The sequence below is a fragment of the Secundilactobacillus angelensis genome, from assembly GCF_012641075.1.
GTDB lineage: Bacteria > Bacillota > Bacilli > Lactobacillales > Lactobacillaceae > Secundilactobacillus > Secundilactobacillus angelensis.
Window position 1 is genome coordinate 57,672 of sequence record NZ_JAAXLJ010000001.1, and the last position, 115,343, is coordinate 173,014.

Consider the following 115,343-nt stretch of genomic DNA (forward strand, 5'->3'; position numbering starts at 1 on the left):
ATTATGACTGCCTGAGATTAGAATGTTTCACGTGAAACAATTAGCCTGCTGAAGGTAAACTAACAGGGTTGATTTGACTTATCTTTATAGCGTAGAGTGTATATAGTAAATTTGATTGAGGAGAACTCTAAGTGAAATCGATTATTAAAAATGGCATACAAATTATGATTGGCGCTTTGATTTACGCTGTCGCAATCAACTATTTTTTGATCCCCAATCGAATTGGTGAGGGCGGTGTTACCGGTTTAACGGCATTAGGGTATTATACTTTCAGCATTCCGCCAGCATTAACGAACGTTGTGCTAAACGGCATTTTAATCTTGATTGGGTTCAAATTTCTAAAACGTGAAACGGGGTTCTATACGCTTTGGGCAATACTTTGGATTAGTCTTTTTCTGAGGATACCCGTATTTTTCCCATATCACACCGACCAGACTGTGATTGCTGCAATTTCTGGGGGCGTTTTAATGGGTATTGCCATGGGACTGATTTTTCGTGCCAAGGGGACCATTGCTGGTAGCACGATCCTTGCTAAGATTATTAACCGTTATTATGGTATCCGGAACGGATCAGCGATGCTGTTTTTCGATTTAACTGTGGCGATACCATCCGGATTAATAATTGGCTTCCAAAATATGCTGTTAACGGTACTAGAATTATACATTTCGGCAGTTGTACTCAATAAATATTTGGAAGCCTTTGGGGCAAAACGGTCAGTCTTAGTTTTCTCAACGCAAAATCAAGCAATTGGTGAAGCGTTGACCAGTAACTTAGGGCAGGGTGTCACGATGTTAAAGGCCACTGGCTTTTATCACCAACAAGATACGGATGTTTTGTTTTATGTTTGCAGCAATCAAGATTGGACAGTCGTTATGCCAATTATTATGTCAATTGATCCTAAAGCACTGGTTGTGACGGATCAAATTCGGAGTGTTCGTGGCATGCAGTTATCCAATTTGTAAATACTCGTCTGAGAAATTGAAAAGGCGTGAGAACAGTAATTTCGCTGTTCTCACGCCCTTTTGATGACTCAATTTAGCTAATTCGGTCCTTATGCAACTGATTCCAACGTAAACGGAACAGTTTTACAACTTCGGTCACAACTAGCACAATGAAGCCCATGATAATCGGGATTCCCCAACCATAATGGAAATTAATTGCAGTTGTGTGGAAGACCCCTTGCATGAATGGCAGATAGATAATCGCCATTTGCAAGAGTATGAGTAGGCCGATAATGTAAAAGGCCATCTTGTTTTGGAAGAAATACTTTGAAATAACCGGATGATTATTTCGTAGATTAAACAGGTAGAAGATTTTTCCAAAAATCACGATGTTCAGTGTCATGGTGCTACCCATTAACGCACTTATGCCATGACCAACCAGCTGGTCGTAAGCAAAAATGCCTAAACCGGAGATCAACACTGAAACGTAGATGACTTCTAAGACATCCATTTTGGATAAGATACCAGTCTTAACATCTCGAGGTCCGCGTAACATGATGCCCGACTCAACCGGTTCAAAGATAAACGCAAATTGAATTGTTAGCGCGGAAACCATGTTGATCCACAGTAACTGAGTGGGAAATAGCGGCAGCGATTGATCAAGAACGATACTTAAGACCACGATGAGGCCTTCAGCAAAACTCGTAGGTAAAAGGAACCGAATCGTTTTTCGAATATTATCGAATACGTGACGGCCTTCTTTAACGGCTGCCAAAATGGTGGTGAAGTCGTCATCGGCAAGAACCATGTCGGCAGCACCTTTGGCGACGTCGGTACCTTTGATACCCATTGCCACACCAATATCAGCTTGCTTCAAGGCTGGTGCGTCATTAACACCATCACCGGTCATTGAAACCACGTGACCAAGTGATTGTTGAGCTCTAACAATCCGCAGCTTATCGGCAGGAGTCGTTCTAGCAAACACGGTATAGTTATCGATAACCGCCGCCAACTTCTCATCTGAAAGCTGATTTAATTCAGGCCCAGTAATCGCTTTAGGGGAGTCAGCTAAGTTTAGCTGCTGAGCAATTGCTGTTGCTGTGTCTGGGTCATCACCCGTAATCATTTTGACCTGAATGCCGGCATAACGTAATTTTTTAACTGCCTCGGCGACTTCCGGTCGTGGTGGGTCAATGATGCCGACTAGCCCGACTAGAGTTAAGTTTTTACCAATTATTTCCGGATCAATTTCATTAATTTCCCGGGAAATAACTTGATAACCTAACGCTACCACTCGCTTACCCTGGCGTGTGAGTTGGCTCATCTGTTCTGCCATCACACCGGCATTAACTTCGCCACCTTGTTGTTCAATTAACTTAGCAAGCGTCTGTGGTGCACCTTTGACCATTAATATGCGTTGGCCGTTATAGTCGACTAACCGAGCGGAATATCTAAAGGCTGAGTCGAATGGCAGTGAATCAATTTCGTTAACGGTAGGTTCCGAGTGATTTAGCTTGTGGAATAGTGCTGTTAAGGCACCATCGGTTGGTTCTCCAGTCAAGACCCATTGACCGTCTTCTTCATTAAAGACGGCATCAGAGGTCTGTCCGGCAATCTGTACCAACCAGTTTAAATGTTCGTTTTGTTCCCAGTTAACAGCTTCGCCCGTACTGTCTTGAATCTGGCCTTCGGAATCATAGCCGACCCCTGAGACGGTATATTGGTGCTCGGGTGTCAAAATATCGGTGACGGTCATCTCGTTTTTGGTCAACGTACCGGTTTTATCCGTGTTGACGATATCAACTGCGCCAAGTGTTTCAACGGCTGGAAGCGTCTTGACGATGGCGTTTTGTTTAGTGAGTTGCCGGGTTCCCATGGCCAAAACAACTGAGGTACTGGCGGGTAACCCTTCTGGCATGGATCCAACGACCATCGTGATGACCGCAATCAAAAGGGTTGGGAGACTGTAAACGTGAATGGCTGCCCCTAAAATGAACAGGAGAATAGCCGCCACCACAATGGCAGCCGAGAGACCTACACCCAATCGATTTAAGTTCTGCATCAATGGGGTGGGCTGAGCTTTAACATCAGCCACATCTTGCTGAATCTTACCGATTTCAGTGTCAACACCCGTTGCAATCACGATCCCTAAACCAGAACCGCTAGTTACTGCAGTTGACGCAAACGCTTGGTTTTGGCGTTCTGCTAAGGGAACAGTATCTGTGTCAATGGGTTCCTCAATTTTTTCAACTGAATCAGTTTCACCAGTTAACACAGACTCCTGAATTTTTAAGTTATCAGCTTCAACCAGTCGTAAATCAGCGGGTACGGAATCGCCAGCTTCAAGTCTGACGATATCTCCAGGGACCAGTTCGCGGGATGGCAAGGTGAATTTTTGCCCATCGCGGATTACGAAACTCTCGGAAACTAAGAGGTCCTTGATTTTTGCTAGCGCATTGTCAGCAGAAATCTCTTGAAAATAGCCTATCAATGCATTAGCAATAATCACTAGCCCAATAACGATTGAATCTGAGTAGCGATGCAGCACGAATGTGATAATGGCTGCTGCTAATAAGATGTAGATGATACTGTTGTTAAATTGCTTTAAGAATCGCAACAAATTTGAAACTTTCTTGGCTTCCAACTCGTTGGGACCATGTTCTGCGAAACGTTTTTTTGCTTCAGCTGTGCTGAGTCCGTCTTCGCAGTTGGTCTGCCATTGGTGTTCTAGTTCAGAAGTCGATTGGCGCCAAACTTGTTGCTGACTGGGGCCAGCGTCTTTGTTATCGTCGGTGGCCGCAGGTGTTACCTGTTGCTTATCTGAGTGTGTTGCCATTAATGAATCATCCTTTCGTGTTTAACGTGTGATTAGCGGTCTGGAAATACCAAATTGATTAACAAGTCCCTCAATTTAATCCCTTCTTTCTATATTGTTATGTATTAGATTAAATATTAATAATGAGAAATACAAGGAAAATCGTCTGAAATTTAAACATTTTCGCAATTTGGTGGTAAAAAACAACTAAATAATTTTTTTCGTTAAGACTGAACGACTTAAGGTCGCACATGAAAGCGGAAACATCATCAAAAATTTGTTAAGGAGTACCTAAACTTTAATTTACAAATTCAAAATAAAATGTACAATGTAGATGCTTAACAAATTTAAGAAGGGTGGTATTTATCTTGAAAGATCAAAAAACACCACGTAAGCACCATTTGATCGAATACGCCAATGGGAAATCATTGGAAGAGATCAATGGATCAATCGATGTTCCAAAAGGGAAAGGCTTTTGGAAAACGTTATTTATGTACTCAGGGCCTGGCGCACTAGTCGCGGTTGGTTATATGGATCCAGGTAACTGGTCAACATCAATCACCGGTGGTCAAAACTTCCAGTACTTGCTGATGTCTGTTATCTTGATGTCAAGTTTGATTGCGATGTTACTACAATACATGGCGGCTAAACTTGGCATCGTGACGCAGATGGATTTAGCACAAGCCATTCGGGCTCGTACGAGTAAGTCATTAGGGATCGTTCTTTGGCTCCTAACTGAATTTGCGATTATGGCGACTGATATTGCGGAAGTTATCGGTGCTGCCATCGCGCTTTATCTATTATTCCATATTCCACTTGTATACGCGGTTTTCATTACCGTTTTTGATGTTTTGATATTGCTATTATTAACCAAAATTGGGTTTCGTAAGATCGAAGCAATTGTTGTTTGCTTGATTCTGGTTATTTTACTGGTTTTCGCATATGAAGTTGCTTTGTCAAACCCTAACTGGGCCGGTGTTTTTGGTGGCTTAATTCCTACTAAAGATACCTTCTCAAGTTCAATTAAGACTGGTGGCAGTACACCTTTGACTGGCGCCTTAGGTATCATTGGTGCTACTGTTATGCCGCATAACTTGTACTTGCACTCTGCCATTTCACAAACTCGTAAAATTGATCACACTGATGAAGATGATGTGGCGCGGACCGTTCGTTTTACCACTTGGGATTCAAACATTCAACTATCGTTGGCATTCGTTGTTAACTCTTTGTTGCTAGTGATGGGTGTTGCCGTCTTTAAGACTGGTGCTGTTAAGGATCCTTCATTCTTCGGTTTGTTCCAAGCTTTATCTAATTCATCAATGCTTAGCAATCCAATTCTAATCAGTGTTGCTAAGTCTGGTGCATTGTCAGTACTGTTTGCCGTTGCACTGCTTGCTTCAGGTCAAAATTCTACGATTACCGGGACTTTAACTGGTCAAGTCATCATGGAAGGTTTCATTCACATGAAGATGCCTCTTTGGGCTCGTCGGTTAGTTACCCGTTTGATTTCAGTGATTCCTGTTCTGATCTGTGTTGGGATGACCAGCGGTGAAACGCCTATTCAGCAACACGAGGCGCTTAACACGCTGATGAACAACTCTCAAGTCTTCTTGGCGTTCGCCTTACCATTCTCAATGCTGCCATTGTTAATGATGACAGACAGCAAGCTTGAGATGGGTGACCGGTTCAAGAACACCTTGGTTATCAAGATTCTAGGCTGGTTCTCAGTTATCGCTTTAACCGTTCTGAACATGAAAGGCCTACCCAATAACATCGAAGCCTTCTTACCTGCAAATGCCTCTGCTGCAGATTTTGCAATGGCTGACGATATTGCTTACTTCCTGATTGCATGTGTTGTTGCCTTGCTTGTTTGGATGATCATCGATTTGCATAGAGGTAACAAGTTGCTCAAGGCTAAGCTTGGTGTAGCAGAGTAGATGGAGGCTTGTAATGACAAAAAAGACTGAATTTAAGCATATTTTAGTAGGTGTGGATGACTCTGAGGACGCACTGTTAGCCTTCCAGTATGCAATTGACATGGCTAAACGACGTCATGCTGAATTGACCATTGTCTCAATTCTTGAAAGTCATGAACTGAGTGTTTATGAGGCACTTGATAAAGACTACATCCATGGTGAGCGCAGCGAACTTGACGAACATATTAAAACGTACGTTAAGCAAGCGATGGATGCTGGTGTCGAAAAGGTTAACGCACTGGTTTCAGAGGGGAAACCGGGTGAAGTGATGGTCAAAGATGTTATTCCTCACGCAAAACCAGACGTTCTTGTAATCGGATCAATTGCAAAAAAAGGATTCAAACGTCGGTTCGGTTCACAAGCCGCCTATATGGCAAAATACGCCCCCATTTCAGTTTTGGTGATTCGCTAAAACTGTGAATTAGGCGGAGCACGTGTGTGAAATAATATGGTAGTTTCCAGAGTTTAAGACAAATAAGCCCATTCCGATTTTTATCGGGGTGGGCTTATTTGCCTTAAATGATCGGAATATCAGTTATATCAGAGGTTGGGGCTAGATCAAAGTGTTGGATAAAATTGTTATCAATATCGTCTTAAGTCACCATGGCCTCCCTCTACCATGGCCTCCTTCTACCATGGATATTTTCGGCGAATAATCACGAAATGTTGTCTAAGTCTTCATAATATCCAAGTAGACTAATTGTATAATGAAGAAAAGCATCATAATGGAGGTGATATCATGCAAAAACTTTCGAATTATCGACGATTATGGGCGGTATTAGGGGTTGGTGTAGTTTCTTTAGTAACGACATTTGTCTTTAATCAACCATTTTGGGCACAAACATTAGTGACCGTTTTAGGATCTTTGATTGCGTTGCTCATGTTCATTGACATGGTTAAAACATTGCGTTCTGGGAAGTTCGGAGTTGATTTACTGGCCATTACTGCTGTGATTGCCACCTTAGCTATTGGTGAGTATTGGGCTGCACTGATTGTGTTGCTGATGCTGACTGGTGGTGACGCCTTGGAAGACTACGCTGCTCACAAAGCAAATGCAGATCTACAATCCCTCCTAGATAAATCACCGCAAAATGCTCATTTAATGGTCAACGGCAACATCAAAGCTATCGCCGTTGACCAGGTTGATGTTGGCGATTGGTTGCTAGTTAAGCCGGGAGAAGTGATCCCTGTGGATGGCACCATTGTTTTAGGTAGTACGACTTTAGACGAATCATCACTGACCGGTGAATCCCGTCCAGTTGATAAAGTCGTTAGTGATACCGTGATGTCAGGATCGGTCAACGGTGATGCTTCTATTCAAATCGTAGCCGACCAAAGGGCCGCTGACAGTCAGTTTCAAAATATTGTTCGGTTAGTGAAACAAGCTGAGGCACAACCCGCACATTTTGTCCGAATGGCGGATCGGTATGCTGTCCCGTTTACCATTTTAGCGTACGTGATTGCTGGTGCGGCTTGGATTATTTCCGGAGATCCAGTTCGGTTTGCTGAAGTACTGGTTGTGGCATCACCGTGTCCACTCATACTCGCTGCGCCTATTGCTTTGGTGGCTGGCATGAGTCGGGCGAGTCAAAGTGGGATTATCGTTAAAACGGGGACAACACTTGAGCAACTTGCCAAAGTAAAAACGATGGCATTTGATAAAACGGGTACAATTACCCAAGGACATTTACAAGTTAATGAGATTATGACCCAGCCAAACATTGATAAGACTCGCCTATTAACACTCGCTGCCGCGACAGAGCAGCAGTCTAATCATATTTTGGCGCGTTCGTTGATGCAGGCGGCACCAGATCAATTGCCTTCGGTTAGTAATGTGAAAGAAACCACTGGTGGCGGAGTTCAGGCCCAAATTGACGGTCAACTTATTCGGGTCGGCAAAGCCGATTTTGCAATGCCTGATGGGTCGATTGACAAGGTCAATGATACTGCAGTGTATGTTTCGGCCGATCATCACTATTTGGGTTGTGTGACCTTTACGGATGAGCTACGGCCCGAAGCGGCAACAACCATGACTGAACTGCACAAGCTGGGAATCAAGAATTTAATGATGATTTCAGGAGATAGAACTGCTATTGCCCAAAAAATCGCTAAAGCGGTTGGAATTGATCGGGTTCACGCGGAATGTTTACCCGGCGAAAAAATTGCAGTGCTTAAACAAGTGCCTGATGATCAAAAGCCATTTGCCATGGTCGGTGATGGGGTCAATGATGCGCCTTCGCTGGTGACTGCCGACGTAGGTATTGCCATGGGTGCTAGCGGTGCAACGACGGCTAGTGAGTCGGCAGATGCAGTCATTTTGAAGGATGATCTGCAGCGGACGGTGGTTGCAGTCCAAATTTCTAGGGCAACAATGCACGTGGCTCGACAGTCGGTAATGGTAGGTATCATTATCTGCACCATGCTGATGCTGATTGCCAGTTTCGGCGTGATTCCAGCAATCTTTGGCGCACTGCTACAAGAAGTCGTGGATACAGTCACTATCCTTTGGGCATTAAGGGCTCGCAGTATTACAATAGCCAAGTTAAACTAATCAGTGTAATGCTAGCGCTTGCAATCAGAAGGAATTCATTGTACGATAACTGCTGAAAACTGAATAGATTTCTTCGGGGCAGGGTGTAATTCCCGACCGATGGTGACAGTTAGATTGAACAAGCAATCGTAACATGGCTGAAGTCCGTGACCCACGTTATTCGTGGTTGACCCAGTGAGAGTCTGGGACCGACAGTTAAAGTCTGGATGGGAGAAGAAAAGAACTATTTCGTACCATTGGTGTACACTTTTTTGTGTACCATAACCGTATGAAATCTTGTTTAGCTTATCAATTAATTGGGCCCCGCATTTTAAATTGCGAGGCCCTTTTTGTGAGGTGAATAAGGTTTGATTGAACCAAAGTATTTTCAATTAGCAGTTGCGGCTGCAAAACGGGGTAAGGATACCTGGACGAACCCGCAAGTCGGTGCCGTGATTGTGAAAGATCATCAGGTGTTAGCCGTTGGTTATCATCATCAGTATGGGCATCATCATGCCGAAATCGACGCGCTGGAACAGCTGGATGATATTAACCAGGCTAAGGGTGCAACAATGTACGTCACGTTAGAACCTTGTAGTCATTATGGTAAAACACCGCCCTGTGCGAAGCGATTGACGGAAGTGGGTATCTCCCAGGTGATGATTGGCCAGCTTGATCCTAATCCGATAGTAAGTGGTAAGGGTGTCGCCATTTTAAAGGATCACGGCATCAACGTAGAGGTACTGGGGGAGAGTCAGGGACTAAATGAAGCTTACAACTTCTATTATCAACATGGCAGACCACTAGTAACCCTAAAATATGCGATGTCGTTGGATGGCAAAATCAATGGTGGCAAAAAGGAACGCACCATGCTGACACAGACTGCGGCCCAACGAGATGCACAACAGTTACGAAGCCGTCAACAGGTCATCTTAGTGGGGGAGCATACTCTCTCGATTGATAATCCGCGACTGACAGTGAGGACCTCAACCATGGTGTTTCCACCAATTCGAGCAGCGTTGGTACGCAGTGTAGATGAGGTGAATCCAGAGAGCCATCTATTGGATTGGTCTGCGCCAACGTGGATATTTAGCGAAACGGCAGCTACTAAACAATTACCCGAAAATGTGCGCGTTTTTGTAAGCCCACATTGGACACCATCAGCGATTGTTCACCAGTTAGCTGATGAAGGGATTCAGTCGCTATTAGTTGAGGGCGGCAGTCATCTTCAGGCGGCCTTTATTGCTGCCGATTTGGTGGACAAAGCGGTCATGTACATTGCACCAATGATGTTAGGTGGCACTGGATTACCAGCAGCCATGGGTCTGCCAGCGACCAGTCAAATACAATTTGAAAAACCAGTGATTACGACGCTAGGTCCGGATATTCGAGTGTCGACAAGGAGGGCGTAAGGATGTTTACAGGTATTATCAAGGGGATTGGTCACGTTGTGGCAATCCAGCGCCAAGCAGAAACTGCTAAATTAACAATTTCGTCGCCGTTGTTTACCGAAATTAATCCCCAACTTGGCGATAGTTTTGCCATTAATGGGATTTGTCTAACAGCAACCGGCGTGGCAGATAAGCAACTCTCCGTTGAGGTCATGCCAGAGACCACACGGCTAACAAATCTGGGACAATTGAAAACCGGTGAGCTGGTTAATTTAGAGCCAGCTCTTGGTGCAACAGCTCGTCTGGATGGTCATTTTGTCTTAGGCCACGTGGATACTACGGCTGAATTAGTGCAGCGAGTTGAGGATCAAAATGCCACTGTTCTAACCTTTAAAATTGCTCCAGAATATGACGACTATATTGTCAAAAAGGGCTCGATTGCGATTGACGGTGTCAGTTTAACGGTTACGCAAGCAGGACCGGGACAGTTTTCTGTTAGTCTTATTCCTTACACCCAAAACCAGACAACGTTGGGTAGTCGGCAAGTTGGCGATTTAGTGAATATTGAAACGGACGTATTGGGTAAGTACATTGTGGGCGCACAGCGAAAGGAAGCAGTCCAATGACAAATCAAGCATTAACTCCAAAAATTGAAGCAGCTATTAATATTCTTAAACAGGGGAAATTGATCATTGTGGCAGATTCACTGGACCGTGAAGCTGAAGGCGACATGGTAGGACTGGCAGAATACGTTTCACCTGAAAATGTGAATACGATGGTCACTAAAGCTCGTGGTCTCCTCTGTGTACCGATGAGTGCGGAGATAGCTGAGCGATTGGGGCTCAGACCCATGGTGACTGATGCAACGGATGCTTACGGAACGGCCTTCACAATCAGTACTGACCTCAGGACAACGACCACTGGGATTTCAGCGTTCGATCGCGCAGCCACGATTGCAGCATTGGCTAAACCTAACAGTCAGTTCGATGATTTTTATCATCCGGGGCACACCTTCCCTTTAATTGCCAAGGATAACGGCGTGTTAGAACGGGATGGTCATACGGAAGCCGCGGTGGATTTGGCTAAATTAGCAGGAGCACAGCCGGTTGCTTACATTTGTGAGATTCTTAAAAAAGATGGCACCATGGCACGGCGAAAAGATTTAAAGGCCTATGCAGAGGGAACTCAGACGCCACTGATCACGATTGAGGAACTTCAGCAATATCGTCAACTAAAAGCGATTGAAGTGATTGCTGACGTAAAATTACCAACCAAGTATGGTGAGTTTCAAATGAAAGCTTTTAAAACCAGCCCTGATAGCGAACCAACCTTACTCATCACGAAAGGGCACATCGCTGGTTCCGCCCCCTTATTGCTCCGACTACATTCCGAATGTCTGACGGGTGACGTATTCGGCTCTAAACGCTGTGACTGCGGTGCCCAACTAGCTGAATCTCTAAAAAGAATCGAACTAGCTGGCCGTGGCGCGGTTTTATACTTACGCCAAGAAGGTCGAGGAATCGGCTTAGCCAACAAGTTAAAAGCTTATGAGTTGCAGGAGCAGGGATTCGATACGGTAGAAGCCAACTTGCATTTGGGCTTGCCCGCTGATGAACGAAACTATGGTTTAGCAGCTGCAATTCTCCGTCAGGAAGGTGTGACAACCGTTAATCTAATGACCAATAACCCTGATAAAATTAGCCAACTGGAACAATATGGTATTCGGGTCAATCATCGAGTTCCGCTTGAAACTGGTCTGACACGTGAAAACGAGGGCTATTTGAAAACCAAGAAGGAAAAGTTTCACCACTTATTAAAGGAGGTAAATTAAGTGCAAGTCCTATCACATTCAAGAAATGGTAATGGTGTTCGAGTCGGTATCGTAGTGGCACAATTCAATGAAATCGTCACTGATAGACTACAGCAGGGAGCGGTATCACAATTAGAAAAGTATGGTGTGAACAGTGCAGATATGACGATTGCTGCCGTTCCAGGGGCGTTGGAATTACCGCGAGTTACGAAATTGTTAGCTAATAGCGGTAAAGTCGACGGCATAATTGCCTTGGGAGCAGTTATTCGCGGTGAAACTTCCCATTACGATTATGTTTGCTCTGAGACCGCTAGCGGTTTAGCTAACGTGTCTTTGAATGGGCCGGTTCCGGTGATGTTTGGTGTCTTAACCACCGATACCCTGGATCAGGCGATTAGTCGAGCTGGTGGTAAGGGCGGCAATAAGGGAGCCGATTGTGCAGATGGTTTGATTGAGATGATCAATTTGGAGAAACAGATTTAAGCTGCTTAATACAAAAATACGTATTCTGTCGCTTTCTCGGGATGCGTATTTTTTGTGTTAACTTCTGGAACCTACCAAGATGTATCACACATTTTAAATGTTTCACATGAAACATTTTTGTTCAAAGTTATGATTGGTCCTTTTGCAAATCGTTAAAAATAGCCTGCATATTGGTCTCAATCTGATTTAGTTCCGCGGAGTAACCCTTTAGTTGATCACCATATTTTTCAACTTTTTGCTGATCAACATTGGTTTTGTATCGTAACTTGTGCTCCAGGCTTGCCCACATGTCCATTCCAACCGTACGCAGCTGAATTTCAACGGGTGTTGAAACCGGTCCGCTACGGCGAAAGACGGGTACTGAAACTACTAAGTGCAGACTTCGGTAACCACTGGGCTTGGGGTGTGAAATGTAATCTTTTCTTTTTAACAATGTCACATCAGTTTGTTTAGTGAGTGCTTCTTCCACAGTATTGATGTCTTCAATGTAATTGGTAATCACACGGATGCCAGCAATATCAAAGATATTGTTTTTAATGGCGTCGAAGCTGAAATCATAACCCTTTTTTCTTAATTTGCGCATTAGGCTTTGAGGCGCCTTCATGCGGGTTTCCATATGATGGATGGGATTATGGTTGGTTAGTATCTCAAATTCACTGTCGAGGTTTTCTAGTTTAGCACCAAACTCCTTCGCACCAGCCTGACACTGTTGATAATAAACAAAAAATCGCCGTAAATCAGTCGTGTCATAATCTCCTAGAATTCGACTCATTTCATCAGAAATCTGGTTGATGTTAGGAACGTTATTCCGTTGCAAAATCATAGTGTTTCTCCTTTGGTGATAATGCTATTATTTTAGCACTTAACAGCGATGCAAAGAAACGGTACCAATTCTTAAAGTACACATGGTAACATTGAGTCACTTTCTTCATGTTGAGCGTCCCTTTAAGCCTCTTAGTCTCAAGGTGACCAGTAAAACTGTTCAAGTAGCGGTATTAAACAGATTAGGTTGTTTTGAAAATGACCTCTTAAGCTTGACTTTATGGGAATTAGGCGTAATATATTGGGCAATCAATGCAGCTTGAAGGGAGCCTGGGCATATGAAACGAACTTGGATGATTACTGGAATGAGCGCTAATTTTGGTCAACGATTGATTCAAAACTTGATTAAGAAGGGTAAGCTGGCAACGGCTAATGCCCAGAATGAATTGAAGATTAAATCACGTGATCAAGGTCAAGTTGATTTAATGATTAATTTGCGTGGCTAATTGATTCATAACTAAATGAATAATGACGAGAGACGGCATTGTGACGATGTCGTCTTTTTTAACGCCAAAATACTCTGTCGATAGCGATGAAAATTTCATCTACTTTCTCAACTGGAACATCCCAAACAGCCCCTTTTTGTCCAGTACTATAATCTAGCTTAAACCCGCTCGCTAACTATTTAGAAGAAACGGAGTTCGAGGTTTTCTTTCGGTTTGCAATGTTAGAAGGCACATAGCTGTCTTGCTTCTTATTAATTAGGATATCTGCGTAGTGAGCTACCTTGATATTGATCGTATCGAGGTGGGCATTAAGTTCAGCAATTTCATCTAGAGTTCGCTGCTGCTGAGCAAGCATAATCTCGTAACGTTCTGGTACCGTGGATTCGCCTTGAATGACGAGGTCAAAATAGTGCTTGATTTCATGAAGCGGCATGCCGGTTGAGCGTAAACATGTGATGAGATGCATCCATTCCAAGTCAGCGTCGTCGAAAACCCGGTGATTATTTTTATCCCGTTTAACGAACGGCAATAAGCCGTGATCGTGGTAGTAACGAACGGTGTAAGTTGTTAATCCCATCTTTTGGGCCACTTCTTGAACAGAATAAGTCATTTGTGAGTTCCTTTCTTAAGCTAAATAAGTCTCTGGTGTTGTTGACCGGTGTGTTAAAAATATCTCCATCATAGATGTTCGACCAAGTATAAGGCAAGGGAAATTTAAAATAATTTTTGGTGCTTATCGCCCGCCATACTGCAGGTATCTTTACAACGCACGTAGATGTTAGGGGTTGCATTACAGTAACTATAAGGTGATATACTAGATTAATCTAATGCTAGATTTACGAAATGGTTCTCTTTGAGACTAGTAAAAAGTTAATTAGAATCGAAATTTTCATCGGTGATTGACGCAATTATTCGTTCCCCATCATGTTGGATGTGAGCCAACTATATTGGACAGATTCAGTGTATATATCCGTTAGTGGTTAGGAACAAGAATCGTTGACAAAATCGCGTATGACTTGTAATCTAACCAATTAGTTAGTAAATGTTGTCAATTAAGTTAACAGGTTTAACTAATTATTCAGCATTAAATTTGTAAGAGAGAAGGCATTTTCGTGTTAGAGAAAACCGTGTATCGACAATTATTGAGCCGTGCATTTGATATCACTATTTCAGTAACCTACTGGGATGGTAAAGAGGAAACTTATGGTGACGGTGAACCGGTTGTTAAAATCCGGTTTAATGAGGAACTTCCTTTGAAGAGCTTCACTGACGAGCCGACTTTGACACTAGCCGAAGATTACATGAAGGGTGCTATTGAAATTGATGGCAGCATTGAAGAACTAGTTGCTTCGGCATTCCGCACGGATCACAGTTTTTTAACTAATAATCCATTTATCAAGCATTTTCCAAAGCGTTCACATTCCGAAAAGAGCAGTCAAAAGGACGTTCAGAGTCACTATGATATTGGTAATGACTTCTATGAAATGTGGCTGGATAAGACCATGACATACTCATGTGCCTACTTCGTACATGACGACGATACCTTGGAAGAAGCCCAATTGAACAAGATGCACCATATTTTAAACAAGCTGAAGCCAGAACCTGGTAAGCGCTTGTTAGATATTGGTAGTGGTTGGGGTACGCTATTATTCATGGCGGCTGAAGAATATGGTCTGTACGCTACTGGCATTACACTTAGTCAGGAACAATATGACTATACCCAGCAACAGATCAAAGACCGTCACCTGGAAGGTAAGGTCGACGTATTACTAGAAGACTATCGTGAAGTGGACGATCAATTTGATTACGTCACTTCCGTTGGGATGTTCGAACACGTTGGTAAGGAAAACCTTGGCCTTTACTTCCAGAAAGTTGCCGACTTTATGAAGCCCAATGGCCGTGCATTGATCCACGGTATTACTGGTCAACACGTTGGTGCTGGTGTAGATCCATTTATTACGAAGTACGTTTTCCCTGGTGGCTACATTCCTAACGTTGCCGAAAACTTAAAGCACATTATGGATGCGAAACTGCAATTTTCCGACCTCGAACCATTGCGACGTCATTATCAAAAGACGCTTGAGATGTGGCATGAAAACTACATGAAGGTTCAAGATAAGGCTGCCGAAAAGTACGGTAAGGAATTTGCTCGGATGTGGGATATGTATCTCCAAGCTTGCGCCGGTTCATTTGAAGGTGGCAACATTGATGTGATGCAGTACCTATTGGTTAAAGCACCAAGTGGTACTGGTCTGCCAATGACCCGTCAGTATATTTATGATGCTGATGAGAAAAAGACCGGTGTGAAGCAACTCGGTTAAGTTTCAAAGTATAGAGGCTGTGACACAACCCGGTAGATGCCAGAATATAACGTCATTCCGATGGTCTTATCGGGATGGCGTTATTGGCGTTATAGGGCCGGAATTTGAGTTGCCGAACACGATTCGGCTAGGTTAAAGCAATCAGTTCAACCGCAATATTTTACAAATTCACCTTGTTGTCGCTATGATAGACTCAGAAGCTATCACTGGAGGCGGTAATTTGACAGCAGTTCAAGTTCTAGAAACGTTTATTCAAGGAAAAGTGAACGATGAGAAATGTGAAGATACCATTGTGGTCACGCCAGAGTTTATCGGCGTCATTGACGGTGTTACGAGTAAATCCCAGTTTATGTATCAGGGACAAACGACTGGAAAATTAGCTTCGACAATGATTGCGGGTGTTTTAGAACGGTTGCCAAAAGAGGCAACTTTATCGTCGCTGATTGAACGAGTGAACCAACAGTTCGCTGATTTTTATAATCGCGTTAAGTTCACTGCTGACCGTGCTAGCCAAGGATTGCAGGCCGTGGCGGTCATCTATTCGCGGTTTCGTAACGAATTGTGGCAGGTTGGTGACGCTCAAATCAATCTGGATGGGCGGTTGCTCACCAATCCTAAAGCCAGTGACTTAGTTTTATCGAATATGCGCAGTTTGATTTTACGGCTGTCTCCTAACAGTAACGATGAGTTAGATCCCGGTCGTCAAGCCATTCTACCCTGGATTTTACAGGCCACGCAGTTTGCGAATTCGACTGATCGTGAGTGGGGGTATGCCATTTTTAATGGGCAACCAATACCGGAATCCTTGCTGAAAATTTATCACTTATCGGCGGAATCTCATCAAATTGTGCTTGCCAGTGACGGCTATCCGAAGTTGGCGGAAAATTTAGCGGACTCCGAAGCCGCCCTCGCCAATGTCTTGGAAAATGATCCCAGCTGCAGCCATGAATACCGTTCAACTAAGGGATTGAAGAAGGGGAACCGTTCGTTTGACGATCGTAGTCTGGTTCACTTTAAGGTTTCCTCCGCTAATGATGAATAATTAAATATAACGCAAAGGCGCCTAGATTTATCCAATAATCAATCATTGGACAAACCTAGGCGCCTTTCATATTAAGTTGACTTAAAAATTATTTTTTCGTATTACTTGCATTGCGCTTCGCATCACGGATGATTTTCATCGCCCGCTTACGAGTCTTTAGACTGGGACTCTTAAGTCGACGGTAAGCGCTAGCCATATCGGTTTTTTCCATCATAGATCTCCTTGTTTTCTACCAAGAAGCTTTACGGACACCAGGAATTTGACCTAGATGCGCGTACTTCCGGAAATTCAGACGGGACATATTAAACTTACGCATATAACCCCGTGGACGACCGTCTAAGCCGTCACGATTACGTAGCCGGTTAGGGTTAGAATCCTTCGGCAAGCGCGCCAAAGCTTCATAGTCACCCTGAGCCTTCAGTTCCTGGCGAATGGTTGCGTACTTAGCAATCAATTCGCGTTGCTTGTTATACTTTGCAATCTTAGATTTTTTTGCCATATTTTCCTCCAATGACTTAGTGATGTAGGTGTACCAAACTCATTAAGTAATTGCTAGGTCAACGGTGTTAGTAACCCTTTATTTCGTCACAACAATGTTATTAACTTACCAATAATTAGTAGAAAATGCCACTAATTTGTCTTAACGTAACTAAACTGTAATAATTACTCTTTACATGAACGATTTCATGAAACCAAGTATGTTAAAATTAACTTTAGTTATTTGAGGTGCTGCAAGGGCACCTGGAGAGAGGAGTTTTAAAGTGGGTCATACTAAACCAAGCGGCTTATTTTTGCTGTGGATGGGTGCGGCGATTTCGATTGCTGAAATTGTTACGGGAACGCTTATTGCGCCACTGGGCTGGAAGAGTGGACTACTAGCGATTTTAATTGGTCATGTCATTGGCTGTTTTGTTTTCTTGCTGCCAGCCGGCTATTTGTCAGCACAACAGAATCGAACAGCTATTCAAACGACTCAAACGGTATTTGGTCAGCCAGGTGTTTGGTTGTTTTCAGGGTTAAATGCATTGCAATTGCTGGGATGGACAGCTGTGATGATCGTTAATGCTCAATTGGCGATGAACGGGTTGTCGAAGGTACTGTTTAACTACCAATCAGTGATAGTGATGTCACTAATTGTTGCGGTTTTGATTATTCTTTGGCTATTAATGGATCACGATTGGCTTTTTAAAGTCAATAACGTCATTGTTGTGCTCTTAGCCCTGGGGATGGTATTGATGTTGTGGACAATCATTAAAGAGGGTCGGTTGCAAAGTAGTGCTAACTTGGCACCACTCAGTTTTGGCAGCGCAGTTGAACTAAACGTGACGATGGCACTGTCCTGGTTACCACTGATTGGTGATTATACTCGGCATACTGAACGCCCATTTCAAACGTCGATGGCCAGCGTGAGTGGGTATTTTATTGCTAGTGTTGCCATGTTCTCACTGGGCATGTTCACTGTTATTTTGACGGGGCAGTCAGACTTTACAACGGTTTTATCTCATTCCAGTTTGGGAATGATCGCTCTCTTGGTCATCGTGTTCTCAACCGTAACCACAACCTTTATGGATGCCTATTCAGCTGCGACGAATATTGCTAATTTGGTTAAGACTAAAGCAGTGAATTTCATTGCGATTGGCGTAACGGTTTTAGGGTTACTGATCGCGCTGTTTGTTTCAATGTCTTACTACCAAAATTTTCTGTACGCGATTGGTGCGGTGTTCACACCGTTATTCGCGATTCTGTTTGTCAGCGTCTTCTTAATGCATCAACGCCTGTCACTACCGCTTAACTTTATTTGGTGGTTCGTTGGCGTGATTGGCTATTCCTGGCTACAGAAGCTGGACTTTTTCTTAGGCACCACGTTCTTTTTGTTATTAGTTCTGGGTCTGGGCGTTTACCTGACCGGATTAGTGACGAAAAAGTATCCGTTAATCACAGATTAGAAAAACCAGTTCAATTACCAGTCGGATGACTGATAGTTGAACTGGTTTTACGTTATTGTTTTAAATGATATGGTAATCGCTATCCGTTAAAACGAAGCTGTCCTTGATGCCAGAAGTGATAGCGACTTTGAAATCGCGCGTAACGAAAATGGCGTCTAAACCAGGCTGCTTTTCAATTAATGGCATTCCCTTATCAATATCTTGATAGAAAGCTTCAGTGGTCCAGATATCACCATCGATAGATAGGTCACTCACAATGGTGACACTCTCCAAATCGTTTTGAATGGGGTAGCCCGTTTTAGAGTCAAACATGTGATGGTAATTGTGCCCGTTAATGACAAGATAACGTTCATAGATGCCAGAGGTTACAACCGATTTAGCAGGTGTGGTGAGAACCCCTAAGGCGACATGACGCTGCTGCAAAGGGTTTTGTATCCCAATACGCCACAGGCCATTAGGACGGGTACTATCACCGACTAACAAAATGTTACCACCAAGGTCGACAATGCCGCTTTGAACGCCGCGGGAAACCCACAGATCCTTGATAGCATCAGCAATATAACCCTTGGCGATGGCGCCAAGGTCGATCTCCATGCCAGCTTTGGTCAAAAATACCGAGTGGCTATCATCGTCTAATTTGATATCCGTTGGGTCAATGAGTTGGAGCCGTTTCTTAATGTCTTCATCCGCGGGCAAATTAGCGCCATCAAAGCCAATTTTCCATAATTTTACCAGGGGGCCAATGGCGGTGTTAAAGCCTAACTGCCATTGACTGACTTCAACTGCTCGTTTGATCAGTTGGTAAGTAATATCTGACACTTGGATGGCTTTGTGCCCTGCCGCGTGGTTAATCGACATCACTTCAGAGACTGGACGATTAACCGTTAGAATATCTTCGTAGTGCTTGATTAATTCGTTACCCGCGTCTAAGTCAGCCGTTGTTGCTGGTTCATTCACCGAGAGCGTAATTGCTGTGCCTAAGCCATAATATTGTTTTTGAATCATCTAGGGTCACGCCTTCCATAAAATGCTTGTGATTTTAAGATAACACAAAATCAGTAGGCGGCCTAACTTGGTTGATTTTGGGAACCAAAAAGGCCCCATTTCGAAATTATCGAAATGGGACTCTTTGTGCTGAATGACTAGCAGTTCAATTCTGACATTGATTGACTGAGTGATCATTAGGCTAGGACGATTTTATTTGCCAAATTATCATCAATCGGCATCAACGTTGTCAGCCTCGTGGCTAATCATAAATCGTCTAAATGATGAGAATGAAATTTGCGCTTCTATCGTTCGGTTAGATGCCTTGATTATGCCATACAGAATTGCCGTTGCTTGATGAGCAAAACTTGTCAGTAGACGTGTAGCCATAACCATTATGTAGTAGTTTCTTCCATACGCAAGCCCTCCATATCTAGTTTTGACAGAGACATATGTATGCAATTTTAAGCTGGTAACTGTCACCTCCCAAAGTCAAAGGGAGCCCCCTAATTGCTCCCTTTGATAAGTTGCAGTTACTATAACATTAAAATCAAATGAGTTCAATATTAAAAACAGATTAAATTGATAAATTGCAACTTTTCCTATCTTTCTCTGAGCTTGCCATTTAATTCTGAGCGGCGTAACTTAAATGATGTATGAAGAGAAAAGAGAAGAGAGGGTCAAAAATTGAAAGTTGAAAAACTGGACAACTTGACTGAAGCAGATAGAAAGTCGTTGATGGCCATTTGGCTCGCAGGTAATTTAGATGCTCACCCGTTTATTGCGGCCAGTTATTGGCACGGGCAGGCCGCCAAAGTTGCTGATCAGTTAGCCCAGGCAAGCATTTATGTGGTTAAACAGGATCATCAAATCGTTGGCTTTGCTGGGATGCAGACGCATTATTTGGCAGGAATGTTTGTTAAACCAGGGTTTCGCGATAATGGGATTGGCAGCCTACTGTTGTTTGCATTGAAATCAGACTACAAGCAGGTTCGGCTGAACGTTTATGAAAAGAATCCTAAGGCGATCCGCTTCTACCAGCGACATGATTTTGTGGAAAACAAGCGTGGCGTGGATCCGGATACGGATGAAGTTGAATTAACAATGAAATGGCAAGAATAGTTTAGGCGTTATTACTGATAGGTTGAATGGCTTCTTACCCCTAGTCTTACATCGCCTAAAAGGATTATAATAGATAGGTAATTAAGCAATTCGGCTCGATTTTTATTCGATATTATAACAGGGGGCAATATGTAATGGGGATCATTTTAGTGTTTATCTTTACTCTCATGACTATTATGGGGGGATTTTCATGGTGGTATGCTGCTCACTATAACGGGTTAGTCGGTACTACGCGAATCCTAACGATCATCAGTGTATTGGGGCTGTTATTTAGTTTCGGGTACGTGTATAAAAATGGCTGGATAAAGCCAAGACCGACCCAAACGTCACAAAGACGTAATGTTCGTTCCAATCAATATTTTGAGCAGAAAAGCTCAGAATCAGCTTCGCTTGTGCAGCTTCATAAGAATGAACAAAACGTGCTGCAGCAACTACAGAAATCGTATCAGAATAGCGTTGGTGATGTGACTTTTAATCAGGATAACAAGACGTTTACAATCACGCCAACCAACACCAAGTACGTCAAAGCGATTAACACAATGTGGAAGTATCCCAAGACCAATGCAAAATCAATCAAATCAATGTCAGATAACTATTTGAAGATGTCTAAATCAATCGATAAGTCATTGAATGGTAGTTATACGTTCCAGGTGAAGAAATCAAAGACTGGACCAGTGATTTTGTCAGTGAAAAATGGCAAAGTAACGCTTCTGCATGAGAGTCAGCAAAATTAGTAGATAATAAAAGCAGCCTTGATCCGATAACTAACGGACCGAGGCTGCTTTTGATATTGGACTATTCCGCGGCAGTTGGTTTTGAAACGCCAGCTGTTTTTTGCTGGTCGTAAACAATTCGAGTATGTTTAGTGACCCGTGTCAGAATTAAGTAGTGATCGTCATTCACGGTCGAACTGTAGCCCCCATAATAGTGGCCATCAATATGAGTTGGCTGGATGCGTTTATTGAAGGTGTAATTAGATAGTGAAAGCTCGCTGGCCATAATAACGTTGGCATCACCGTACTGAACGGTTTTTACGGGGTAGAGTTTCAGGCCAAACTGTTCACCGCGAGCTTGTTGGTTGGCCGTTAATGGATAGGCACTAGGTGCTGCATAGTTGCTGGGATTATCGTGAATGGCCTCGTTGATTTTTAAGTACTGCTGTAACGCTTTGACTTGTGTCGGGTCACTTTTAGAGGCTTGTAGCCGTTTTAAGTCGGTCTTAATACCATCAATACTATCTTTCACCTTAGTTTGCTGGGCGCTAACACCAGTCTGAAATGCTTTGCGATCCTGATTCTTCGCCCATTTGAGTAGTGTTGGTGTGGGCATTTTGGATACCTGACGTAGGGTTACCTTATTCTTACCAGTTGGTAGCATGTAAGTGGTGGCTTTGCCGTTTTTAAGGATGAAAATACCATTTACAGCACTATTTCTCGTGACTTGAGTTTGATCCTGAGAAAAATGATACCAAACCCGTGCCTGATGACCTTGCCCTGATTTAACTAAGGCCAGCTTATTGACGGGTTGGGTTTGCTTTTGTTGATTGCCACAAGCGGTCAATAGGGCGCCTGCGAGTAGAATTAAAATGCTGAATAAAAAATGTTTAAAGCGAAACAATGGACTGCCTCCTATGTCTGACAGAAAAGACCTAATCTAAGTAGAATTCCATTCTACTATAAAACGGGAAATAATCATATGAACCTGATTAAATAATGAAAGGAAACAGTCTGATTTAGTTACGAAATCGCTTTCAAATAATCTGTGTGAAAGTGTAAACGATACAAAAAAATATTCATTTAAATTGTGCAAAATCAAATTAAGCCTTATATAAGCTAGCAATGCCCAGTATATCAACCTCATAAGAAAATATAATGGCTTGGTAAGCGTTTGACTATAACGGAAAACAGGAAGTATTGTACAGTTGTTAGTGAATAACATCACTAAACGATACTTGTTGGTAGTATACATTATTCACAAATCAATGGAGGTCAAAACAATGGCAGATTACAGAATTGAATCAGATACGATTGGTGAAGTTAAGATCCCTTCTAACGCACTCTGGGGTGCTCAAACTGAAAGAAGTCGTAACAACTTCCCAACTGGTGAAAAAATGCCGCTTGAGATTATCAAAGCGTTATTACAGATCAAGAAAGCTGCAGCTACCGCTAATAAAGAATTAAAGAACATTGATGGTGCCAAAGCAGACTTGATTGTCGAAGCAATCGATACGCTGCTTGCACTTGACGATGAAGACTTGCGTAAAGATTTCCCACTGGTTGTGTACCAAACTGGTTCAGGTACTCAAACCAACATGAACGTCAACGAAGTCGTTGCTCACCAAGCAGCTAAAATCAATGCTGACATTGAAATCTTACCTAATGATGATGTTAACAAGGGTCAAAGTTCTAATGATATCTTCCCAACGGCCATGAACATTACCGCTGCTAAGGCTGTTAGCCATTTGGAAGAATCAACTCAACACTTAATTGATGAATTAAAAGTTAAACAAGAAAAATACTGGAAGACCGTTAAGATTGGCCGGACCCACTTACAAGATGCAACACCATTAACCTTTGGCCAAGAAGTTTCTGGCTGGGTCAGTGCTTTGGAACATGATTTGGATTACCTGCAAACGTTAGGTAAGACACTGAGTGAATTAGCAATGGGTGGTACCGCTGTTGGTACTGGTTTAAACGCCGCACCTGGTTTTGCTGGTATTATTGCTGACAAGATGGGCGAAGTGTACGACCTACACTTTACTGCTGACACCAACAAATTCTATGGCTTGGCTCACCACTCAGGCTTAAATGTCGTCCACGGTGCTATCAAGACGTTAGCTGCCGATTTGATGAAGATTGCTAACGATGTTCGTTTCTTAGCTTCTGGTCCTCGTGCCGGTTACGGTGAATTGAACATTCCTGCTAACGAACCTGGTTCTTCAATCATGCCTGGTAAGGTTAACCCAACTCAAGCTGAAGCCATCACCATGGCCGCTGTTCGGGTAATGGGTAACGATGTAGTCGTTGACCTAGCTTCAAGCCAAGGTAACTTTGAAATGAACGTTTACAAGCCAGTTCTGATTTCTGCTTTCCTTGAATCAGCTGAATTACTTGAAGGTACGATGCGTGGCTTTGCCGACAAGATGATTCACGGTCTGTCTGTTAACTCAGAACGGATGGAAGAATTAGTTGACCGTTCATTAATGACTGTTACTGCATTATCACCACACATTGGCTATCACGAAAGTGCCACTATTGCTCAAGAAGCATTAAAGGAAGGTACTTTACTGAAGGAAGCTGCTTTGAAGTCTGGCTTGCTGACAGAAGAAGAGTACGACAAGTGGGTTGTGCCGATTAACATGACTAACATCGATCAAAAGTAAATTAAACACAGTGATACACAATTAAGAATAGGAGTAATAACATGGCTGAAAAATTTCATTTCCAACCAACCCCACTCACACGATTACGCAAGCACTATGATGTGATTGTGATTGGTTCTGGCGCAGCTGGTATGACGGCCGCCATTCAGGCACATGAGCTAGGCCTGTCACCAGTTATCCTTGAAAAAATGGACAAATTGGGTGGTAACACTAACCGGGCTTCATCAGGGATGAACGCCGCCGAAACTAATGTCCAATTAAAGCATCACGTGGTCGATAGTTTCCAAGAATTCTACGATGAAACTTTAAAGGGTGGCGGTGGCCAAAACAACACCGAACTACTGAAGTACTTCTCTGAACACGCTGCTTTAGCCATTGACTGGTTGGCTGATCATGATATTCAATTGGATGAAATCACGATCACGGGTGGGATGAGTAAGATGCGGACTCACCGGCCCCACTCATTGGCTGCAATTGGCGGGTTCCTGGTTACTGAATTGTTGAAGCAAGTTCAAAAAGCCCGTATTCCACTATTCTCTGGTTTAAAGGTCACCGAGCTAACTACAGATGATGACGGTAAGGTCACCGGTGTGCGTGCCACAACTGGTAAGCAAAGCGGTCCATTGACCGCGGATGCTGTTATTCTGGCCGCTGGTGGTTTCGGTGCTAACCAAGACATGCTGGCAAAGTATCGTCCTGATTTAAAGGGCATGGAGACGACTAACCAACCAGGCGCAACTGGTGATGGCATCAAGCTGGCTCAAGCGTTAGGTGCAAAACTAGTCGATATGGATCAGGTTCAAGTCCACCCAACAGTTCAGCAAGATACACCACATGCTTACCTGATTGGTGAAGCGGTTCGTGGCGAAGGTGCCATCTTAGTTAATAAGCATGGTGACCGTTTTGTGAACGAATTGGATACCCGTAAGAACGTTACTGCAGCAATTGATGGTTTAAACGAGAACGGTGCTTACCTGATCTTTGATCAGGGCATCCGCGACCGTGCCAAGGCCGTTGAATTTTACGATTCAATTGGTTTAGTTCACACTGGTCAATCACTGGATGATTTGGCTAGTCAGCTCGGGTTTGATGCTGCTACGTTGAAGCAGACTGTTAGCGACTGGAATACCGCCGTTGCTGACCAAAACGATTCAGCCTTTAACCGAACCACAGGGATGGATCGAGACATTTCAACAGCACCATTCTTCGCCATTCACATTGCACCAGCCATCCATTACACAATGGGTGGGATTGCCATCAATCATAAGACTGAAGTGCTTAACGAAGATGGTAAAGCAATCAAGGGTCTTTATGCTGCTGGTGAAATTGTTGGGGGGCTTCACGGGAATAACCGAATTGGCGGTAATTCAATCGCTGAAACAGTTATCTTTGGTCGTCAAGCCGGTGAACAAGTATTCAACTACATTAATGAAAAATAATGCATTTTATATAGGAGAGCATGGAAAATGACACTCAATAAGGTTAATTATAAGAAATTTATCTTGCCGATAGTGGTCGGCTTGATTATCTGGTTCTTGGCACCAATTAAGCCAGCTGCTGTTTCACTTGTAGCCTGGCATATGTTAGCTATTTTTATCGCAACTATTCTTGCATGTATTACTCAACCCTTGCCTATCGCAGGGTCAGCACTTATTGGAATTACTTTATCCGTTTTGCTTGGCGTTGTTAAGATGGAAGACGCGGCTTCAGGTTTTGGGAACGACACTGTTTGGATGATTGGGATGGCATACTTCCTGTCACGTGGATTTATCAACACGGGTCTGGGGCGTCGAATTGCATTGATTTTCGTCCGTCTATTTGGTAAACGAACACTGGGCTTATCATACGCCTTGATTGGTGTGGATCTGGTTACTGCGCCAGCTACACCAAGTAACACTGCTCGTGCCGGTGGGATTGTTATGCCTATCATCGAATCTCTATCTGAGACTTTTGGTTCATCACCTAAAGATGGTACGCAAAGCAAGATTGGTTCATACCTGATGTTTACTGAATTCCATGGTGACATTATCACTTCTGGTATGTTTATGACTGCTATGGCACCTAACTTGGTTGCCGTTGCTTTAGCTAAAGGGATGCACGTTCAGATTTCATGGATGGGCTGGTTCATTGCCGCACTTGTTCCTGGTATTATTTGCTTGCTCTTGGTTCCATGGTTGATTTACAAGATGTATCCACCAGAAATCAAGGAAACACCAAATGCCAAAGAATGGGCTGACAAAGAGTTAGCCGAAATGGGTAAAATGTCGTTGCCTGAAAAGATCATGGCTTCAGTTTTCGTTGTTGCCTTGCTTCTCTGGATGATTTCTAGTTTTATTGGTTTGGAAGCTTCTACGGTTGCGTTCTTAGCCGTTGTCTTACTGCTATTGACTGGCGTTTTAAGCACTAAGGATATTTTGAATGAAACTGGTGCATGGAACACGATTATTTGGTTCTCAATTCTGATCTTCATGGCCAACGAATTAAACGTTTTAGGCTTTATTCCTTGGTTATCAAAGGCCTTGGGTACAAGTCTTCACGGTATGAGTTGGGAAATTGTCCTGGTGGTATTGGTTCTGTTCTACTTCTACAGCCATTACTTATTTGCATCAGGTACTGCGCACGTTACTGCAATGTACGGTGCTTTGTTGGCCGTTGCTATTTCAGCTGGTGCACCAGCAACCTTTGCGGCTATGATTTTAGGTTTCACCGGAGCAATCTTCGGTTCAACTACTCAATATGCTAACGGTCCTGCTTCAGCATTGTTCGGTGCTGGTTATAACAAGCAGAGCGACTGGTGGCGTTTGAACTTCGTCTTGGGCCTGGTTTACATCGTTATTTGGGGCGGTGTTGGTTCACTCTGGATGAAAGTTCTCGGTATGTGGTAAAAACGAATTTAATTTAGATACTAAAAGTTGCACTTGCTAACTAAGCAGGCGCAACTTTTTAATTTGTGATAAGCTATGGTGAATGATCTATTCTAAGGAGCATTAGGATGAACACGAAAGACTTAGCTTATTTTAAAGCATTGGTTGAAAAGCGAAATTTCACGGCTGTCGCAAAGGCCTTTAACGTCTCACAGCCCACTGTTACGCAGGCAGTTAAACGTCTAGAACGGGAATTCGAAGACGAACTCGTTCACGTTGATCGCGCACACAATCGAACTGAAATCACGCGGTCAGGATTATTACTCTACGAAAAAGCTAGCACAGTGGCTGCTAGCCTCAATTTAGCTCATCAAGAGATCGAAAACGCCAAATTATCACGAATCAGGTTTGGCTTACCACCCATTATCGGCACATTGTACTTTCCCGCACTAGCTGGTCAGCTGCTAAAAGACGGCCTACTACAGCGGTTAGACCTGGTAGAGACTGGGTCTGGTGGCCTGCTAAGCGCCGTCAAAGAAGGAGAAATCGATATTGCCCTATTGGCTTCGGTGTTACCGTTGCACGATCCCTCGCTGAACGTGATTCACATTGGAAGCCGGCCATTTGTGGCGGTAGTTAGTCGTCGCCATCGGTTGGCTAATCGAGGGAGTGTTTTCTTTAAAGAGTTAGCCAACGAAGAGTTCATTATGCTGAACCGCAAGTTTGTTCATCCTAAAGCGTTCAAAGCATACAGCCAATTTGCCGGTGTCAATCCCCCGGTCATTTATCGGACCCCAGATATCTCGTGGATTACGAGTTTAGTTAAGGAAAACTTAGGTGTCAGTTTATTGGTTCGCGACGTCGTGAGCTCTAGTGATGAATCAGAGCTATCCTGCTTGCAAATTTTGGATCCCGTTGCTGAACGGTTTAACGTCTCGATTGTCATTCGTCAAGGTTACGTATTGACGGCAGAAGAGAAGCATTTTATTGAGGAACTAAAGCAGTTAAAGATCCCGCAAAGTCAGTAAATAGAGAAAAAAACGAATTTCCGATGTCGGAAATTCGTTTTTTAGTAGTGTGCCTATCGCCTATTTTTGTTTTAAATGACTGTTGAAAATGACGAATAGATCGGTGGCACCAACTTCATGCTGGTTAACACGTTTGACCAGATTAATCAGTTCATCATCAGTGAAAGTTAGCTGATAATCGTTTAAATCAGCTAGCGCCGCCACAGCAACAGCGGCTGTTTGCAGATTCATGTGCACAAATGGTTTTCCTGAAATAATTGAATCCATCAGGAAACCGGTTTTATTCGCTACCATTTCATGTAAGCTTTGATCGTAAAAATTAGATTGCGGAACAGCAATGATTTTATCAAGTTGTTCCGCATTCTTGATACCAGGTTGTTGACCAGCCCTAATAGCGAGGCGACTATTAATGGCGGCTAATTCGTCAGCTGTTAGATAACGCATTACTTGCCTCCTATTTGATTCAATGCACTTTCAAATTGATCGATGACAGTTTCCATACTTTGGAAAAATTGTGCATCGAGCTGAGTGTCGTTTCGGAAAGAGACGTCAATTTCGTCGCCTTTTTGGACCGCTAATTTCCGAGCAATATTTGCTGGGATTGTAATTGCTAATGAATTGCCAACTTGAATGATTTGGCGTTGTGATTTAATTTCATTCATGAGTCCAAATTTATCCTTTCGTTATAACAAATTCATGATTTCTTAGAAGTAGTATAGCATATTTGGTCTATCCAATCATGGCAAAATAGTCAGGTTGCTTTAATATTCCAATATAATATTAGTGGCATTGGAATATATTTCTGAGAGAAAAGAATATTGGAAATTGCTGTATCTTTTCTATTCCTTTGAGGACGGCAAGCCAGGTAATTATTAGGGAAAATAGTTGTCAGGAATATTAGAAAACGGTTTGTCAGCTCTCATTTGGTATGCTAGTGTGTGAGCATACTAAAAACGACAAAGAGATAAGGAGGTACATCTGATGACTGTTCAATTCAATAACAACTCAACACTTGCAACCTCTTTATTAGCCTTATTATTATGACCTAGGATTTGACAATGTAACACGTCAAGTCCTGTTTGCGTTATGGAATGGGGCTTGTCGAAACAACACCCCATTCAATGCGAATGGGGTGTTGTTTTTGGTTAAAACTCAAATTTGAAGGGATGATTATTATGAGTAAACAGATTCAGTTTTTTGATACCACGCTTCGCGATGGTGAACAGACAATTAGCGTCAACTTCAGTATTGATGAGAAAGTTGCAATTGCAAAACAGCTTGAAGCATGGGGTGTTGATGTAATCGAAGCAGGATTTCCAGTAGCTTCTAAGGGCGATTTTGAAGCGGTTCAAGCAGTTTCACGTGCCGTGAAGAAGGCCTGCGTTACTGGTTTGGCGCGAGCCCGAAAAGGTGATATTGATGCCTGTGTAAAGGCGACTGCAGATGCCGTACATAAACAAGTTCATGTCTTCATTGCAACCAGTCCCATTCACCGTGACTCCAAATTACATATGACGAAGCAAGAAGTCATTGATACCATTACCGACTGCGTGTCATACGCGCATCAGTTCTTCGATATCGTGGAATTTTCACCAGAAGATGCCACTCGAACAGAACCCGACTTCCTGGTTGAATCAATCAACGCGGCAACGGCTGCAGGAGCAACCGTGATCAACATTCCGGATACGGTGGGTTACACCAATCCAGCTGAATTCGCAGCGCTCTTTAAGAACCTTCGCGAAAACGTCAACGATTTTGATAAGTACACCTTTTCAGTGCACTGTCACGATGATCTTGGTATGGCGGTTGCTAACAGCCTTGCTTCCATTGAAAACGGTGCTACTCGAATTGAAGGGACCATCAACGGAATCGGTGAACGGGCCGGCAACGCAGCGTTGGAAGAAGTTGCCGCAGCAATGTACGTTCGCAAGGATTACTACGATGCGACGAACAACATTAATATGAAAGAAACCAAGCGTACCAGTGACATGATCAGCAAATTTGCTAAGATGCCGGTACCGCATAATAAGGCCGTAGTTGGGGCGAACGCATTTGCTCACGAATCTGGGATTCACCAAGACGGCATGCTGAAGAATCCGCAAACTTACGAGATCCTAACTCCTGAATGCGTTGGCGCTCATAAGACCACGTTGCCACTTGGTAAGCTTTCCGGCTCACATGCCGTGATGACTAAGCTAAATGAGATGGGTTACGAGGTTAACCGCGATGATATGAAGGTTATTTTCCCACACTTTAAAGACAGGGCGGATCATACCGACATTGTTTCTGACGATGATCTTCGAGTGATTATGAACAAATTTAGTGAGGTGAGCGCATAATGACAGCCAATATTACAGTTCTTGCCGGTGATTATATCGGGCCAGAAATTATGGCAGCGGGTTTAAAAGTATTAGCCGCCGTTAGTGAAGATCAGGACTTCGACTATCGGCTTCATGAGATGCCTTTTGGTGGTGCTGGTATCGATCAGACAGGAGAGCCATTACCTGCTGAAACGTTGAAGGCTGCACAGCAAAGTGACGCGGTTCTACTGGCTGCCATCGGCGGTCCTAAGTGGGACGGTGCGCCAAAGACACCTGAGCAAGGACTATTGGCAATTCGCAAAGCACTGAATTTGTTCGCAAATATTCGACCAACGGAAATTAGTTCTGCTATGCAGAAGTATTCACCACTTAAAAACACTGAACCAGTGGATTTTGTGATTGTCCGTGAGTTGACCAGCGGGATTTACTTTGGTACCCCACGAGAAACAACTGACACTTACGCTTTAGACACGATGCGTTACACCAACGAAGAAATCGAACGGATTACTCGGGTGGCTTTTGATATGGCTATGAAACGGCGCAAACACGTCACACTGGTGGATAAAGCTAACGTACTGGATACCAGTAAACTATGGCGGAAAATCGTTGCTCAGATTGCAACGGAATATCCTCAAGTTACCTATGATACTAGCTATGTAGACGCAGCTTCCATGAAGATTATTGCTTCACCAGGCCAGTTCGATGTGATTCTGACCGAAAATCTCTTTGGCGACATTCTCAGTGATGAGGCTGCTCAGACTACGGGTTCGCTTGGTACGATTCCATCCATGAGCCGTGGGACAGATGGGCCATCACTCTATGAGCCGATTCACGGTTCAGCACCTGACATTGCCGGTAAAGGAATTGCCGACCCAATCTCGATGATCCGTTCAGTTGCCATGATGCTGACCCACTCGTTTAATCGGGCTGACATGGCAACGGAAATTAGCGATGCAATTAACCAGACGGTAGCAGCTGGTATCGTTACGCCGGATTTAGGCGGGCAAGCAACTACTGAAGAAATGACAAAGACAATTATTAACCATATTAAGGAAAGCAGGCATTCATATGAGCCAGACCATGTTTGATAAAATTTGGAGTAAGCACGTGATTACGGGGAAGGTTGGCGATCCGCAACTGCTGTACGTTGATTTGCACTTACTTCACGAAGTAACGTCACCGCAAGCGTTTGAAGGATTACGTGAAAATCACCGGAAAGTGCGCCGAACCGACAAAACTTTTGCAACCATGGATCATAACGTGCCGACAAAGGATATTTTTAACATTAAAGATGAAATTTCACGTAAGCAGATCGATACTTTGGGCAAGAATGCCAAGGAATTCGGCGTTCGGTTAGCCGGTATGGGGGATGAAGATCAAGGTATTATCCACGTCATTGGTCCTCAATTAGGCCTAACTCAACCCGGAATGGTCATCGTTTGCGGGGACTCGCATACTGCTACTCACGGGGCGTTCGGTTCAATTGCGTTTGGTATCGGAACTTCAGAAGTGGAACACGTCTTAGCCACTCAAACCATTTGGCAGACGAAGCCCAAGACCATGGGCATCCACATTCATGGTGAATTATCTAAGGGCGTGTATGCTAAGGACATCATTATGGGGCTGATTGCCCGCGAAGGGGTTTCGTTTGGAACTGGATATGCGGCTGAATTCTACGGCGATACCATTGAACGGATGAGCATGGAAGAACGGATGACGTTAAGCAATATGGCCATTGAAGGTGGCGCTAAGGTTGGGATAATTCGCCCTGACCAAACAACCTTTGACTACGTTGCCGGCCGGAAGTACGCACCTAAGAACATGGCTAAAGCAATCGAATACTGGAAGCAGTTTTACACGGATGACGAATCCACCTTTGATCGAATCGTTGACTTTGACGTGAGTGATTTAGCACCGTTCGTTTCATGGGGAACTAATCCTGGTATGGCCGTACCGGTTGACCAGTCGTTTCCAGAAATCAAGAATGCTGACGATCAAAAAGCCTATGACTACGTTGGGCTTAAGCCGGGCCAAACCGCACCGGAGATTCCAATTGAATTTGCCTTCTTTGGTTCCTGCACCAATGGCCGTTTGTCCGACCTGAAGATTGCAGCCTCTGTTTTAAAGGGGCATCACATTGCCCCGCAAGTTACGGCACTGGTGGTACCTGGTTCTCGTACTATTAAGGAAGAAGCTGAGAAGCAGGGAATTGATAAGATTTTCAAGGATGCCGGTTGTGACTGGCGCGAACCCGGTTGTTCAGCTTGTCTGGGTATGAATCCCGATCAAGTTCCGGCTGGTGTTCACTGTGCTTCAACTTCTAACCGAAATTTTGAAGGCCGCCAAGGTGCTGGGTCACGGACGCACTTAGCGAGTCCGGCAATGGTTGCTGCAGCGGCTATTAACGGTCATTTTGTAGATATCAGAAAGGCAGGCATCGCATAATGGAACCCATTACAACAATTACGAGTACTTCAGTACCAATCATGAAGGATAATATCGATACCGACCAACTGATTCCAAAGCAATTTTTGAAGAATATCCTGAAAGTGGGTTACGGCCGGCACCTGTTCTTTGACTGGCGCTACGAAAAAGACGGTAAGCCAAATCCTGACTTTATTTTGAATAAGCCTGAACGCCAGGGTGCCGAGATCTTAGTCGCCGGTGATAATTTTGGCTGCGGGTCTTCTCGTGAACACGCGGTTTGGGCACTAAAAGATTACGGATTTAAAGCCGTGATTGCCGGTGGCTTCAGTGATATTTTCTACATGAATAGTACTAAGAATGGTTTTCTAGCAATCACCTTACCCCGGGATCAACGGGAAATCCTAGCAGCTGCACCAGCGGATGCTAAAATTACCGTTGATCTGCCTAATCAGGAAGTACGTTACGATAGGCACCAATTTAAATTTGAGATTGATCCGCTATGGAAGCACAAGTTTATTAATGGTTTGGACGATATTGCCATTACGATGCAATATGAGGATCAAATCGAAGCTTACGAGGCAAAAATGCCACAATTTTAATCATCAAAAAAATGGTTCCCAACGTTGGCTGGGAGCCATTTTATTCGCCTATGTAACTCAAACAGTTTTAACTGTTATGATACCTGGTCGTCATCGTTGACCTTGAAGTAATCAGGATAGGCATTCAGCACGGTTCCTTTTTCTTCAAGCATTAGGTGTAGGTGTTCTTTAATTAAGTAGTCAATGGTATCGAGATCTTTATTAATAACCGCATCATAGATCAAACGGTGTTGCTTGGTCAGCGTTTGCCAATTCAGATCCGTTTCCTTCAAACGAAGTCGGCGGAATCGGTTCAGCTGCGTGTTGTTCATTTGCAGCCAAGACCAAACGGTATCCTTATTGTCCAGTGAGTAAAAGAGGTGATGGAAATCCTGATCCAAATCAAAGAAACTATCTGGTTGGTTTAGTTTGGCCGTTTTTTCCTGTTCTTTCAAATTGTCTTGAATTTTGGCCTTCGTTTCAGGCGTCATCATCGTGGCGGCTTGAAGCATGATTCTCGGCTCAATGGATTCACGCACAAAGCGGCCATCTTCGGCTTCTTGTAAATCAATTCTGGTGATATAGGTACCACTTTGAGGGATGACTTCAATTAATTCCTCACGCTCAATTCGGATAAGGGCTTCACGAATTGGTGTCCGGCCTAAGTTCAGTTCGGTAGAAATCAGTTTTTCCGAAATCTTTTGTCCGGGAATGTATTCAAAGTGAATGATGCGATATTTAATCTGATCGTAAGCGTCTTTACGCATATTGTCTCGTGTATTGTCCATCAAGGAACCTCCTGCAGAAACTATGGTATTTAGCAATTCGCAATACCATAGATTAGTTATACCATTAAAATGTAAAAAATTGTTGAAAAATCAGATAAATCAGCTTATTTCTTGACTCAAAAGTGGTTATTAAGTGATATTTGTTGCTTTTTCTCTCTAATTTTATAGAATGTAATTACCCATGTGACGGCAATGTAAGCGCTATTGACAAACTGGTATATCAGAAGTACAATTCTTGTATATTAGTTTAAGTGAGGACGGGATAGTGATGGATTACATTATTGGAATCGACGTCGGTACTACGAGTACCAAGGCGTTACTCTATGATTTAAACGGTAAAATTTACGCTAAAGCAAATAAGGGCTACACGTTGTATCAAAGTGTACCTGATATGGCAGAAGAAGATCCAGAAGACATTTTTAATGCAACGTTACAAGCCATTCAAGAAGTTGTGGCAAAGGCCCAGTTAAAGGATGGCAAAGTTGTTGCGGTCTCCTGGTCAGCACAACAGCACAGTTTGATTGCGCTCGATAAGGATTATAAGCCAATTACTAAGGCAATTACTTGGGCGGATAACCGAGCTGGTAAATACGCAGATGAATACCGCGAAAACGGTCGCGGAATGGAAATGTACAAGCGTACAGGTCTGCCAATTCACCCCATGGGACCGTTTTATAAGTTACTGTGGTTGAAGAACGAAGAACCTGATATTTTCAAGAATGCAGCCTACTGGGTCGGCATCAAGGAATACATCATTTGGCGCTATACGAACGTGCTCAAAGAAGAGATTTCGATGGGTGCCGCAACTGGTCTGATGAACATGAAGACGGCCGATTGGGATGACGAAGCAATGAAGGAAGCTGGCGTTAAACGCGAACAGCTGCCTGAACTTGTCGACACCACCTATAAGATCAAGGGTATTCGTTCTGAGTACGCTAAGGTGATGGGCATTGACGATGACGTTTACTTCGTGATGGGTGCGACTGATGGTGCACTTTCAACCATCGGTGTCGGTGCCATTGAAACCGGTGTTCTCGCCATTAACATTGGGACTTCTGCCGCTGTCCGTAGTTTTGTGGACAAACCGGTTATTGATCCAAAGGGCCGGCTTTACTGCTACCTGATCATGAAGGGCAAGTATCTCGTTGGTGGTCCTATTAACAACGGGGGAATTGTCTTCAGTTGGGCGCATGATGCCTTATTTGGTTCTGAACTGGAAACCGCTAAGATGTTGAAGATGAATTCCTTTGATATGCTGACTGAAATTGCTAAGAAGGTTCCCGCTGGCTCTAATGGGCTTATTTTCCATCCATATCTAGGTGGGGAACGGGCACCATTATGGGATGCCAATGCCCGTGGTTCATTCTTCGGACTCAATCGTTCTCACACTCGCGCACACATGATTCGTGCCGTGCTCGAAGGCATTGTTTATAATCTATATTCAGTTACCTTGGCGCTGCGAGAAGTTACTGGGAAACCTAAGGCCATTTTAGCTGCCGGTGGGTTCGTGCAGTCGTCTCTTGGCCGTCAGATTTTGGCCGACGTTTACGAAAACGATGTGACTATTCCAGAATCGTATGAAAGTGGTAGTTTAGCTGCCATGTTCTTAGCTAAAATGAGCCTAGGTCTTGAGGATAAGTTAGAGGATATCAGCAAGTATATTGGTGCTAAGAACGTTTATCATCCTAATGAAGAAAACTATGCAAAATATCGTGCTTTGATCCCAATTTATATTCGTTTAAGTCGGGAACTTTCAAAGGAATACAAGAGTATCGCTGATTATCAACGAGAATTCCCAGAATCTATTGATGATCAGAAGTAATCCGTGTGTGATTAAGGAAGTGCTACGTGATGAGTGAATTTTTAACAATCGGTGAACCCTTGGCGCTTTTCGCGTCCACTGATACTGACCAATCGTTAGTTGATGCCACCCATTTTCAAAAATTTGCGGCTGGTGCGGAACTGAACGTCTCTATCGGTGTTTCCCGTTTGGGTCACCAAACGCAATACATCACGCGTTTAGGACAAGACCCGCTTGGCGATTTTATCAAAAAGCAGTTGCAGAGTGCTGGAGTGGGAATTTCCTATATCGATCAGACTTCAGCATACTGGACCGGCTTTCAGATGAAGGAACGGGTGTCACAGGGTGATCCACAGACTCACTACTTCAGAAGTGGTTCGGCTGCCGCACACATTGATAGTAGCCAAATAACCAAAATTGATTTAAATGATGTCAAATTCTTTCATTACACGGGGATCTTCCCCGCCATTTCTCAGCAGGCGCTTTTAGCAACTCAATCGCTGATTAGCCGAGTTCAGGCTAAACGGGGTGTTAAGCTCACTTTTGATCCCAACCTGCGACCATCTTTGTGGCCTAGCAAGGAAATCATGATTGAAACGATTAATCAATTGGCTTTTCAAGCGGATGTTGTTCTGCCAGGGATTCATGAAGCTGAACAGTTGACGGGTCTTTCGGATTTAAACCAAATGGCAGACTTCTACTTTGATCACAGTCAGAGAACTGAACTGGTCATTATTAAGCTTGGTGCGAAGGGTGCGTTTGTTAAGGAACGCAATGGAAACGTCTTGCACGTTAATGGATACAAAGTTAATCAAATTGTCGATACGGTTGGGGCAGGCGATGGCTTTACCACCGGCTTTATCACTGGCTGCTTGGATGGCTTATCTTTAGAAGAAGCTGTCCGGCGTGGCAATGCGATTGGTGCCTTGGCTATTCAATCTGCTGGGGATAATGATGGTTATCCAACGATTGATGAACTGAGACAATATCAAAAAAGCTCGGCTTAATGCCGAGCTTTTTGTATGCCTTCCCATAATCCTAATAAATAAGTAATCCCTAAAGCGCGGTCGTATAACCCATACCCAGGGCGGCCGTGTTCATCCCAAATATCACGACCATGATCCGGTCTAACGTAACCGTCAAAATGGTTATCATCAAGGGCTTTTAGAATTGCGAACATATCTAGTGAGCCCTCGCTAGATTCGTGTGCCGATTCACGGAAATCCTGCGGGTGAGTCGGGTCGTGCTTGATGTTACGCAGGTGAATGAACGGTGCCTTGCCTTTGCTGACAAATTCTGAAATAATAGCGGGTACGTCATTATCTGGATTCTCGCCTAAACTGCCTGTGCAGATCGTAAAGCCATTCATTTTCGAAGAATAAAGGCTCTCAATTTGTCTCATATCTTCAATATTTTTGTAAATTCTTGGCAGCCCAAACAATGCCATTGGCGGATCATCCGGGTGCATTGCCATCTGAACGCCAACTTGCTCACAGACGGGAATAACGGCATCTAAGAAGTACTTCAGGTTTTCTCTTAATTGTTCTTCGTCAACGTTAGAATATGCCTTAAATAACTGCTTTAAATGGCTCAGACGCTCGGGTTCCCATCCCGGCAGCTCAAAGTGGTTGGAAGACTGCGTAATTTGATCAAACAAAGCTTGCGGATCTTGCGGCAAGTCTGCTCGCTTAAATTGCATGGCGGTAGAACCGTCACTCAAAGGATAACGCAGGTTAGTTCTGATCCAATCAAAAATGGGCATAAAGTTGTAACAAATAACCTTCACACCACAAGCTGCCAGATTTCTAATTGTCTGACAGTAATTTTCAATGTACCGGTCCCGAGTTGGCAGACCGATTTTAATATCATCATGGATATTAACGGATTCGACTACTTCAAATTTAAGGCCGGCTTGATTGATCTGGTCTTTAAGTGCTTGAATGGCGTCAGTAGGCCAAACTTCGCCAACAGGAATGTCTGGTAACATCCCAACAATTTGTTTGGTCATTGGAATTTGTTTAATTTGAGAAAGTGTAATGCTATCGTGTGGTCCAAACCACCGAAAACTCATATTTAGTCGTGACAAAATTACCCTCCCTAAGTTCTAGATCTAGAATGCGTTAAAAGTTTAACATAAATTGGTCGTGGGATAAATAAGTGGCCGTCTGAACTCAGTGTCGCTACGGTGTTGAGAGGGTTGGCGCTACTCATTGTGGGTTAAAAATGTTCTCGTGAACATTATAGTGCACAAAATAGCTGAACATCACTTTAAATACAGCTAATTAACGGGCAAAACTGTTATTTATTTGCCGATAAATGTTCAGGAGAAAATTATTTTAACTAAATATTTACCGATATAAATGCCTATACCAAGGCATTAGTTGTGCACAAAGTAAGTTTTAAGAGAAAAATAACATAATAAAATCTTCACGTGTGCAAAAAAATGTGCTATTATAATCAGTGGTCTTAAGAAAGCGCTTTCGAATCGAGGTTATTGTTTATGTCTTGTCAGTTTAGGAGGTTGTGTTATGGATGAGTCAACTGCGAAGAAATCATCGGGGAACACCGGCAAAGAAACCGGTTTGATGAATGATTCTTCTAAGCGAATTCCAACCCGCGAAAAGGTTGCTTATGGTTTTGGAGATTTTGGTAATGGGTTCATGTTTGATTTAGGGCAAGCCTATTTAACCAAGTTCTGGATTGATGGCGTTGGTATTGGTGCTGGCGTTGTCGCAGGAATCTTTGCATTTACTAAAATTTTCGATGCATTCATGGATCCGATTGCAGGGTCATTTATTGATAATCGAAGAAATATCAGTTCACGCGGTAAGTTCCGTCCAGTGATGATGATTTCAGCTATTATCCTAGGGATTATGACGGTTGTTACGTTTACCATGCCGATGGGATTGTCGATGACCCAAAAGATCATTTATGCTTATGCTGCTTATATGATTTGGGGAGTTGCTTATTCATTCACCAACGATCCATATGGGTCACTTGCTTCTGTGATGTCACGTAATTCTCAGGATAGAAGTTTCATGGCAACCACGCGTCAAGTTGGGTCAGTCAGTGCTCAGTTTATCGCCGGTGTTGCTTTTATCCCATTGATGGGCCTGTTCAGTGATGGTCACGAGACCCACGGGTACTTTATTGCAGCTGCAATCTTTGCTGTTATCGGTGTTTTGATGTTTGCCGTTTGTTACTTTGGGACACGTGAAAATGTCAAGGTTAACCGCAAGAGTGAAACCAAAGAAGGCTTCAAGGATTATCTACGAGTTGTCTTCCACAATGGCCCTCTAGGCGCTTTGATTTTGATGACGTTGTTTACCATTTCAGCAATGAACACTAACAACCAAATGATGGTGTTCTACGCACAATATAATCTAGGTAACATTGGCCTACAACCTGTGATCAACGCGATTATGATGGGGACTTCAATCATTGGGGTCTTCATGATCCCAACCTTGACCAAGCACTTTGGTCAAAAGAAAACGGCACTTGTTAGTTTCGCGATTGGTGCCGTTGCCAACATTGCTAACTACTTTCTGCCAACGAATATCATCACGTTTATCGTCCTTGTGTCGATTGGCTACATTGCTTTAGCAATTCCTAATGGGATTACTTGGGCCATGGTTTCCAACGCCATTGATTATGGCGAATGGCACACTGGTATTCGTAAGGAAGCAATTACTTACGCAGCGTTTAACTTCTCTCGTAAGATTGCCCAATCACTTGCTGCTTTAGTCAGTGCGGGTGTTCTTGCTTTGACTGGTTACGTTGCTAACGCACATCAAACACCAGGTGCATTGAACGGTATTAAAGCCGCTATGACACTTTATCCAGGGGTTTGCTTAGTTCTTGCAGCAATCATCTTCGGCTTGTTCTACAAACTGGATGATGACAATTTCGCCAAGATTGCCGATGATCTTGATCATGGTAAGTGGGAAAACGGTACGATTGGTGAAACTAAATAATTTGTTTTTGAACATATAAAAATTTGGAGGTTTATACGATGGATTTAAATAAGTTGTTACAAGATGTTCATGAGATTTATGACAAGAATGGCGATTATAAAGATTTGAGCGACAAGGCCGTATACGCACCTTCAATTCAAGTTGATCGTCGTAACGTTTACTTTATTTTGCACAATACGAATGAAAAAGGCTACATCGAAAAGTGCCTAGTTGTATACGAAAATCGTTTAACTGCTGGTGATTTTGAAGCTGTCGAAAGCTTAGACGACAAAGATTCTGTTCTGTTAGTTGGGGAACTGAACGAACACAATAACGTTGCTTTAGCCAAGAGATTTCAATGGATGCGTCCAGTTTCTCGTCGTAACTACAAGTACACCTTTGGTTTAGGCGATCGTCTTGGAAATGCTTCTAACGCACATCTACGTTTGTTCAAGGGCCGCGGCATCATGCCAGTTTTGGCTCAACAATCTATTCGTGAATTAACTCTGATGCACCGTACAAACACGGATGTTTTCCAATCAGCATCTTGGGCTGTATTCGAAGAAGGCTTCACTTATGGCTGGGGCGCTGATGGTGACCACGTTAAAACACCATACGAAGTTGACTATGCCGTTAAGATTGGCTGCTCAATGATCACTTTGGACTGCACGGAAGAAATTCATAACGATGTTGTTAACTTGGACGAAGCTGCATTGGACAAGCGCTTTAACGCTTTGGATCCAGACCAGATCAAGTACTTCAATGATACTTATCTCAACAAAGACTTTGAAGTTGCTGATGGTGTAAAGGTTCACTTTACTAAGAAAGACGTTGAAGAATCAGTATTGACTTTCTATGACGCTATCTTGTTTGCCATTGGTATTCACGACAAATTCGTTGTGCCATATAACTTGGACTTTGAAATCTCAATGGATGAAACACCATATCAAACAACGCCAGAAAACCACTTCTTCTTTGCAAATGAGTTACACCGTAAGGGTATTACACCAGTTACGATGGCACCACGTTTCTACGGCGAATTCCAGAAAGCCATTGATTACATCGGTGACACTGATCGCTTCGAACGTGAGTATGTTGTTCACGAATCAATTGCTGAACACTTTGGCTACAAGTTGAGTATCCACTCAGGTTCAGATAAGCTCTCAGTTTACGAAATCATTGGTCGCTTGTCTAAACAGCATGGCTGGCACGTTAAGACTGCCGGTACTAACTGGTTGGAAGCTCTCCGTGTCATTGCACACAAGGATCCTAAATTCATGCTTGAACTCTACAAGTTCTCTTATGAAAATCTTGATGATGTTAAAGCATTCTATGTCTTTAACGCTCAAACCGATGGTACTGCACCAAAGCCAGCAGATATGAACGAAAGCAACGTTATGGATCTCTTGGACAACGATGATGCCCGTCAGGTATTGCACACAATGTATGGTTCTATCATGAACTTGAAGAAGAACTACCACTATGTTTACCGTGATAAGCTTTGGGACATCTTGTTGAAGAACCAAGCACTGTACGATAAGTATCTGAACATTCACATTGCTGAACATTTGGACTTATTACAAGGTGTTGTTAAGACTAAGGCTGAAGCACGTGAAAAGAACGAGCCTAAGACTGACATCTCAAAGAACTATTAATGACGTGGAGGAACAAGTAAATGGCACTATTAGATGACGATTTCTTACTTGGCAATCAAACAGCTAAGACACTCTTTAACAAATACGCTAAAGATATGCCTATCATTGACTTTCATTGCCATTTAAACCCAGAAGAAATTTACGAAAACAAGAATTATCCTAACATCACTCGGATTTGGCTGAACGAAGGCACATATGGTGACCACTACAAGTGGCGTCTAATGCGTGCCAACGGTGTGCCAGAAGAACTGATTACCGGTGATGGGGATGAATATCAGAAGTTCCTGGCATGGGCAGATACCATTGAGAAGTCATATGGTAACCCACTATACGAATGGACTCACCTCGAATTGAAGCGGTTCTTCCACATTGACGATGTGTTTACTCGAAAGAGCGCACCTGCTATTTGGAAGAAAGCCAATGAATTACTTCAAACGGATGCCTTCAAGCCCCGTAATCTGATTAAGAATATGAACGTCAAAGTTGTCTGCACCACTGATGACCCAGCTTCTGACTTACATTATCATAAATTGTTGAAGAAGGATGAAGCTGAAAACGGCTTCAAGACTTTACCAGCAATGCGTCCTGATAAATTGATTCAGATTGAAAGTGATGGTTTTGGTGACTATCTGAAGCAGTTGTCTGACGTTTCAGGTGTCAAAATCAGTTCATTTAAAGATATTATTACTGCTCTTGATCAACGATTTGAATTCTTTAACGAAATGGGCGGTCGTTTATCAGACCATTCATTGTTAACCTATCATTTTGCTGAAGCTACGGATGCTGAACTTGACGCCATCGTTAACAAGGCGGTTGCTAATCAAGAATTAACACCTAAAGAGCACGATCAGTATTTGACCATATTGTTAGAGAACTTGATGCACCTTAACACCAAGTACAACTGGACGATGCAATTCCACGTTAACTCAATTCGTGATTTGAACCATCCAATGTTTGATCAATTAGGCCCTGATACCGGCTACGATGCAGTTGGGACACAACCAGATATCGTGGCACACTTGCAACAACTGTACACGAAGATGCGGGATACCAATGATATTCCAAAGACCATCTTTTATTCATTGAATCCAAATGATTGGATGCAATTAGCCACTTTGATGGGTGCCTTCCAAGAAGGCGGCAAGCAACGCCTTCAATTGGGTGCCGGCTGGTGGTTCAACGATACAGCGGAAGGGATGAATGAGCAGTTAAGAATCTTTGCTCAAGAAAGTCTCTTACCTAACTTTGTTGGGATGCTAACTGATTCACGGAGCTTCCTCTCCTATCCAAGACACGAATACTTCCGTCGGGTATTGTGTAACTTCTATGGGAACTTAGTAGAGCAAGGCCGTGTACCAGATGACGAAGAATCATTGGGTAAGATTATTCAAGATATTTCTTACAATAACGCTTATCATTACTTTGGTTTCTTCGATTAACTCAAGTTTTAGCACACTCCAAAAAATATTTTTGCCAGAAATATTTGTCGTGTGAAAATAAGGAACTGGGATCATATTCCAGTTCCTTTTAGTGTGTGATTAAAGGGTTAATTAATCGTACCAGATTGGGGACCATTGCGGTAAAATAGAAGTAACAGTTTTTGTTAACCAGCACAGTGTAAATCTAACTTTTTTAAATCAGCCTAAGTAGGGTATAACAGGGAGATGACCAGGCTTGGAGAATATCACCATTATGACGATCGCAAAGATGGCAGGCGTTTCTCATACAACGGTGTCGCGTGCTTTAAACGATAGTCCGCTCGTTAAAGAGAAAACGAAACAGAAAATTCGCCAGATTGCTAATGATCTAGGCTATGTTCCTAATCTAAACGCAAAGGGATTAGTAAAAAACCAGTCCTTTTTAATTGGTATCTTCTTTTCGGAAATGAAAACAGGTACGTCACCAAGTTTCCTGGTCGATGTTATGAACAAAGCTCGCGACACATTGCCCAAGGGTTACATTATCTCAGTTGACAGTATGGATAATTACAATGAACAATCGTTACCCATTAACCGCTACGATGGCGTCATTGTCGTGAGTCAGTCAACGGATGATGATGCGTTTATTGAAACTTTGGCTAGTCGGAAGATTCCCTTAGTCGTGCTGAACCGGAAGTTAGAGCGAGATGATATTGTCAATTACGCTACAGATGATTATTTAGGGGCACAAATGCTGCTTCGATACGCTGTACGGATGGGTCATCGACACTTTGGTATCATTGAAGGCCAGTCTAGGTTTATGTCCACGGTTGAAAGACGCCGTGCTTTTGATGATGTCATGAGTGAAAACCATTTAGCGGTTTCGAATGATCATATTAAGAGCGGTAACTATTTGCCTGAGAGTGGTTATTTAGAAATGAAAGAAATGCTAACGGTTTCCCAGGCGCCGACCTGCGTTTTTGTGACTAATGATGATATGGCAATTGGTGCTATTCGGGCTTGTAATGATCTTGGATACGGGGTACCAGAAGACATTTCAATCCTTGGTTTTGATGATATGGATTACACTAAATACTTAGTGCCAAGGTTAACAACCGTTAGAAAGCCCACGCCATCACTGGTTGAGGCGGGGGTGTCGGCCTTAACTAATTTATTAGAGGGACTTTCAATTGAGACGCCAAAGTGTGTATTTCCCCCTGCACTAGTGGTTCGTGCCTCCGTACAAGACTTGCGCAATGAAACACAATCATAACTTATTTCAAGAAAACGTTTTAATTATGAAAAAGCATTGCATTATTTTCATGACGTGCTAGTATATGAGTTGTCGAAAAGAGAAAACAACCATATAGGAGGCATTTGCCATGATCAACTCATACTCAAACGTTAAAGAAAATAACCATTCAGTTGTTGAAGAATCAGTCGTACGTCCAGCCAAAACAAGTCATCTTGTTCGTAACCTGAATGTTGCTTTAATCAGCATCATTGTACTAGGTAGCTTAATTCTGGGTGGTATGTCTGCTGCGAACGATGGCAGTGCTTTGGCACACGCCTTCGTTGCAACTACTACTGCAACAACTAAGTAATCACTAAATTAGATGATATAAAAAGAATGCCTTCCGAGAAATCGGAAGGCATTCTTTTTATATGAAAATTCATGAAAACAACTCATGGAATTTTGAAGTTTTAGTTTTGTGGAGCAGCCTCTTCTTTTTCTTCTTCAGTGTTTTCAGCATGAATCTTAGCTAAGGTTGCAGCGTTTTGCTTAACCCGCTTCTTGTTCAAAGGATAGAAGATGATTAAGAGCAGTGCCGCTACCAACAGACAAACAGTTGGAATACCAGTTGCTAAGTGATAAATCTTATCAATAACAGCCGTGGTTTGAGTCACACCACCAGCAGTAGATGATTGGTACCCAATGAAGGTTAACATGAAACCACCAAAGCCACCGGCGATAGCTTGAGCAACTTTACGGGCGAAGGAGTTCACACCATAAACGACACCATCTTCACGGGTACCCGTTAACACTTCATGGTTATCGATAACATCGGTGATGAAGGCCCAGACCATCAGGTTAAACATACCAGCACCCAATGAACCGAAGAACAACATTACCAAGTAGAAGATAACACTGTGAGTGTGAACCACGAACAAGATGCCATAAACAGCAGCACCAAAAATCAATGCAACAATGGAACTTTCCTTACGACCAAACTTGTTGGTAATCCAAGTACTGAATGGAGCCAGTAGAATAACAGTCGCAAAGTTGAAGATCAAGGCAATTGACATCGCAGTCTTATTCTTGAAGTAATCGTTAAACAGGTAAGAAATCATTGTACCTGAAAGGTTTTGGTTAATAACGATCATAATATCAACAAGAACTAAGACAACTAATGCTTTGTTTTCGAACAGGCCCTTCACCAAGCGACCCATAGGAACCTTTTCACTCTTTTCAGTACGAACACGTTCAGTAGTTAAACTTGTGGTTAATTGATAGCAGATCCACGCAAGAACACCACAGGCAACGATAACCCAGAAGAAACGGCTACCAGAAATCTTTTGTGAAGCGCCAATGTAAATGAACATTGGTAAGATGTAACTTGTGATTGCTGAACCTAAGGCAGAACCAACGGCACGGAATGTAGAGAGCGATGTTTTATCATCTGGCTTACTACTGATAGCGGATGCCATTGAACCATAAGGGATGTTGACAGATGAGTAGAAAATGCCCCAACCTAAGTAGGTAATGAAGACATAAACTAAACGAGCTGGCATTGCCCAGTCTTTAACGATCGGTACGAAAGTTAAGATGAAGAAGATTACCAGTGGGTAACGCATCCGGTTCATCCAAGGTTGGAAACGACCATTTTTATGAAGTTTACTATTATCAACCAAACGCCCAACAGTAATATCGGCGAATGCATCAATGAAACGAGCTGTTAGGAACAATACCCCAACTTGAGCACCCGTCAAACCTAAAACGTTGGTGTAAAAAATCATTAAGAACGAGTTGACAACGTTAAACGAGAAATTGTTACCAATATCACCGAACATATACCCGACTTTATCTTTAATACCAAACGGGGCAGCAGAAACAGTGATAGTTTTCTGTGTCTTATCCAAAATATTTCACTCCCAAGTTATAAAATTATGATTGCCAGAAACAACAAAGGTTCAATTAAGCGACAAAATAAAAAGAACCCCTAAAAATTATCAGCTATTATATCTAAAACTGAACCCGTCAAATTCAGTCTTAATTTAACCTCCCAAGCTGATATATAAGTTGCCAAAAGAATAACATCAAAAGAGAACGCTTTCAAGAGTTTTTTGTGAAAAAATATATTTCCTATATCAAAAAATAAAAGTTCAGATATTCTCAATCACATGTGTATTATAAGGCTTTAGCAAACTTTTTGGTTAGATTTTCGTGTTTGAAAAAAGTTTATCTAAATAGTATTGACAGCGCTTACCAAACGTTTTAAAGTAGTGATGTATTAACAATCTGGTATATTACTTGATTTGGCAAATCAATTGTATATCAGCGGCTCCTTGTTAATTTTTCAACAAGAGAAAAAATTTCATCACCGATGGAGGTGTGCTATGAAAACGAGTTCTAAACTCCTTGATGTTGATAATCAGCATGATCATTTGAATTTGACAACCGACGGAGCCAAATTTCAAATTTATCTGCTTGACGACAATATCATCCGAATTCGCGGTACTTTTGATGAGCAGTTTGCGCCAGAAGCTTCGTATGCGTTAGTGAAGACAGCCTGGTCTGATCAAACTGATGACTTATTAGCTGATGAGCGTCAGCGCGTTACCCCTATTAATGTTGATCTTCAGCAGACTGATACGGGTTATGCAGTTTCGAACGGCGAGTACACGTTGCAGATCAACGCTGATCCGTTTTATTTTGAGATTACTGATAAAGCGGGACATGTTCTGCACAAGGATTTACCTAAGCGTTCGTTTCTGCAGGATGATCTTGGCAGAAACTACCACTACAGTAGTATGGGCGACCACAATAAGTTTTATGGTTTTGGCGAAAAGTCAGGAAAACTCAATAAGTTTAAACGTCACATGCGGATGCACAATACCGACTCACTGGGTTGGAATGCTGCCAAATCAGACCCACTGTATAAGATGATTCCGTTTTACATTGATTTTAATACTGAAGATGATCTGGCTAGCGGGCTGTTTTACAACAATGCTCACGACTCTGTTTTTGACATGGACTGTGAGCACAGTAATTATTGGAAACGCTACAGTTACTTCCAATGTGATGCTGGCGATTTAGACGTCTTCTTCATTGGCGGTCCCACTATTAAGGACGTTGTTGAGCACTACACTGATTTGACTGGTAAATCTGCAATGATGCCAATGGCTTCACTAGGATACATGGGTTCAACGATGTTTTATACCGAGCTTGAAAAGGATTCGGATAAAGCAATCTTAGATTTCGTGGATACCTGTAAGAAGAATGGTATTCCCTGTGATGGGTTCTTCCTGTCTTCCGGTTATACCACCGGTGACGATGGCAAACGTTATGTCTTCAACTGGAATAAGGATCGTTTTCCCAATCCCAAGCAATTTGTGGATGAGCTCAAAAAGCGTGGCGTGCTGTTGGCACCAAACGTTAAACCGGGCATGTTAGTTACTCATCCTCTAGCAAAGGAATTTAGTGATAAGGATGCCTACATCAAGACTCCAGACGGATCCGATGACCAAGTGGATCAGTATTGGGGTGGCGATGCGCACTTTGTTGACTTTACCAATCCACACGGTCGTGATACCTGGGAACAAAAGATGATTGATGCTTTAGTTTCCCTTGGGATTACTTCCATTTGGAACGATAACAATGAATATGAAATTAATAATACGCAAGCTAAAGTTGATGCAGAAGGTTTGAAAGAGCCAATTGGTGCTTTAAAGCCAGTGATGCCAACGATGATGGCCAAAGCAGCTAAAGAAGCGGTTCATAAACATGATCCAAATGTCCGGCCATATCTCATTAACCGTGCAGGCTTTGCGGGTATTCAAAGATATTCTCAAACCTGGGCCGGTGATAATTACACGAGCTGGACTAACGTTAAGTATAATGTTCCAACTATCTTGGGAATGGGACTATCGGGTGTCGCTAACCAAGGTTGCGATATTGGTGGTTTTGATGGGCCCTTACCAGAACCTGAACTATTCGTTCGTTGGGTTCAAAATGGCATTTTCCAACCGCGGTTCTCAATTCATTCCAGCAATAACGACAACACGGTGACTGAACCTTGGACGTATCCAAGTTACACGAAGTACATTGGAGCAGCAATTCAATTGCGCTATTCTCTGGTGCCATACTTCTATTCATTACTATACGAAGCTTCTACCAAGGGTTCACCGATTATGAGACCGTTAGTATATGAATTTCAAGACGACCCCGCAGTTTCAGAAGAAAGCTTTGAGTTTATGCTTGGAAGTTCACTTCTAGTGGCCAATGTCTTGGATAAGGGGCAAACACAAAAGGATGTCTATTTGCCTAAGGGTGCTGACTGGTTAGATTTGACCACCAACACTTATTACGTGGGTGGACAAACGATCTCAATCCCCGTTGATTTAAGCAGTATTCCAATGTTCTTGAGAACTGGGAGCATTATTCCTCGTAGTTTAGGGTTAATGAATATTCACAATGAGGTCATCGAAAAACTCAACTTCTTGATTGAGCCAAGTACGGATTCCAGTTTTACCGTGTACGAAGATGATGGTGTTTCTAACGATTATCTCAAGGGACTTTCTTTGCGGACACAAGTCACTTCTGAAAGTAGTGAAGATGGTGTCGTTGTTTCCTTTGGGCGTACTGGTGATTACCAGACCAAAGTAAAAACGGTTGAACTGTCGGTGTGCTGTCCCAAATTAGCACCATTAACGGTCAGCTTGGGTGACCAAGTTTTACCACGGTACCTGAACTCAGAAAAGTTCGAAACTGCAACTTCTGGCTGGTACTTCAATGGTGAAAAGCGCCAAGTTGAAGTTCGTTACGCGAACCCGGTAGCAACAGATTACAAAGTGGATATTAACTTTAACCAACAAGATTTGATTTCGATTTAAGAAAAGGAGTCATTAAAAATGACATTAATAGATAAAGACTTTTTACTTACGAACGATATGGCAAAGAAACTGTTCCACAATCATGCTGAAGGCATGCCAATCATTGATTATCACTGTCATTTGGATCCTAAGGAAATTTATGAGAACAAGAACTATCCTAATTTAACCCGGATCTGGATCAATGATGGGTCATTCGGTGATCACTACAAGTGGCGTTTGATGCGTGCTAATGGTGTTCCTGAAGATTTGATCACTGGTGATGGTGACGAATATCAGAAGTTAGTTGCTTGGGCTGGTACGATTGAAAAGGCTGTTGGGAACCCACTGTTCGAATGGACTCACTTGGAACTGCAACGTTTCTTTGGTATTAAAGATCAATTTACAACCAAGAACGTTAAAGAAGTCTGGGACAAGGCCAACGCTTTGTTAGCAACTGACGACTTTAAGCCACGCAACTTGATCAAGAATTCCAATGTTAAAGCTGTCTGCACCACCGATGACCCAGCTTCAGACTTGAAGTATCACAAGTTATTGAAGGACGAAGAAAAAGAAAACGGTTTTAAAGTGTTACCTGCTATGCGTCCTGACAAAGCCTTCAACATTGCTGCTGATAGCTTTGACGAATACCTGAAGGGCTTTGAAGACGTTTCGGGTGTCAAGATCACTGATTTTGCATCACTGACCAAGGCCTTTGAACAACGTTTTGAATACTTCACCAGCCTGGGTGGTCGTCTATCTGATCACGGTTTGAACTCCTTCCACTTTGCTAAAGCTTCGGAAGCTGAAGTTGATGCTGTTTTGGCTAAGGGTCGTCAGAACGAACAGTTAACTGATCACGAAATTGACATTTACTCAACTGCCTTGATTGAAGCCTTGATGCGCTTGAACCACAAGTTCAATTGGACGATGCAATTCCACGTTAACGCATTGAGAAACCAAAATGGCCCAATGTACAAACAATTAGGTGCCGATGCTGGTTTGGATTCAATGGGGACTCAACCAGATATGGCTGCCCAATTGATGAACCTATTGAGAGATATGCAAAACGAAAATAGTATTCCTCGTACCATTCTCTACTCGTTGAATCCTAACGACTGGATGCAATTAGCAACCGGGATGGGTGACTTCTATGGCGACGGTACTGGTAAAGGTATCGAACAGAAGTTACAACTCGGCTGTGCATGGTGGTTCAACGATACCCGTGAAGGCATGGAAGAACAGTTACGGATCATGGCACAACAAAGTCTGTTACCAAACTTTGTTGGTATGCTGACTGATTCACGGAGCTTCCTGTCATACCCTCGTCATGAATACTTCCGCCGCGTATTATGCAACTTCTTCGGTGAATTAGTGGAACGGGGCCAAGCACCTGACGACGAAGAATACTTGGGCAAGATCGTTGAAGATATTTCTTACAACAACGCCTACAACTACTTCAAGTTCTTCGAGAACGATGAAAAGTAAATAGTGTACTAAGTCAAAAAGGGCCGGCCGGTAATGAACCGGTTGGCCCTTTTAAATAAAGGAGTTTAATCTTATTATGCAAACAATCGAAAATGCAAAGTTTAAAGCTGAAATTAATGAACATGGTGCTGAATTGACTCATTTGATCAACAAAGACGGCAACTTTGACTACATGTGGAATAACGATTTATGGCCAAAGCACGCGCCTGTCTTATTCCCAGCTATTGGCCGTTCGGAAAAGGATTCGTACTTCTATAACGGCAAGGAATATGAAATGCCACAACATGGTTTTGCTGGCGATCAAGACTTTACTGTGACAGCGAATGATGGTGACAAGTTAGCCCTGACGTTAACTGATAACGATGCCACCCGTAAGTTTTATCCGTTTGCCTTCAAGTTAGCCATCACGTTTAGTTTGACGGATGCTGGTTTGAACTTTAATTTTGAAGTTGAAAACACGGATGATAAGACGCTGGCCTTCTCACTGGGTTCACACCCTGCATTGAACGTGCCAATCAATGGTGAAGGCTCATTTGACGATTATCAATTGGACTTCGAACCAGCTGGTCTGGATCTCAAGCAATTCGAAATCGTCAAAACACCAAACCCATATCGGGATGGCAAAGTTGTGCCATTAACAGCTGCAGATGGCAGTCAAATCAAGCTCAATCACGACATGTTTGAAAAAGGATTAGTCATTATTGAAAATGATGGCATCGACAAGGTGACGTTGAGTTCCAGCGCAACTAGTCACAGTGTTTCGCTTAACCTCGAAGACTTCCGCTACGTCTGCATTTGGACTAAGGAGGGCGCTAACGCACCATTCTTATGCATCGAGCCTTTCTCAGGACTGCCAGATGTGAGTGGTCATGAAGTTGAATTACTGGATAAGGAAGCTAACAATAAGCTAGCTGCCGGCGAGACTAAGACGCTGAACTATACGTTGACTTTGAAGTAATTTTTGCCATTAATGAAAAGGGGAAAATGGGTTATGTCGAACGATGTTAGTTCCACTCAATTTCAAAATGAATTTTGGACGGCTACTTCTGGTGATTTAAAGCAGAAACGTGAGCATATTGAAACACCAAAGAAGGGCACGTTAGCGGATGATGCGGTAAAAATCATGCTTGATCCTAGCGAGAAGCATCAAGATTGGCTTGGTGCCGGCGCAGCAATTACTGATTCAGCTGCTTCGCTGATTTGGGGCGCAATGGATGCCAGTCACAGAGATCAACTACTGCATGAATTATTTGACCCAGAACAGGGTGGCTACTCAGCGGTTCGTGTACCACTTGGTTCGTGTGATTTCCAGAGTCAAACCTACTACACGTATGATGACGTGCCAGCGGGTGAACACGATGCTGATTTAGAAAAGTTCTCCATTGGCGAAGGGACACCAGGTGCGCCAGATGCCACCAAGGACTTGAAGTATATCGTGCCAGTGTTGCAAGAAATTCTTAAAATTAATCCAGCAGTGAAGGTGATTGCTTCGCCTTGGTCATCACCAGCATGGATGAAGAATACGGATCATTTGACCCATGGCGGGCATCTGCGCTTTGGTGAATATACTGGTAATGGCTACACTGACAAGGACCGTTTTGAATATATTTATGCGCAATACTTCGTACGTTACATCGAAGCATATCAGAAGCTGGGTATTCCAATCTATGGCGTTACGATTCAAAACGAACCTTCTAACGCGGCTCACTGGCCAGCCATGATTTGGACGCCCGCACAATTAGCTGATTTTGGCTATCATTTCTTACGGCCAGCACTGAACCATTCCTTCCCAGATACTAAGATGTACTTCCTTGATGATAGTCCCCACGCGTTGACGAAGCCTATCAGCGAAGAGGTGCCATTCGAACAGGCAATGGCGTTTGATGGTATGGCAGTGCATACCTATATGGAGCCGTATGATCGCTTGTATAACGCCAACCGGGCATTTCCAAACTGGTCATTGCTGATGACTGAGCGCCGATGCATGATGCGAGAAACACCGGAAAATGCGGCCCACATCATGTTTGGTGTGATTGGCAACTGGTTAGTTCATAATGGCCTTGGTATGGTGACGTTGTGGAATTTGGCACTGGATGAACGGGGCTTACCTAACGCTGCTGACTCAACTGGCCGGCGTGGTGTCATCACGATTGACCATACAACGGGTAAAGTTCAGCGTAACTTGGAGTATTACATGCTACGTAACTTTGGGCAAGATGTGCCAGTTGGTTCTAAAGTCATCAAGTCAACCAACTATACGCCAGACGGTTATTCTGGTGGTCTCGGTTCCGTTGCGTTTCTAGCCCCAGATGGTGCTATTGCGGCCCATTTGTACAATCCAACGGGTGAACCAATCAAGGCTGCTGTTACCATTAACGGTCTTGGTGATCAATGGCAAAACGTGACTGTACCCGCTTGGGGAACAGTAACTTTGCATAAATCAAATAGTCTGATTAATGAATCAGGTATTCCTGCTGATGATGAATTTAAACTGAATCCATCACCAGATCACCGGACGGATGTTGCGCCGGGGCAGGAACAGTAATCTATAAGGTATAAAGAAGAGTTTCTTAATGTCGTATTCTAAAAAGAATCGATATTAAGAGACTCTTTTCTGTTTATTGATCTACAAGGGCGTTGTATTTGGTTTTAAATGATTATCCTTCTTGAACACCCACCAAACCATGAAGACACAGTAGCACAGTGACAGCCCCCAGGCTAACTGATTGGCGTAACAGATTGCGGTGTAGCCAATTGAAGTCATCGCCACCAAGCTCGCAATACCACGACCGACTAACTCACCCAGTCCGGAAACAATGGCGTACATGCTATGACCTAAACCTTGCAGCGTATTTCTAAAGATCATGAGCAGCCCGTGGACGATGAAGAAGAAACTGATCGTTGTGAGGTAGATATCTGTGAGGTGGAAAGTTTGACCATGGGTGGTGCCTAAGACTAGCCCAATCAACGTTTTTTTGAAAATCATGACCAGCACAAAGGCTGCGAATGACCAGGAAAGTTGGATGAGTGATCCACTTTTGATTCCTTGTTTAATCCGTTGCGGTTTGCGAGCACCGTAATTTTGCGCCATGTAAGTGGCAATCGCCATGCCGACGCTTTCCATTGGCAAAGTAAACAACTGACGGATTTTGTCACCGGCAGATTGAGCGGCCACTGCAGTGACACCCAAGAGATTAATAGCGTCTTGCATGATGACAGCACCGATTGCTGATACGGAATACTCAAGCCCCATAGGGAAGCCAATCATACAGATATGTCCCAGTATCCGCCGATTCAAACCGTCTGTTGTCACTTTAATCTTTGGAAAGCGGCCACTATATATGAAAAAGATCACGTTTAGTATGCCAGCAAAGAATTCACTAATTACTGTTGCGATGGCCACACTTAACAGGCCTAAATGCAAATAAAGAATCATGAAAAGTGCTAGGGCGATGTTTAAGAAAAGCGACATCACAAGGAAATAGAAGGGATGGTTGGAATCACCAAAAGCTCGTAACGCGCTGGCTGAATAGTTATACAAAATATTTGCTGGGATCCCTGCAAAAGCAATCATGGTAAAACCGGTTGCTAGTTGTAGGATTTGGTGTGGCGTGCTAAGCAGCGTGAGTATTGAATGAGTCGAGACGATCATAATTGGCGTTATGATAATTGCCAGCACCAGACAAATTAGATACCCACCTACTAAATAACGCTGGATATGTCTTGGGTTTTCTTCACCGACACTTTGAGCTAAAGGAATACTAAAGCCAATACAGCTACCCTGTACAAAGCCAAGAATCAAAAAGCTGAGCGGGTAATAAGCGCCAATCGCTGCTAGGGCATCGATACCAAGTAGTCGACCAATAATGAGCGTATCAATGAAATTATAAAATTGCTGGAAAATGCTGCCGCCAACCAGTGGAATTGAGAACTGAATAATTTTTCTTAGGGGTGCGCCCTGAGTTAAGTCATTGTTCTGCGACAAAACCATCACCATCCTAAAATATATTAGTTTGCTTAATTAGTATTGGACTAATTCGGATTACTGAGTAAGTATACCAGTTGAAGAAAATGAAAGCGAATTCAATTCAAAGACGATCGCTAAGCGCACGATTAACGGCATATCAGTCATCATCAGAATCTAATCAGTGCGGTAATTCGATAATTTTTTGGTTAAAATGATGATTTTAGGGCAGAATGAGTAGATTATTGTTTGACAGATAAGCAATTTATGGTAAACTGAAAGCGTATTCAGGCATACTAGTATATCAGTTAGTACTTTATGAATTCAGTTTAAATGGAGGAAAAGTAAATTATGGTTAAAATTACCGACGATTATTCAACTGATAAAGCAGCCTTCGATAAGGCAGCTATTAAGGTTCCGAGTTACAATCAAAAAGATGTTACGGCAAAAACATTAGAGTCACCACACTGGGTTCACTTTGGTGGTGGGAATCTTTTCCGTGCATTTCATGCTGGAATTGCTAGCCATTTAATTGATGCCGGTAAAGCTGACACGGGTATTATTGTTGCTGAAACATACGATGATGCTGTTGTATCAGATATTTACGGTAAATATGACAACCGGATCCTTCGTGTGATCACTAAGGCTGATGGCACCCAAGACCGCGAATTGTTTGGCTCAGTTGCCAAGGCAATTTACGCTGGTCCAGCTACTCAAGATGCTTCAGGTTTCGAAGCATTAAAGGCCATTTTTGAAAAGGACAGCTTACAAGTTGCTTCCTTCTCAATTACTGAAAAGGGTTATCATTTAAAGAATGGTGCCGGCGAATTCTTCCCACCAGTTGCCCGTGACCTTGAAAACGGCCCAGCTAAGCCAGAAAACAACATGTCGTTGCTTGTTAGCTTATTGTTTGCACGGTTTAATGCCGGGGCAACTCCAATTACGATGATGAGTACCGATAACTTCTCGCAAAACGGTGACCGTTTAAAGGAAAGTGTTATGACGATTGCTAAAGCTTGGCAAGACAAGGGCTTTGTTGGTCAAGACTTCATTGATTACATCTCTGATCCCAAGAAGGTTGGTTTCCCACTTTCAATGATCGACCGGATCACACCAAACCCATCTGATAGCATTTCTGATTCATTGAAGAAAGATGGCTTTGAAGATGCTGATATTACCCACACAGAAAAGCACACTAATATTGCAGCTTTCACTAACACTGAAGAAGCTCACTACTTAGTTGTTGAAGATGATTTTCCAAACGGTCGTCCTGCATTCGAGGCTGACGGTGTGATCATGACTGATCGTGATACAGTTAACGCAGCTGATGAAATGAAAGTGACAACCTGCTTGAACCCTCTGCACACTGCATTAGCTATTTATGGTAGTATCTTAGGCTTTAAGTCAATTTCTTCAGAATTACAAAACAAGGATCTTGTTGCTTTGATCAAGCAAATTGGTTACGTTGAAGGCTTACCTGTTGTTAAGGATCCAAAGGTTATCAACCCACAGAAGTTTATTGACGAATTAGTGACTAAGCGTCTGCCTAACCCTTATATTCCAGATACACCACAACGGATTGCTACTGATACTTCTCAGAAGTTAAGTGTTCGTTATGGGGTAACGATTCAACACTACGTTGATGACGCCAACCGCGACCCTAAGAGCTTGAACTTCATTCCACTGGTTATCGCTACATGGTTACGTTACCTGATGGGTATCAACGATAAGGGTGAGACATTTGAACCAAGTCCAGATCCAATGTTTGACGAGTTGCACGAAAAGGTTGCCGGCTTTAAACTAGGTAGCAGTGACGTTGACGTTCACGATGCTGTTAAGGGCATTTTGAGCAACACTGGTATCTTCGGCCTCGATCTTTACAAAGTTGGTTTGGGCGACAAAGTTGAAGCTTACTTCAAGCAAATGCTTGCAGGTGAAGGTGCTATTGTTAAGACCTTGGAAGATACTTTAGCAGCAAAAGCTCAAAAAACTGACTAATTAATATTTGAAGGAGAATTCACTGATGACGGAATATAACATTGCGGTAGTTAACTCAAGTAGTTTTGGACAAGTTTTCAAAGAACACTGGCAGGAATTGGAACAGATTGGAAAAGTTGATCGTTTTATGGTTGATCCTGATATTCCAGGTCCTGAATTAGCTGAAAAATTAAAGGGCTACAACGTAATCATTTCAAGTGTGACCCCATTTTTCAAGGAAGATTTCTTTGAGAACAAGGATGAATTGCTTTTGATCTCTCGTCACGGGATTGGCTACAACAACATTGACTTAGCTGCTGCCAAAAAGCACGGTACAAAGGTTACCATCGTTCCACCATTGGTTGAGCGAAATGCCGTTGCTGAAAACGCCTTTGCTAACTTAATGGCGCTGACCCGTCAAGCAGTGGCATCTTCAGAACGAATCAAAGCTGACCACTATGAAGATCGTGCTCAATTCATGGGTAACGAATTCAGTGGTAAAACCTTTGGTGTCATTGGCTGTGGTAATATTGGTAGCCGTGTGGCCGAATTATTCCAAGTCTTTGGCGGCACTGTGATGATCAACGATCCAGAACCACATGCACCAGAAGGCTGGTTCGAAGCCAACCCATCTGTTAAGCGGGTTGAATTAGACGAATTACTCAGCAAGTGTGACTACATCTCATTGAACGCTTCACTGAATGAGGGCGACACCCACATGATCAATGCTGAAGCATTAAAAAAGGCCAAGAAGGGCGTTTACTTCGTGAACCATGCCCGTGGTGCTTTAATTGATGAAAAGGCGATGTTGGCTGCTGTTGAAAGTGGTCAAGTGTCTGGTTACGCTGCTGATACGATGGAAGTTGAACCAGTTCGCGCCAACCACCCATTCCTGAAGAACAGCCACTTCTTGATTACACCACATACTTCCGCATACACTTACGAGTGTCTGCACGGTATGGGTGAGAAGTGTGTCTCCGATGTGAAGAACATCGTTGCTGGCAAACCACTTGTTCGCGAATTAACTGGTGATATTAAATAAAAGTCTTAATTAAAGCAGGGCGATCGGTAACGATTTTCCCTGCTTTTTAGTTTGAAAATAGGCAGGTCTTTCAAAAATGAACGTAAAAATTAGTCAAATGACGGTGTATCCAGTTGCTGGCCGTGACAGTATGCTTCTTAATCTAAGCGGGGCACACGGGCCATTTTTCACCCGTAACATCGTGCTTTTAACGACGAATACTGACCAGGTTGGGGTAGGTGAGGTTCCGGGTGGCACCGCCATTACCGAGATTTTGAATCAATCCAAAGATTTAGTCGTTGGATCCACCTTGGGCGAATATAAGCAAGTTCTGCAGAAAATGAAGCGTCAATTTGGTTACCTTGATGCCGGCGGTCGTGGTCAGCAGACCTTCGACCAGCGAACAACGATTCATGCAATCACTGGTGTGGAGACGGCCTTTCTAGATCTCATTGGTCAGTATTTCCACGTACCAGTGGCGCAGTTGTTAGGTGATGGCCAGCAACGTGAATCCGTTGGCGTGTTAGGTTACCTGTTTTATATTGGTGATAGTCAAAAAACGGACTTGCCTTATTTAACTGACGATGATCAAAGCGATGATTGGGGCAAATTACGTCGGCAGCCAGCCACAACCGCTGAAGATATAGTGAAACTGGCGCAGGCAGCTTATAATCGTTATGGTTTTAAGACTTTCAAACTAAAGGGCGGCGTCTTTGATGGTGAAACTGAAGTACAGACCATGAAAGCTTTGCACCAAGCCTTTCCGAAGGCTAAGCTGGACCTTGATCCAAACGGTGGCTGGTCGTTGAAAGATGCCCTGCATTACGCGGATGAGTTGAAAGATGTGCTCCACTATATTGAGAACCCTTGCGGTGCGGAAGACGGGTTTTCTGGTCGTGAAATTTTATCAGAGTTTCAACAGCGCACACATATGCCAACTGCCACCAACATGGTTGATACTGATTGGCGACAAATGGCGCATGCACTGGAACTGCATGCCGTGTCTATTCCACTGGCTGATCCGCATTTCTGGACCATGGCTGGATCAGTTCGAGTGGCACAACTTTGCGATGCTTTCGGGCTGAACTGGGGAATTCATTCTAATAACCACTTTGATATTTCACTGGCAATGGCAGTGAATGCCGCTGCGGCAGCGCCGGGAAAAATCTTTGACATTGATACCCACTGGATCTGGCAAGACGGTCAGTACCTCACTAAGAACCCTTACGAAATTCATGATGGGGCAGTGGCTGTTCCTAAAACTAATGAAGGATTGGGCATTGAAGTCAATCTGAATGCTATCAAGGAGGCCAACCGGCTTTACGTTGAAAATCAGCTGGGTGCCCGTGATGATGCTGCAACCATGCAGTATTTGATTCCAGGTTGGCAATTTGATCCTAAACGGCCGGCGATGGTTCGCAAATGAGATTAGGCTAAACCTAGTGGCAAAAAGATTAGAGATTAATGTTGACATTCTCATTTTAAATGTTAAGATTGGCAGTGTTAAATCAATTACAAACGCTATGAGAAAGTTAAGTAGCTGTTCAGCACCTGTAAGCGAGCTTCGGTTGGTGAGAGGAAGCCAGAGTTGAACAGTGAACATCCCTTTTGAGCGACGTACCGAATTTTAGTAACGTACGTTGGGCACTCCCATTATCGAGTTAGCGTATCGTCCTAGCGACCGTACGTGAAGAGGTTATTTTAGCGATAAAATAACAAAATAAGGTGGTACAGTGCAGAAGCACCCTTAGTTCACACAGAATGTGGACGGAGGGTGCTTTTTAGTTTACATAGCGTATCAAACATATAAAGGTGGTGGTTTCCGTGGAAGATCAGATTAGTCATATTAGTCAGAACCAAATGAATTTTCAATTATTTAGCAATCATACACATATTACGGAGGTCTTCAATCATGGAACAGGTCAAAGATTTAAATCCAAAACCGTTATCAGTTAAACAATATTTAGTCGTCAGCTCAATGCTATTCGGACTCTTCTTCGGTGCTGGGAACTTGATTTTCCCAATTCATCTTGGGCAGTTAGCCGGCGCTCACTGGGGAATGGCAACGGTTGGTTTTCTAGTTACCGCGGTGCTGTTGCCAATGCTTTCAGTGCTGGCCGTTGCCGTTACCCGGTCAAAGGGTGTCTATGACATTGGCCGTCCTCTGGGTCCAGCATTCGCACTGGCGTTTATGGTTATGATTCACGCTACCATCGGGCCATTATTCGGGACACCAAGAACGGCCACGATTCCATTTTCAGTTGGCGTCCAACCGCTACTTCCTGCAAGCTGGACACACGTTGGTCTACTGGTTTTCTCAGTGCTGTTCTTTGGGACCGCATTCCTTGTTTCGTACAAGGAATCGAACATCATGACCAGTGTTGGTAAGGTTTTGAACCCAGTATTTCTGCTAATGCTTTTCGCAGTCTTCGCCATGGGTTTTGCTCATCCAATGGGCAGTGTTGGTAAAATGGCTGCTACTACAGCATACCAGCACGCATCATTCTTCAATGGGTTCTTACAAGGTTACAACACAATGGACGCACTAGCTGGCTTAGCCTTTGGGGTTACAGTTGTTACCGCTGTTAATCAACTTGGTAAAACGACGCCCAAGAGCAATGCTAAAGTCACTGCCCGTGCAGGCGTTCTTGCCACAAGCATGATCGGTGTGATCTACGTTGGTTTAATCTTATTAGGCGCAACGACATTAGGTAAGTACAAAGTTTCTGCAGATGGCGGGGTTGCCTTCAACCAGTTAGTCACTTACTACATGGGTACTTTGGGTCACGCATTGCTGGCCACGTTGCTGACAGTGACCTGCTTAACCACTGCTATCGGTTTGGTTGCAGCCTTTGCACAAGATTTCCACAAGCACTTCAGTCGTGTGAGCTACCGTCAATGGCTAGGTTTCATGTGTGCGGCATCGTTTTTGACAGCTAACTTCGGCTTGGATACCATCATCGCATGGTCAACGCCAATGCTGATGTTCCTCTACCCATTTGCCATGGTACTGATCTTGTTGTCAGTCTTCTCACCACTATTCCATCGTGACGGTGTCGTTTACGCATTCGTCGTTGCCTTCACCGCTGTACCAGCCTTCTTCGACATGGTAGATGCTTTCCCAGCCGTTGTTAGCCAGAGTGGTTTTGGTAAAGCCGTTGCGACGTTCCAGCAAAGCGTTTTGCCTTTCGCAAATCTTGGCATGGACTGGGTCGTTCCAGCTGTAGTTGGTTTGGCACTCGGATTGGGTGTACACGTATTACGTCCAGTATTTGCTGCACGTCGTAGTGTTGCATCACAAGAAGTTCACAATCACTAATTCACATTTATTGTTATGTTCAGAGGGAGTTGGCGTTAGCTGACTCCTTTTTGTGTTCTGTAGAAAGGTTGAGAAATGATATCAATTTGGGGTTAAGCGTATAATTAAAGTAAAGGCAGAGAAAATAAAGGTGGGTGGATGAATGATGCATCAAGAATCACTTTTTTCAAACCAGTCGCAAAATGACCCACTTGCCAGCAGGGTGCGCCCCAAAGATTTAGACCAATTCGTTGGCCAACAACACCTTCTTGGCAAGGGGAAAATTTTACGGGAAATTATCGAATCCGATCAAGTCTCCTCCATGATTTTTTGGGGACCACCGGGTGTTGGCAAAACGACCTTAGCTGAAATTATTGCTCACAAGACAAACTCCAGCTTCTTAAGTTTCAGTGCCGTTGATAGCAGTATCAGTAAAATTAAGAAAATTATGAAACAGGCCGAATTAGACCGGGAGATTGGTCAGCGTACGACTGTATTTGTCGATGAAATACACCGGTTCAATAAGGCTCAGCAGGACGCGTTCTTGCCCTATGTGGAACGGGGCAGCATCATTTTAATTGGTGCCACCACTGAAAATCCGTCCTTTGAAATTAATTCCGCCCTGCTCTCTCGCTGTAAGGTTTTCGTGCTGCATGAGTTGAAGCAAGATGATATTATCACGTTACTCAATAATGCTCTCAGCAATCCCGCTGGTTACGGTAAAGAATCGATCAAGATTACCGCGGATGAGATTCAAGCGATTGCTAATTTTGCCGATGGTGATGCCCGAACCGCTCTCAATACTTTGGAGATGGCAATACTGAACGGCGATAAGCAGGAAGATGGCACCACTGTCACCATGGATGATCTCAGTCAGTTGATCACCCGGAAGTTCTCGCTTTATGACAAGAATGGCGAAGAGCACTACAACATTATTTCAGCATTACACAAATCCATGCGTAATAGTGACGTGGATGCCGCTATTTACTGGCTGTCACGGATGCTGGAAGGCGGCGAAGATCCACTGTACATCGCCAGACGGTTGGTGCGCTTTGCCAGTGAGGATGTGGGTCTAGCAGATACGAACGCACTGAACGTAGCAATCAACGTTTTTCAGGCTTGCCAATTTCTTGGGATGCCAGAGTGTGACGTTCATTTGGTAGAGGCAGTGACTTACCTATCATTAGCCCCCAAATCCAACGCGATTTATAAAGCACGGTTGGCTGCGGCCAAGGATGTGAAACAAACTGCCAATGATCCAGTACCATTGCAGATCCGGAATGCGCCAACCAAGTTGATGAAGGACTTGGGGTATGGCGAGGGCTATGAATTAGCGCAAAATTACAAAGATAAACTGACTACTATGAAGACCATGCCACCTTCCGTGGATGGTCATGAGTATTATCTGCCAACGAGCCAAGGCCATGAAGACCGGTTTAAGGAACGGCTTGCGCAGATCAAGGCTTGGCATAAGGAACATGATACGGAGAGTGAGTGACGAAACTCGGTAGATTCCAGAATGTAACGCAAATAATGCCGGTTCCGGTGAAATCCCCGGAGCTGGCATTATTTGCGTTACATGGCCGGAATCTGAGTTTGGGAGCGCGATTGGACTATATTGGATTATTGAACGAAAGGCTAATTTATAAGTAATATTACGGATATGAGTGTATGAAAATACTTGCCAGTATAAACTCAAGGGATAGCACCTTTTTCATTAACAAACGAAGTCAGAAACTAAGAGTAATCAACAATAGTTGTGTATAATAAGGTTACTAATTAAATGGGGGGAGTCGACCATGCCACTATTAGCCATTATTATTGATATCATTACCGCTGCCGCCTATTTTTTCCAGATTAGAGCAGGCTCACTACCAATTTACTCGTTGGGGATTATCATTCAGGCTGTTGCAACGTTGATGTTGATTGTTTGGACCTTTACGTATCATCGCAAAAAATACCGTAATCCAATAATATTTGGGTTCTTCACAGCAACGATTTCTTACGGAATCATTTTGATTTCTGCAGCTGTTAATGCGCTGGTACTGGTGTTATATGTGATGAATATCATGGGAATCAATAACGTTATTTTCCGGTAAAAATTGAATAATTTCTTATCTCACAAAGAAGATACTTATGAATGCAATAATGTTTTTTGATCCGATAAAAGCGGATTATTTACCGTTTATCGTTATTTTTAAAGATTGAGTGCTGATAATAACATATTTTCTAATAGATCCGATAATATAACGTTTAAAATTTATTTTAAGAGTGGTGTTATAATTAAAATGTAAGCGCTTTATATAGTTGAAGCGCTTGGTATTTGTGAAATCCCTCTGGAAAGAACTTAAACCATGAGATAAACGCGCGTAGGCAACTCAACGCTCTATCTGAACTTACTTTCATACCAACAACTTGTATGCACGTTTTCAACTACAACTTTTGGTTTGGGGCTCTTTTACAGAGAGATTTTAGTGTGCAAATTAATGCTAAAACATTTAAAAATTAATATTGAACAATGTTTCGGTTCCACGTTTTAATCTGGGGACTGAATTTTTTTATTCCCAGGCTTTAGTATGATATTATAGTTATAAAGAAAGTCCAATTTGGAGGGTAGCTATCTATGTGGCGCAAATATATCGGCGAAGTTTTGTCTGATCTTTTAATCATATTCGTCTTACTCGTTGTTCTCACTATCGGCAAAGGCGCCTACGATTTAATCACTAGCGGGCAACTTCACTTTTGGAGATACACCACATCACTGATTTATGAATTATTTGGTTCAGCTATATTTTTTGGCATCATGGAATTGGTGTCTATGCTGTGGAACCACCGTAAAAGCAAATAGGTAACTGTTAACAGTAAAAAACGTCCCAGTTGATATGACCGGGACGTTTTTGCACAAACCATTATAGATTAAATGGTTGTTTGAACTAAACTTGAACAATAATTGTGATCGACAAAACAGATTTAGTTGCCTGGAAATTCATGCCAGTTTACTGATACTTCACGCTCAGGCCGTCATCACGTTTGAGTAGCAGGTTGAAGGCAACCGCCCAAATAATGGCGCCGATTGCTGGTAGCATCGATTCATGGCTGAAGAACAAACTCACAAAAATCGCGATAAAGAAGACAACCGTCAGTGGGTTGGTCCATTTATATTCGGGCATCTTGAAGCCGTTCTTCTGGAAATCAGCGGAACGGCGATACTTGTAATGCGCCACCATGGTTAAAATGCAGACCAGAATATAGATATCGCTGGAGACTGACGCAATGAAGGTAAATGCCGTACTCAACGCGTTAAATGAGCTGATGATGGGGGCAAACAACATGCAGGCTGCTGAGAAGAGGACGGCATAGATTGGAATCCCGTTGGTGGATACTTTAGTGAATGCCTTCATCTGTTTCGAGTGTGATTCTAATGCCAGTTGATACAAGTGACGACCGGTTGAGAAAATGGAGCTGTTCAATGTCGACATGGCAGCGGCGATAACCACCACGTTGATCACCTGAGAAGCGGCTGGCAAGCCAGCTAGCGTAAAGATTTGTACGAATGGACTTTGAGAAGGATCCAGTGATCGCCAAGGCGTAATGGCCATGATGACCACCAGTGAACCGATATAAAATAGCAGAATTCTGAAAATAATTTGGTTGACTGCTTTCGGCAAAACGTGTTTTGGATCTTTGGTTTCAGCAGTGGTAATTCCAACGAATTCCATTCCTTGAAAGGCGAAGAAGACCATTGGAAAGGCCATGATGAACTGGTGGAAGCCGTTTGGAAACATCGTGAAGTTGTTAGTTAAATTACCCCAAGAAGCGCGGGTGCCGGCAGGGTTTTGGTGCTGAGTGAAGACCAAATAGATACCCACCAATATCAATACAATGATTGCGAGAATTTTAATTCCTGATAAGAACGTTTCGGAGTGGCCAAATGAGCTGACCATGGCAATGTTGACGCCAGTCAAAACGACCCAAAATCCAAGTTGCACCCATGCGGCAGAAATGTGGGGGAACCAAAATTTGACGTAGGTCGACAATGCGATTAATTCGGCGTTGGCCACCAAAATTAATTCTAGCCAATAACTCCATTCGGAGAACTTACCCAATCTTGGACCAACGTATTTCCGGATAAACGAGACGAAAGTGTGCTGGTCCGGGTCGGAGTACATCATTTCACCAATTGCCCGCATCATCAAAAAGAAGAAGCCACCGATGATTAAATAAACTAATAGAATCGAAGGGCCGGTTCTGTGAATCGTACTCCCAGCACCCAGAAAGAGCCCGGTTCCAATGGAGCCACCAAACGCAATCATTTGAACTGCGACGTTGGACAGGCCACGACGCGTCCCATCCTTGTTGATTTGAATTTTCTCTGGTTTCAACATATGTTACCTCCTTAGCCACTGATTAATCACTACTGTTTATTCTTTAAATAACTTGGTAAGTGGTACCTGTTCAAGTACCCCAACACAAAATGTTGGCGGCATCACCCTGAATTGTTTTTAAATTGAATTTCAACATGTAATCGCCCACTTTCTAAGCAAAAAGTCGTCCCCGCACAGAATGTTCTGTACAGGGACGACTTTTCATCGTGTTACCACCCATCGTTCGTAGTGTTGTCACCACCGCTACCTCTAAGGCACATACATGCCCGGAATTTTATCGTGTTTCCCACGTATCGCAAGCTTTCACTTTTGATAATTGCTCAGAGCTCATCTTCAAAAGACGTTTTGGCCCATCCTTTCACCAACGATGGTCGCTGTTCAACCTTACTGATCTTTCTACTCTTCTCTTCATTGCAGTTCGTATTAAGTTATGATAGATAATAGCACACATTATTAGAAAATTAAACAGTTTTCACAGAATTTTTTAATGTTAGTGTTAAAAGAAAAAGATGCCAATAGTCGTAACCAGTGCGATAACTGTCCACCAGTACTCGGCCAGGAAGTCCCAAAAATTCATCCCACCACGGCGACGTTCGTATTCACCAGTTGTTGGATTGTAGACGAAAACTGACGAGTCAATGTGATCACCAGTTGCTGGTTTGGTTCCAAGCACCAAAGTGTCTAAACTAACGTGCAAGATTTCAGCTAGCTTGACTAGTGTTTTCAGATCCGGTGTGCCATCGCCGTTTTCCCATTTTGAGACTGCCTGGCGAGAGACGAAAAGTTGAGATGCCAGGTTGTCTTGTGACAAATGCAATTCCGAGCGTAATGCTTTAAGCTGTTCTGCAAATTTCATGATGAAATCTCCTCTCTGTTCTTTCAGGATTGATTATGCTCGCAAACCTAGCAGAAGGCACGCAAACAAAGTGATAAATTCCGCCCGAATCAACTAATATTTGCGCAACTGTGAGTTGCAAAGAAAGCACAAACCCTTAATACATAGGAGTTGCGGTGGTTGCAACCAAAAAACTCGCGCTTCTCTGTCGTTTTGGCAAATAAGCGCGAGTTGGTTGTTAGTCATGTAATGTTTCTGGTTCCTTCAGAATCAAATGTCCAAGTAGTGCGATGACCAAAAAGACGACTGCCACCAAGCAAACACCATTCCACTTGGCGATGCTCCAAGCCCGGGTAGCGGATAACGTTCCTAACGAACCACCGAGGAAGTAGCTGAACATGAAGATGGAATTGTTGCGACTGCTTTCCTTACGGTTGAGTGACTGGACGATGGCTTGGTTGGACACTTGACTGAATTGAGTACCCAGATCCAGAAGAATGATGCCGATGATTAGGCCAATCATCCAATGGCCAATCAGCCAGAACAACAGGAAGGCTAAACCAGAGAAAAAGACCGATAGTCCAATTGTCAGGCGGGGTGAACGGTGATCTACCAAGTTCCCAATATAGGGAGCAGCTAAGACTCCCGCAATCCCTAATAGACCCAACAATCCAGCAACGTTACTACCTAGATGATATTGATCAGCCAAGTAGAACGCGATGGTTGACCACATGACGTTAGAAACCGCGAACATGGTAAAACCATTGAGCGAAGAACCGCGCAGTCGTCGCTGAGTAGTGAATAGGCGGGGCAATGATTTAATGACGTTAGCGTAACTTAAATTTTGATGACCACGAGGATCCCGTGGCATTGCTTGATGAACGATCAGAAGCAGGATAAGATCCATGACTGCAGCAATCAAGTAAATGTATTGCCAGTTAATGACGCTACCAAGCAGGCCACTGAAAGACCGTGACAATAATATCCCGGTCAAAAGACCACTTAAGACGGTTCCCAGTACTTTTCCCCGTTGCATTGCGGGGGCAAGAAAGCCAGCGTATGGGATAATAATTTGAGGTGCCACTGAGGTGATACCAATGAGAGTGGTCGCAATCGCAAAAATCATTGCATTGGGTGACATGAACGCAATTAACAGAGAAATAATCGATAAGACCATCATGAATTGAATCAAGTGGTAACGATCAAAAATATCACCAAGTGGAACGATTAATAACAGACCAACAGCGTAGCCCATTTGTGTGAGCATTGCCAGCACACCGACAATGGCTTTAGAAAGGTGAAAATCATTAGCGATTAACCCCTCGATGGGTTGGATAAAGTTCAGATTAGCGACGATAATACCGGTGGTAATCGCCATGAGTAAGACGGTTTTGCGTGAAATTGATTGTGGTTCTTTCATCATATAAAGAGGCTTCTTTCAAATAGAGTAGAGTGCGAAAGCGGGCGTTAAGGGACTGGAGCCTGAGGGTGGGCTGACAAAAATCCCGATTCTGGATTTTAGTCAGTTCACCCTCAGGTGCAAGTCTCTGCCCGCTTGAGCACGTTTCGGCTAGATAGCAGGTGGACTGACAAAAATCCCGGCTTTGGATTTTAGTTAGTCCGTTCTTAGGTGCAAGTCTCTGCCTGCTGCAGCACGTTTAAGCTAGGTACAATATTCTATTCACAGTAAAAAGGGACTCTCCGTCCTCACAATCAACCAATGGAAAATCTGGTATGTCATCATTAACTTCCTCAATTCTCTCATTTCTTATATGCCGAACACGAATAGCAGGTTAGCTATGTTTCATGTGAAACAATCTCTTTACCTGCTTTTAATTAGTGTTCAATTATCAATTATACGACAACTAGCAATTATTTTGAAAATTGAAAAATCCGGTACCATCACTGGCACCGGATTATTTTTCGTATATCGGTTATTAAATCGGCCACTCGCGGTCAGCCATTTAATTTAATCGTCATCATCATCATCGTCTTCTTCAACTAAGCCTTCCCAGGCAGTCTTGCCTAAGAGAGCTTGCAGTTGTTGAATGGCGTGGTTGTTTTGCTTTAATAGGTTGGTTAACGTAGCAGCTAGTGCTGGTCGGTCTTCCTTGTCAGCTAACTTGATTGCCCGGGTCACAAACAGATTTTCCGTGTTGTAATCATGAACGGTAATATCGATCATTTCGGAAGTGGTCAGGTACTTGTTACGGCCGTCTTCGTCTAACATCTTGTAGTTACCGTATTCTTCAGTAGTCGAAGGTGGCAGTTCGTTTTCGTCTAACAGGGCTTCAGCAACCATGTCGTAATCTTTGCGGGCTTGGTCGATGAGTTCGTCATACAGCGGGCGAACGGCGGCGGCTTCAAAGCCTTTCATGAACCATTTAGCCTGGTGAAGTTTTACATCCAAGATACGTAAGTTGGAAACGATGTGGCCAGTCATAGCACCCGCAGTGGGGGTGTGGTGATCAATATCAGCTTGCTTAACTTCAGCTTGGTACTTTTCTTCTACTAAATCTTTAACATCTGTCGTCATATCCTATTCCTCCTACTTGGCTGCTACTTCGTCTTTAACTTTGATCTTCTTAACTTCGTAACCTAACTTATCAACAACTTGGCCTAATTCTTCAGCGGAGACCTTGCTGTCATCGAAGTCGGCTTTAGCCTTGCTGGCATTGAATAAAACTTTCACCTTTTCGACACCTGGTTGATGTGCCAAAGCACTTTCAATCTTGGTCATGCATGATGGGCAGGTCAAACCATCTAATTGTAAAATCGCACGTTTGTTTGTCATAATAATGATCTCCTTTTTATTATTCTTGATTTCTTTGATTGTCTATAGTTTAGTCGCTTTGACTTGATTTGAAATTGACGTAAATCAAGTTAGCGAAGTTTTTTGAGTAGCAGCTTTTTGTGCTTGAGTTGGCATCTTGCCGTAACCAATCAAACGCATTGCGTTGAAGATAACAACTAAGATGCTTGCTTCGTGGACGAACATGCCACTGGCCATGTAAATGAAGCCGAGGATTAAACCAATCAGCAGGAAGATAACCACGCCAATGGCAATGGCGATGTTTTCCTTAGTGTTAATAACGGTCTTCTTAGAAAGTGAGTAAGCGTGAACCAATGCTTCGAAACTAGATTGCATGAGGACAACGTCGGAAGTTTCAATGGCGACGTCGGTTCCGCTACCCATTGCGATACCAATCTGAGCGGTAGCAATTGCCGGACTGTCGTTAATACCATCGCCAACGAAGGCAACGTGACGGCCCTGATCCTTGAACTTCTTAATGTAATCAACTTTTTCTTCGGGTAAGAGTTCAGCGTGAACTTCGTCAAGCCCGATTTGTTCAGCAACGTATTGGGCGGTGATTTTATTATCACCAGTCAACATAACTAAGTGCTTGGCGCCGTGATCACGCAATGCCTGCAACTGTTCTTTGATGCCCGGACGGATGGTGTCAGATACACCGAGGATTAATTTCAGCGCGCCGTCAACAGCGACCATAACTACTGAACTACCAGTGTGCTGAACGTCGGTTAAATCAGAGTGCTGTGCGTCGGTTAAAGCAACGTGATTAGCGTTCATCATCTTCAGGTTACCCACCAGAACGTGGTGACCATCAATGGTAGCGGTGAGGCCTTGGCCCTTAACCGTGTCATTTCCGGCAACGTCTAATTGTTCAAAGGAAACTTTTTCATGAGTGGCATAATCGGTAATCGCTTTGCCCAGTGGGTGATCGGATAACCGTTCAGCCCGTGCAACCAGTGCCAGTGCTTCATTCGAATCATCGGCGTAGTCTTTAACGGCTGAAACAGCAGTGTTACCAAGGGTTAGCGTCCCAGTCTTATCGAAGACAAAGGTATCAACTTTAGCGAAGTCGTCCATAACGGCACCACCTTTAAGCAGGATGCCGCGTTTTGCACCGTTACCAATACCAGCCACGTTAGAAACTGGGGCACCGATAACCAAGGCACCTGGGCAGCCAAGCACTAAGACGGTAATGGCAGTGGGGAAGTCTCTGGTGAAAATGTAGACCAGAACGGCGATGATCAAAACGGCTGGGGTGTAGTACTGTGCGAATTTATCAATGAAGGATTCGGCAGGTGATTTAGCATCCTGAGCGTCTTCAACTAATTCAATAATTTTCCCAAAAGTTGTGTCTTCACCAACTTTGGTAGCTTCAACGGTTAACGTTCCGTTACCTAAGATTGAACCGGAGTAAACGGAGTCGCCAGTGGTTTTAGCAACTGCTTTTGATTCACCGGTAATGACGGATTCATCCAGGTAGCCTGAACCGGAAACAATGTTGCCATCGACCGGAACGGAAGCACCGGTCTTCACCATGATGTGGTCGCCTTCATCAACGTCTTCGATGTCGACTTCTTCTTGGGCGCCGTCATCGTGAAGGAGAATCGCTGTTTCTGGTGCCATTTGTGTTAATGACTTGATTGACTGACGCGTCTTGGATAACGTTCGCTGTTCGAGGTAGCTCCCAAATAAGAATAGGAAGGTCACGATAGCAGATTCGTTATATTCGCCAATGATGAAAGCCCCGACAACGGCGATGCTGACCAATAGTTCAATACTGATTACCTTAACGCGTAAGGACTGGTAAGCATGAATCATGATCGGTACAGCTGCGATGATTGAGGCTAGGATGAACGCCCAGTCATAAACAATTATCGAATTTAGCAGGTACTTACCGGCAAAACCAATCGCAATCAAAATGGCACTGGCTAAGGTGATTTGATTTTGATGATTCTGGATATAACGTTGAAATTTCATATCGATCGCTCCTTTATTCGTTTGAATGTCTATAGTTTAGTGCGAAATGATCCAGGGATAATTGACACAGGTCAAGTTGGTAGAAAAAAAGGAAAAACTTGCCAAATATTCCCGATTACCCCAAAATGAACTCATACAATAATCTATTTGGGAGAAATACGATGAAAATTGAGTTACCAGATAAAGTAGCAGAACAGCTTCAAATTAATGATAGTGAGGACGTCAAAATCGAACTGCGTAATCATGATGCAGTTCTCACCACTGAAGCCAGTGAACAATCGTTGTTTCAACGGGTATCGTTTTGGTGGTACCTAGTACCAGCCCTGGCGAGTGCTCTGGCTTTTAACGTTTTTTTTGCCATGAAAAATAGGAATCAAATACCAATGTCTGGGAATACCTCATTGGGGACAACCGTGATTATGGCTGGCGTTATCATCGGGACATTGTTGTTTACCATCTTTTTTATTCGGGGACGGCGAAGTCAAAGAAATGCTTTTTCGGCGACTATCTATTGGCGGAACTTTCCGGTGGTGATTTTATCCTTTGGACTGATCCTTGGCTTAGGCCTTTTAGGGGTGTTTTGGCTACTGGGCACAATTTTTAAAGGCGCGACATTTGACCGGCTGACAGCCACAATCATCTTCTTTATTTTTGAAAGTATGATCAATTACATCATGATTTACGCCGCGGTTTCGACTTCTTCACGAACCCTGATTCGAATCTTTATGTTGGTGATCGTGAGTGGCGTCATTATTGCGATGGCGACCAATAGTACCCGGAAGTGGTGGCAGTATAATCTGAGCTTTTTGGGAACCAATGTTGCTAACAACAGTTGGCAATTCAATATGACACTGATGTTTTCTGCCTTAATCATGGTAGCGTTAATTGATTATATCTTCGTTTCACTCAATGCTAATTTCCCCCATTCTGTCCGCTTACTAGTTTTGCGAGTGATTTTGACCGCCATGGCCGTCGATATGGGGGCGGTGGGCTTTTTCCCGAATAATAGTGAGTCACATATCCTTCATGACCATTTGGCATCGTTTCTGGTGTATTTCATTATTGTTTTAATTGTTGGTATCCGTTGGTTCTTGCCGAAATTACCCAAAGAATTTTTGCGGATGTCTTACACCGTTGGGGCAATCTTGGTGACGGCCGAAGTATTGTTTAAATTTGTGGGGTATCTATCATTGACAGCGTACGAAATAATAGGATTCACATTAACTTTCGGCTGGGTACTCTTGTTGTTGCAGTTCCTGCAAGAGTTAGTTGATACGGGAACAAGGGTATTTTATGTAAAAGTAAAGAGTACGAACCAAGGCGTTAAGAGACCGTAATAGAAGAAGGCTTCTTCTGTGCAGGTCTCTGCCTTGGTGAGCACTTTTAGTCTAGATAAAATAAATGCACATAAATCCGAACTGTGCTCGTTTACCTCAATTACAGGTTTACTTTACGCTCAAACTTACCTAATATAATACTCAGAAACTTTTAATCTGAGGAAGAGGGTCAATTAGTGTGACCGACAAACATAAAGGGCTGACATTTGTCATCGTGGGGACAACATTGTGGGGAATGTCCGGTGTTGCCGCCCAATACTTATTTTCCCATCAAGCAGTTGAACCGGGCTGGTTGGTGGGTGTCCGGCTAGCCATTGCGGGCATTATGCTCGTAATATGGGGGGCACTTAGTAACTTTAACGAACTGATTTCAATTTGGCGAAATTGGGCCGACTGGCTATTATTGATTGTTTTCGCATTGTTTGGCATGATCCCGTCACAGTTTTCCTACTTTATGGCGGTTAAGTATGGTAATGCGCCAACTGCAACGATTTTACAATTTCTTGGCCCGATTTTTATTATTGCCTATTTGGCATTGCGGTATTGGCGATTGCCTCGACGAATCGACGTGATTTCCATGTTAATTGCGTTACTGGGTACATATCTATTGGTTACCAAAGGACGATTCGATAGCCTTCAATTAGCACCGGCAGCCGTTTTCTGGGGTGTCATGGCAGGGGTTGGTCAGGCGTTATATACGCTAATTCCAATTCGACTGCTGAAAAAATATGATGCTAAAATTGTGACTGGTTGGGCGATGTTGATTGGCAGTTTGGTTTTTATGCCACATATCATTACCACACCCATCCCTAAACTAACTATTTTAGATTGGTCTGCAGTACTGTTCGTGGCAACTTTTGGCACCATGTTTGCTTATTTGTTTTATTTAACGAGTTTAAATTACATTTTGCCTGCGACGACGGGGATGCTAAGCTCATTTGAACCCTTAACGGCAACCTTTTTATCGATTATCGTTCTCCATACGGCTTTTGGCTTGCCGGAAATGGCAGGCGGAGCAATGATTTTAGCTACAGCTTTCTTACAGGCATTTGCGGTTAGAAATCCTGGCCGGATCATCAAAAAAGCGTCCCACCAATAAGGTGAGGCGCTTTTGCGTTATAGGCCACGGTTACCGCCCAGCTGGAGTTTGGACAGCCTCAGTTGTTTCGGACGGCACCGTTTGTTTTTTTGACATTAATAGATTTAGCAGAATCGCACTAAGCGCAGCAATTGTAATTGGAGAGCCTAGCAAGTATTGCAGCATTTGTGGTGCTTCGCTGACAACCTTAGTTGGCAATAAGACCATTGCCATGGTTAAAACAATTGGCACACCAATGATGTAGATGGCACTTTCACCCGTGTTCAAGTAACGAACCACGTTAAGCCCGTTCAACATGATGATGACACAGATGATGGAGTAAACACCACCGATGACGGGTGCGGGAACGGCAGCGAAGAAGGCTGACAATTTACCGCAGAAGCCAAGGATGATAAACCAGAAACCAGCGGAGACGAAGACCCGTTTGCTGGCAACACCAGTAACGGAAACCACTCCGGCGTTGGTTGAGTAGCCGGTCATTGGAGTTGCACCAAGCAGTGCTGCTAGTAGACAACTAAGGCCTTCGCCAATAATCCCCATGTTCCATTGTTTCTTGCTGATTTTTTCACCCGTAACGGCACTCATGGCGAACCAGGTTCCAGTAGTTTCGGTGGTCAATACTAAATAAATGACGACGAAAGTTAAAATAGCTGGGAGTGAAAAATGCATGCCGTAGTGCATCGATGTGAACTGGGGCAGGCTGAACCAAGGGGCCGTATTAACTGTTGACCAATCGAAGACGCCCATGGCAGTAGCAACCACCGAACCGACAATCAGCGCGATAATGATTGAACTGACTTTGAGTGCCTTTCTTAACTGAGGGATTCGCGAGCTTAAAATAATAGCGATTAACATAGTAATACCAGTGGCACCGGCAATAATCATATTTGAATTAATATTGCCGGATGCTTTAAAGATATTATCGTTCAAGGCGCCTGGTAGTAGTGATAAGCCCACACAAGTGATAATCGTACCGCCGACAATGGCGGGGACTAACTTGGAAATGACTTTCTGAAACACCCCAGTAATGCCTAAAGCGATGAGTAAAAATGAGCCGACAACTAACGAGCCCAAAACGGTTGCCATCCCACTGTGTGCACCACCGTTAGCTAAGTAAATCCCAGCAACGGCGCCCACGGGAACGAAGGATGGGCCTTGAGAAACGGGCAACTTTAAAAAGAACTTCGTCTGTAAAATTGTCCCGATACCACAGGCAATAAAGGCGGCTTGTAAGAAGCCACTCTTCTGTGCGACGGACATCGATAATAGGCCAGCCATGATGATTGGTGCAACGTACACGTCCATGGCGAGCACGTGTTGTAAGCCTAAGAAACCAGCCTGCGTGTATGGTACCTTGTCTTCTGGTCCATACAATAAGCCATTTTGTTTGCGATCCATAATATTGGTTATTCTCCCTTTGAATTGACTTGAGTTCCTTGAACATCATCAACCGTCTGCTTAGTCGTTTGATATATCTGTTATGTCAAGATTGGCAACACTGTCAGGTGGAATAGAGGGTGGGCAGTGAGACCAGGTATAAGGCGGCTAAGTACTTCTAGGCGTGGGCATTAAGCCAGACCTAGTGAATATTCCGCTAAGTTTACGACAAATATAACCACCTCACTTTTACTATTTAGTTATCTATGAGCGTTGAAAAGAACGAATGTTGACTACTAAACCTTAGCAATTATTCGTCTCAATGTCTTGTGAGCTATTATAAGCACAATTTACGGGTGTTTCAATGAAATTTCACGAACAAATTAAACTTTAATCTTTGGACAAATAATATTCATCTCAAAAAGATTCCTGTTAGCGGTTACGCCACTGTTGGCAAGGATTTAGCTTGGTTTACATAAAAATAATAAATAGTCAGTGCTTGCATAATTATCCATGGATGATTACAATACAAGCTAATTAGATTTTAATAATCTAATATTAATTTAATGTTCGGGAGGATTGCGTATGGACAAAGCATCGACTCGATCGGAAAAACAAATTGCTGCAAACATCTTAAAGGGCTCTTTAGGTAATATGATTGAATGGTTTGATTGGTATGTTTATGCTTTCTTTGCGATATACTTTTCTGCTGCTTTTTTTCCAGCTGAAAACAAGACCGCAGAGTTACTTTCAACGGCGGCAGTCTTTGCTGTTGGATTCTTGATGCGACCACTAGGTTCATTTGTCATGGGGCGCTTTGCGGATAGAAAGGGGCGGCGTGCTGCACTGACGCTTTCTGTGACAATTATGGCGACTGGTTCTTTGATTATCGCGATCACGCCAACCTTTAAATCGATTGGGGTTTGGTCACCGATTATTTTGGTAGCAACCCGGATGTTCCAGGGACTGTCACTAGGCGGGGAATATGGTACCTCCGCTACCTATTTATCTGAAATGGCGTCACCTAAACGCCGCGGTTTCTATTCATCCTTCCAATATGTCACGTTGATTTCAGGTCAATTATTTGCGTTGTTGGTTCAAATTGTGTTGCAGAACGTTCTAACGAATGCTCTGTTATTTGCGTTTGGCTGGCGAATTCCGTTCGTGATTGGTGCTTTCGGAGCAGTGGGTGTCTTATGGCTGCGTTTATCAATGGAAGAATCGGATCAGTTTGAAGCTCGAAACAAGCACAGTAAGAAAGCGGGGACGTTAACACTCTTGGCTCAGTATCCGAAGCAATTCTTCACGGTGGTCGGGTTGACATTTGGCGGTACCATTGCCTTTTACGCCTATACCACATACCTCCAAAAATTCATGATCAACACCACGGGACTCAATACCCGGGTTGTTTCAGTGATTAACTTCTTTGCACTCCTGATCATGTTGGTCCTACAACCGATTTTCGGTCATCTTTCAGATAAAATTGGCCGTAAGCCACTGTTATTGTGGTTCGGAATTGGTGGCACCGTGTTTACCGTTCCAATCTTTACCCTATTGGCACACGTGCATTCTCCATGGGCAGCGTTCTTCCTGATGTTAGGCGGTGTTGTGATCGTTTCTGGTTACACGTCAATTAATGCCATCGTTAAGGCGGAACTCTTCCCAACGGAGATTCGGGCTTTAGGAGTTGGCTTCCCGTATGGGCTAACGGTTGCGTTATTTGGTGGTACTGTTGAATACGTTGCCCTCTGGTTGCGATCAGTGAACCTTGAGTCACTCTTCTTCTGGTACGTTGCCTTGGCGTCCCTTGTTTCACTGGTGGTTTACTGGCATATGTTGGAAACTTCCACAGCGTCAGAAATCAATGTGGACAGCGTGCCTGCTGCTCCGGTTAAGAATGGTGAAGCAGCTGAATAGTCATTCTTGAGTTAAATGAAACCATTAAAACAGTGGTAGTCGATTGTTTTCCTTTAATACCTAAAACTAATATATTAGTGGTGATATAATAATCACAAAGTATGAAGGGAAGCATAGGTAAATGACAACGTATAAAGGTGAACCACTTAATATTTTGCATACCATTGGCTTGGATGTGCTCTATCCAGTGGTTCGTGTAGCACTCCATTTTGGTGGCCAACTTGATCGGACACGATTTGAATCCGCGTTAGAAGCAGTGACAACAGTAGTTCCCGAACTGCTGTGTCGTTATGATGTTCAAAATAATCAATGGATACAGGTGACGGATCAAGTTGCGGATTTAATTTTGGATAACGTGACCGACATTGATGCAGACGCGGCTAACTGGGATTTAATGAAAGAACCGCAATTACGCGTCTATTGGAATGAGCAGGACGGTCGCACAGTACTGACACTTTACATCAGCCATATTTTGACGGATGGGGCAGGGAGTAAACAACTACTGTACTTGCTGGCCAAGGCGTATACGAAGGGCAGCGAAGCAGTAACGGGGATTAAAAACCTTCAGGACGTTGCCTGGCTTGAGCAGCTGATCAAGGAGCGGCCACAAAAAGCTAGTCGCCAAACTGATCATCCAGCTAAACCATTGTTGTTGCCACGTTTAAATGCTGATGGACCAGCTAAGTATCGGGTTGGTCGGGTTACTTTATCGGCTGGAGATACGGCACAATTAATTGAAGCAACTCATGCAGCGGGTGTGACGGTAAATGACGTTGTGATGGCCTCGTTTGGCCGGGTGATGCAGCAATTCGCTGGTAATTCCACGCTAGCATTGGCCTGCCCAACGGATATGCGGCAATTCAATCAATTTCCGAAGCACACAGTACAAATTGCCAACATGACATCCCGGTACAATATTTCAATGGCTGCTGAGATTGATTCTCCGCTGGAAGAGTTAATTCAGCGGTTTCACAAGGAAATGCAGACTCGAAAAGATCAGCGCCAGTGTTTCGATTCCGTCGCCAGTTTGTTGAGTCAATACCATAGTCAGCCGGTAGCCAAATTACAGCAAGCGGCTGAGGATAATTACCATATTCGAGAGATTGCCTACACGAACTTCGGTGTTCTGAATGCCCAACAGTTGCAATTTGGTGAGGTTAGTCTTGATGACCTAGTCATTACTGGTGGCTTTCGTCGTGCGCCAATGTATCAGATTGCTGCGGGCACTTTCAATGGGAAGCTGACCCTCGCTTTCAATATGATTGGCAGCGATGCTGAAGAGACCTTTGGGATGGCATTAGCTCGGGATGTGGCAAATGCTGTGCGGTATTTTTCGGTGGCGACGGTGAAATAAAATAGAAGAGAAAATGAAATCAGCTATATCTCAGGGGGGATATGGCTGATTTATTTTATATAGCCGAATCGTGTTCAGCAACACTGACTCCGGCCATATAAGGCAATCAAAATAGGCATTCCAAAGTACAGGAATACCCATTTTGATTGCCTTATATTCTGGAGTCAACCCGTGTTGCTTCACACCTGCAACAAAAAAGTCCCACGAATAGATTTCGTGGGACCCTCTCTTAAGTATCAGCTATTTAACTGAAGTCTCCGTAGCTGATGCTTTAAGACTTATTCCGTAACTCAAAGCATCACCCCCTTTTTTGATTGTGGCTATAATACAATGATATTGATTAATTGTCAACTACTTATTACGGCGTGAATGATAACGCTCTTAACTGTTGGTTTGACAATCAATTTAGTCGAATTCTTCGTACTCATTTGGGTCCTGATTAGTGCTTCGGCCATCTGGTTTAGTCAGGGAATTAATGGCCTGAATCTCGTCGTCGGTCAACTTGAAATCGAAAATATCGAGATTTTGGCGTTGGTGAATCAGACTACTGGACTTTGGAATCGGCACGACGCCCCGTTGCGTGTGCCAACGCAGAATAATTTGACCCGTGTTTTTATCGTACTTCTTGGCTAATTTTTGAATAATTGGTTCCTTTAACGACTTGCTGCCACGACCGAGTGGACTCCATGCTTCAGTCGCGATTCCCCGGTCTTTGTTAGCTTGCAAATTAGCTTCATTGATCCAATACGGATGAATCTCAATCTGGTTGACGGCAGGGGTGACACCCGTTTCATTGATCAAACGATCCAGGTGTTCAGGCATGAAGTTGGACACCCCAATCGTGTGAATCAAGCCAAGTTTTTGTGCAGTAATCAGGGCACGCCAAGCTTCAACATAATGATCCCGCTTCGGTAATGGCCAGTGGATCAAGAATAAATCAAAGTAGTCTAGTCCCATCCGAGCCAGAGATTCTGTGATGGCATCAAGCGCATCATCATAGTGGTGATACTTACCTGGTAACTTTGATGACACAATAAATTGACTGCGAGGAATGCCACTTTCACGGATGGCTTTACCAACGATGCCTTCATTATCGTAATTGGTGGCACTGTCCAGTGACCGGTAACCATCATGGATTGCTGATAGAATCTGGTCAATACCTTGAGCACCGCGAATTTGATAGGTACCAAATCCTAACATCGGTAATTGGTGACCATCGTTTAATAAGACGTTTGGAATTTTCATATTCTGAGTCCTCCTTAGCTTACAACTATCATCATTATAATGGTTCGAGTTAGGTGTAAGTCAAGTGAGGTGTATAAAGGCAAAAAATATATTGACTCGCAAGTCATTGACTTACTGGTCAATAAAGAATATACTCTGGGTGAAATTAAGGATGCCACAATTTTGTTTGGTGAATTAGGAGGGGATAACGATGGTACAAAGCGTTGTAAGCATTAATCATTTACAGAAATCATTTGGTAAGTTTCAAGCCTTGAAGGACATTACTTTTGATGTTCAGGCTGGTGAAGTGTTTGGGTTCATTGGTCCGAATGGTGCTGGTAAATCCACAACTATCCGGGTCCTATTGGGTATCTTGAAAGCTAACAGTGGTCAGGCAACGATTTTTAACGAGGACGTGTGGCAAAATGCCGTCGCTATTCATAACCGCATTGCCTATGTCCCTGGTGATGTTTATCTGTGGCCTAACTTAACCGGTGGTGAAATGATTGATTTTCTGTTGAAGCTCAATCACCAAAAGCACAGTACGACAACTGACGAGCTGATTCACGAGTTTGAATTAGATCCAAAGAAAAAATCGCGTAACTACTCAAAAGGAAACCGCCAGAAAGTTGCGTTAATTGCAGCGCTATCTACGGCAGCTGATTTATATATTTTTGATGAGCCGACCAGTGGGTTAGACCCACTCATGGAAGAGCTGTTTCAGAAACACGTCTTAGCGTTAAAGCAACAGGGGAAAAGCGTGCTATTGTCCAGCCATATTCTCTCTGAAGTGGAGCGGATGTGTGACCGAATCGGAATTATTCGTGGCGGTGAAATCATTGAAACAGGAACGCTGGAACAAATGCGACAGCTGACTCGAACACAAGTGATCGTTCAGGCCAAACAATCACTGGCCGGTGTTGAAAGCTTAGCAGGTGTCCATGATTTTCGGCTGGATAGTCACGTTACAAATAAGGCAGTGTTTGCCGTGGACACTACCCAAATTGGTCAGGTGATGGCCGATTTAGCAAAAAGAGAAATTGTGACTTTGCAGACCACGCCACCAACCTTGGAAGATTTATTCATGCATTACTATAATGCAGAGGGGGCTGAGGATCATGACACAAAGTAATCAAGTAGCTCAGACTGGCTATCTAACACGGATGTACCTGCGACACGATCGGTTGGCAATTATTGTTTGGCTATTAGGAATTGTAAGTATGGTCGGCGCAGGTGCCAGCAAGATCATTGGCTTAAGCGGTAGTGATAAACAGGTGGCTTCATTAGGCACCACACTGGACACTCCCTCCATGGCGGCCTTATTTGGTCCTTTTACCGCAGTAAAGCCTTATACCACGGCAGCTATTTTCGCAGCTTCCATGATGGTCTTCACTGGACTGCTGATGGCAATCATGAACATCTTTTTTGCAATCCGAAATACTCGGACGCAAGAAGATAACGGTGTGTTGGAAATGGTTCGTGCGCACAGTGTCGGCCGACAAAGTCCTCTCCTATCAACAGTTTACGAATTACTCTTGATTAATCTCTTAGCTGGGGTGCTGTCCGCGGTAACACTTCAAGCAATCAACATGGACGGGTCCGATGTACTGGGCGATTGGTTATTTGGACTTGGGCTTGCAGCATTTGGCTTGATGTTTGGCGCTTTTACGCTTTTTCTATCACAACTTGCCAGTAATTCTCGTGGCGCAACGACAATGAGTTACAGCCTGTTAGGTCTGCTCTATGTTCTTAGAGCAATGACGGACGTTCAAAATGTTAAATATACGTGGTGGACGGTTTTCGGTTGGGTAGAAAAGATTGATCCCCATGGTAAGAATCGCCTAACACCTGTTTTATATATGCTGGTTCTGGCGGTTGTGATTCTGGTGGCGACTTTTGTTATCAGTTCTGAGCGAGATTTAGGATCCGGGCTTCTACCCGATCGCCCTGGTCGTAGTCATGCCAGTGCCTTATTAGCGGGGCCGACTACGCTGGTCTTTCGGCTGGAACGCACGAGTATTATCGCTTGGGTCGTTGGTCTTGCTGTATATGGAACCAGCATGGGAACCTTGTTTAATACCGTCGGCGATATGATGAACAACAGCCCAATGATTGCAAAAATTATTGGTCCTGCTGCCGCCGCTTCAGTTGGACGAACCATGACCTTGCAGTTTGCTTCTTTAATGAGCGTCGTGATGGCAATCGGCGCCAGCGTGCCAGCAATCGCAACGATGCTGCGCCTTAATAGTGATGAACGAAAAGGCTGGTTAGAGGCAATCCATGCTCATAGTGTTTCTCGGTGGCACTTATTTGGCGCCTACACCGTAGTTGGCACAGTTGCGGGATTACTAACCCTGTTTGCTGGTACATTTGGGATGGCTTTGGGTGGTCAAGGCGCTAAGCACGCCTTCAATATTAGTCGGATGATGCGATCATTTTGGGCGTTTACACCCGCTGTGTTGGTAGTGATCGGTGTTGTTGCTGTATTAGTTGGATTAATGCCAAGGTATGAAAAAATTTCCTGGGTAATACCAATTTATGCAGTGTTGTCGATTTACCTTGGCGGATTGCTGGATTTTCCTGAATGGACGAAGAAGTTAACCCCGTTTGGCTGGATTAATAAAGTACCATTAAAAGCAGTTCAGTGGGATCAAGCGGGTTGGCTGGTATTATTGAGCATAGTACTCATACTGGTTGGATACATTTTATATAAAAGGCGTGACTTGGTTGAAAATTAGAGGAGGGAAAATGAATGCTTGAAATGAATCCCGAAATTCCAAAGGATCCAGAAAAGATTGATCGAATTATGGCTAGTGCAACCAAAATCTTTGCTAACAATGGCTATTTACAAGCTAAAACCGCTGATATTGCGAAAGATGCTGACGTTTCTAAGGGCATCGTTTTTCGCTACTTTGGCGATAAAGGCCACCTCTATCTGGCTACCGTGACGTATGTGATTGACCTGTTAACTAAACGGGCCGATTTTACCGTTTGGACGGACGCAAAAGACTTAGGTGACATGATTGAACGGGCGGTACGCTATAAAATTGAACTCCAGTTGCAATATCCCGACGAGTTTAAGTTGTCGGTGCAGTCCTTTGGTGAAATGAATGTGTTACCAGAGGATATTCGACCACAGATCAGCGAATTGTGGCAAAAGCAGACCACCACGTCGATTGCCATGCTGGAGGAACCAGTATTGGATCGAATGAAGCTTCGACCAGGAGTTGATAAGACCATTTTGAAAAAGTTATTGGGTTCAATCGGGAACTCTGTGTTTGTGGAGGCTGAAGCGTTTATGAAGAAGCATCCTGATGCTAAAATTGAGGATTTCGAACCAATCATTAATGAGATTCAAGCTGAATACGAAATTTTGGAACATGGTTTTGCTACTAAATAAATGTGGGATACGAATTGGTTAATGCAAAAGCAGCTATGCCGACACTGTTGTCGGTATAGCTGCTTTTTAGGTTGTGATTTTTTACCGATTAGTCACTGGTTTGACCGTAAAATTATGCGTTAGATGTGGCCAAACGACGCGGTCGGATATGGCGATGAGAATGCCATTGCCGAAAATTGAGAACAACGTTGCAACGTTGACAGAAAGAATCTGTCCGGTAGCGAAGTAGGTGATGCCAATCATGATGGCAGCTGGTAAAAAGTCCAGTAATTGTGATGCTGTAGCGTTGCCTTTGAGGTATAAGAACCGCAAGATATTGGAGGTGTCGTCGTTAGGGTGCATGATAATGTTAGCACGCTGATAAAGTGAAATCCCGATGCAAAAAACGACGATACCTAAACAGCTAAAAATTAATCGCCAAATGACAGGTGCATGATTAATGCCAAATGCTTCCAACATTTGAGCAGAATACTGAACAATGCTACCGAAAAAGACCACGTACACGATTTCGTAAAAGAGTCGCTTGCCATCAAATCTACGGATTAAAAACTGATTGGTGATGGCATTGATGACGCCGATTATAAATAAGATGATGCCTAAGCTAACGCCAGTCCAGTTATGTAGATTAACCGCGGAAGCCGTCCACAGGCCACTACCCATGTTACCGGCAACAGCCATCCCGTTACCGAAAGCATTCAAAAGCAGGCCAGCAATCAGACCAATCCACCGTTCTTTTAACGTATTTTTCACATCTTCCGCCTCACTTCCTGATAAGTTTATCATATTAGGCAAAAAATGTAATATATCAGTTTAAATTAACGGCTATTTTGTGAAATGATGCCTGATTTCTTCCGCAACGAGCACGAACCAAAGAGCGAAGGTAAGAATTAACAAGTTCTGTGAGAGGTTTGTAAAGGATTGTTGGTAGATACTAAAGCCTGAAATGAAACTCGAAATTACGGCTACACCAAACCACCACCAGCGAACTTTCAGCCACCGGACCCATGAATCAGTTTCATCGGCTGATTTGGCGAGATTGCTGATGTGGACAATCACGGCCATATTTAGTAGTCCCATTAGCAAAACCAGTGCCTTCATGATGTGTACAGAAGGTGTAAAGATAATGATGACCAAAAAGAGGATATCGATGACCACGGTCAATTTTCTTGTAGGCTTAATTTCTGCCATGACCTCTTGTTTCTTCAGATAATTCTTCATGCCTTCATCTTCCTTCAACATTGTATCCAGTGACATATCATAGAAGTCGCTTAGTCGAATCAGACTATCAATGTCAGGATAGCTTTTGCCAGTTTCCCAGCTAGAAATGGTTTGCCGTGACACGTTTAATGCTGCCGCCACGTCCTGCTGGGTGCTGTGGTGTTCTTTTCGAGTTTGTTGCAGTCGTTCCCCAAATAGCATGTTTATATGCCCTCCTTATTCGTCTTCAAAGGTACCTGAAATTGGATGGAAATACTAGCTAAGTTTCTTAGCATCATTGATATGTGAGGAATTAGAGCTTGTTGATCTGGAACAATTAAGCGATACTATTTACCGGGAAATAAAATTCAAAATTAAAATATTCTGAAATTAGCTTGACACTTTCTAACCTAAGAGCCATAATATTCATCAGTTGTTAATACGAAGCAAGCGACAAGATGAGTAAGCCTTGCGTGGTCTGTAGAGAGTTATCGTTTGGTGAAAGATAACGGCGGCGCATTGCTGAATATGGTCTTGATGATCGCTCTACTGCTGAACCAGTTGGCTAGGCGGTGGCGGGCACTCCCGTTACAGAGTTAGGGTATGCACTGATAGCAGTAAGTACTGAACCGCCGTTAGTTAGTACCCGATGAGGAATATTTCCGCGAGGGGTATTCGAACTAAGGTGGTAGCACGATTAAATCGTCCTTTTATTTAGAGATAAATAGAGGGGCGGTTTTTTTGTGTAAGGTGCGAAGGCAGGCGGTTAAGGACTGAAGTGTAACGGAGCCTGGACAGAAATCCCGAACTTGGATTTTTGGCCGGGTTCTGTTACGCGCAAGTCCTTGCCTGCTGGAGCCCGATTAGACAATGTAGAAAAAACCATCGTAAAAACATAGGAGAGACAGACATATGAGTGAAGCAGCGAAAAATGTAATCGAACTAAACAATATATCAGTAACCTTCCACAACAACGATCAGACACTTGATGCTGTGAAAAACGTGAATCTTCAAATTCAAAAAGGCGATATCTACGGCATTATTGGTTACTCAGGTGCAGGGAAAAGTACACTAGTGCGAGTGATCAATCTCTTGCAGCAGCCAACCGCTGGTACCGTTACTGTGAACAATCAAGAAATCCAGCAATTGAAACCAGTTGAACTGCGGCAAGCCCGCAAAAAGGTCAGCATGATTTTCCAGCATTTCAACTTAATGAAGTCGCGGACGGTTCAAGGCAACGTGGAATATCCGCTGTTGGGCACCAAGATCAGTAAGGGCGAGCGGCAAGCTAAAGCTCAGAAATTATTAAAACTGGTAGGGTTAAGCGAATATGCGGATACCTATCCTAGTCAGCTATCCGGTGGTCAGAAACAGCGGGTGGCGATTGCCAGGGCGTTGGCCAGTGACCCGGAAATTTTAATTTCGGATGAAGCGACCAGCGCGCTGGATCCCAAAACTACGAAATCGATTTTGGAACTGCTAAAACAGCTGAACCGGGATTTACACTTAACCATCGTCTTGATCACCCACGAAATGCAGGTGATTAAAAGTATTTGTCATAACGTGGCAGTCATGGATGCCGGTGAAATTATCGAGCGTGGGCCAGTGGCAAAGGTCTTCACGGATCCTCAGCAAAAGCTGACTAATGACTTCGTTGAAACCTCAACGAACGTGAAAGAGGCAATTGAACGAATTACCAGCACGATTGAAATTAGTGATTTTAAGGATAATCAAGAGCTGATGTACTTCAATTTTATCGGTAATTCTACTAAGCAAAGCGTGATTTCAGAATTTTCACAAAAATACGGCGTGGATGTGAACATCTTGTTTGCCAATATTGATCAAATCGATGGTGAAAACGTCGGTTACATGATTGCCATCATTACTGGTGACCTAAACGTCTTCAATGGCGCCATTCAGAAGTTAAGGAGTGACGGTGTCAAGACGAGGATTTTGACGGATGCGCTACTGGAAGGGGGTGAAGACCAATGACAGCCATTATTCCAAACGTCATGGCGATGAAGGGTGAATTCGTTCAAGCAACCTGGGAGACCATCTATATGACATTAATGTCAGCTATCATTTCCGCAGTGTTGGGGCTGCTGGTTGGGGTGTTGCTGGTGATTACTCAGCCGGGTGGCATTCTGGAGGATAAGCTGACCTATTCAGTGGTTGATAAGTTGGTCAACCTGTTACGTTCCATTCCGTTCATCATCTTGCTGGCAGTGATTTCACCACTGACTAAGTTCTTGATAGGGACGACCGTTGGGACCACAGCATCTTTGGTGCCCTTGATTTTCGGCATCTTTCCATTTTATGCCAGACAAGTCCAAAACGCTTTGTTGGATGTGGATCATGGGGTTATTGAGGCCGCTGAGTCCATGGGGTCCAGCCCAACGGAAATCATTTTCCGAATATATCTGCGAGAAGGGTTAGCGGATATTATCAGGGTCTCAATCGTCACCATCATTAGTTTGATTGGACTGACCACCATGGCGGGTGCCATTGGTTCAGGCGGTCTCGGTGATGTCGCGATTAACATTGGTTATGCCCGATTCGAGAATGATATTACCTTTACAGCAATGATTATTATTTTAGTGTTAGTGTTTGCGGTTCAGCTGATTGGCGACTGGATCGTTAGAAGAGTTGAACATAATTAGAGGAGTGATGGAGAATGAAGAAAAGTGCATATTGGTTAATTGGAATTGTGGTTGTTGTGGTGTTAGCTGGATTTGGAATTCATAGTGTTTCCAGTTCACAGGCAGCTAATAAGAGTAAATCCAGCAATATTTTGATTGGTTCAGAGGGTTCCGATATTGATATCTGGAAGCACATTGCCAAGACAGATGACGCCAAGAAATTAGGCCTGAAGATTAAGGTGAAAAATATCGCCGATGGTGTTCAACTCAATAAGGCAACCGCTGATGGCGACGTGGATGTTAACGCCTTTCAATCATGGTCATACTATCTAACCTATAACCAGCAGAATAAGTCCAACAAGCTGACAGCCTTGGGGACCACTTACATGGAACCCATGGGCCTGTATTCTAAGAAATATAAGAACGTCAAGGATATTCCAGCTGGTGCAACGATCGCGATTGCAAACAACCCATCGCAAGCAGCTCGTGGTTTAATTCTCTTACAAAAGGCCGGTTTGATCACCTTGGATAAGGACTTCGGCTACGTTGGTACGATCAAGGATATTAAGAGCAACCCAAAGAACTTTAAGTTCAAGCAGATTGATGATACGACTGGTCCTCGTGTTATCAACGATGTGGATGCCGTGCTGATTTCTAACACAGTGGCATTGGAAGGTCATTTGCACGTTTTGACTGATTCCATTTATCACGAAAAAGTTGATCAATCTACCAAGGACAACATCAACATTCTGGCCACTTCCGAGAAAAACAAGAACAACGCCAACTACAAGAAGCTGGTCAAACTGTATCACAAGAAAGATATCCAAAAGTACATCAAGGATAAGTATTACGGCACCAAGATTGAAGTTAACAAACCACTGAGTTATTTGAAATAACAGACAATATAAAGGAGATCGTTAATTATGGCTAAAGTTGAAAGTTTTACATTGGATCACACAAAGGTTAAAGCACCATACGTTCGTTTGATTACTGAGGAACACGGGACTAAGGGTGACATTATTAGCAACTACGATTTACGATTGGTTCAACCTAATGAAAATGCCATTCCAACTGCAGGGTTACACACCATTGAACATTTGTTGGCTGGTTTGCTGCGTGACCGTTTAGACGGTGTGATTGACTGTTCACCATTTGGCTGCCGGACCGGCTTTCATTTAATCACCTGGGGTCAGCATTCAACGACTGAAGTTGCTGAGGCCTTGAAGGGTTCATTAGACGACATTGCTAACAAGATTGAATGGAAAGATGTTCAGGGAACTGACAAGTACAGTTGCGGTAACTACCGTGATCACTCGCTCTTCTCAGCAAAACAGTGGTCTCGCGATATTCTGGAAAAGGGTATCAGTGACGATCCATTTGAACGACATACAGTCTAGGTCAAACAGGAGGTTGTCAAAATGGCAAAATTAGCAATTGTGACTGGTTCAGGTCAGGGTATCGGTGAAGGTATCGCCCATCGGCTAGCAAAGGAAGGCTACGCTATCGCCGTAGCTGATATTAATGACACCACTGCTGCCAAAGTTGCTCAGGATCTGCAGAGCGAGGGCGCTAGCGCAAAAGCCTATCACGTGGATGTTGCTCACCGTGATGAGGTGTTTGATTTAGTTGACGCAGCGGTCGAAGATTTAGGGGAGCTGGCCGTCTACGTTAATAATGCTGGAATTGCCTTCATTGATAGCTTCATTGACTCGAATCCAGCCGATGTTGAACGATTACTGGACGTGAATTTAAAGGGGACTTACTGGGGGATCCAAGCCGCTGGTAAGAAATTCAAGGAACAGGGCCATGGCGGTCGAATCGTGAACGCTGCCTCATTGGCAGGGTATGAAGCGTCAGCGCTACAAAGTGCGTATTCTGCATCAAAGTTCGCTATCCGTGGGTTGACGCAATCTGCGGCCAAGGAATTTGCGAAGGATAAAATTACTGTGAACGCTTATAATCCTGGTATTGTTCGTACAAAAATGCGCGATGCCATCGATAAAAAGACAGCGGCAATTAAGCATAAAACGATTCCAGAACAACAGGCAGATTGCTTAACCGAAATCGCGATTGGCAGGGAAGCCACCCCAACGGATGTAGCTGAAGTGGTCGCCTGGTTCGTGAGTCCGGGTGCCGGCTATGTGACGGGGCAAAGTTTGCAGGTTGATGGCGGAATGAGGTTTCATTAGAGAGTGTGAAACGAGGCGTTTAGGGACCGGAGTGTAACGAGCTATTACCATAAATCATGGGCTTGGATTTGTGGTGATAGCTCGTTACATGCAGGTCCCTGCCTCGTTGAACACGTTTAGGCAAAGTAAAATTAAAAGAATCCACACAAAATAACGCTTGATCGGCATTGAAAATATGTTGAATCAAGCGTTTTATTTTGAACTAATCCTGTGACAACCCAGATAAGAGAGTAAAATTAAACCAGTAAAGATAAAATCGGAAAGAAGTAGGGACCAATGACTGTTCAGTTAAAATCCGCAAAACCGTCAACGCAAATGTATCCCAGAACAGCGTCCCACCCACAAGCGCATTATAAATATGTTATTGGGGCAACGACTGAAGTGAAACACCCACTGGTGGCACCACAAAAGCAGTTGGAAGCGATGCAGCGAACAAGTAAGCGAAAAAAGCATTCCTGGATCGCTACCATTGGCACGACGTTACTCGTCATCAAAATTGTGAATTGGATCTGGCCGTATGTCGAGTGGTGGGTGATTGATATTGGTTTAATAATACTCATGCTTTTGACACCAATACTGATGATTAAATTCTTCATCTGGCTTGACAATAAAACGGGTGGCGGTGGTGGCTACTCGGGAGACTCCTATGATGACAGCTATGACGCGGGCTGGTTTGATTCCTGGGCGTATCATAATAATGACCATGATGATAATTTGTACTGAGTGACTGTTTCTGTATCAAGTTATGTGTCCAAATACTGACGACGTAAAAAGCTGAAATGGAATTTGGGAGAGTTGATTCATGCATCTGAAGAAGTTGGCTATGCTAGGAAGTGCCGTTTTGTCATTGGGAGTTGGAATGACAGCTGCTCAGACAAAAGCATCAGCCCATAGTTTTTTCTATTGGGAGCATCCACATTGGGTGACCGTTCGTAAAACTACTACAATTGCTAAAATTCATAATACGTACCCTCTTTACAAGAGTTATAGCGTTGGAGAATGGATTGTATATCCTGGCTATCATTTAAAAGTTCATCATGGAGCTAGTTATGACTGGTTAGTAGAGAGCGGCAAGTTTAACACTAATAGCTATTACACTTATGCTGTGGAACGTGGATCAGGAACAAAGTGGTTTCGCCAAGGAATTCACTAGTCAATTAACAGGAGGATAATCTGTTGAAAATAAAATCATGCGCAATGCTGGGTCTTGCTGTTGTTTCACTAGGAACCGGTTTAGTAACGTCACAATCAAAAGCTGAAGCATACACAACATATCATTCGGTTCCGCACGCACTTCGTGGATATTATATTTCTGAATCAGCTAATGACTCGATGAAAATTACTCAGCACATGGTAGTTGACGGCTCACCGCTGGCTGATTCTTATCGATATCACGTTAGAAAAGTTAATTATAGCAATCATATTTACCATCTTCATTCATATATTGACCTGGGTGGTCGTACCTACTTCACTTTAAAAATTAACCATTATGCTAGAACTAAAATAAAATCTGGCAGTGCTTATTATCATAAGGTCAGTAAGGCTAAGTACTATCATTTTTTGAATCACTTTAATCCTGAATATAACTATGATGATTAATATTTTAAATTAAGTAGCAGACAGGTAGAGTGTTTCTTGATTTGAAAGAATCACAAAAGGAGTGCTGATCAATTCGATCGGCGCTCCTTTTGAGTGTGAGTGTAATAACTAGACATTTTCCTAATGCTCACCAGTGGCTTTATCATCCTTATCCGGCGCAGCATTTTTCTGCTCGTCGCTCCACATGTCTTTAATCTCTTTTTCGATCTTATCTTCAATTTCCGGATGCTTTTCCAAGAAATTAATCACGTTAGGTTGACCTTGTCCTAGCCGTTCGTTTTGGTAGGAATACCATGAACCGGATTTTTGAACAATATCGTTATCAACCGCGATGGTTAGCAGATCGCCCGCATGGGAAAGTCCCTTACCAAAGAAGTTTTGGACTTCAACTTGTTTGAATGGTGGGGCAACCTTATTCTTAGTCACTTTTATTTTGACGTTCGTCCCAATGATATCTTGGCCGTCTTTGATGTTGTCACGACGACGAATATCAAGCCGAATGGTCGAGTAGAATTTTAGTGCACGGCCACCTGGGGTAACCTCTGGACTACCAAACATCACGCCAACTTTTTCACGGATCTGGTTGATGAATAGCAGTGTAGTTTGTGTCTGATTAGCGACACTTGTGAGGCCCCGTAAGGATTGCGACATCAAACGGGCTTGTAAGCCCACGTGGTTATCACCAATCTCGCCATCAATTTCAGCTTTTGGCAACATGGCCGCAACCGAGTCAAAGACAATCATGTCGACTGCACCACTCTTAACGAGGGTGTCAGCGATGTTAAAGCCATCTTCGGCTGTCCCTGGTTGAGATAGTAATAGTGAATCTAGATCCACGCCAAGATGTTTGGCGTAGGTTGGGTCTAAAGCATTTTCAAAATCGATGTAGGCAACAATTCCATTTTCCTTTTGAAGGGCTGCTACAGCCGTTAAAGCCAAAGTAGTCTTCCCTGACGATTCTGGTCCATAGAGTTCCATGATTCGACCATACGGATAACCGCCACCGATGGCGTGATCTAGTGAGAGTAAGCCAGATGAGAAGCGCTTAATATCAAGATTGGGCTTGTCACCCATGCGCATTAACGCGCCTTTACCAAATTTTTTATCGATTGCTTTTAAAGTTTGATCCAATGCTTGTTTGCGCTCTTTTGAATCTGTCCGTTGCGCTGAATGACCGGGTTCGAATAATTGTAAAGCCATACGGCAATCCCCCTTTATTTCGAACATACGTTCTAAACCATAATACTATTGTAGTCTTATTTATCAGATAAACAAAGTAAAAGAGTAAAATTGATGACGATTGTTTCATGTGGAACAACGCTTCGGTGTCAAACGCAAGGAGATGAAAAATCGACGTCCCAGGATTAACGACTGCGAGGCCGATTTCATTTTTACATACTAATCAAAATGTAGCCACACACAACCCCCAAAGCAATCACCATATTGAGCTTATCGAGTTGACGGCCACGTTGGTAGTAATGCTTGCATTGATTAAAAAGTGATTGATCATTTTCGGATAGCTGTTGATCATCCTTTGCCATGAACTGTTTAAATTGTGCTACTGCACGATTTTGGCGATTTACTTTACCAAACATCACGACAATTGTGATGCCGATGATAATGAGCACGCCAATATAGAGAATGTTTGAAACGGAAGCTGAGACGAGGTCCTTGCCGCCAATCAGCCCGTTAACCACTGTCGCACCCAGTGCCAAAACGAAAATAATCGTATTAAAGATTTCGGTTCGCCAGTAAGAACGAAGATATCGTTGATAATATTTTAATTCATTTTGCATAGTCATTAAGTCCCTTTCGGAAGAAGGTTACTTAGACATTATAGTCTCATTGCGCATGGTGAATAAACAAATTGATGTTTTTGTTGTGCAAAAAAGCAATTTTGCAGTTGTTAACGCTACAAAATTGCTTTCTGAAGTTTATATGATTTAGTTACAAGACCGATGACTATTCAGATAGATCAGTTTCTTCCACGTTTTTACGAAGAGCGGCCGCGTTATCGGCAGCAGCCTGCATCTTGCCCAAGGCAAATCGTGCGATTGGACCGACAATCAGTAACTGCAGTGGTATTGCCATGACAACATTGAATAGCCAGGCATGAACGTAGGCGCCAAAACTAACGTTGCCAGCCATGATGATGCCAAAGAGTGACATGCAGGTGACCATGCCTAATACCATTAAAACCGAAATAGTGAGGCCAATCAGTAAAACGTTCTTCTTCATATAATCGTTAATGATGTATTTGAATGCAACAAATTTAGCAATTTTGCCCACTACCAAAAGGTCAAGGATGACAGCGACGAGTAGTCCTCCTGGATATTCAGACAGGGTATCTAATAGGAAACTACTGGTGAATCCTTCTGCTAAAACAACGTTGTAGCCAACCATTACTAAGACCATTAATCCAGCCATGATGGCAGTAAAAACAATTTCTTCTTTAAAATTACGAGGCATGTATTTCTCCATTTCTGTACTTGGGGTTTAATCACAATTTGCTTAGTATACCCAAAGGAGTGGGTGCTTCGTAAGTTACGTTTTGATTACAGAATTGGAAGCGGTTGAGTGAAATATTTTTTTATTTTTCATCATCTTAAATGAGTGGAAAATGAGCCAAGTTAAATTTCAAGAATAATTATGTGAACATTATTTGACAATTAATTTATTGCGTGATAATGTGATATCAACATCAAAGGTCGTAATCTTTAACCTTTTCGTGAGTAGGAATATTACCTCAGGGATCAGAGAAATAGTGGTTGGTGAAAACTATGCAGGGTAATATTGCGAAATACTAAAGAGTTAGGACACGGTTGCCCACCGATATATGGGAGAGAGTGTGAGGTGTTTAACACCTTGAACTAGGGTGGTACCGCGTTAAAAAACGTCCCTTCATTAGAGATAATGAAGGGACGTTTTTTTGTACCTTGATGAAAACATAAAAGGTGGTGTAGATCATGAAGTCTAGCGATATTACTATTCACTGCCCCGAATGCGGGGACATTGTTTTTGAGAAACATAACAATGGCGAAATTATTTGTGCAGAATGCGGTCATGTAATTAACAGTGGCCGTTAAGTCGTGAAACTTAGTCAATCAGCAAGTCAACTATGGCGGTAGTGGACTTGCAATATAGCACAGGAGGTATAAGTATATGGAAAATACCAAAGTAAAACCACATCAAGCTCTCAAAGCGACAGTAACCAGAATCATTGTCACACTAGTTATGCTTTCACCGTTGTTTATTATAATGATTAATTCAAGTTGGTCAAACGTAGATAGCATTTCAGGAACTTTGATTTTGATTATGATGGCAAGCATTGCAATTGGTCTTTGGAAAACGTCCAAGAGTTTAATTCTTGCTATTCAAAAGGGTGCAGATACCGAATACAAAGAAAGATAATCAAAATGTAGGTGATGAAATGTTTGATTTAAATAACCGTGATATTATGTCATCCAGTGAGGCTGCCAAACGTTGGCATAAAGCGGATGATTACGTGCGCCAGGCTTATCGGAAAACACCCTGGAAGTTTCCGGAAGGCACAATTAGAAAGTTTGGCAAGCAGCTCGTTGTCACTCGGGAAGGCATGGAAGTTGTGACCGGATTAACCGAGGAAGAAGCCGCTAATGATGAACATGAATTTTTGCCAAAGACTAACCGAACTGCCTAAACTTAATTATGAAAGAGTAGCAGACTAAAATTAGAACATTAGTACAGGATTAGATGATCACTATGTTGACACCGTTTACATTACTGGCTTATGTTTATGTCCGAAATTCAAGAAATTTTTTGGAGGTAGAGGACATGAATATCATTGATGAGTTAACTTGGCGGGGTGCAATCAACCAGCAGACCGATGCCGAGGGACTCAAAGAGTTGACTGAAAACAAGAGTATCTCGCTGTATTGCGGTGTTGATCCAACGGGTGACAGCATGCACATTGGTCACCTGATTCCGTTCATGATGATGAAACGCTTCGAACTTGCCGGTCATCATCCATATATTCTCATCGGTGGTGCAACTGGCAGTATTGGCGATCCAAGTGGACGTAAGTCAGAGCGGCAGTTGCAAACCATGGAAACCGTGCAGGCCAACGTTAAAGCATTAACACACCAGATGCAAAAATTATTTGGTGGCAGTTCGAATATTTCGTTTGTTAATAATTACGATTGGCTTTCAAAAATTTCATTACTCGATTTTCTGCGTGATTACGGGAAATTAGTGAATATCAACACCATGTTGGCTAAAGACATTGTCGCTAGTCGCCTCGATGTTGGTATTTCTTTTACCGAATTTACGTACCAAATTCTTCAATCTGTCGATTTCCTGACCTTGCATCACGAACATGATATCCAGTTGCAAATTGGTGGTGCGGACCAGTGGGGTAATATTACCAGTGGAATTGACTTGATTCACAAAATTGATGGCGCGGATGAAAAGGTCTACGGACTAACGATTCCGTTAATGCTTAAGGCTGATGGGACTAAGTTTGGTAAAACCGCTGGTGGGGCAATTTGGCTCGATCCTGAAAAGACTTCGCCATACGAATTTTACCAATTCTGGCTTAACCAAGATGACCGGGATGTTGTCAAATACCTGAAGTACTTTACCTTCCTGGATCAGGATGAAATTGCTGAACTGGAACAGAGTGTTAAAAATGAACCTGAAAAGCGCTTGGCACAAACTAGACTTGCTGAAGAAGTGACGAAGTTTGTTCATGGTCAAGAAGCACTCGAGACTGCCCAAAAAATTACCAACATCCTGTTTTCTGGCAATGTGAAAGAACTGTCTGCATCTGAGGTACAAGATGCATTTGGCAAAGCCCCAAGTGTGTCGATTGCCAGCGAACCCAAGAACATTGTGAATCTGCTGGTTGAAACGGAGATTGAACCGTCCAAGCGTCAAGCACGGGAAGACGTGACTAATGGCGCCATTACGATCAACGGTGACCGGATTCAAGAGACCGATTTTGAAGTGGATCCGAGCGCGCAATTTGACGGTAAATTCGTGATTATTCGACGTGGAAAAAAGAATTATTTCCTCGCAAAAGTGCGTTAATGAAAATTAGTTTTTAATTAATTTAACAAAAGCAAAAGGCAATAACCGATACCGGTTATTGCCTTTTTTCGTGCTGTTTCAGGAGATTATTGCAAGGAAATGTGAAATATCATATGCGATATATATAACATAAATGCCCTTTACAGGGTATTTGTGAAAGCGTATTCTCAACTTGAAAATAAATACACAACTTGGAGGCTGTTACCATGGAAATCACAGATTCGAAGATTAACGATCTAAATTTGGACGCCCTGTTCATTGGAGACAAGGCTGAAAATGGTGATTTATACAAGGAATTGCTGAACAAACTGGTCGATGAACACTTAGGCTGGCGGAAGAATTACATTCCTCAGGATAAAAACATGATTTCACCTGAAGAACAACAATCTCCCGAATTTCAAGATACGGTCAACCGCATGCGCAAAGTACTGGATGACGTGTCCAACCGAATTCGGACTGAATCAGTGCCTTGGCACTCAGCTGGTCGTTACTGGGGCCACATGAACTCTGAAACTTTGATGCCAGCATTATTGGCTTACGATTACGCGATGCTTTGGAACGGAAACAACGTGGCCTATGAATCATCGCCTGCTACTTCGCAGATGGAAGAAGAAGTCGGTAATGAATTTGCAACCATGATGGGTTACAAGAACGGCTGGGGCCACATCGTAGCCGATGGCTCATTGGCTAACCTCGAAGGCCTTTGGTATGCCCGGAACATTAAATCGCTGCCATTGGCGATGAAAGAGGTCACACCAGAATTAGTCAAGGGCAAGTCCGATTGGGAACTGCTTAATATGCCAACTGACGAAATCATGAAACTGGTTGAAAAGTCCGGTGAAAAACTAGACGAATTAAAGGCTAAGTCAGCTCGTAGCGGTAAGAATTTACAAAAACTCGGCAAGTGGTTAGTGCCTCAAACCAAGCATTACTCATGGATGAAGGCCGCTGATATTATCGGAATCGGTCTTGATCAAGTTGTTCCAGTGCCAATCGATGAAAATTATCGGATGGATATTGATCAACTCGAACAAATCATTCGCAGCTTGACCTCAGACCACACGCCTATCTTAGGTGTCGTTGGTGTTGCCGGTTCGACTGAAGAAGGTGCCGTTGATCAAATCGACAAGATTGTTGAACTTCGACACAAGCTGCAAAAAGAGGGGATTTACTTCTACCTCCACGTGGATGCTGCATACGGCGGCTACTTCAGAACCATCTTCCTGGATGAAGACAATAACTTCGTGCCATTTGACCAATTAAAAGAACTTCACGCCAAGAATCACGTGTTCACTGAATCAAAAGACTATATCAAAGAAGACGTCTATAACGCCTATAAGTCCTTCACTGAGGCTGAATCGATTACGATTGATCCTCACAAGATGGGCTATGTCCCGTACGCCGCTGGTGGGATTGCGATTAAGGACGTCGCCATGCGCGATACGATTTCATACTTTGCAACCTACGTCTTTGAAAAGGGTGCCGATATTCCAGCGTTGTTAGGTGCCTACATTCTCGAAGGTTCAAAAGCTGGTGCAACTGCCGCAGCTGTTTGGGCTGCACATCACACGTTGCCATTGAACGTAACGGGTTACGGTAAATTAGAGGGTGCTTCTCTAGAAGGTGCCCACCGTTACTACGATTTCCTGAAAGACTTGAGCTTCAAGATCAATGACAAGACGATTGAAGTTCATCCACTCGTCAACCCTGATTTCAACATGGTGGATTACGTCCTCAAGGAAAAGGGTAACGACAGTTTAGCTGACATGAATAAGCTGAACCACCAATTTTACGAGCAAGCCTCATACGTCAAGGGAACCCTCTACAGCAAAGAATACATCGTTTCCCATACTGACTTTGCCAACCCAGATTACGGTGATAGCCCATTGCCATTTGTAAAGAGCTTGGGTATTAGCGAGGCTGACTGGAATAACGTTGGTAAAGTAACGGTGATTCGGGCCTCAGTCATGACGCCTTACATGAATCGCCAAGAAAACTTTGATTACTTTGTGCCAAAAATCAAAGTTGCCATGAAAGAATATCTTCAAAACATCTTCGTGGCAGAAACAACCAAGCAATTATCTTCAGCACAACAGTGAAATAAAGCGGACGGAAGGAAGTTACCATGAATAAACAAGCAACCAAATTGGGCCTAGGTACCTTTATCGGAATGACAATGGCCCTATGCGCGACAGTGCGTTCAATACCATCTGTGGCTGCTACCGGTTGGTCTCAGATTACCTATATGATTTTTGCAGTTTTGTTCTTTGCACTACCAGTTGCTCTGATTTCTGGGGAATTGGGAACAATGCTCCAGGCTGATGGTGGCCCTCAACTGTGGGTCAAAACAGCTCTAGGCGAAAAATGGGGTTTTGTTACTGCCTGGCTCCTGTGGGTTCAAATGTTTCCCGGAATGGTGATGGTGGCCTCGACCATTGGACCGCTGTGGGGGAACACCTTTGGTAACGTACCACTGGGCAACAACCACTGGTTCATTTTAGCTAATATCCTCGGATTCTACTGGCTGATCACCGTTTTGAATTTACGGTATGATATGGCGAAAGTCGGCGGAAACGTTGGGGTCTGGTTAGGGGTCTATATTCCTATCGTGATCATGCTGGTCATGGGGATTGCAGCACTGTTCAAGGAAGGCATTGATCCTGCCAGTTACCTCGGAACGTTCTCAGTTTCAAAGTTAATTCCCAACTTGGGTAATTTACAGACGTTACAGTACTTCGCTGCTATTTCATTCATCTACACCGGTATCGAAATGTCGTCGGTATTTATTCCTCGGCTGCACGATGCTAAGAAAACTTATACGCGCGGTATTTTCGTTGCCTTAGTTGGCTTAATTTTGATGAACATTCTGAACGGAATCTTAGTAGCCAATGCGGTACCAAATGGTCAAATCCAATTATCAAACATCACGCAGCCAATTCTGCTATGGTGCCAGATTCTCGGTTGGCCAACGATTATTGCCAACATCTTCAGTTTCATGGTGGTTATTGGGGTTTTGATTCAATTATCTGCCTGGGTAACCGGGCCATCCAAGACAATGACACAAGTTGCCCGGGACGGTCAGTTACCTGCCAGCTTTGGTTATCACAAGGTAAATAAGTACGGTGTCTCACGCAACGTTGTGTTAACTCAAAGTATCTGCATCTCACTGTTCGCACTGCTTTACGGTGTGATGAAGAACGTTAACAACGTCTTCCTGACGTTAACGAATGCAACAACCGTGATCTACGCCCTGGTTTATATTTTGATTGCCATCGCGCTGATCAAGTTACGACAAACGCAACCTGACTTAGAACGACCATATCGATTAGGTAAAACTGGTAATGCATTAGCCTACACAGTTGCCTACGCCTTGATTTTCGGGATTGTGGTCATTATTGCAGCAACCTTCCTGGCTTCAGATCTACTGCAATCGATTTTCGTTATCGCAATCACGCTCATTTTGTTCATCATCCCACTCATTATTGATCGCAACAAAAATAAGGAATGGATGATTCAAGTTCAAGCTGATTTACAATCGACGAATAACTTCTAGGTTGGCTGGAATGTCGAACAGGAACTTATCTGTTGATAGGTTCCTGTTTTTATTTTGAAAGAGGGCCGATGAAAATGGATTCTTCTAATAAAGCAGCAAGGTTTAGTTTGGGAGAAAGCCTGGTTGTCATGTTAGCCATGTTTACGATTTTAGGCGTGATGATCATTAAATTTGATATGTCGCCGCAGATTCCGATCCTGTTTGTTTTTACGCTGGTTTTGTTCTACGGACACTTTAAGAAATTTTCCTGGGATGAGATTTTTGACGGGGTTTCTGAGGGAGTTGCTCCTGGAATCATTCCCATCTTAATCTTTTTGATGATTGGAATTTTAGTTGCCAGCTGGTTAAAGGCCGGTACGATTGCCGGGATGATGTTTATTGGTTTGAAATTAATTTCTGTGCAATTATTCTTACCAACCGTTTTTGTGATTTGTAGCATTATCGGGATTACAGTTGGCAGCTCATTCACGACCGTTTCCACCATTGGAATTGCCTTTATGGGGATTGGTCATGTGCTGGGATTTGCTGCACCGGTTATTGCTGGCGCGGTCGTCTCGGGTGCGTTTCTGGGCAACAATATGTCGCCGTTATCGGATACATCAAATCTGACCACGGGTATCGCGAAGGTTAACTTGTATACCCATTTGAAAAACATGAGTTTGACGGTTATTCCTGCTGCGACGATCGCGCTAGTGGCATTCACCACGATTGGACTACACTCAGCTAAAAATGCTGATCTCAGCGCGGTTAATTCGATTTCTTCTCAGCTAATGACCGCCTATCATATCTCACTGATGACTTTTTTACCAGTCTTTGTGCTATTGATTTTAGCTTGGCGAAAGGTTCCAGCTATTCCGACTTTATTATTGGGATCCCTAACAGCCATTGTATTAGCGATGTTTCAGGACCGCTCTTTCACATTCGCTCAAATTGGTGATTTGTTGATGAATGGTAACCATGTTGCCAGCTCCAATACGGTTATCAATCGGTTAATGAGCGGTGGTGGCATTACGAATATGCTGAGTTCTGTTGCGCTGATTATTTTGGCACTGTCACTTGGAGGTTTACTGATTAAATTCGGTATCATTGAAGTGTTGATTAATAGCATGCGGAGCCTGATCAGCACCCCTGGCCGGTTGATTCTAGCTACTTTAACCGGTTCGATTGCCGTCAATCTCTTGGTAGGGGAGCAGTATCTTTCGATTATTTTGCCAGGCGAGACTTTCAAAAAATCCTATGATAACTTGCAGGTTGATAAGAAATATCTCTCCAGAACCTTGGCTACGGGTGGTGCCGATATTAACGCACTGGTGCCGTGGGGTGTCAGCGGCATCTTCTGCTCAGCCACTCTGGGCGTGAGTGCGTTTCAGTACATTGGCTATGCCTTTTATCCTTATTTGAATCCTTTAATGACCATCATTCTTGGGTTTACAGTAGTGACTTGGACTACTAAACGGTTTAAGAAGCGCCACACAGGTACTAATGGCGAGACGAAGGCCAATTTCAGTTAAAGAGCAAGAAAAAACACTTCTATATTAGAAGTGTTTTTTATCGTGAAATTTTGATTGAATTTAAATTATAATTTTGTGTAGCCCATGCCAACAAAATTGCCATCGGAACCAACCCGGTGATTAACCACATTCATATTAACATGCTGTGATTTCTTATTAGGTTGATTGATAGTCTTAAGCATGGCGTTGACGTTGGTCTTTTTTAGAGCGGACAAGTGGCCACTCCAGATCCAACCACTCATCGTTTTAGAGTCATTGGAAATGTAATAGTAAACCGTTTTTTTGCCCTGTTGGTTCTGGACTGTGGCTGACTTGGTTACTGTTAAAGCCACAGTTTGAAAGTTGCTGGCATCATAAACTTTGTTGGTCAGTTTTGCGTTGCTGTAAACATTACCATCAACAGCCTGATACTGCTCAGAATTATTGACTTTAGAGTAAGAAACAACTTTAGCGGGATTGGCTTCAGCAGAAGTTGACTTTTCTGGTAATACCAGGCTGATGCCTCCGATAAATGAACAAGTGACGATAGCTAACAGAATGCCTTTTAGTGTTTTTGATGATTTCAATTTGGACCCTCCAGGAGTGATTTAATAGTTAAATTAGTAACAATGTTGCAAACCTTATTATAGCTCATATGTGAATGTCTGAATAACTATTTTTTTAATTTCTTGACGAAAATTCTTAAAATCGCCGCTACACTCAATTGCTTGTAAACAATGTACTTTTAGTAACAACAAGAGAATCCTTATGAAAATACTCAGCAGCATTTTAATTGAATTCAGAGAATGAAAACAATTATTTTCACAAGAGTGAGGACACTACATTGTGGATAAAAGCCACAATGTATAGTACTCTATTAGTCGTTATTTGGGGTTAATAATAGTTTAAAGGTTTCAATTTAAACCTATTTATGAAATTGAAATTAATTTGAGTGATTTAAGGTTCCTTTGACAATGGAGTGCTTTTGGAGATATTCTATGGAAATTAAAAAAGGACAGCGTCAAAGCTGATTGAAGTATCAGTTTTGACGCTGTCTTTTAAATAGTGATAATTAATATTTAGGGTAATAATGTTCGCCTGAGAAGTGATGATTACCTAAGCTATGGGCAGTTCCTTTACTGGTATAGAAGTGATTTTCTATCCAGAACTCTGCACCGCCGCCTTCGCTTAATACCCGAACTTTCTTGTGATGATAAGTTTTAGTTTCAATTTTGTATGAAGTGCCATCACCCGCTGTTTGGTTCCAGCCCCTTGTATTAGTCCAAGTGGCCTTGCCAATATGGTAAATATGGCCAACCAGCCAAGAAAGATGAGTTTTTGGCTTTTTTGAGTTTATGCTATCGTTTCGATAATGTAATGTTGAAGTACCATGATACCACTTGTGGTCATAATACTCGGAATAGTGAAATTTCTTTGCCGAAAAATGCAGCGTATCATATCTGCCATGGCCGTCATAATGATACCAGGTTCGATGAAGTGATGTTGGAAATGACTTCAAAGTTGTTTTGGCTGATACATGGGTGGGCAGGATTGCCACCGATAAACTTAATACGGCAATAGTCCCTAATATGAAACCGATGAGTTTTCTATTTAACATTCAAGTGAACCTCCCCTTTATTTAAAAAGATTACTCTTAAAAGAGTTATAAAGCCATATCAAGTCAGGGTACATTGTTGATATTTGTATTCGGCAGAGTAAACCTAATTTTTACGAGTGAAACGCGTAAATTTGCTCAGTAAGCAACATATGGCATTGGATTCATAATATAATGACATTACTAACTATAGAGGGGCTTTAAATATGTCTTTAAAGGAAACGTTCGTGGAAGAGTTGGAAAATGTTTTGAACATGGTTGGAGGCAAAGATGGTTCCAGAGATAAGTTATATATTACTCGTAAGAATGTAAGTGATAGCTTAACAAAGGGTGAGCAAGGGTTCGGGTTCATTTCCTTTATTCGCAGTGATCAGGCAGTTAGTGGCCGTTACTCAGGACTATCAATCAAAGTGAATCCTGGAGAGAACCACTATCGAATTTCTCTAGATATTGGTAACGAAGGTTTTGGTGATGACTATCAATTAGCAACCTTGCCAGGAACCCGACGCCGATTTCTAAATTTGCAAAGGAACATTATTAGTTATTCTCAGAATCAAGAGGCTGACATTAAGTCGTTTTGCTCCTTGGAATACGGTGATGATGCACCCAAACGACAATTAAAAGATCTCGAAAAAGAATACAAAGCCGATAATATCGACTCACATCCCCAAGACTTGTTTGTAGCATTCGCAAAAAAGCCTGAGTTGACAGAAGAAATCCGTGATCAATCAAATAATCAGGAAGACTTTTGGCTAATCTTCAAAGCGGTTGTTGCAATTTATGCTGAATTACGGCAATGGTCAAACAAGGGTGAGACTAAAATAGCTAATAAGTTTATTAGGGCAGTTGATGGTGATCATGATGGCAGCCAAGATGTGTCAGCTTATATTCAACAATTATTGAAACATCGTCAATATGTCGTCCTTCAAGGGGCCCCTGGCACTGGAAAAACCTATTTAATGAGCAAATTGAGTGAAAATTACAAACCGTATTTTACTCAATTTCATGCTGAAACAACCTACTCTGATTTTGTGGGTGGTTACCGGCCAATTACTAATAATGGTCAATTAAGTTATCAGTACTTTGAAGGTCCACTATTAAAAGCGATTCGTGCAGCAAAGGAAAACGATAGTCAGAAGGTTCTATTGATGATTGACGAAATCAACCGAGCTAATTTAAGTAACGTTTTAGGCGAAGCATTCTATCTATTTGAAAAGCAAGCTGGTGAGCGTAGAGCTAAAGTACAGCTCGGTGACCCACAGAATCCAATTAGTATTGAAGCCTTACCTTCCAATCTGTATGTTATTGCAACTATGAATACGGCTGACCGATCCTTGGCAGTAGTTGATTTTGCCTTACGACGTCGGTTTGCCTGGTACACGATGCAGCCGCATGCTCTTAAACCAGCTGGCAACCAGACTTTTCATGCAAAACAGTTTGAAGCAATGGACCGCATCTTTCAAACGTACGCAACTAGCGAGGAATTAATGCTAGAACCAGGACAAGCCTACTATCTGACTGATTCCGAAAATGCGAATGCTCTGATGAACGACCGCATGCAATATGAACTTCTTCCTCTTATTCGTGAGTACCTTGAGAATGGGTTAATGACGCAAGCAAAAGATGCCTTGAATCAGTACTTTGTCGATGAACTAAATCAGACATTGTTTATTTAGGAGGGATATCTTGGGTAAAGATTTTCATGTTTCTACCGTTGAGATACCAACCTTCACAGACTATGTCTACCATCTTCCTAAAAGAATGATCGACCACCGAACACCACTTGAGGATCAAGCCACTTTTATTGAGTTAAATCGCGAAGCTTTCTTATATTTAAATATTGAAGCTAGACAAGAAAACGGTGAATTGCATCTGTTAACAAATGGTTATGTAGGGGCAGTCCCATTGCGGATGCCACAGGCGGGCAAGGGAAAAGCAATTACCGATCTCATCGTTAGACCTCGTTATGGCGTTCACGAAACGGATTGGTTTGCCTGGATGAGCCAAATGGCTGATTTTGCTGGTGTTAGCTTGGCACCAGAGACTGATTCTAGATTGAAATTAACCCGTTCTGAGGGGACACCTACTCCGCGTTATTTGATGGCTCAGGAAGTTATCAAAAATATGGTAGCCGTGGTGAAGTCGCGTGACTGGCAGTTGTTTAAGAATGAACGGAAGCTACTCGAACGGCCAGTTGGTAGTGTTAACTGGACAAAGTATGCCAAACAAGCAGCGGACCCGCAGAAAAGATTGTTGTTTCCAACCCAAGTTAATGTGATGACTCAAAACCACACTGAATTTGAACGAGCTTTGAATGTACTTTCTGAAGCTATTCAGATTATTAATAGTAGATTAACGCCGAATCGGGTTAAACAAAATTGTGCCCAGAACATAGCTTTCTTGGGGCATCAAATTTCTTTAAATCGCAGTGTAATGCATGAAACAGAACTCTTTCACATTCAGATGCGAGAAAGTGCGGATGTTCAGAAGTTAAAAGAGTCGCTAAATGTATTTATTCAACAACAGACGAAAAGAGAATATAGCTGGCGGATTGATTTTTCAATGTTGTTTGAGCGATACGTCCAAAAGATACTGGCACATACCGTTGAACGAGTAGATAACAACACCAGAATTGGGCATACACTAACTCCGCATTATCGCCATCAAGTTTCGCAACTGATGCCAAAGTATCTCGAACCCGATATGGTGGCTAAATTTGCTGGTGAGAAGATAGTATTAGATGCTAAGTATAAATCATATTTCTACGATCGATTTGGTGAAGGTCATGAGAGTCAGCAAGAAAGAATACGGCACGATATTCATCAGATTATTGCGTATACAAGTCTAATCGATGCTAGAACTGCCATCGTCATAGCACCAGTTGATGGTGACGAAGTTGTTGAAGAAATATCACAGTATGATCGGATTACTGTCGGCGTGTTGGGGATACCACTTGATCATCGACGTGCTAGGGAGTATGAGAGTAGTATAAGGTTATTTTTTGAGAAAATTACTGAACTTAGTACTGAGAATGATTAATGCTTTTTGTAGAAGAGTATAATGACATTGTAGGCAGGCAATTATATGAAAAAATTATTATTAGCAATGGCGTTATCATTTGGATTTACTTTTGTTGGTGGGACACCGTGTATGCACAGAATCTCCATCAAAATGTGCCACACACATATAGAGGTACATGGAAGTTAGCAAAGTCTTCGTGGTCATGGAAAGGTGAGTCTAAAACGCTAGTTGTTAAGTCCCGATATGTGAAACATCCTGTATTTACATTAGGTGGTAGACGGCTGGGCGTTCATGTAGGTAAAAAGTACGTTTCGCTTTATCAGCTTAATTCTCACGGCAAACGAGCAGGAGAAAACTTTATTTTGGGGAAAGCTCGTTATAAGGGGCATGCAGCCATCCATGTTATATTCGATACAGCTTCACAGTATTACGTTAGAAAGTAATTTTTAAATGTTAAAAACTGAGTTTCTATAAACATTTCTAACGCATTTTTTCGCTGTAGTTATATTTATTTTCGCATTAATTAAGAGGGGTTACATCTTGAGTATCGGTTACGCCAAAACTTAAGGTTGCAGCCCCTTTGGTGTGCCAATTCGTATTATTACTTTAGTGATGTTGTTCCTTGTATTTGTACATGGTAATCTAAAATCAATGGACTTAAAATAAGGTGGTCAGAAGTTGAACTGCAATAGTCATTACAATGGGGTGTAAAAATGGATGAGTATTCTGCTGGTGCTGTTAAATACGGCTTTTGGTTTAATGAGTTTGATCAATTAATTCGGTGGGTTCTTGATGGCACATCAGATCAATCAATTAAGGATCAATTACAAGATGGTGTTTTTCTTAAACAAAAATCACGGCAACGTTCTTTGAACGTGACCTCAAGATTATTAACGCGAATCCATTCATTAACTACAGAACTTCAGAAATTATATCCAGATTTAGACCGTGATAATCAGCGATTATTAGTGCTAATTAGCATTATGAATACTGATCGATTAATTCATGATTTTATGATTACTTGTTTTAAAGATGCAGTGGTATTGGGTGATGAGCGGTTGCAAGACTATGAATTAGATGCTTTCTTTACACGAATGCAAGCCACTCATGAAAGCATTGCCAAATGGCAAGACCAAACAATTACCAGATTAAAGGGGACAATTCGTAACTACCTCAGAGAATCAGGCATTGTTCGTTCGGAAGGTGATGATTTGGTTTTACGCCGTCCATTACTTGATCCAAGACTAATAGATGCACTTGTGAATGCATCATTACAGGAATATTTAGTAACTTTCACAGGGAGGACATATGAGTGATTTAGATAACGATTTTAAACGGTTAGAGCAAAAAATTGGGCAAAAAGAATTTCAGCAGAACCGCGGCTTGTCTAATGAAGTCGGATACTACATTTTTGACTATCGACCAGAAGATGAATTACGGGTTCGAGAATACGTTAAAAACATTGCTAATCGTTCAACTGTTGCCACGATAGGTGCCAATGTAAAAATTTTTAATTTGTATGATTTGATGATGGAGATCTTAGATGATTTTGGTTATACAGCTGGATTTGAAGATCTTGAAAAGAACTTTGGCATGACTCATGTAATTGAGGAAGTCAATAATATCTTGGAAATGAACGAAGAGCATAATCTCATCGTTAAACGCATTGAGTCACAGCTTTCTGATGATGAGCCAACAATTATTTTTATTACCGGAGTCGGAGAAGTATTTCCATTATTGCGATCGCATAAAGTGTTAAACACTATGAATCAAGTAATTGATCAATCTCCCGTTATTATGTTTTATCCTGGCAAGTATGATGGCCTTCACTTACGGATGTTTGGTGAGCTTGAGGACGATAATTATTACCGGGCATTTAGTTTGAGAATGGAGTGGAACGAACGTGAAGATTAAAGAGTTATTTGCAAAGCCAATTGATCGCGATATTCAAGGGGTGATCAAGGTTGGGCAAGAAGATGATAAGCGTGTTCGTCAGGAATTGGAAGAATATGTTGTCACTCGAGAATTACAAGAACAGTTCGCAAACTTTTTTACAGCCTATGAGAAAGCATTACAGGGACCGACAGATGATATGGGTGTGTGGATTTCTGGGTTTTTTGGTTCTGGGAAATCGCATTTCTTAAAAATTATTTCTTATATTCTAGAAAACCGTCAAGTAGATGGGCAACCTGCCGTTACCTTTTTTAAGGATAAAATTACTGATCCTATGACATACAACCGCATGGAACGTGCTGCTGGATCAGATACTCAGGTTATTCTGTTTAACATTGATTCAAAAGCTAAGAGTGGTGAAAAGCAGGAGAATAGTGTCATTATTAATGTTTTTCTCGATGTTTTTAATGAGATGCAGGGGTACTCAGATAAAAATGCTTGGATTGCAGATCTTGAACGTCAATTAGATCAATCTGGTGATTATGAAGCATTTAAGAACAAATATAAAGAGTTAGAGAAGAATCACCTTAGCTGGGACATTGGACGTGACCATTATTCAATGAATATGGGAACGATCAAAGATACTTTAGTGCAATTAAATATCAAGTCTGAAGGTGATGCTCAAGGCATTATAGACAGTATTATGCAGCCTTATCAAATTAATCTTAGCTCGTTTGCGAAGCTAGTTAATGATTTCTGCGATAAAACAGGGAAAAGATTGACCTTTATGGTGGATGAAGTAGGTCAATTCGTGGGTAAAAGCGAGCAACGAATGCTGAATCTACAAACTCTTGTTGAAGAGCTAGGAACAGCTACTCATGGTAAGGCCTGGGTTATCGTGACCTCTCAACAAGCGATTAATGAAGTTACTGCAAATATCAATGGCCAAGATTTTTCTAAAATTCAAGGACGTTTCAAGACTAGAATTGCAATGAGTTCTGCTAATGTCGATGAAGTAATTAAACGACGATTACTAGAGAAAACGGACAGTGCACACCAGGAATTATCAGGCGTCTATGAAGCTAATGCTGCCTCTCTTAATAATGCGATTGATTTCGATGATGGACCAACTCGGCAAAAATTCACTAATGGTGCTGAATTTGCTGAAAATTATCCGTTTGTACCATATCAATTTCAATTATTACAACATGTTTTAACCGCTGTCCGGACCCATGGCTCAGATGGTAAACATTTGTCTGAAGGGGAACGGTCGATGCTGTCCATTTTCCAAGAATCAGCAAGACGATTGATGAACGATGAAGAGGGTAAGTTAGTCCCATTTTCACTTTTCTTCGAGGGACTCGTTCAATTTCTTGATCATACCCACCGAATTGTTATTGAAAATGCACGTGATAATAGTACTTTGAATCCTGATAAAGAAAAGAATCCATTGACGCTTCAAGTATTGAAAGTCCTGTTCATGGTAAAATATTTAGATAATTTTGAAGCTACTGAGAATAACATAGTCACGTTAATGATCGACGAGATTAACGTTGATCGAATTGAACTCACGAAAAATGTCCACGCTGCATTGTTGGCACTTCAACATGAAGGAATCGTTGAAAAGCACTTTGAAGATTATATTTTTCTGACGGATGCTGAACAAGATATCAATACTGGAATTGAAAAACAAGAGATTAATTCAGCAGATATTACCAATACACTGCAACAGTTATTATTCAATAATAAAGAAATTGCAGAAAAGTATAATTATCCTAAACTACACAACCGCTATAGTTTTAATTTCAACCGATTTTTGGATGGTAAACCATATGGTAAATATAACAATCAGCTCAATATTAAACTATTTACACCGCTGAGTGATTATTTTGGTGATGAATTGACTTATGCTCAAGAAACAACGGTTCCGGGGAGCTTAGTTATAGCAATGCCAAACGATCGAAGCTACATTGACCACATTACTCGATCATTAAAAATTAAACAGTATATTTTAAGTAATACCAATAATCAAGAATCTCGTTTTCGATTATTGATTGATGAACGGCAAAGTGAACGGGTTCAAATAGATAAAAAAGCCGAACAGCAACTATTTAATGCACTAGAAAGCGCTACTTTATATGTTTCAGGAGCACCTATTAAGAGCAAACACGATTTTAAAAATCGTTGTGAAGAAGCTGAAAAAGCTGTTGTAGACGATGCTTACCGTAAGTTGAGTTATATCGAGGTTGCTAAAGATGCTCATGATATTACGCAGTTGTTTGCAGATGAAGGAATGGTCTCAACTGATGAAAATAGTACGGCGGTTGCTGAAGTTTCGGACTATCTACAACAAAAAGCCCAAGCAGGTAGTCAACATTCAACATTGAAGTCTGTACTGACTCGCTTTCAAGATATTCCTTACGGTTATACAGAAGCGGATACGGAATGGCTAGTGGCTTCTTTATTTAAGCAAGGAAATATTAAAGTTAGCCTGAATGGTGAAAGCATCAGTCCAATCTCCACACCGGCTTCTCAAATTACAGAATATCTTACCAAAAAGCAATTTTCAGAAAAGATAGCAATTCAATGTCGCAAAGAAGTTGCTCCTCGTGATTTGAAAAAATTAAGAGAAGTTGCAGGTGATGTTTTTAATAAAAAAACCTTTAGTTCGGATGATGCAGAGACGGTAGCAACTGAAACACGGACAAAGGTAAAATCTGACTATGAATTATTAACTAATTTTGAAAACATGAATAAATTTTTCCCTGGCCATGATATTTTACAACAAGGGGAAAAATTAATACATGAGTTGGCAATAACCAGTGATACTGATTCATTTATAAACATTGTCGTTTCTAAAGCTGAGGACTTACTCGATTGGTATGATGACTACGAAGAAAGAGGTATTAGAGATTTCTACTTCAGTGCTGAAATGCAGAAAATTTGGCAAGCAGGTCTAAATGACTTAGAAATTTACGATAATTCCCATGACTTTATAGCTGATGCAGAACTTGAAGAAATTATTCAAAAGCTTCAAAAATTATTGAATTCCAACCGTGCTGATAATAATGTACGTGAGATTAATAAATTAGATCAACAGTTTGATGTAAAGTTTAGTCAAGTTTTTGATGCTAAATTAGCGAATAAACTTACAGAAATTGAAAACATACAGCAAAATGGGTTAGATTTTTTAAAGCGATCTGAAGTGGCGACAGATAAATTACTGAAACCACAACAACGTTTTGATTCAATGATTGAAACTATTAAAAAAGATGCTAAAGAAGCTAAAACGTTGAATGCTTTAACGATCACCTCTAATCGTGCAGATGCTGTTTTTGACCAATTGACTAATACAGTTGAAATATTGATAAAGGAACAAGAGCCCGATCCGGATCCATTAACACCGCCAACAGACGATGTTAAGCCAGCTAAAAAATCAATTGAAACTGTACGGGTCAGAGATGTAGTTAATACTAATCAATGGCATATTACTAGTGAGGCGGACATTAAGAATTACCTTAATTCTTTGGAACAACAATTAAAGATAAAATTATCTGATACTAACGAAATTAACGTTAAATTCTAACTTGACTGAACGGAGAAATTAAATGGATAAACGTGTCATTAATAAATTTGCAGTCCAAGCGCGTCGTGATCTGATTCTAAGTGTTACGTTACGTCTGCAAACACTTGGAATTACAGAAAATGGGGCTGTTGAAAAGAACGATCGGTCAACCGCACAAGCAGAGTATTACAACGATAATACAACACCATTGGAAGGCGCGGACATTGCTCGACGGGCCAAAATTGTTCAACGATTACAAGAAACTGCTCAAAACAGTGATTGGAAAAGTGCTTATCAGGATTTGATTGAAGAAGTTGCTTACACTTGGTTTAACCGAATTATTGCGATTCGGTTTATGGAAGTTAACGATTATTTACCATCTGGTGTCCGTGTACTCTCTTCAGTGGAGGGACGTAATGAACCTGATATTATGTTTTACGCAAATGATATAGAGGCTGACATTGGTACTTATACCAAAGCAGAACATGAATTGATTCAACGGGCTACAGATCAACAGTTGCCTGCTGATCTTGATCGTATGTATCAAATGCTGTTTATTAAGCAAGCTAATGCTTTGAATGCGAATCTACCTAAGTTGTTTGAGCGCACTGATGACTATATGCAGCTTTTGTTCACTCCCAGCTATAATCGCGGTGTAATTGCAGACTTAGTGGAACAGATTCCAGAAGCAGATTTCGATATTTCTAGTGATGACAGTCAGGGACAAGTTGAGATTATTGGGTGGCTGTATCAGTATTATAATCAAGAACCTCATAACGAAGTTGTTAACATTAATGGTGGGCCAGTTAAAGAACGAGATATTCCTGCAGCCACCCAGCTTTTCACGACTGATTGGGTTGTGCGGTATATGGTCGATAACTCATTAGGACGTTATTACCTGGAACACACACCGGATTCAAAACTAGCCACACATTTGAAGTATCTGTTACCAGGTGACTTAAATATGTCATCAGAAACGTTAGACCTTACTAAATTACGCATTTTGGATAATGCTATGGGCTCAGGACATATTCTGGTTTACGCATTTGATGTTTTAATGAAAGTCTACGAGGAACAAGGATACTCATTACGAGAAGCAGCTCAATTGATTGCGACGCAAAATCTATATGGCTTAGAAATTGATAAACGAGCCTATCAATTAGCATATTTTGCAATTATGATGAAAGTTCGTCAATATGATCGACGAGCGTTAACCCGCCAGTTAAACTTAAATTTACTTGTATTTGAGAATACACAAAACTTAACTGACAACTTCTTTAGCCAATTAGAACTCTCCGTAGAGCAACGTAGCCAATTACTAGAGTTGCGGGATGATTTCTTACATGCGAAAACATTGGGATCAATTATACATTTTGAACGTCAATATGATGTTCAATCATTGTTGAGAACTATCAATGGATTAAATGAAAATACTCAACATAATTTATTTATTACGAGTGCTGATTTGGCACAATTACAGCAGATGGTTCAAATAGTTGGCGTATTACAGGCTAAATACGATGTTGTGGTGACTAATCCGCCCTATCTTAATAAGATGGATAAATCACTGAAAAATTATGTTAAAAAGTATTACAAAAATTATTCAGGAGATCTGTTTTCAATCTTTATCTGGATAAATATTAACATGACTCGGCCTGATGGGTATGCTGCTTATATGACGCCGTTTGTGTGGATGTTTATTAAAACATACGAAAAATTACGACTTAACATATTAGATAATCAGTCTATTTCAAGCTTAATTCAAATGGAGTATTCGGCTTTTGAAGAAGCAACTGTGCCAATTAATACCTTTGTATTGAAGAATTCAAACAAGGAAATAAACCATATTGGGACTTATCTTAAGCTTTCGGCCTTTAAGGGTGGTATGGATATTCAAAAAGATAAAGTATTAGAGGCTGTATTGAATCCTACAGTAAAATATCTTTATCGAACTAATCAAGCGAACTTTGGTAAGATTCCGGGAAGTCCAATTGCTTATTGGGCTAGTTTGGCTTTATTGAAAGATTTCACTATCGGGAAACCACTTAACAAATTTGTTGATGTAAAGCATGGTATGACCACAACTGATAATAACCGATTTATTAGGCAATGGTATGAAATTGTTTTCCAAAATATTCAGTTCCATGAAAAAACAGTAACTGAAGCAGCACAATCTAATAAAAAATGGTTTCCATTCAATAAAGGTGGAGCATTCAGACGTTGGTCGGGAAATTATGATTATGTAGTTAATTACCAATATGATGGCTTAGAAATTAAAGCTAATGCACTAAAACGATATCCATATTTAAAGACTCCTGATTTTGTCGTACCCAATTCAAGGTATTACTTTCACCCTTGTGTTACCTGGTCAGATATTGGGAGTGGTCTTTTCAGTATGCGATTTCGAGAACAAGGTTCTATTATGGGGAATAAAGGGCCAAGCGCATATTCAAAGGATAAAAGTGCGTTATTAACAGTTCTAGGGCTTATGAATTCAGTTGTTGGACAACATATTATTCGAATGATTAATCCGACAATTACAAGGAATGTGCAGGATGTGGGAAAAACTCCCGTTATTATCTTTGATAACAGGAAAATTTTAAGACGGATTCAAGAAAATATTTTTATAACTCAGGGAGAATGGAACTCATTTGAAACTTCTTGGGAGTTCTTACAAAACATACTTATAAAACATATCGCTGAGCATAATCAAAACTGGACCATTGAGGCTGCATACAATCAATGGGAGCAGGAAGCGTTAAATCGCTTTAATCAACTGAAAGCAAATGAAGAAGAACTCAATCGATTCTTCATTGATCTTTCGGTCTTCAAGATGAGTTAACACCTGAGGTGGCAGATAAAGATGTATCAGTACGAAAAGCTGATTTACCACCGGATATTAAAGCATTCTTGTCTTACTTTATTGGTGTAACTTTTGGTCGATATTCGCTGGATGTTCCAGGATTAGTGTATGCCGGTGGTCAATGGGATAGTGATAAATATAAGACTTATCAGCCTAATAAAGATGATATTATTCTACTTACGGATGATGATTACTTTGGAGATCAAAGAGACATTATTAACCGGCTAAAGTCTTTCTTGACGATTACGTTTGGTGAGAGTCATTTAGATGAAAATCTTCGTTTTATTGCTAATGTATTAGGCAAAAAGGGAGAGACCCCTGAAATACAAATTCGGAAGTACTTTATTGATGATTTTTACAAGAAGGATCATCTATCAACTTATCAAAAGCGACCGATTTATTGGCAATTTACTTCTGGTAGACAGGGGGGATTTAGAGCCTTAATGTACTTACATCGTTATGATGAGAATACGTTGGCTATGATTCGAACATCATACCTTCATCCGCTGCAGGAAGCATATGAGAATAGGCGAGTACAATTACAGAAATTAGCTGAGAGTGAAATCAATACGAAACAGCGCAATCAAATGACCAAGCGTGTAACCACCCTTGGGAAAATGATTGATGAAATTATTAAATATGATAGTGCGCTCCAACATGTTGCTAACATGCACGTTGAGCTTGACCTAGATGATGGTGTACTTGTTAACCATGAAAAAGTGCAGGGCGGACAAAAAATACTAAATCCGTTAAAATAGGCATTATAAAAGGGCTCTTCACGAATTAGATATCAATTCGTAAGGAGTCTTCTTTTTAGGTGTGCTGATTATTCAGAGTGTGCCAAAAAAAGTGCCAACTTATTCTTGTGAAATAATATCGATAATTCGATCTGTATCCTGTTCTTCAAGTTCTTTTATAACGTGTAGATAAGTTGATTGTGTCGTTGTAATATTTGCATGTCCTAGTCGTTTAGACACTGATAAAACACTAATACCTTGATAGAGTAAAATTGAGGCGTGTGTCTGAGTCCGTGAAAAGTGATTCTAGGCAAATTTAATGACGTTAACTTTGCCGTTAATATTTTATTGATTTCAGCACTTACGGGTGTCTTACCATCTTTTAGAAAAATTGGTGAACTAGAAGCTATCTCATGGCTATTTGAGGACTGTTGTAGTGCTTTGATTGCAGCAATGTTAACCGAAATACGACGCACTAAACTTGGTGTTTTAGTTTTTTTAAAACCGGTGTGATATTTATAATCCCATGTTTTGTTGATGTTAATTTGATTTAACTCATTATCAAGATCTTCAGGTGTTAGGCCAATAACTTCAGCGTAGAGCATGCCGGTAATAGCAGCTATATAGATGATTAATTGTTTGCGTTCTGTTAAGTCTAGGTGCTGGATAAGGCACTGCCATTCAGCGTAGTTTAGTGCTTTTTTTGGATGCTTAACTGTATGTCCACTTACAACTGCTTTCCGAGTAGGATCAATTGGAATAATACGCTCGTCCAAAGCATCCAACATAGCTGCATAAATTTGTTTATGAAATGTTGAAACCGTTCGAGGTGCATGATCAACCGCAAATTCGTTAAGTTTTTCTTGATATAGGGACCGGCTGATGTCTTTAAGCAAAATATGGCCAAATAATCGTTTGATATGTTGTAGTGTATTACCATATTTGATTAAAGTTACATCACTCACAGAATTTTCTTTATACAGCTGTACCCAACGCGCAAAATAGTCTGTAAATGGAATGTTACCAGCTCGATAATGTTGCACACTAATATAATTTGATTTTACTTGGCTGGCGGCTAATTCGGCATTACTTTTAAGTGAAAATCCTGATTTACGTAGCTTTTTGTAAGTGCCATCAATATCCTTATATGAAATTCCGTACTGCCAAACATTGCCCCATTTTCGATAACTAACCATAATTTATGCCACTTCTTTGTGTGGTATAACTACTAAGTTGGCACAAAATTGGCCCAGAGGCATGTAGATTTATGAAAATGTATGAGTTTGAGCGATTATGCTCAACGATGTGAGAAACTAGTGAAAATTTATCAAAATTCCAAGAGGTTTCATCTAAATTCCAGTTAATATCTGAAATTAAAATATTATTTTGAAATATTTTTTCGATTGCTGGTGATAAATGAGTATTTACTACGGGAAAATTTCTAAAATCACCAATTTGCATATTAATGGTTGGATTTAATAATTTAAAAATATAATTTCCTAATTTTGAGTTAAGC

General features: G+C 42.5%; 98 protein-coding genes, 1 pseudogene, 1 riboswitch and 1 other annotated feature. Of the genes and pseudogenes, 70 read left to right on the forward strand and 29 right to left on the reverse strand.

Annotation, left to right across the window (positions count from 1 at the left end):
- Positions 1 to 164: 164 nt before the first annotated feature.
- Positions 165 to 962 carry a YitT family protein gene (locus tag HC026_RS00250; protein ID WP_168924096.1) on the forward strand — a complete coding sequence of 266 codons (798 nt, stop codon included), beginning with the start codon at positions 165 to 167 and terminating at the stop codon, positions 960 to 962.
- Between the two features lie 73 nt (positions 963 to 1,035).
- Here HC026_RS00250 and HC026_RS00255 read toward each other — a convergent pair whose 3' ends face one another.
- On the reverse strand, positions 1,036 to 3,777 hold the full coding sequence (locus HC026_RS00255) for an HAD-IC family P-type ATPase (RefSeq protein WP_168923966.1): 2,742 nt from the start codon (positions 3,775 to 3,777) through the stop codon (positions 1,036 to 1,038).
- A gap of 344 nt (positions 3,778 to 4,121) precedes the next feature.
- On the opposite strand from HC026_RS00255, the gene HC026_RS00260 reads away from it, so the two are divergent.
- The 7 genes from HC026_RS00260 (at position 4,122) to ribH (ending at position 11,946) form a co-directional block, all read left to right on the forward strand.
- Positions 4,122 to 5,693 (forward strand): Nramp family divalent metal transporter, encoded by a 1,572-nt coding sequence (locus HC026_RS00260; protein WP_168924097.1) that lies wholly within the window; start codon positions 4,122 to 4,124, stop codon positions 5,691 to 5,693.
- A 13-nt stretch (positions 5,694 to 5,706) separates the two neighbouring features.
- Positions 5,707 to 6,144: a universal stress protein gene (locus HC026_RS00265; protein ID WP_168923967.1), complete on the forward strand. Its 438-nt coding sequence runs from the start codon at positions 5,707 to 5,709 to the stop codon at positions 6,142 to 6,144.
- Positions 6,145 to 6,471: 327 nt separating this feature from the next.
- Positions 6,472 to 8,283, forward strand: coding sequence for a heavy metal translocating P-type ATPase (locus HC026_RS00270; protein WP_168923968.1), 1,812 nt, complete (start codon positions 6,472 to 6,474; stop codon positions 8,281 to 8,283).
- A gap of 65 nt (positions 8,284 to 8,348) precedes the next feature.
- Positions 8,349 to 8,505: riboswitch (FMN riboswitch) on the forward strand.
- A 128-nt stretch (positions 8,506 to 8,633) separates the two neighbouring features.
- Complete coding sequence (gene ribD / locus HC026_RS00275) at positions 8,634 to 9,674, forward strand: bifunctional diaminohydroxyphosphoribosylaminopyrimidine deaminase/5-amino-6-(5-phosphoribosylamino)uracil reductase RibD (RefSeq protein WP_240890994.1); 1,041 nt, start codon at positions 8,634 to 8,636, stop codon at positions 9,672 to 9,674.
- Between the two features lie 2 nt (positions 9,675 to 9,676).
- Positions 9,677 to 10,279, forward strand: coding sequence for a riboflavin synthase (locus HC026_RS00280; RefSeq protein ID WP_168923970.1), 603 nt, complete (start codon positions 9,677 to 9,679; stop codon positions 10,277 to 10,279).
- On the forward strand, positions 10,276 to 11,484 hold the full coding sequence (ribA, locus tag HC026_RS00285; protein ID WP_168923971.1) for a GTP cyclohydrolase II: 1,209 nt from the start codon (positions 10,276 to 10,278) through the stop codon (positions 11,482 to 11,484). The genes HC026_RS00280 and ribA overlap by 4 nt, the downstream gene beginning before the upstream one ends.
- Positions 11,485 to 11,946: a 6,7-dimethyl-8-ribityllumazine synthase gene (ribH, locus tag HC026_RS00290; RefSeq protein ID WP_168923972.1), complete on the forward strand. Its 462-nt coding sequence runs from the start codon at positions 11,485 to 11,487 to the stop codon at positions 11,944 to 11,946.
- 127 nt (positions 11,947 to 12,073) lie between these two features.
- On the opposite strand, the gene HC026_RS00295 is transcribed toward ribH, so the two are convergent.
- On the reverse strand, positions 12,074 to 12,769 hold the full coding sequence (locus tag HC026_RS00295) for a GTP pyrophosphokinase (RefSeq protein WP_168923973.1): 696 nt from the start codon (positions 12,767 to 12,769) through the stop codon (positions 12,074 to 12,076).
- Positions 12,770 to 13,046: 277 nt separating this feature from the next.
- Between HC026_RS00295 and HC026_RS00300 the strand changes: the two genes are divergently transcribed.
- Positions 13,047 to 13,214, forward strand: coding sequence for a hypothetical protein (locus HC026_RS00300; protein ID WP_168923974.1), 168 nt, complete (start codon positions 13,047 to 13,049; stop codon positions 13,212 to 13,214).
- A 175-nt stretch (positions 13,215 to 13,389) separates the two neighbouring features.
- Here HC026_RS00300 and HC026_RS00305 read toward each other — a convergent pair whose 3' ends face one another.
- Entirely contained in the window at positions 13,390 to 13,824 is a 435-nt protein-coding gene (locus HC026_RS00305; RefSeq protein WP_168923975.1) for a MerR family transcriptional regulator, read from the reverse strand.
- A gap of 502 nt (positions 13,825 to 14,326) precedes the next feature.
- Between HC026_RS00305 and HC026_RS00310 the strand changes: the two genes are divergently transcribed.
- Together HC026_RS00310 and HC026_RS00315 are read left to right on the forward strand one after the other, a co-directional pair.
- On the forward strand, positions 14,327 to 15,535 hold the full coding sequence (locus tag HC026_RS00310) for a class I SAM-dependent methyltransferase (protein ID WP_168923976.1): 1,209 nt from the start codon (positions 14,327 to 14,329) through the stop codon (positions 15,533 to 15,535).
- A gap of 220 nt (positions 15,536 to 15,755) precedes the next feature.
- Complete coding sequence (locus HC026_RS00315) at positions 15,756 to 16,577, forward strand: hypothetical protein (RefSeq protein WP_168923977.1); 822 nt, start codon at positions 15,756 to 15,758, stop codon at positions 16,575 to 16,577.
- 88 nt (positions 16,578 to 16,665) lie between these two features.
- Here HC026_RS00315 and HC026_RS00320 read toward each other — a convergent pair whose 3' ends face one another.
- Together HC026_RS00320 and rpsN are read right to left on the reverse strand one after the other, a co-directional pair.
- Entirely contained in the window at positions 16,666 to 16,788 is a 123-nt protein-coding gene (locus HC026_RS00320; RefSeq protein WP_168923978.1) for a putative metal homeostasis protein, read from the reverse strand.
- Positions 16,789 to 16,806: 18 nt separating this feature from the next.
- Positions 16,807 to 17,076 (reverse strand): 30S ribosomal protein S14, encoded by a 270-nt coding sequence (gene rpsN, locus HC026_RS00325; RefSeq protein ID WP_168923979.1) that lies wholly within the window; start codon positions 17,074 to 17,076, stop codon positions 16,807 to 16,809.
- A gap of 262 nt (positions 17,077 to 17,338) precedes the next feature.
- Between rpsN and cytX the strand changes: the two genes are divergently transcribed.
- Complete coding sequence (gene cytX / locus HC026_RS00330; RefSeq protein ID WP_240890983.1) at positions 17,339 to 18,523, forward strand: putative hydroxymethylpyrimidine transporter CytX; 1,185 nt, start codon at positions 17,339 to 17,341, stop codon at positions 18,521 to 18,523.
- Between the two features lie 60 nt (positions 18,524 to 18,583).
- Here the strand turns inward: cytX and HC026_RS00335 are convergent, their stop codons facing one another.
- Positions 18,584 to 19,528 (reverse strand): FAD:protein FMN transferase, encoded by a 945-nt coding sequence (locus tag HC026_RS00335; protein WP_168923980.1) that lies wholly within the window; start codon positions 19,526 to 19,528, stop codon positions 18,584 to 18,586.
- Positions 19,529 to 20,194: 666 nt separating this feature from the next.
- Between HC026_RS00335 and HC026_RS00340 the strand changes: the two genes are divergently transcribed.
- Both HC026_RS00340 and HC026_RS00345 read left to right on the forward strand, forming a co-directional pair.
- Positions 20,195 to 20,629: a GNAT family N-acetyltransferase gene (locus tag HC026_RS00340; protein WP_168923981.1), complete on the forward strand. Its 435-nt coding sequence runs from the start codon at positions 20,195 to 20,197 to the stop codon at positions 20,627 to 20,629.
- Between the two features lie 134 nt (positions 20,630 to 20,763).
- Complete coding sequence (locus tag HC026_RS00345) at positions 20,764 to 21,363, forward strand: hypothetical protein (protein WP_168923982.1); 600 nt, start codon at positions 20,764 to 20,766, stop codon at positions 21,361 to 21,363.
- Positions 21,364 to 21,424: 61 nt separating this feature from the next.
- Here the strand turns inward: HC026_RS00345 and HC026_RS00350 are convergent, their stop codons facing one another.
- Positions 21,425 to 22,246: a hypothetical protein gene (locus tag HC026_RS00350; protein ID WP_168923983.1), complete on the reverse strand. Its 822-nt coding sequence runs from the start codon at positions 22,244 to 22,246 to the stop codon at positions 21,425 to 21,427.
- Between the two features lie 379 nt (positions 22,247 to 22,625).
- On the opposite strand from HC026_RS00350, the gene HC026_RS00355 reads away from it, so the two are divergent.
- The 4 genes from HC026_RS00355 to HC026_RS00370 all read left to right on the forward strand — a co-directional run bounded on the left by HC026_RS00355 (position 22,626) and on the right by HC026_RS00370 (position 27,903).
- The gene (locus tag HC026_RS00355) at positions 22,626 to 24,011 is read left to right on the forward strand and encodes a class II fumarate hydratase (protein ID WP_168923984.1); all 1,386 of its coding nucleotides are present in this window, start codon (positions 22,626 to 22,628) and stop codon (positions 24,009 to 24,011) included.
- A gap of 41 nt (positions 24,012 to 24,052) precedes the next feature.
- A complete protein-coding gene (locus HC026_RS00360; RefSeq protein WP_168923985.1) occupies positions 24,053 to 25,450 on the forward strand; it encodes a flavocytochrome c in 1,398 nt (465 codons plus the stop codon).
- A 27-nt stretch (positions 25,451 to 25,477) separates the two neighbouring features.
- The gene (locus HC026_RS00365) at positions 25,478 to 26,896 is read left to right on the forward strand and encodes an anion permease (protein WP_168923986.1); all 1,419 of its coding nucleotides are present in this window, start codon (positions 25,478 to 25,480) and stop codon (positions 26,894 to 26,896) included.
- Positions 26,897 to 27,003: 107 nt separating this feature from the next.
- Entirely contained in the window at positions 27,004 to 27,903 is a 900-nt protein-coding gene (locus tag HC026_RS00370) for a LysR family transcriptional regulator (protein ID WP_168923987.1), read from the forward strand.
- 60 nt (positions 27,904 to 27,963) lie between these two features.
- On the opposite strand, the gene HC026_RS00375 is transcribed toward HC026_RS00370, so the two are convergent.
- Positions 27,964 to 28,347 carry a hypothetical protein gene (locus tag HC026_RS00375; protein WP_168923988.1) on the reverse strand — a complete coding sequence of 128 codons (384 nt, stop codon included), beginning with the start codon at positions 28,345 to 28,347 and terminating at the stop codon, positions 27,964 to 27,966.
- Entirely contained in the window at positions 28,347 to 28,565 is a 219-nt protein-coding gene (locus HC026_RS00380; protein WP_168923989.1) for an AbrB/MazE/SpoVT family DNA-binding domain-containing protein, read from the reverse strand. Before HC026_RS00380 ends, HC026_RS00375 begins: the two co-directional genes overlap by 1 nt.
- A 513-nt stretch (positions 28,566 to 29,078) precedes the next feature.
- Here HC026_RS00380 and HC026_RS00385 point away from each other — a divergent pair.
- From HC026_RS00385 to leuD, 4 genes are read left to right on the forward strand one after another with little or no spacing between them, the layout of a single operon-like run.
- Complete coding sequence (locus HC026_RS00385) at positions 29,079 to 30,242, forward strand: 2-isopropylmalate synthase (protein ID WP_168923990.1); 1,164 nt, start codon at positions 29,079 to 29,081, stop codon at positions 30,240 to 30,242.
- Positions 30,242 to 31,312: a 3-isopropylmalate dehydrogenase gene (gene leuB / locus HC026_RS00390; protein WP_168923991.1), complete on the forward strand. Its 1,071-nt coding sequence runs from the start codon at positions 30,242 to 30,244 to the stop codon at positions 31,310 to 31,312. The genes HC026_RS00385 and leuB overlap by 1 nt, the downstream gene beginning before the upstream one ends.
- Entirely contained in the window at positions 31,293 to 32,669 is a 1,377-nt protein-coding gene (leuC, locus tag HC026_RS00395) for a 3-isopropylmalate dehydratase large subunit (protein ID WP_168923992.1), read from the forward strand. The genes leuB and leuC overlap by 20 nt, the downstream gene beginning before the upstream one ends.
- Positions 32,669 to 33,250 (forward strand): 3-isopropylmalate dehydratase small subunit, encoded by a 582-nt coding sequence (gene leuD / locus HC026_RS00400; protein ID WP_168923993.1) that lies wholly within the window; start codon positions 32,669 to 32,671, stop codon positions 33,248 to 33,250. Before leuC ends, leuD begins: the two co-directional genes overlap by 1 nt.
- A 74-nt stretch (positions 33,251 to 33,324) precedes the next feature.
- Here the strand turns inward: leuD and HC026_RS00405 are convergent, their stop codons facing one another.
- Positions 33,325 to 34,017, reverse strand: a complete 693-nt coding sequence (locus tag HC026_RS00405; protein ID WP_168923994.1) for a GntR family transcriptional regulator — start codon at positions 34,015 to 34,017, stop codon at positions 33,325 to 33,327.
- Positions 34,018 to 34,285: 268 nt separating this feature from the next.
- On the opposite strand from HC026_RS00405, the gene gntK reads away from it, so the two are divergent.
- Both gntK and HC026_RS00415 read left to right on the forward strand, forming a co-directional pair.
- Positions 34,286 to 35,839, forward strand: a complete 1,554-nt coding sequence (gene gntK / locus HC026_RS00410) for a gluconokinase (protein WP_168923995.1) — start codon at positions 34,286 to 34,288, stop codon at positions 35,837 to 35,839.
- A 29-nt stretch (positions 35,840 to 35,868) separates the two neighbouring features.
- On the forward strand, positions 35,869 to 36,825 hold the full coding sequence (locus HC026_RS00415; protein ID WP_168923996.1) for a sugar kinase: 957 nt from the start codon (positions 35,869 to 35,871) through the stop codon (positions 36,823 to 36,825).
- Here the strand turns inward: HC026_RS00415 and uxuA are convergent.
- On the reverse strand, positions 36,822 to 37,889 hold the full coding sequence (gene uxuA, locus HC026_RS00420; protein WP_211089355.1) for a mannonate dehydratase: 1,068 nt from the start codon (positions 37,887 to 37,889) through the stop codon (positions 36,822 to 36,824). The two genes, HC026_RS00415 and uxuA, sit on opposite strands and share 4 nt — an antisense overlap.
- A gap of 457 nt (positions 37,890 to 38,346) precedes the next feature.
- Here uxuA and HC026_RS00425 point away from each other — a divergent pair, with 457 nt between their 5' ends.
- From HC026_RS00425 to HC026_RS00445, 5 genes are all read left to right on the forward strand, one after another.
- Positions 38,347 to 39,792, forward strand: a complete 1,446-nt coding sequence (locus HC026_RS00425; RefSeq protein ID WP_168923998.1) for a glycoside-pentoside-hexuronide (GPH):cation symporter — start codon at positions 38,347 to 38,349, stop codon at positions 39,790 to 39,792.
- Positions 39,793 to 39,830: 38 nt separating this feature from the next.
- Entirely contained in the window at positions 39,831 to 41,426 is a 1,596-nt protein-coding gene (locus tag HC026_RS00430; RefSeq protein ID WP_168923999.1) for a tagaturonate epimerase family protein, read from the forward strand.
- A gap of 20 nt (positions 41,427 to 41,446) precedes the next feature.
- Positions 41,447 to 42,865 (forward strand): glucuronate isomerase, encoded by a 1,419-nt coding sequence (gene uxaC / locus HC026_RS00435; protein WP_168924000.1) that lies wholly within the window; start codon positions 41,447 to 41,449, stop codon positions 42,863 to 42,865.
- 253 nt (positions 42,866 to 43,118) lie between these two features.
- Entirely contained in the window at positions 43,119 to 44,117 is a 999-nt protein-coding gene (locus HC026_RS00440; protein ID WP_232843543.1) for a LacI family DNA-binding transcriptional regulator, read from the forward strand.
- Positions 44,118 to 44,226: 109 nt separating this feature from the next.
- Positions 44,227 to 44,448 carry a hypothetical protein gene (locus tag HC026_RS00445; RefSeq protein ID WP_168924002.1) on the forward strand — a complete coding sequence of 74 codons (222 nt, stop codon included), beginning with the start codon at positions 44,227 to 44,229 and terminating at the stop codon, positions 44,446 to 44,448.
- Positions 44,449 to 44,548: 100 nt separating this feature from the next.
- On the opposite strand, the gene HC026_RS00450 is transcribed toward HC026_RS00445, so the two are convergent.
- The gene (locus tag HC026_RS00450; RefSeq protein ID WP_168924003.1) at positions 44,549 to 45,985 is read right to left on the reverse strand and encodes an MFS transporter; all 1,437 of its coding nucleotides are present in this window, start codon (positions 45,983 to 45,985) and stop codon (positions 44,549 to 44,551) included.
- A 477-nt stretch (positions 45,986 to 46,462) separates the two neighbouring features.
- On the opposite strand from HC026_RS00450, the gene HC026_RS00455 reads away from it, so the two are divergent.
- The 4 genes from HC026_RS00455 to HC026_RS00470 all read left to right on the forward strand — a co-directional run bounded on the left by HC026_RS00455 (position 46,463) and on the right by HC026_RS00470 (position 52,967).
- On the forward strand, positions 46,463 to 48,958 hold the full coding sequence (locus tag HC026_RS00455; protein WP_168924004.1) for a glycoside hydrolase family 31 protein: 2,496 nt from the start codon (positions 46,463 to 46,465) through the stop codon (positions 48,956 to 48,958).
- Positions 48,959 to 48,976: 18 nt separating this feature from the next.
- A complete protein-coding gene (gene uxaC, locus HC026_RS00460; protein WP_168924005.1) occupies positions 48,977 to 50,422 on the forward strand; it encodes a glucuronate isomerase in 1,446 nt (481 codons plus the stop codon).
- A gap of 76 nt (positions 50,423 to 50,498) precedes the next feature.
- Positions 50,499 to 51,380, forward strand: coding sequence for an aldose 1-epimerase family protein (locus tag HC026_RS00465; RefSeq protein ID WP_168924006.1), 882 nt, complete (start codon positions 50,499 to 50,501; stop codon positions 51,378 to 51,380).
- A gap of 33 nt (positions 51,381 to 51,413) precedes the next feature.
- Positions 51,414 to 52,967 (forward strand): glycoside hydrolase family 30 protein, encoded by a 1,554-nt coding sequence (locus HC026_RS00470; protein WP_168924007.1) that lies wholly within the window; start codon positions 51,414 to 51,416, stop codon positions 52,965 to 52,967.
- 81 nt (positions 52,968 to 53,048) lie between these two features.
- Here HC026_RS00470 and HC026_RS00475 read toward each other — a convergent pair whose 3' ends face one another.
- Positions 53,049 to 54,407, reverse strand: a complete 1,359-nt coding sequence (locus HC026_RS00475) for an MATE family efflux transporter (protein ID WP_232843544.1) — start codon at positions 54,405 to 54,407, stop codon at positions 53,049 to 53,051.
- A gap of 330 nt (positions 54,408 to 54,737) precedes the next feature.
- Between HC026_RS00475 and HC026_RS00480 the strand changes: the two genes are divergently transcribed.
- The 7 genes from HC026_RS00480 to HC026_RS00510 all read left to right on the forward strand — a co-directional run bounded on the left by HC026_RS00480 (position 54,738) and on the right by HC026_RS00510 (position 63,530).
- Complete coding sequence (locus HC026_RS00480; RefSeq protein WP_168924009.1) at positions 54,738 to 56,384, forward strand: mannitol dehydrogenase family protein; 1,647 nt, start codon at positions 54,738 to 54,740, stop codon at positions 56,382 to 56,384.
- A gap of 25 nt (positions 56,385 to 56,409) precedes the next feature.
- A complete protein-coding gene (locus HC026_RS00485; protein ID WP_168924010.1) occupies positions 56,410 to 57,405 on the forward strand; it encodes a D-isomer specific 2-hydroxyacid dehydrogenase family protein in 996 nt (331 codons plus the stop codon).
- 76 nt (positions 57,406 to 57,481) lie between these two features.
- Complete coding sequence (locus HC026_RS00490; protein WP_168924011.1) at positions 57,482 to 58,810, forward strand: enolase C-terminal domain-like protein; 1,329 nt, start codon at positions 57,482 to 57,484, stop codon at positions 58,808 to 58,810.
- Between the two features lie 88 nt (positions 58,811 to 58,898).
- Positions 58,899 to 59,136, forward strand: a binding site (T-box leader).
- 160 nt (positions 59,137 to 59,296) lie between these two features.
- A complete protein-coding gene (gene brnQ, locus HC026_RS00495) occupies positions 59,297 to 60,703 on the forward strand; it encodes a branched-chain amino acid transport system II carrier protein (protein WP_168924012.1) in 1,407 nt (468 codons plus the stop codon).
- 145 nt (positions 60,704 to 60,848) lie between these two features.
- Positions 60,849 to 62,180, forward strand: coding sequence for a replication-associated recombination protein A (locus tag HC026_RS00500; RefSeq protein ID WP_168924099.1), 1,332 nt, complete (start codon positions 60,849 to 60,851; stop codon positions 62,178 to 62,180).
- 301 nt (positions 62,181 to 62,481) lie between these two features.
- A complete protein-coding gene (locus tag HC026_RS00505; RefSeq protein WP_168924013.1) occupies positions 62,482 to 62,781 on the forward strand; it encodes a hypothetical protein in 300 nt (99 codons plus the stop codon).
- A 524-nt stretch (positions 62,782 to 63,305) separates the two neighbouring features.
- On the forward strand, positions 63,306 to 63,530 hold the full coding sequence (locus tag HC026_RS00510) for a hypothetical protein (protein WP_168924014.1): 225 nt from the start codon (positions 63,306 to 63,308) through the stop codon (positions 63,528 to 63,530).
- 148 nt (positions 63,531 to 63,678) lie between these two features.
- Here HC026_RS00510 and HC026_RS00515 read toward each other — a convergent pair whose 3' ends face one another.
- The 6 genes from HC026_RS00515 to HC026_RS00540 form a co-directional block, all read right to left on the reverse strand.
- On the reverse strand, positions 63,679 to 65,067 hold the full coding sequence (locus HC026_RS00515; RefSeq protein WP_168924015.1) for an amino acid permease: 1,389 nt from the start codon (positions 65,065 to 65,067) through the stop codon (positions 63,679 to 63,681).
- 496 nt (positions 65,068 to 65,563) lie between these two features.
- A complete protein-coding gene (locus HC026_RS00520; protein ID WP_408640958.1) occupies positions 65,564 to 65,926 on the reverse strand; it encodes a helix-turn-helix domain-containing protein in 363 nt (120 codons plus the stop codon).
- 214 nt (positions 65,927 to 66,140) lie between these two features.
- The gene (locus HC026_RS00525) at positions 66,141 to 67,322 is read right to left on the reverse strand and encodes an MFS transporter (RefSeq protein WP_168924100.1); all 1,182 of its coding nucleotides are present in this window, start codon (positions 67,320 to 67,322) and stop codon (positions 66,141 to 66,143) included.
- A 549-nt stretch (positions 67,323 to 67,871) separates the two neighbouring features.
- Positions 67,872 to 68,438, reverse strand: a complete 567-nt coding sequence (locus HC026_RS00530; RefSeq protein WP_168924017.1) for a ferritin-like domain-containing protein — start codon at positions 68,436 to 68,438, stop codon at positions 67,872 to 67,874.
- A 12-nt stretch (positions 68,439 to 68,450) separates the two neighbouring features.
- The gene (locus HC026_RS00535; RefSeq protein WP_168924018.1) at positions 68,451 to 68,696 is read right to left on the reverse strand and encodes a heavy-metal-associated domain-containing protein; all 246 of its coding nucleotides are present in this window, start codon (positions 68,694 to 68,696) and stop codon (positions 68,451 to 68,453) included.
- A gap of 84 nt (positions 68,697 to 68,780) precedes the next feature.
- On the reverse strand, positions 68,781 to 70,691 hold the full coding sequence (locus HC026_RS00540) for a heavy metal translocating P-type ATPase (RefSeq protein WP_168924019.1): 1,911 nt from the start codon (positions 70,689 to 70,691) through the stop codon (positions 68,781 to 68,783).
- A gap of 161 nt (positions 70,692 to 70,852) precedes the next feature.
- Here HC026_RS00540 and HC026_RS00545 point away from each other — a divergent pair, with 161 nt between their 5' ends.
- Positions 70,853 to 72,028 (forward strand): DUF998 domain-containing protein, encoded by a 1,176-nt coding sequence (locus tag HC026_RS00545; RefSeq protein WP_168924020.1) that lies wholly within the window; start codon positions 70,853 to 70,855, stop codon positions 72,026 to 72,028.
- Between the two features lie 178 nt (positions 72,029 to 72,206).
- Positions 72,207 to 73,127 carry a DMT family transporter gene (locus HC026_RS00550; RefSeq protein ID WP_240890985.1) on the forward strand — a complete coding sequence of 307 codons (921 nt, stop codon included), beginning with the start codon at positions 72,207 to 72,209 and terminating at the stop codon, positions 73,125 to 73,127.
- Positions 73,128 to 73,157: 30 nt separating this feature from the next.
- On the opposite strand, the gene HC026_RS00555 is transcribed toward HC026_RS00550, so the two are convergent.
- The gene (locus tag HC026_RS00555; protein ID WP_168924021.1) at positions 73,158 to 74,525 is read right to left on the reverse strand and encodes a uracil-xanthine permease family protein; all 1,368 of its coding nucleotides are present in this window, start codon (positions 74,523 to 74,525) and stop codon (positions 73,158 to 73,160) included.
- Between the two features lie 564 nt (positions 74,526 to 75,089).
- Between HC026_RS00555 and HC026_RS00560 the strand changes: the two genes are divergently transcribed.
- Together HC026_RS00560 and HC026_RS00565 are read left to right on the forward strand one after the other, a co-directional pair.
- Complete coding sequence (locus HC026_RS00560; protein WP_168924022.1) at positions 75,090 to 76,421, forward strand: MFS transporter; 1,332 nt, start codon at positions 75,090 to 75,092, stop codon at positions 76,419 to 76,421.
- A gap of 121 nt (positions 76,422 to 76,542) precedes the next feature.
- Entirely contained in the window at positions 76,543 to 77,775 is a 1,233-nt protein-coding gene (locus tag HC026_RS00565; protein ID WP_168924023.1) for a condensation domain-containing protein, read from the forward strand.
- 405 nt (positions 77,776 to 78,180) lie between these two features.
- Here HC026_RS00565 and HC026_RS00570 read toward each other — a convergent pair whose 3' ends face one another.
- The gene (locus tag HC026_RS00570; RefSeq protein ID WP_168924024.1) at positions 78,181 to 79,020 is read right to left on the reverse strand and encodes an aldo/keto reductase; all 840 of its coding nucleotides are present in this window, start codon (positions 79,018 to 79,020) and stop codon (positions 78,181 to 78,183) included.
- A gap of 190 nt (positions 79,021 to 79,210) precedes the next feature.
- Here HC026_RS00570 and HC026_RS00575 point away from each other — a divergent pair, with 190 nt between their 5' ends.
- The 3 genes from HC026_RS00575 to HC026_RS00585 are packed head-to-tail and all read left to right on the forward strand — an operon-like array spanning position 79,211 to position 82,399.
- Positions 79,211 to 80,131: an ABC transporter ATP-binding protein gene (locus tag HC026_RS00575; protein WP_168924025.1), complete on the forward strand. Its 921-nt coding sequence runs from the start codon at positions 79,211 to 79,213 to the stop codon at positions 80,129 to 80,131.
- Positions 80,118 to 81,737, forward strand: coding sequence for an ABC transporter permease (locus HC026_RS00580; RefSeq protein ID WP_168924026.1), 1,620 nt, complete (start codon positions 80,118 to 80,120; stop codon positions 81,735 to 81,737). Before HC026_RS00575 ends, HC026_RS00580 begins: the two co-directional genes overlap by 14 nt.
- Before the next feature lie 14 nt (positions 81,738 to 81,751).
- Entirely contained in the window at positions 81,752 to 82,399 is a 648-nt protein-coding gene (locus tag HC026_RS00585; RefSeq protein WP_168924027.1) for a TetR/AcrR family transcriptional regulator, read from the forward strand.
- Between the two features lie 81 nt (positions 82,400 to 82,480).
- Here the strand turns inward: HC026_RS00585 and HC026_RS00590 are convergent, their stop codons facing one another.
- Together HC026_RS00590 and HC026_RS00595 are read right to left on the reverse strand one after the other, a co-directional pair.
- Positions 82,481 to 83,113 (reverse strand): hypothetical protein, encoded by a 633-nt coding sequence (locus tag HC026_RS00590; RefSeq protein ID WP_168924102.1) that lies wholly within the window; start codon positions 83,111 to 83,113, stop codon positions 82,481 to 82,483.
- Positions 83,114 to 83,221: 108 nt separating this feature from the next.
- Entirely contained in the window at positions 83,222 to 83,818 is a 597-nt protein-coding gene (locus tag HC026_RS00595; RefSeq protein ID WP_168924028.1) for a helix-turn-helix domain-containing protein, read from the reverse strand.
- Positions 83,819 to 84,508: 690 nt separating this feature from the next.
- On the opposite strand from HC026_RS00595, the gene HC026_RS00600 reads away from it, so the two are divergent.
- From HC026_RS00600 to HC026_RS00635, 8 genes are all read left to right on the forward strand, one after another.
- The gene (locus HC026_RS00600; protein ID WP_168924029.1) at positions 84,509 to 85,588 is read left to right on the forward strand and encodes a methionine ABC transporter ATP-binding protein; all 1,080 of its coding nucleotides are present in this window, start codon (positions 84,509 to 84,511) and stop codon (positions 85,586 to 85,588) included.
- Positions 85,585 to 86,256, forward strand: coding sequence for a methionine ABC transporter permease (locus HC026_RS00605; RefSeq protein ID WP_168924030.1), 672 nt, complete (start codon positions 85,585 to 85,587; stop codon positions 86,254 to 86,256). Before HC026_RS00600 ends, HC026_RS00605 begins: the two co-directional genes overlap by 4 nt.
- Before the next feature lie 14 nt (positions 86,257 to 86,270).
- Positions 86,271 to 87,131 (forward strand): MetQ/NlpA family ABC transporter substrate-binding protein, encoded by an 861-nt coding sequence (locus HC026_RS00610; RefSeq protein ID WP_168924031.1) that lies wholly within the window; start codon positions 86,271 to 86,273, stop codon positions 87,129 to 87,131.
- A gap of 27 nt (positions 87,132 to 87,158) precedes the next feature.
- Positions 87,159 to 87,632, forward strand: coding sequence for an S-ribosylhomocysteine lyase (locus HC026_RS00615; RefSeq protein ID WP_168924032.1), 474 nt, complete (start codon positions 87,159 to 87,161; stop codon positions 87,630 to 87,632).
- 21 nt (positions 87,633 to 87,653) lie between these two features.
- Positions 87,654 to 88,424: an acetoin reductase gene (locus HC026_RS00620; RefSeq protein WP_168924033.1), complete on the forward strand. Its 771-nt coding sequence runs from the start codon at positions 87,654 to 87,656 to the stop codon at positions 88,422 to 88,424.
- A gap of 276 nt (positions 88,425 to 88,700) precedes the next feature.
- Positions 88,701 to 89,147, forward strand: coding sequence for a hypothetical protein (locus HC026_RS00625; protein WP_168924034.1), 447 nt, complete (start codon positions 88,701 to 88,703; stop codon positions 89,145 to 89,147).
- 79 nt (positions 89,148 to 89,226) lie between these two features.
- The gene (locus HC026_RS00630; RefSeq protein ID WP_168924035.1) at positions 89,227 to 89,577 is read left to right on the forward strand and encodes a hypothetical protein; all 351 of its coding nucleotides are present in this window, start codon (positions 89,227 to 89,229) and stop codon (positions 89,575 to 89,577) included.
- 23 nt (positions 89,578 to 89,600) lie between these two features.
- Positions 89,601 to 90,023: a hypothetical protein gene (locus HC026_RS00635; protein WP_168924036.1), complete on the forward strand. Its 423-nt coding sequence runs from the start codon at positions 89,601 to 89,603 to the stop codon at positions 90,021 to 90,023.
- Between the two features lie 120 nt (positions 90,024 to 90,143).
- On the opposite strand, the gene recA is transcribed toward HC026_RS00635, so the two are convergent.
- From recA to HC026_RS00650, 3 genes are all read right to left on the reverse strand, one after another.
- A complete protein-coding gene (recA, locus tag HC026_RS00640) occupies positions 90,144 to 91,223 on the reverse strand; it encodes a recombinase RecA (RefSeq protein ID WP_232843545.1) in 1,080 nt (359 codons plus the stop codon).
- Positions 91,224 to 91,414: 191 nt separating this feature from the next.
- The gene (locus HC026_RS00645; RefSeq protein WP_168924038.1) at positions 91,415 to 91,819 is read right to left on the reverse strand and encodes a hypothetical protein; all 405 of its coding nucleotides are present in this window, start codon (positions 91,817 to 91,819) and stop codon (positions 91,415 to 91,417) included.
- A gap of 166 nt (positions 91,820 to 91,985) precedes the next feature.
- Positions 91,986 to 92,492: a DUF2798 domain-containing protein gene (locus tag HC026_RS00650; protein WP_168924039.1), complete on the reverse strand. Its 507-nt coding sequence runs from the start codon at positions 92,490 to 92,492 to the stop codon at positions 91,986 to 91,988.
- A gap of 497 nt (positions 92,493 to 92,989) precedes the next feature.
- Here HC026_RS00650 and HC026_RS13085 point away from each other — a divergent pair, with 497 nt between their 5' ends.
- The 7 genes from HC026_RS13085 (at position 92,990) to nhaC (ending at position 100,154) form a co-directional block, all read left to right on the forward strand.
- Positions 92,990 to 93,109 carry a TFIIB-type zinc ribbon-containing protein gene (locus tag HC026_RS13085; RefSeq protein WP_168924040.1) on the forward strand — a complete coding sequence of 40 codons (120 nt, stop codon included), beginning with the start codon at positions 92,990 to 92,992 and terminating at the stop codon, positions 93,107 to 93,109.
- Between the two features lie 76 nt (positions 93,110 to 93,185).
- Positions 93,186 to 93,434, forward strand: a complete 249-nt coding sequence (locus tag HC026_RS00660) for a hypothetical protein (RefSeq protein WP_168924041.1) — start codon at positions 93,186 to 93,188, stop codon at positions 93,432 to 93,434.
- 19 nt (positions 93,435 to 93,453) lie between these two features.
- The gene (locus HC026_RS00665; RefSeq protein ID WP_168924042.1) at positions 93,454 to 93,702 is read left to right on the forward strand and encodes a helix-turn-helix domain-containing protein; all 249 of its coding nucleotides are present in this window, start codon (positions 93,454 to 93,456) and stop codon (positions 93,700 to 93,702) included.
- A 134-nt stretch (positions 93,703 to 93,836) separates the two neighbouring features.
- Positions 93,837 to 95,090 carry a tyrosine--tRNA ligase gene (tyrS, locus tag HC026_RS00670; RefSeq protein ID WP_168924043.1) on the forward strand — a complete coding sequence of 418 codons (1,254 nt, stop codon included), beginning with the start codon at positions 93,837 to 93,839 and terminating at the stop codon, positions 95,088 to 95,090.
- Positions 95,091 to 95,296: 206 nt separating this feature from the next.
- A complete protein-coding gene (gene tdc / locus HC026_RS00675; RefSeq protein ID WP_168924044.1) occupies positions 95,297 to 97,189 on the forward strand; it encodes a tyrosine decarboxylase in 1,893 nt (630 codons plus the stop codon).
- 26 nt (positions 97,190 to 97,215) lie between these two features.
- Complete coding sequence (tyrP, locus tag HC026_RS00680) at positions 97,216 to 98,643, forward strand: tyrosine-tyramine antiporter (protein WP_168924045.1); 1,428 nt, start codon at positions 97,216 to 97,218, stop codon at positions 98,641 to 98,643.
- A gap of 74 nt (positions 98,644 to 98,717) precedes the next feature.
- Positions 98,718 to 100,154, forward strand: a complete 1,437-nt coding sequence (gene nhaC / locus HC026_RS00685; RefSeq protein ID WP_168924046.1) for a Na+/H+ antiporter NhaC — start codon at positions 98,718 to 98,720, stop codon at positions 100,152 to 100,154.
- Between the two features lie 65 nt (positions 100,155 to 100,219).
- Here the strand turns inward: nhaC and HC026_RS00690 are convergent, their stop codons facing one another.
- Positions 100,220 to 100,720 carry a hypothetical protein gene (locus HC026_RS00690; protein ID WP_168924047.1) on the reverse strand — a complete coding sequence of 167 codons (501 nt, stop codon included), beginning with the start codon at positions 100,718 to 100,720 and terminating at the stop codon, positions 100,220 to 100,222.
- A 485-nt stretch (positions 100,721 to 101,205) separates the two neighbouring features.
- Positions 101,206 to 101,751, reverse strand: a complete 546-nt coding sequence (locus HC026_RS00695; RefSeq protein WP_168924048.1) for a hypothetical protein — start codon at positions 101,749 to 101,751, stop codon at positions 101,206 to 101,208.
- Positions 101,752 to 101,954: 203 nt separating this feature from the next.
- Between HC026_RS00695 and HC026_RS00700 the strand changes: the two genes are divergently transcribed.
- The 8 genes from HC026_RS00700 (at position 101,955) to HC026_RS12965 (ending at position 113,848) form a co-directional block, all read left to right on the forward strand.
- Positions 101,955 to 103,424 (forward strand): McrB family protein, encoded by a 1,470-nt coding sequence (locus HC026_RS00700; protein ID WP_168924049.1) that lies wholly within the window; start codon positions 101,955 to 101,957, stop codon positions 103,422 to 103,424.
- Positions 103,425 to 103,434: 10 nt separating this feature from the next.
- Entirely contained in the window at positions 103,435 to 104,787 is a 1,353-nt protein-coding gene (locus HC026_RS00705) for a 5-methylcytosine restriction system specificity protein McrC (RefSeq protein WP_168924050.1), read from the forward strand.
- Positions 104,787 to 105,212 carry a hypothetical protein gene (locus tag HC026_RS00710; RefSeq protein WP_168924051.1) on the forward strand — a complete coding sequence of 142 codons (426 nt, stop codon included), beginning with the start codon at positions 104,787 to 104,789 and terminating at the stop codon, positions 105,210 to 105,212. The genes HC026_RS00705 and HC026_RS00710 overlap by 1 nt, the downstream gene beginning before the upstream one ends.
- 270 nt (positions 105,213 to 105,482) lie before the next feature.
- Positions 105,483 to 106,085 (forward strand): DUF1819 family protein, encoded by a 603-nt coding sequence (locus tag HC026_RS00715; RefSeq protein ID WP_168924052.1) that lies wholly within the window; start codon positions 105,483 to 105,485, stop codon positions 106,083 to 106,085.
- Positions 106,078 to 106,683, forward strand: coding sequence for a DUF1788 domain-containing protein (locus HC026_RS00720; RefSeq protein ID WP_168924053.1), 606 nt, complete (start codon positions 106,078 to 106,080; stop codon positions 106,681 to 106,683). Before HC026_RS00715 ends, HC026_RS00720 begins: the two co-directional genes overlap by 8 nt.
- A complete protein-coding gene (brxC, locus tag HC026_RS00725) occupies positions 106,673 to 110,248 on the forward strand; it encodes a BREX system P-loop protein BrxC (RefSeq protein WP_168924054.1) in 3,576 nt (1,191 codons plus the stop codon). Before HC026_RS00720 ends, brxC begins: the two co-directional genes overlap by 11 nt.
- Positions 110,249 to 110,270: 22 nt before the next feature.
- Positions 110,271 to 113,069, forward strand: a complete 2,799-nt coding sequence (pglX, locus tag HC026_RS00730) for a BREX-1 system adenine-specific DNA-methyltransferase PglX (RefSeq protein WP_332871167.1) — start codon at positions 110,271 to 110,273, stop codon at positions 113,067 to 113,069.
- An 8-nt stretch (positions 113,070 to 113,077) separates the two neighbouring features.
- Positions 113,078 to 113,848 carry a BREX-1 system adenine-specific DNA-methyltransferase PglX gene (locus tag HC026_RS12965; protein ID WP_332871168.1) on the forward strand — a complete coding sequence of 257 codons (771 nt, stop codon included), beginning with the start codon at positions 113,078 to 113,080 and terminating at the stop codon, positions 113,846 to 113,848.
- Positions 113,849 to 113,947: 99 nt separating this feature from the next.
- On the opposite strand, the pseudogene HC026_RS00735 reads toward HC026_RS12965, so the two are convergent.
- Positions 113,948 to 115,023 (reverse strand): annotated as a pseudogene (locus HC026_RS00735) (tyrosine-type recombinase/integrase).
- Positions 115,024 to 115,343: the final 320 nt, after the last annotated feature.

What these genes read in the sequence shown, in the direction of transcription:
- HC026_RS00440 (WP_232843543.1), top strand. Translation starts at nt 43,119, where the DNA reads ATGACGATCGCAAAGATGGCAGGCGTTTCTCATACAACGGTGTCGCGT.
- HC026_RS00645 (WP_168924038.1), bottom strand. Translation starts at nt 91,819, where the DNA reads ATGCAAAATGAATTAAAATATTATCAACGATATCTTCGTTCTTACTGG.
- HC026_RS00710 (WP_168924051.1), top strand. Translation starts at nt 104,787, where the DNA reads ATGCTTTTTGTAGAAGAGTATAATGACATTGTAGGCAGGCAATTATAT.
- uxaC (WP_168924000.1), top strand. Translation starts at nt 41,447, where the DNA reads ATGGCACTATTAGATGACGATTTCTTACTTGGCAATCAAACAGCTAAG.
- leuC (WP_168923992.1), top strand. Translation starts at nt 31,293, where the DNA reads ATGAGCCAGACCATGTTTGATAAAATTTGGAGTAAGCACGTGATTACG.
- HC026_RS00280 (WP_168923970.1), top strand. Translation starts at nt 9,677, where the DNA reads ATGTTTACAGGTATTATCAAGGGGATTGGTCACGTTGTGGCAATCCAG.
- HC026_RS00715 (WP_168924052.1), top strand. Translation starts at nt 105,483, where the DNA reads ATGGATGAGTATTCTGCTGGTGCTGTTAAATACGGCTTTTGGTTTAAT.
- HC026_RS00265 (WP_168923967.1), top strand. Translation starts at nt 5,707, where the DNA reads ATGACAAAAAAGACTGAATTTAAGCATATTTTAGTAGGTGTGGATGAC.
- HC026_RS00570 (WP_168924024.1), bottom strand. Translation starts at nt 79,020, where the DNA reads ATGAAAATTCCAAACGTCTTATTAAACGATGGTCACCAATTACCGATG.
- HC026_RS00605 (WP_168924030.1), top strand. Translation starts at nt 85,585, where the DNA reads ATGACAGCCATTATTCCAAACGTCATGGCGATGAAGGGTGAATTCGTT.
- HC026_RS00385 (WP_168923990.1), top strand. Translation starts at nt 29,079, where the DNA reads ATGAGTAAACAGATTCAGTTTTTTGATACCACGCTTCGCGATGGTGAA.
- HC026_RS00695 (WP_168924048.1), bottom strand. Translation starts at nt 101,751, where the DNA reads ATGTTAAATAGAAAACTCATCGGTTTCATATTAGGGACTATTGCCGTA.
- HC026_RS00515 (WP_168924015.1), bottom strand. Translation starts at nt 65,067, where the DNA reads ATGTTGAAACCAGAGAAAATTCAAATCAACAAGGATGGGACGCGTCGT.
- ribA (WP_168923971.1), top strand. Translation starts at nt 10,276, where the DNA reads ATGACAAATCAAGCATTAACTCCAAAAATTGAAGCAGCTATTAATATT.
- HC026_RS00630 (WP_168924035.1), top strand. Translation starts at nt 89,227, where the DNA reads ATGCATCTGAAGAAGTTGGCTATGCTAGGAAGTGCCGTTTTGTCATTG.
- HC026_RS00380 (WP_168923989.1), bottom strand. Translation starts at nt 28,565, where the DNA reads ATGAATGAAATTAAATCACAACGCCAAATCATTCAAGTTGGCAATTCA.
- HC026_RS00600 (WP_168924029.1), top strand. Translation starts at nt 84,509, where the DNA reads ATGAGTGAAGCAGCGAAAAATGTAATCGAACTAAACAATATATCAGTA.
- HC026_RS00580 (WP_168924026.1), top strand. Translation starts at nt 80,118, where the DNA reads ATGACACAAAGTAATCAAGTAGCTCAGACTGGCTATCTAACACGGATG.
- HC026_RS00555 (WP_168924021.1), bottom strand. Translation starts at nt 74,525, where the DNA reads ATGGATCGCAAACAAAATGGCTTATTGTATGGACCAGAAGACAAGGTA.
- HC026_RS00490 (WP_168924011.1), top strand. Translation starts at nt 57,482, where the DNA reads ATGAACGTAAAAATTAGTCAAATGACGGTGTATCCAGTTGCTGGCCGT.
- brnQ (WP_168924012.1), top strand. Translation starts at nt 59,297, where the DNA reads ATGGAACAGGTCAAAGATTTAAATCCAAAACCGTTATCAGTTAAACAA.
- HC026_RS00430 (WP_168923999.1), top strand. Translation starts at nt 39,831, where the DNA reads ATGGATTTAAATAAGTTGTTACAAGATGTTCATGAGATTTATGACAAG.
- nhaC (WP_168924046.1), top strand. Translation starts at nt 98,718, where the DNA reads ATGGATTCTTCTAATAAAGCAGCAAGGTTTAGTTTGGGAGAAAGCCTG.
- HC026_RS00665 (WP_168924042.1), top strand. Translation starts at nt 93,454, where the DNA reads ATGTTTGATTTAAATAACCGTGATATTATGTCATCCAGTGAGGCTGCC.
- HC026_RS00650 (WP_168924039.1), bottom strand. Translation starts at nt 92,492, where the DNA reads ATGCCTCGTAATTTTAAAGAAGAAATTGTTTTTACTGCCATCATGGCT.
- tyrS (WP_168924043.1), top strand. Translation starts at nt 93,837, where the DNA reads ATGAATATCATTGATGAGTTAACTTGGCGGGGTGCAATCAACCAGCAG.
- HC026_RS00355 (WP_168923984.1), top strand. Translation starts at nt 22,626, where the DNA reads ATGGCAGATTACAGAATTGAATCAGATACGATTGGTGAAGTTAAGATC.
- HC026_RS00585 (WP_168924027.1), top strand. Translation starts at nt 81,752, where the DNA reads ATGCTTGAAATGAATCCCGAAATTCCAAAGGATCCAGAAAAGATTGAT.
- HC026_RS00700 (WP_168924049.1), top strand. Translation starts at nt 101,955, where the DNA reads ATGTCTTTAAAGGAAACGTTCGTGGAAGAGTTGGAAAATGTTTTGAAC.
- HC026_RS00595 (WP_168924028.1), bottom strand. Translation starts at nt 83,818, where the DNA reads ATGCTATTTGGGGAACGACTGCAACAAACTCGAAAAGAACACCACAGC.
- gntK (WP_168923995.1), top strand. Translation starts at nt 34,286, where the DNA reads ATGGATTACATTATTGGAATCGACGTCGGTACTACGAGTACCAAGGCG.
- pglX (WP_332871167.1), top strand. Translation starts at nt 110,271, where the DNA reads ATGGATAAACGTGTCATTAATAAATTTGCAGTCCAAGCGCGTCGTGAT.
- HC026_RS00345 (WP_168923982.1), top strand. Translation starts at nt 20,764, where the DNA reads ATGGGGATCATTTTAGTGTTTATCTTTACTCTCATGACTATTATGGGG.
- HC026_RS00370 (WP_168923987.1), top strand. Translation starts at nt 27,004, where the DNA reads ATGAACACGAAAGACTTAGCTTATTTTAAAGCATTGGTTGAAAAGCGA.
- HC026_RS00485 (WP_168924010.1), top strand. Translation starts at nt 56,410, where the DNA reads ATGACGGAATATAACATTGCGGTAGTTAACTCAAGTAGTTTTGGACAA.
- leuB (WP_168923991.1), top strand. Translation starts at nt 30,242, where the DNA reads ATGACAGCCAATATTACAGTTCTTGCCGGTGATTATATCGGGCCAGAA.
- HC026_RS00255 (WP_168923966.1), bottom strand. Translation starts at nt 3,777, where the DNA reads ATGGCAACACACTCAGATAAGCAACAGGTAACACCTGCGGCCACCGAC.
- uxaC (WP_168924005.1), top strand. Translation starts at nt 48,977, where the DNA reads ATGACATTAATAGATAAAGACTTTTTACTTACGAACGATATGGCAAAG.
- HC026_RS00470 (WP_168924007.1), top strand. Translation starts at nt 51,414, where the DNA reads ATGTCGAACGATGTTAGTTCCACTCAATTTCAAAATGAATTTTGGACG.
- HC026_RS00405 (WP_168923994.1), bottom strand. Translation starts at nt 34,017, where the DNA reads ATGGACAATACACGAGACAATATGCGTAAAGACGCTTACGATCAGATT.
- tyrP (WP_168924045.1), top strand. Translation starts at nt 97,216, where the DNA reads ATGAATAAACAAGCAACCAAATTGGGCCTAGGTACCTTTATCGGAATG.
- HC026_RS00565 (WP_168924023.1), top strand. Translation starts at nt 76,543, where the DNA reads ATGACAACGTATAAAGGTGAACCACTTAATATTTTGCATACCATTGGC.
- HC026_RS00530 (WP_168924017.1), bottom strand. Translation starts at nt 68,438, where the DNA reads ATGACGACAGATGTTAAAGATTTAGTAGAAGAAAAGTACCAAGCTGAA.
- HC026_RS00660 (WP_168924041.1), top strand. Translation starts at nt 93,186, where the DNA reads ATGGAAAATACCAAAGTAAAACCACATCAAGCTCTCAAAGCGACAGTA.
- leuD (WP_168923993.1), top strand. Translation starts at nt 32,669, where the DNA reads ATGGAACCCATTACAACAATTACGAGTACTTCAGTACCAATCATGAAG.
- HC026_RS00375 (WP_168923988.1), bottom strand. Translation starts at nt 28,347, where the DNA reads ATGCGTTATCTAACAGCTGACGAATTAGCCGCCATTAATAGTCGCCTC.
- HC026_RS00510 (WP_168924014.1), top strand. Translation starts at nt 63,306, where the DNA reads ATGTGGCGCAAATATATCGGCGAAGTTTTGTCTGATCTTTTAATCATA.
- HC026_RS00500 (WP_168924099.1), top strand. Translation starts at nt 60,849, where the DNA reads ATGCATCAAGAATCACTTTTTTCAAACCAGTCGCAAAATGACCCACTT.
- HC026_RS00365 (WP_168923986.1), top strand. Translation starts at nt 25,478, where the DNA reads ATGACACTCAATAAGGTTAATTATAAGAAATTTATCTTGCCGATAGTG.
- HC026_RS00525 (WP_168924100.1), bottom strand. Translation starts at nt 67,322, where the DNA reads ATGAAAGAACCACAATCAATTTCACGCAAAACCGTCTTACTCATGGCG.
- uxuA (WP_211089355.1), bottom strand. Translation starts at nt 37,889, where the DNA reads ATGAGTTTTCGGTGGTTTGGACCACACGATAGCATTACACTTTCTCAA.
- HC026_RS00480 (WP_168924009.1), top strand. Translation starts at nt 54,738, where the DNA reads ATGGTTAAAATTACCGACGATTATTCAACTGATAAAGCAGCCTTCGAT.
- HC026_RS00535 (WP_168924018.1), bottom strand. Translation starts at nt 68,696, where the DNA reads ATGACAAACAAACGTGCGATTTTACAATTAGATGGTTTGACCTGCCCA.
- HC026_RS00610 (WP_168924031.1), top strand. Translation starts at nt 86,271, where the DNA reads ATGAAGAAAAGTGCATATTGGTTAATTGGAATTGTGGTTGTTGTGGTG.
- HC026_RS00540 (WP_168924019.1), bottom strand. Translation starts at nt 70,691, where the DNA reads ATGAAATTTCAACGTTATATCCAGAATCATCAAAATCAAATCACCTTA.
- HC026_RS00250 (WP_168924096.1), top strand. Translation starts at nt 165, where the DNA reads ATGATTGGCGCTTTGATTTACGCTGTCGCAATCAACTATTTTTTGATC.
- HC026_RS13085 (WP_168924040.1), top strand. Translation starts at nt 92,990, where the DNA reads ATGAAGTCTAGCGATATTACTATTCACTGCCCCGAATGCGGGGACATT.
- HC026_RS00465 (WP_168924006.1), top strand. Translation starts at nt 50,499, where the DNA reads ATGCAAACAATCGAAAATGCAAAGTTTAAAGCTGAAATTAATGAACAT.
- HC026_RS00320 (WP_168923978.1), bottom strand. Translation starts at nt 16,788, where the DNA reads ATGGAAAAAACCGATATGGCTAGCGCTTACCGTCGACTTAAGAGTCCC.
- HC026_RS00720 (WP_168924053.1), top strand. Translation starts at nt 106,078, where the DNA reads ATGAGTGATTTAGATAACGATTTTAAACGGTTAGAGCAAAAAATTGGG.
- rpsN (WP_168923979.1), bottom strand. Translation starts at nt 17,076, where the DNA reads ATGGCAAAAAAATCTAAGATTGCAAAGTATAACAAGCAACGCGAATTG.
- HC026_RS00615 (WP_168924032.1), top strand. Translation starts at nt 87,159, where the DNA reads ATGGCTAAAGTTGAAAGTTTTACATTGGATCACACAAAGGTTAAAGCA.
- HC026_RS00300 (WP_168923974.1), top strand. Translation starts at nt 13,047, where the DNA reads ATGAAACGAACTTGGATGATTACTGGAATGAGCGCTAATTTTGGTCAA.
- HC026_RS00415 (WP_168923996.1), top strand. Translation starts at nt 35,869, where the DNA reads ATGAGTGAATTTTTAACAATCGGTGAACCCTTGGCGCTTTTCGCGTCC.
- HC026_RS00560 (WP_168924022.1), top strand. Translation starts at nt 75,090, where the DNA reads ATGGACAAAGCATCGACTCGATCGGAAAAACAAATTGCTGCAAACATC.
- HC026_RS00575 (WP_168924025.1), top strand. Translation starts at nt 79,211, where the DNA reads ATGGTACAAAGCGTTGTAAGCATTAATCATTTACAGAAATCATTTGGT.
- HC026_RS00620 (WP_168924033.1), top strand. Translation starts at nt 87,654, where the DNA reads ATGGCAAAATTAGCAATTGTGACTGGTTCAGGTCAGGGTATCGGTGAA.
- HC026_RS00445 (WP_168924002.1), top strand. Translation starts at nt 44,227, where the DNA reads ATGATCAACTCATACTCAAACGTTAAAGAAAATAACCATTCAGTTGTT.
- HC026_RS00270 (WP_168923968.1), top strand. Translation starts at nt 6,472, where the DNA reads ATGCAAAAACTTTCGAATTATCGACGATTATGGGCGGTATTAGGGGTT.
- tdc (WP_168924044.1), top strand. Translation starts at nt 95,297, where the DNA reads ATGGAAATCACAGATTCGAAGATTAACGATCTAAATTTGGACGCCCTG.
- HC026_RS00505 (WP_168924013.1), top strand. Translation starts at nt 62,482, where the DNA reads ATGCCACTATTAGCCATTATTATTGATATCATTACCGCTGCCGCCTAT.
- HC026_RS00625 (WP_168924034.1), top strand. Translation starts at nt 88,701, where the DNA reads ATGACTGTTCAGTTAAAATCCGCAAAACCGTCAACGCAAATGTATCCC.
- HC026_RS00305 (WP_168923975.1), bottom strand. Translation starts at nt 13,824, where the DNA reads ATGACTTATTCTGTTCAAGAAGTGGCCCAAAAGATGGGATTAACAACT.
- HC026_RS00335 (WP_168923980.1), bottom strand. Translation starts at nt 19,528, where the DNA reads ATGATTCAAAAACAATATTATGGCTTAGGCACAGCAATTACGCTCTCG.
- HC026_RS00295 (WP_168923973.1), bottom strand. Translation starts at nt 12,769, where the DNA reads ATGATTTTGCAACGGAATAACGTTCCTAACATCAACCAGATTTCTGAT.
- HC026_RS00455 (WP_168924004.1), top strand. Translation starts at nt 46,463, where the DNA reads ATGAAAACGAGTTCTAAACTCCTTGATGTTGATAATCAGCATGATCAT.
- recA (WP_232843545.1), bottom strand. Translation starts at nt 91,223, where the DNA reads ATGGCTTTACAATTATTCGAACCCGGTCATTCAGCGCAACGGACAGAT.
- HC026_RS00425 (WP_168923998.1), top strand. Translation starts at nt 38,347, where the DNA reads ATGGATGAGTCAACTGCGAAGAAATCATCGGGGAACACCGGCAAAGAA.
- HC026_RS00360 (WP_168923985.1), top strand. Translation starts at nt 24,053, where the DNA reads ATGGCTGAAAAATTTCATTTCCAACCAACCCCACTCACACGATTACGC.
- HC026_RS00545 (WP_168924020.1), top strand. Translation starts at nt 70,853, where the DNA reads ATGAAAATTGAGTTACCAGATAAAGTAGCAGAACAGCTTCAAATTAAT.